This window comes from Mycoplasma sp. 6934 (genome assembly GCF_055523595.1).
This window is the reverse complement of the sequence record NZ_JBVFVE010000001.1, coordinates 807,400-922,742: the sequence shown is the minus strand read 5'-3', so window position 1 is coordinate 922,742 and position 115,343 is coordinate 807,400. Positions and strand designations below refer to the sequence as shown.

Annotated in this window: 101 protein-coding genes and 5 tRNA genes (2 of these 106 only partly in view); 45 read left to right on the top strand and 61 right to left on the bottom strand. The window is 28.4% G+C overall.

Going from position 1 to position 115,343, the window contains the following annotated elements; all coding sequences use genetic code 4:
* The 4 genes from ftsY to AC0B4S_RS03965 form a co-directional block, all read left to right on the top strand.
* On the top strand, positions 1-786 hold the 3' portion of the coding sequence (ftsY, locus tag AC0B4S_RS03980; RefSeq protein ID WP_465101803.1) for a signal recognition particle-docking protein FtsY. The gene continues 261 nt to the left of window position 1, outside the view; 786 of the gene's 1,047 nt are visible here — the last part of the coding sequence; its start codon lies beyond the left edge, outside the window; the stop codon is at positions 784-786.
* The gene (locus tag AC0B4S_RS03975) at positions 776-1,006 is read left to right on the top strand and encodes a sigma factor-like helix-turn-helix DNA-binding protein (protein ID WP_465101802.1); all 231 of its coding nucleotides are present in this window, start codon (positions 776-778) and stop codon (positions 1,004-1,006) included. The genes ftsY and AC0B4S_RS03975 overlap by 11 nt, the downstream gene beginning before the upstream one ends.
* Before the next feature lie 205 nt (positions 1,007-1,211).
* Positions 1,212-2,006, top strand: coding sequence for a type II toxin-antitoxin system death-on-curing family toxin (locus AC0B4S_RS03970; RefSeq protein ID WP_465101801.1), 795 nt, complete (start codon positions 1,212-1,214; stop codon positions 2,004-2,006).
* Positions 2,007-2,034: 28 nt separating this feature from the next.
* Positions 2,035-2,157 carry a hypothetical protein gene (locus AC0B4S_RS03965; protein ID WP_465101800.1) on the top strand — a complete coding sequence of 41 codons (123 nt, stop codon included), beginning with the start codon at positions 2,035-2,037 and terminating at the stop codon, positions 2,155-2,157.
* Positions 2,158-2,207: 50 nt separating this feature from the next.
* Here the strand turns inward: AC0B4S_RS03965 and AC0B4S_RS03960 are convergent, their stop codons facing one another.
* Positions 2,208-3,215 (bottom strand): nicotinate phosphoribosyltransferase, encoded by a 1,008-nt coding sequence (locus AC0B4S_RS03960; protein WP_465101799.1) that lies wholly within the window; start codon positions 3,213-3,215, stop codon positions 2,208-2,210.
* Positions 3,216-3,364: 149 nt separating this feature from the next.
* Here AC0B4S_RS03960 and AC0B4S_RS03955 point away from each other — a divergent pair, with 149 nt between their 5' ends.
* Together AC0B4S_RS03955 and AC0B4S_RS03950 are read left to right on the top strand one after the other, a co-directional pair.
* Positions 3,365-5,431: a PTS fructose transporter subunit IIABC gene (locus AC0B4S_RS03955; protein WP_465101798.1), complete on the top strand. Its 2,067-nt coding sequence runs from the start codon at positions 3,365-3,367 to the stop codon at positions 5,429-5,431.
* Positions 5,432-5,438: 7 nt separating this feature from the next.
* The gene (locus AC0B4S_RS03950) at positions 5,439-6,350 is read left to right on the top strand and encodes a 1-phosphofructokinase (RefSeq protein ID WP_465101797.1); all 912 of its coding nucleotides are present in this window, start codon (positions 5,439-5,441) and stop codon (positions 6,348-6,350) included.
* A 36-nt stretch (positions 6,351-6,386) separates the two neighbouring features.
* Here the strand turns inward: AC0B4S_RS03950 and AC0B4S_RS03945 are convergent, their stop codons facing one another.
* The 3 genes from AC0B4S_RS03945 to efp are packed head-to-tail and all read right to left on the bottom strand — an operon-like array spanning position 6,387 to position 7,576.
* Positions 6,387-6,701, bottom strand: a complete 315-nt coding sequence (locus tag AC0B4S_RS03945; RefSeq protein ID WP_465101796.1) for a hypothetical protein — start codon at positions 6,699-6,701, stop codon at positions 6,387-6,389.
* Positions 6,701-7,012 carry an MMB_0454 family protein gene (locus tag AC0B4S_RS03940; RefSeq protein WP_465101795.1) on the bottom strand — a complete coding sequence of 104 codons (312 nt, stop codon included), beginning with the start codon at positions 7,010-7,012 and terminating at the stop codon, positions 6,701-6,703. Before AC0B4S_RS03940 ends, AC0B4S_RS03945 begins: the two co-directional genes overlap by 1 nt.
* A 3-nt stretch (positions 7,013-7,015) precedes the next feature.
* Entirely contained in the window at positions 7,016-7,576 is a 561-nt protein-coding gene (gene efp / locus AC0B4S_RS03935) for an elongation factor P (RefSeq protein WP_465101794.1), read from the bottom strand.
* A 126-nt stretch (positions 7,577-7,702) separates the two neighbouring features.
* On the opposite strand from efp, the gene AC0B4S_RS03930 reads away from it, so the two are divergent.
* Positions 7,703-8,107, top strand: coding sequence for a hypothetical protein (locus AC0B4S_RS03930; RefSeq protein WP_465101793.1), 405 nt, complete (start codon positions 7,703-7,705; stop codon positions 8,105-8,107).
* 429 nt (positions 8,108-8,536) lie between these two features.
* Here the strand turns inward: AC0B4S_RS03930 and AC0B4S_RS03925 are convergent, their stop codons facing one another.
* Positions 8,537-9,178: a hypothetical protein gene (locus AC0B4S_RS03925; protein ID WP_465101792.1), complete on the bottom strand. Its 642-nt coding sequence runs from the start codon at positions 9,176-9,178 to the stop codon at positions 8,537-8,539.
* Positions 9,179-9,634: 456 nt separating this feature from the next.
* Here AC0B4S_RS03925 and AC0B4S_RS03920 point away from each other — a divergent pair, with 456 nt between their 5' ends.
* Together AC0B4S_RS03920 and AC0B4S_RS03915 are read left to right on the top strand one after the other, a co-directional pair.
* A complete protein-coding gene (locus tag AC0B4S_RS03920) occupies positions 9,635-10,033 on the top strand; it encodes a hypothetical protein (protein WP_465101791.1) in 399 nt (132 codons plus the stop codon).
* Positions 10,006-10,668, top strand: a complete 663-nt coding sequence (locus tag AC0B4S_RS03915; RefSeq protein WP_465101790.1) for a Fic family protein — start codon at positions 10,006-10,008, stop codon at positions 10,666-10,668. The genes AC0B4S_RS03920 and AC0B4S_RS03915 overlap by 28 nt, the downstream gene beginning before the upstream one ends.
* A 192-nt stretch (positions 10,669-10,860) precedes the next feature.
* Here the strand turns inward: AC0B4S_RS03915 and AC0B4S_RS03910 are convergent, their stop codons facing one another.
* The 9 genes from AC0B4S_RS03910 to dcm all read right to left on the bottom strand — a co-directional run bounded on the left by AC0B4S_RS03910 (position 10,861) and on the right by dcm (position 17,256).
* Positions 10,861-11,055: an IS3 family transposase gene (locus tag AC0B4S_RS03910; RefSeq protein WP_465101789.1), complete on the bottom strand. Its 195-nt coding sequence runs from the start codon at positions 11,053-11,055 to the stop codon at positions 10,861-10,863.
* 2 nt (positions 11,056-11,057) lie between these two features.
* Positions 11,058-11,615, bottom strand: coding sequence for an IS3 family transposase (locus tag AC0B4S_RS03905; protein WP_465101788.1), 558 nt, complete (start codon positions 11,613-11,615; stop codon positions 11,058-11,060).
* Positions 11,616-11,652: 37 nt separating this feature from the next.
* Positions 11,653-11,940 carry a hypothetical protein gene (locus AC0B4S_RS03900; RefSeq protein ID WP_465101787.1) on the bottom strand — a complete coding sequence of 96 codons (288 nt, stop codon included), beginning with the start codon at positions 11,938-11,940 and terminating at the stop codon, positions 11,653-11,655.
* A 206-nt stretch (positions 11,941-12,146) separates the two neighbouring features.
* On the bottom strand, positions 12,147-13,298 hold the full coding sequence (locus AC0B4S_RS03895; RefSeq protein WP_465101786.1) for a hypothetical protein: 1,152 nt from the start codon (positions 13,296-13,298) through the stop codon (positions 12,147-12,149).
* 46 nt (positions 13,299-13,344) lie between these two features.
* Positions 13,345-14,283, bottom strand: coding sequence for an IS3 family transposase (locus AC0B4S_RS03890; RefSeq protein ID WP_465101887.1), 939 nt, complete (start codon positions 14,281-14,283; stop codon positions 13,345-13,347).
* Positions 14,226-14,738, bottom strand: coding sequence for a helix-turn-helix domain-containing protein (locus AC0B4S_RS03885; protein WP_465101785.1), 513 nt, complete (start codon positions 14,736-14,738; stop codon positions 14,226-14,228). Before AC0B4S_RS03885 ends, AC0B4S_RS03890 begins: the two co-directional genes overlap by 58 nt.
* Positions 14,739-14,791: 53 nt before the next feature.
* Positions 14,792-15,070 carry a hypothetical protein gene (locus tag AC0B4S_RS03880; protein WP_465101784.1) on the bottom strand — a complete coding sequence of 93 codons (279 nt, stop codon included), beginning with the start codon at positions 15,068-15,070 and terminating at the stop codon, positions 14,792-14,794.
* Positions 15,057-16,166, bottom strand: coding sequence for a DNA cytosine methyltransferase (locus AC0B4S_RS03875; RefSeq protein ID WP_465101783.1), 1,110 nt, complete (start codon positions 16,164-16,166; stop codon positions 15,057-15,059). The genes AC0B4S_RS03880 and AC0B4S_RS03875 overlap by 14 nt, the downstream gene beginning before the upstream one ends.
* On the bottom strand, positions 16,159-17,256 hold the full coding sequence (gene dcm / locus AC0B4S_RS03870) for a DNA (cytosine-5-)-methyltransferase (protein ID WP_465101782.1): 1,098 nt from the start codon (positions 17,254-17,256) through the stop codon (positions 16,159-16,161). The genes AC0B4S_RS03875 and dcm overlap by 8 nt, the downstream gene beginning before the upstream one ends.
* Before the next feature lie 772 nt (positions 17,257-18,028).
* Between dcm and AC0B4S_RS03865 the strand changes: the two genes are divergently transcribed.
* The 5 genes from AC0B4S_RS03865 to AC0B4S_RS03845 all read left to right on the top strand — a co-directional run bounded on the left by AC0B4S_RS03865 (position 18,029) and on the right by AC0B4S_RS03845 (position 23,782).
* Positions 18,029-18,844: an energy-coupling factor transporter ATPase gene (locus tag AC0B4S_RS03865; protein ID WP_465101781.1), complete on the top strand. Its 816-nt coding sequence runs from the start codon at positions 18,029-18,031 to the stop codon at positions 18,842-18,844.
* On the top strand, positions 18,820-19,704 hold the full coding sequence (locus AC0B4S_RS03860) for an energy-coupling factor transporter ATPase (RefSeq protein WP_465101780.1): 885 nt from the start codon (positions 18,820-18,822) through the stop codon (positions 19,702-19,704). Before AC0B4S_RS03865 ends, AC0B4S_RS03860 begins: the two co-directional genes overlap by 25 nt.
* Positions 19,704-20,759, top strand: coding sequence for an energy-coupling factor transporter transmembrane component T family protein (locus AC0B4S_RS03855; protein WP_465101779.1), 1,056 nt, complete (start codon positions 19,704-19,706; stop codon positions 20,757-20,759). The genes AC0B4S_RS03860 and AC0B4S_RS03855 overlap by 1 nt, the downstream gene beginning before the upstream one ends.
* Before the next feature lie 185 nt (positions 20,760-20,944).
* Positions 20,945-22,423 carry a variable surface lipoprotein gene (locus AC0B4S_RS03850; RefSeq protein WP_465101778.1) on the top strand — a complete coding sequence of 493 codons (1,479 nt, stop codon included), beginning with the start codon at positions 20,945-20,947 and terminating at the stop codon, positions 22,421-22,423.
* Between the two features lie 75 nt (positions 22,424-22,498).
* Entirely contained in the window at positions 22,499-23,782 is a 1,284-nt protein-coding gene (locus tag AC0B4S_RS03845) for a hypothetical protein (protein ID WP_465101777.1), read from the top strand.
* A 156-nt stretch (positions 23,783-23,938) separates the two neighbouring features.
* Here the strand turns inward: AC0B4S_RS03845 and AC0B4S_RS03840 are convergent, their stop codons facing one another.
* From AC0B4S_RS03840 to AC0B4S_RS03820, 5 genes are read right to left on the bottom strand one after another with little or no spacing between them, the layout of a single operon-like run.
* The gene (locus AC0B4S_RS03840) at positions 23,939-26,872 is read right to left on the bottom strand and encodes an AAA family ATPase (RefSeq protein ID WP_465101776.1); all 2,934 of its coding nucleotides are present in this window, start codon (positions 26,870-26,872) and stop codon (positions 23,939-23,941) included.
* Between the two features lie 6 nt (positions 26,873-26,878).
* Positions 26,879-27,595, bottom strand: coding sequence for a ribonuclease III (gene rnc / locus AC0B4S_RS03835; RefSeq protein WP_465101775.1), 717 nt, complete (start codon positions 27,593-27,595; stop codon positions 26,879-26,881).
* Complete coding sequence (gene plsX, locus AC0B4S_RS03830; protein WP_465101774.1) at positions 27,585-28,565, bottom strand: phosphate acyltransferase PlsX; 981 nt, start codon at positions 28,563-28,565, stop codon at positions 27,585-27,587. The genes rnc and plsX overlap by 11 nt, the downstream gene beginning before the upstream one ends.
* A gap of 1 nt (position 28,566) precedes the next feature.
* A complete protein-coding gene (locus AC0B4S_RS03825) occupies positions 28,567-30,216 on the bottom strand; it encodes a DAK2 domain-containing protein (protein WP_465101773.1) in 1,650 nt (549 codons plus the stop codon).
* A complete protein-coding gene (locus AC0B4S_RS03820) occupies positions 30,209-30,511 on the bottom strand; it encodes a hypothetical protein (RefSeq protein WP_465101772.1) in 303 nt (100 codons plus the stop codon). Before AC0B4S_RS03820 ends, AC0B4S_RS03825 begins: the two co-directional genes overlap by 8 nt.
* 110 nt (positions 30,512-30,621) lie before the next feature.
* On the opposite strand from AC0B4S_RS03820, the gene recO reads away from it, so the two are divergent.
* On the top strand, positions 30,622-31,296 hold the full coding sequence (gene recO / locus AC0B4S_RS03815) for a DNA repair protein RecO (protein ID WP_465101771.1): 675 nt from the start codon (positions 30,622-30,624) through the stop codon (positions 31,294-31,296).
* 27 nt (positions 31,297-31,323) lie between these two features.
* Here the strand turns inward: recO and AC0B4S_RS03810 are convergent, their stop codons facing one another.
* Positions 31,324-31,983, bottom strand: coding sequence for a DUF402 domain-containing protein (locus AC0B4S_RS03810; protein WP_465101770.1), 660 nt, complete (start codon positions 31,981-31,983; stop codon positions 31,324-31,326).
* A complete protein-coding gene (locus tag AC0B4S_RS03805) occupies positions 31,983-34,370 on the bottom strand; it encodes an MYPU_1760 family metalloprotease (RefSeq protein WP_465101769.1) in 2,388 nt (795 codons plus the stop codon). The genes AC0B4S_RS03810 and AC0B4S_RS03805 overlap by 1 nt, the downstream gene beginning before the upstream one ends.
* Before the next feature lie 160 nt (positions 34,371-34,530).
* On the opposite strand from AC0B4S_RS03805, the gene AC0B4S_RS03800 reads away from it, so the two are divergent.
* Genes AC0B4S_RS03800 through AC0B4S_RS03780 form a run of 5 tightly spaced genes read left to right on the top strand, consistent with a single transcriptional unit; the run spans position 34,531 to position 37,896 of the window.
* Positions 34,531-34,746, top strand: coding sequence for an MAG6790 family protein (locus tag AC0B4S_RS03800; RefSeq protein WP_465101768.1), 216 nt, complete (start codon positions 34,531-34,533; stop codon positions 34,744-34,746).
* A 60-nt stretch (positions 34,747-34,806) separates the two neighbouring features.
* Positions 34,807-35,997 (top strand): acetate/propionate family kinase, encoded by a 1,191-nt coding sequence (locus tag AC0B4S_RS03795; RefSeq protein ID WP_465101767.1) that lies wholly within the window; start codon positions 34,807-34,809, stop codon positions 35,995-35,997.
* A 1-nt stretch (position 35,998) separates the two neighbouring features.
* Positions 35,999-36,427: a pantetheine-phosphate adenylyltransferase gene (coaD, locus tag AC0B4S_RS03790; RefSeq protein WP_465101766.1), complete on the top strand. Its 429-nt coding sequence runs from the start codon at positions 35,999-36,001 to the stop codon at positions 36,425-36,427.
* Complete coding sequence (yihA, locus tag AC0B4S_RS03785) at positions 36,420-36,998, top strand: ribosome biogenesis GTP-binding protein YihA/YsxC (protein WP_465101765.1); 579 nt, start codon at positions 36,420-36,422, stop codon at positions 36,996-36,998. Before coaD ends, yihA begins: the two co-directional genes overlap by 8 nt.
* Position 36,999: 1 nt before the next feature.
* Positions 37,000-37,896: an MAG1430 family protein gene (locus AC0B4S_RS03780; protein ID WP_465101764.1), complete on the top strand. Its 897-nt coding sequence runs from the start codon at positions 37,000-37,002 to the stop codon at positions 37,894-37,896.
* Positions 37,897-37,926: 30 nt separating this feature from the next.
* On the opposite strand, the gene AC0B4S_RS03775 is transcribed toward AC0B4S_RS03780, so the two are convergent.
* From AC0B4S_RS03775 to gmk, 9 genes are all read right to left on the bottom strand, one after another.
* A complete protein-coding gene (locus AC0B4S_RS03775) occupies positions 37,927-38,436 on the bottom strand; it encodes an adenine phosphoribosyltransferase (protein ID WP_465101763.1) in 510 nt (169 codons plus the stop codon).
* An 8-nt stretch (positions 38,437-38,444) separates the two neighbouring features.
* A complete protein-coding gene (gene infB / locus AC0B4S_RS03770) occupies positions 38,445-40,250 on the bottom strand; it encodes a translation initiation factor IF-2 (RefSeq protein WP_465101762.1) in 1,806 nt (601 codons plus the stop codon).
* A complete protein-coding gene (locus AC0B4S_RS03765) occupies positions 40,226-40,519 on the bottom strand; it encodes a YlxR family protein (RefSeq protein ID WP_465101761.1) in 294 nt (97 codons plus the stop codon). The genes infB and AC0B4S_RS03765 overlap by 25 nt, the downstream gene beginning before the upstream one ends.
* Positions 40,506-42,239 carry a NusA N-terminal domain-containing protein gene (locus AC0B4S_RS03760; protein ID WP_465101760.1) on the bottom strand — a complete coding sequence of 578 codons (1,734 nt, stop codon included), beginning with the start codon at positions 42,237-42,239 and terminating at the stop codon, positions 40,506-40,508. Before AC0B4S_RS03760 ends, AC0B4S_RS03765 begins: the two co-directional genes overlap by 14 nt.
* 10 nt (positions 42,240-42,249) lie before the next feature.
* Positions 42,250-42,678, bottom strand: a complete 429-nt coding sequence (locus AC0B4S_RS03755; RefSeq protein ID WP_465101759.1) for an LSm family protein — start codon at positions 42,676-42,678, stop codon at positions 42,250-42,252.
* A gap of 307 nt (positions 42,679-42,985) precedes the next feature.
* Positions 42,986-44,170: an IS30 family transposase gene (locus AC0B4S_RS03750; protein WP_465101464.1), complete on the bottom strand. Its 1,185-nt coding sequence runs from the start codon at positions 44,168-44,170 to the stop codon at positions 42,986-42,988.
* A gap of 120 nt (positions 44,171-44,290) precedes the next feature.
* A complete protein-coding gene (locus AC0B4S_RS03745) occupies positions 44,291-44,962 on the bottom strand; it encodes a ribulose-phosphate 3-epimerase (RefSeq protein ID WP_465101758.1) in 672 nt (223 codons plus the stop codon).
* An 8-nt stretch (positions 44,963-44,970) separates the two neighbouring features.
* Complete coding sequence (gene rsgA, locus AC0B4S_RS03740; protein ID WP_465101757.1) at positions 44,971-45,822, bottom strand: ribosome small subunit-dependent GTPase A; 852 nt, start codon at positions 45,820-45,822, stop codon at positions 44,971-44,973.
* 60 nt (positions 45,823-45,882) lie between these two features.
* On the bottom strand, positions 45,883-46,494 hold the full coding sequence (gene gmk, locus AC0B4S_RS03735) for a guanylate kinase (RefSeq protein ID WP_465101756.1): 612 nt from the start codon (positions 46,492-46,494) through the stop codon (positions 45,883-45,885).
* A gap of 99 nt (positions 46,495-46,593) precedes the next feature.
* On the opposite strand from gmk, the gene truB reads away from it, so the two are divergent.
* From truB to AC0B4S_RS03665, 14 genes are all read left to right on the top strand, one after another.
* Positions 46,594-47,445, top strand: a complete 852-nt coding sequence (gene truB / locus AC0B4S_RS03730; RefSeq protein WP_465101755.1) for a tRNA pseudouridine(55) synthase TruB — start codon at positions 46,594-46,596, stop codon at positions 47,443-47,445.
* Positions 47,433-48,248, top strand: a complete 816-nt coding sequence (locus AC0B4S_RS03725) for a YcsE-related riboflavin metabolism phosphatase (RefSeq protein ID WP_465101754.1) — start codon at positions 47,433-47,435, stop codon at positions 48,246-48,248. Before truB ends, AC0B4S_RS03725 begins: the two co-directional genes overlap by 13 nt.
* Positions 48,249-49,097, top strand: coding sequence for an FAD synthase (locus AC0B4S_RS03720; RefSeq protein WP_465101753.1), 849 nt, complete (start codon positions 48,249-48,251; stop codon positions 49,095-49,097).
* 125 nt (positions 49,098-49,222) lie between these two features.
* Entirely contained in the window at positions 49,223-49,489 is a 267-nt protein-coding gene (rpsO, locus tag AC0B4S_RS03715) for a 30S ribosomal protein S15 (RefSeq protein WP_465101752.1), read from the top strand.
* Positions 49,490-49,513: 24 nt separating this feature from the next.
* Positions 49,514-49,705: a 50S ribosomal protein L28 gene (rpmB, locus tag AC0B4S_RS03710; protein WP_465101751.1), complete on the top strand. Its 192-nt coding sequence runs from the start codon at positions 49,514-49,516 to the stop codon at positions 49,703-49,705.
* A gap of 242 nt (positions 49,706-49,947) precedes the next feature.
* Complete coding sequence (locus AC0B4S_RS03705) at positions 49,948-50,631, top strand: hypothetical protein (protein ID WP_465101750.1); 684 nt, start codon at positions 49,948-49,950, stop codon at positions 50,629-50,631.
* Positions 50,632-50,633: 2 nt separating this feature from the next.
* The gene (locus AC0B4S_RS03700; RefSeq protein ID WP_465101749.1) at positions 50,634-52,502 is read left to right on the top strand and encodes a hypothetical protein; all 1,869 of its coding nucleotides are present in this window, start codon (positions 50,634-50,636) and stop codon (positions 52,500-52,502) included.
* On the top strand, positions 52,486-53,289 hold the full coding sequence (locus AC0B4S_RS03695; protein ID WP_465101748.1) for an ABC transporter ATP-binding protein: 804 nt from the start codon (positions 52,486-52,488) through the stop codon (positions 53,287-53,289). The genes AC0B4S_RS03700 and AC0B4S_RS03695 overlap by 17 nt, the downstream gene beginning before the upstream one ends.
* A 21-nt stretch (positions 53,290-53,310) precedes the next feature.
* Entirely contained in the window at positions 53,311-54,261 is a 951-nt protein-coding gene (locus AC0B4S_RS03690; RefSeq protein ID WP_465101747.1) for an IS3 family transposase, read from the top strand.
* 2 nt (positions 54,262-54,263) lie between these two features.
* The gene (locus AC0B4S_RS03685) at positions 54,264-54,458 is read left to right on the top strand and encodes an IS3 family transposase (RefSeq protein WP_465101746.1); all 195 of its coding nucleotides are present in this window, start codon (positions 54,264-54,266) and stop codon (positions 54,456-54,458) included.
* A gap of 802 nt (positions 54,459-55,260) precedes the next feature.
* Entirely contained in the window at positions 55,261-57,924 is a 2,664-nt protein-coding gene (gene ileS / locus AC0B4S_RS03680) for an isoleucine--tRNA ligase (protein ID WP_465101745.1), read from the top strand.
* Positions 57,914-58,552, top strand: a complete 639-nt coding sequence (locus AC0B4S_RS03675) for a signal peptidase II (RefSeq protein WP_465101744.1) — start codon at positions 57,914-57,916, stop codon at positions 58,550-58,552. Before ileS ends, AC0B4S_RS03675 begins: the two co-directional genes overlap by 11 nt.
* An 82-nt stretch (positions 58,553-58,634) precedes the next feature.
* Positions 58,635-59,891, top strand: coding sequence for a YitT family protein (locus tag AC0B4S_RS03670; RefSeq protein ID WP_465101743.1), 1,257 nt, complete (start codon positions 58,635-58,637; stop codon positions 59,889-59,891).
* A 90-nt stretch (positions 59,892-59,981) separates the two neighbouring features.
* The gene (locus AC0B4S_RS03665; RefSeq protein ID WP_465101742.1) at positions 59,982-60,227 is read left to right on the top strand and encodes a hypothetical protein; all 246 of its coding nucleotides are present in this window, start codon (positions 59,982-59,984) and stop codon (positions 60,225-60,227) included.
* Positions 60,228-60,263: 36 nt separating this feature from the next.
* Here AC0B4S_RS03665 and ptsP read toward each other — a convergent pair whose 3' ends face one another.
* The 6 genes from ptsP to AC0B4S_RS03635 all read right to left on the bottom strand — a co-directional run bounded on the left by ptsP (position 60,264) and on the right by AC0B4S_RS03635 (position 67,136).
* Positions 60,264-61,967 carry a phosphoenolpyruvate--protein phosphotransferase gene (gene ptsP, locus AC0B4S_RS03660; RefSeq protein ID WP_465101741.1) on the bottom strand — a complete coding sequence of 568 codons (1,704 nt, stop codon included), beginning with the start codon at positions 61,965-61,967 and terminating at the stop codon, positions 60,264-60,266.
* Between the two features lie 125 nt (positions 61,968-62,092).
* On the bottom strand, positions 62,093-62,800 hold the full coding sequence (locus tag AC0B4S_RS03655; RefSeq protein WP_465101740.1) for a pseudouridine synthase: 708 nt from the start codon (positions 62,798-62,800) through the stop codon (positions 62,093-62,095).
* A gap of 114 nt (positions 62,801-62,914) precedes the next feature.
* The gene (locus AC0B4S_RS03650; protein WP_465101886.1) at positions 62,915-63,853 is read right to left on the bottom strand and encodes an IS3 family transposase; all 939 of its coding nucleotides are present in this window, start codon (positions 63,851-63,853) and stop codon (positions 62,915-62,917) included.
* Entirely contained in the window at positions 63,796-64,308 is a 513-nt protein-coding gene (locus AC0B4S_RS03645) for a transposase (protein ID WP_465101739.1), read from the bottom strand. The genes AC0B4S_RS03650 and AC0B4S_RS03645 overlap by 58 nt, the downstream gene beginning before the upstream one ends.
* Before the next feature lie 73 nt (positions 64,309-64,381).
* Positions 64,382-65,146, bottom strand: a complete 765-nt coding sequence (locus AC0B4S_RS03640) for a hypothetical protein (protein ID WP_465101738.1) — start codon at positions 65,144-65,146, stop codon at positions 64,382-64,384.
* On the bottom strand, positions 65,130-67,136 hold the full coding sequence (locus tag AC0B4S_RS03635; RefSeq protein ID WP_465101737.1) for a S8 family serine peptidase: 2,007 nt from the start codon (positions 67,134-67,136) through the stop codon (positions 65,130-65,132). Before AC0B4S_RS03635 ends, AC0B4S_RS03640 begins: the two co-directional genes overlap by 17 nt.
* A 346-nt stretch (positions 67,137-67,482) precedes the next feature.
* On the opposite strand from AC0B4S_RS03635, the gene AC0B4S_RS03630 reads away from it, so the two are divergent.
* Together AC0B4S_RS03630 and AC0B4S_RS03625 are read left to right on the top strand one after the other, a co-directional pair.
* Positions 67,483-67,929, top strand: coding sequence for an RpiB/LacA/LacB family sugar-phosphate isomerase (locus AC0B4S_RS03630; RefSeq protein WP_465101736.1), 447 nt, complete (start codon positions 67,483-67,485; stop codon positions 67,927-67,929).
* Between the two features lies 1 nt (position 67,930).
* A complete protein-coding gene (locus tag AC0B4S_RS03625; protein ID WP_465101735.1) occupies positions 67,931-68,158 on the top strand; it encodes a DUF2188 domain-containing protein in 228 nt (75 codons plus the stop codon).
* Positions 68,159-68,183: 25 nt separating this feature from the next.
* Here the strand turns inward: AC0B4S_RS03625 and AC0B4S_RS03620 are convergent, their stop codons facing one another.
* The 3 genes from AC0B4S_RS03620 to AC0B4S_RS03610 are packed head-to-tail and all read right to left on the bottom strand — an operon-like array spanning position 68,184 to position 71,320.
* Positions 68,184-69,293: a hypothetical protein gene (locus AC0B4S_RS03620; protein ID WP_465101734.1), complete on the bottom strand. Its 1,110-nt coding sequence runs from the start codon at positions 69,291-69,293 to the stop codon at positions 68,184-68,186.
* Complete coding sequence (gene thiI / locus AC0B4S_RS03615; RefSeq protein ID WP_465101733.1) at positions 69,283-70,431, bottom strand: tRNA uracil 4-sulfurtransferase ThiI; 1,149 nt, start codon at positions 70,429-70,431, stop codon at positions 69,283-69,285. The genes AC0B4S_RS03620 and thiI overlap by 11 nt, the downstream gene beginning before the upstream one ends.
* A gap of 43 nt (positions 70,432-70,474) precedes the next feature.
* Entirely contained in the window at positions 70,475-71,320 is an 846-nt protein-coding gene (locus AC0B4S_RS03610) for a Cof-type HAD-IIB family hydrolase (RefSeq protein WP_465101732.1), read from the bottom strand.
* Between the two features lie 191 nt (positions 71,321-71,511).
* Between AC0B4S_RS03610 and AC0B4S_RS03605 the strand changes: the two genes are divergently transcribed.
* From AC0B4S_RS03605 to AC0B4S_RS03590, 4 genes are all read left to right on the top strand, one after another.
* A complete protein-coding gene (locus AC0B4S_RS03605; protein ID WP_465101731.1) occupies positions 71,512-72,696 on the top strand; it encodes an IS30 family transposase in 1,185 nt (394 codons plus the stop codon).
* A gap of 389 nt (positions 72,697-73,085) precedes the next feature.
* The gene (gene metK, locus AC0B4S_RS03600; protein WP_465101730.1) at positions 73,086-74,228 is read left to right on the top strand and encodes a methionine adenosyltransferase; all 1,143 of its coding nucleotides are present in this window, start codon (positions 73,086-73,088) and stop codon (positions 74,226-74,228) included.
* 211 nt (positions 74,229-74,439) lie between these two features.
* On the top strand, positions 74,440-75,897 hold the full coding sequence (locus AC0B4S_RS03595; RefSeq protein WP_465101729.1) for a hypothetical protein: 1,458 nt from the start codon (positions 74,440-74,442) through the stop codon (positions 75,895-75,897).
* A 144-nt stretch (positions 75,898-76,041) separates the two neighbouring features.
* Positions 76,042-88,929, top strand: coding sequence for a hypothetical protein (locus AC0B4S_RS03590; protein WP_465101728.1), 12,888 nt, complete (start codon positions 76,042-76,044; stop codon positions 88,927-88,929).
* A 74-nt stretch (positions 88,930-89,003) separates the two neighbouring features.
* On the opposite strand, the gene AC0B4S_RS03585 is transcribed toward AC0B4S_RS03590, so the two are convergent.
* From AC0B4S_RS03585 to AC0B4S_RS03575, 3 genes are all read right to left on the bottom strand, one after another.
* A complete protein-coding gene (locus tag AC0B4S_RS03585; protein ID WP_465101727.1) occupies positions 89,004-89,876 on the bottom strand; it encodes an MAGa7180 family putative nuclease in 873 nt (290 codons plus the stop codon).
* On the bottom strand, positions 89,857-90,516 hold the full coding sequence (locus AC0B4S_RS03580) for a hypothetical protein (protein WP_465101726.1): 660 nt from the start codon (positions 90,514-90,516) through the stop codon (positions 89,857-89,859). The genes AC0B4S_RS03585 and AC0B4S_RS03580 overlap by 20 nt, the downstream gene beginning before the upstream one ends.
* A 98-nt stretch (positions 90,517-90,614) precedes the next feature.
* Entirely contained in the window at positions 90,615-91,463 is an 849-nt protein-coding gene (locus AC0B4S_RS03575; RefSeq protein ID WP_465101725.1) for a PTS glucose transporter subunit IIA, read from the bottom strand.
* 120 nt (positions 91,464-91,583) lie between these two features.
* On the opposite strand from AC0B4S_RS03575, the gene AC0B4S_RS03570 reads away from it, so the two are divergent.
* The gene (locus tag AC0B4S_RS03570; RefSeq protein WP_465101724.1) at positions 91,584-92,288 is read left to right on the top strand and encodes a hypothetical protein; all 705 of its coding nucleotides are present in this window, start codon (positions 91,584-91,586) and stop codon (positions 92,286-92,288) included.
* A gap of 340 nt (positions 92,289-92,628) precedes the next feature.
* Here AC0B4S_RS03570 and AC0B4S_RS03565 read toward each other — a convergent pair.
* From AC0B4S_RS03565 to lepA, 9 genes are all read right to left on the bottom strand, one after another.
* Positions 92,629-92,713 (bottom strand) — tRNA-Leu (locus tag AC0B4S_RS03565).
* A 21-nt stretch (positions 92,714-92,734) separates the two neighbouring features.
* Positions 92,735-92,810 (bottom strand) — tRNA-Thr (locus AC0B4S_RS03560).
* A gap of 1 nt (position 92,811) precedes the next feature.
* A tRNA-Val gene (locus AC0B4S_RS03555) sits at positions 92,812-92,887 on the bottom strand.
* 5 nt (positions 92,888-92,892) lie between these two features.
* Positions 92,893-92,968: transfer RNA gene (locus AC0B4S_RS03550), tRNA-Glu, on the bottom strand.
* 6 nt (positions 92,969-92,974) lie between these two features.
* A tRNA-Asn gene (locus AC0B4S_RS03545) sits at positions 92,975-93,049 on the bottom strand.
* 167 nt (positions 93,050-93,216) lie between these two features.
* Positions 93,217-93,684, bottom strand: a complete 468-nt coding sequence (gene lepB / locus AC0B4S_RS03540) for a signal peptidase I (protein ID WP_465101723.1) — start codon at positions 93,682-93,684, stop codon at positions 93,217-93,219.
* 3 nt (positions 93,685-93,687) lie between these two features.
* Complete coding sequence (locus AC0B4S_RS03535; RefSeq protein WP_465101722.1) at positions 93,688-95,940, bottom strand: ATP-binding cassette domain-containing protein; 2,253 nt, start codon at positions 95,938-95,940, stop codon at positions 93,688-93,690.
* A gap of 282 nt (positions 95,941-96,222) precedes the next feature.
* On the bottom strand, positions 96,223-98,130 hold the full coding sequence (locus AC0B4S_RS03530) for a M13 family metallopeptidase (protein WP_465101721.1): 1,908 nt from the start codon (positions 98,128-98,130) through the stop codon (positions 96,223-96,225).
* Between the two features lie 7 nt (positions 98,131-98,137).
* On the bottom strand, positions 98,138-99,946 hold the full coding sequence (gene lepA / locus AC0B4S_RS03525) for a translation elongation factor 4 (RefSeq protein WP_465101720.1): 1,809 nt from the start codon (positions 99,944-99,946) through the stop codon (positions 98,138-98,140).
* A 98-nt stretch (positions 99,947-100,044) separates the two neighbouring features.
* Between lepA and AC0B4S_RS03520 the strand changes: the two genes are divergently transcribed.
* Positions 100,045-100,782, top strand: coding sequence for an MAGa3780 family membrane protein (locus AC0B4S_RS03520; protein ID WP_465101719.1), 738 nt, complete (start codon positions 100,045-100,047; stop codon positions 100,780-100,782).
* Positions 100,783-100,871: 89 nt separating this feature from the next.
* On the top strand, positions 100,872-102,020 hold the full coding sequence (locus tag AC0B4S_RS03515) for an IS3 family transposase (RefSeq protein WP_465101718.1): 1,149 nt from the start codon (positions 100,872-100,874) through the stop codon (positions 102,018-102,020).
* A gap of 102 nt (positions 102,021-102,122) precedes the next feature.
* Here AC0B4S_RS03515 and AC0B4S_RS03510 read toward each other — a convergent pair whose 3' ends face one another.
* Entirely contained in the window at positions 102,123-103,478 is a 1,356-nt protein-coding gene (locus AC0B4S_RS03510; protein WP_465101717.1) for an APC family permease, read from the bottom strand.
* Positions 103,479-103,544: 66 nt separating this feature from the next.
* Positions 103,545-104,726 carry an IS3 family transposase gene (locus tag AC0B4S_RS03505; RefSeq protein WP_465101581.1) on the bottom strand — a complete coding sequence of 394 codons (1,182 nt, stop codon included), beginning with the start codon at positions 104,724-104,726 and terminating at the stop codon, positions 103,545-103,547.
* A gap of 435 nt (positions 104,727-105,161) precedes the next feature.
* On the opposite strand from AC0B4S_RS03505, the gene AC0B4S_RS03500 reads away from it, so the two are divergent.
* Together AC0B4S_RS03500 and AC0B4S_RS03495 are read left to right on the top strand one after the other, a co-directional pair.
* Positions 105,162-106,175, top strand: coding sequence for a LacI family DNA-binding transcriptional regulator (locus AC0B4S_RS03500; RefSeq protein WP_465101716.1), 1,014 nt, complete (start codon positions 105,162-105,164; stop codon positions 106,173-106,175).
* Positions 106,168-106,995, top strand: a complete 828-nt coding sequence (locus tag AC0B4S_RS03495; protein WP_465101715.1) for a deoxyribonuclease IV — start codon at positions 106,168-106,170, stop codon at positions 106,993-106,995. The genes AC0B4S_RS03500 and AC0B4S_RS03495 overlap by 8 nt, the downstream gene beginning before the upstream one ends.
* Before the next feature lie 65 nt (positions 106,996-107,060).
* Here the strand turns inward: AC0B4S_RS03495 and AC0B4S_RS03490 are convergent, their stop codons facing one another.
* The 8 genes from AC0B4S_RS03490 to AC0B4S_RS03455 form a co-directional block, all read right to left on the bottom strand.
* Positions 107,061-107,342 (bottom strand): hypothetical protein, encoded by a 282-nt coding sequence (locus AC0B4S_RS03490; RefSeq protein ID WP_465101714.1) that lies wholly within the window; start codon positions 107,340-107,342, stop codon positions 107,061-107,063.
* Positions 107,284-107,769 (bottom strand): hypothetical protein, encoded by a 486-nt coding sequence (locus AC0B4S_RS03485; RefSeq protein ID WP_465101713.1) that lies wholly within the window; start codon positions 107,767-107,769, stop codon positions 107,284-107,286. Before AC0B4S_RS03485 ends, AC0B4S_RS03490 begins: the two co-directional genes overlap by 59 nt.
* Positions 107,756-108,283, bottom strand: coding sequence for a hypothetical protein (locus tag AC0B4S_RS03480; protein WP_465101712.1), 528 nt, complete (start codon positions 108,281-108,283; stop codon positions 107,756-107,758). Before AC0B4S_RS03480 ends, AC0B4S_RS03485 begins: the two co-directional genes overlap by 14 nt.
* A gap of 80 nt (positions 108,284-108,363) precedes the next feature.
* Entirely contained in the window at positions 108,364-109,515 is a 1,152-nt protein-coding gene (locus tag AC0B4S_RS03475; protein WP_465101711.1) for a S8 family serine peptidase, read from the bottom strand.
* A gap of 659 nt (positions 109,516-110,174) precedes the next feature.
* Complete coding sequence (locus AC0B4S_RS03470) at positions 110,175-110,960, bottom strand: hypothetical protein (RefSeq protein ID WP_465101710.1); 786 nt, start codon at positions 110,958-110,960, stop codon at positions 110,175-110,177.
* Entirely contained in the window at positions 110,960-112,753 is a 1,794-nt protein-coding gene (locus tag AC0B4S_RS03465) for a S8 family serine peptidase (RefSeq protein WP_465101709.1), read from the bottom strand. Before AC0B4S_RS03465 ends, AC0B4S_RS03470 begins: the two co-directional genes overlap by 1 nt.
* 332 nt (positions 112,754-113,085) lie before the next feature.
* Positions 113,086-113,871 carry a hypothetical protein gene (locus AC0B4S_RS03460; protein ID WP_465101708.1) on the bottom strand — a complete coding sequence of 262 codons (786 nt, stop codon included), beginning with the start codon at positions 113,869-113,871 and terminating at the stop codon, positions 113,086-113,088.
* Between the two features lie 2 nt (positions 113,872-113,873).
* On the bottom strand, positions 113,874-115,343 hold the 3' portion of the coding sequence (locus AC0B4S_RS03455) for a S8 family serine peptidase (protein WP_465101707.1). It continues 330 nt past the right edge of the window; the window shows 1,470 of its 1,800 coding nt (coding positions 331-1,800); the start codon falls outside the window, past its right edge — the gene reads right to left on this strand; the stop codon is at positions 113,874-113,876.

Below are 115,343 nucleotides of genomic sequence, written 5' to 3'. Positions count from 1 at the left end.
TTAGTTAATGTCATTATTGAAAAAATAAAGTCAGAAGTAAGAACGAATAATATTGATGATCCGAAATTAATTGGGGAATTAATTGCGGATCAATTATTTGTGATTTATACCGGGAGCACCATTACCAATACTAATTTAAATTTCCAAAATGATCGTTTAAATGTTTTTATCTTTGTGGGAGTTAATGGTTCTGGTAAAACTACTTCAATAGCTAAAATGGCTCATAAATATATTATGCAAGGCAAAAAGGTTTTAATTGCTGCTGGTGATACCTTTAGAGCTGGGGCAGTCAACCAATTAGGCATTTGAGCTCAGCGAGTAGGAGCGGATATTATTAAACCACAAAAAGAAGGGGGCGATCCATCTTCAGTAGTTTTCCAAGCTTTAGAAAAAGCAACTAGCGAGCAATATGATTTATTAATCATTGATACAGCAGGCAGATTACAAAATAAAGTTAATTTAATGAGTGAATTATCAAAGATGGTTGGAATTATAAAGCGCTTTATTCCTGATGCACCACATGAATCATTATTAGTTTTAGATGCAACTACTGGACAAAATGGTCTTTCACAAGCTAAAAGCTTTAAAGAAATAGCCAATTTAACAGGGGTTATTTTAACAAAATTAGACGGTACATCTAAAGGTGGGATTGTTTTATCAATTAAAGATGAATATAATTTAGATGTTAAATATATTGGCTTAGGCGAGCAAATCAATGATTTTCAAGAATTTGACCTTGAACTCTTTATCTACCAGCTAACAAAGGATTTAATACATGCTTCATAAAGACTTGGATAAAATACAGTTTTATACATTACTTTACGAAAAATACAAGAATTTATTAACTCAAACTCAGCGGCAAGTGTTTGAGCTTTATTTTTATCAAGATCTCTCTTATGGTGAAATTGCAAAAATAATGGCAACATCTCGTGCAGCTGCTTATGATGCTGCCAAGAAATCATTAGCTAAATTAATAAAACTTAGTGAACAAGTTTATAATAAATAATCAAAAACAGGCATTTATTTGCCTGTTTTTGTATACTATTTTTTCTATATTCTTATTTACTGCAAAGTTTAGAAAACATTTATTAAAATTGCCAATATTCTCTAATATTAAATTAGTCTTATAATTTTGATTTCAATTCTTATAAAATAAAGATTTTGTTCCCTTTTAGAATATAATTATTCTATATTATAGGAGGTTTTAAGAAATGACTTTTTTAAGTGCTAAAATTGTAATAACCAAAAGTGAATATGTTAATTTTAATTCTTTTATAGATAAATTTCGAAGTAGTTTACTAATCAAAAAAGGTGATAAATATTTTTTAAATAGTAAATTTTCTTCTAAACATCAAGAAATAAAACTAATTCCATTAGTTATAAATTTACAAGATAAATATGATAATGAATATATTATGAAATTGATAGAATCTACATTAACTACAACCTTTAATTATGCAAAAAAATATTTTAAAAACGAAGGTGCAAATGATTATGATTATGTTAATGATAATGATACTTTTAATTCATTAATTTCAAATATGTTATATTACATACGACTAGGTTATATAGAAATAAATGATATTTTTGATTTCTTTGCTACTATTTTAATTCAAATGCTTGTCCCTCATAAACTTAAAAATGGAAATAAACGTTTTTGCTTTTTATTTTTAATCAACTTATTAAGAAATTTTGGATTTTATTTTAAATGATCTTCTGATTTAACAATGAAAAATAGTTATCAAGTAGCACAAGAACGAGAAATGTTTTGCTTTGTATCAAGACTGTCAAATAGGTCATATGAAGATTTTATTGAATTATTAGATGATGGAGAACTAATAGTTAATAATGATAAAAACGCAATTTATAAATGATGCTATAATTTTATTATTAAAAATGACAAAGGAACCAGCACTAAAGAAAGACAAGAAAAAGTTAAAAAAGAGATAAAAGAGTGAATTATAAAAAATACATTAATTAATTCGAATCCAGAAAATATGGTATAATAAATACAATATTAAATAGGAGGATATCATGACATTAAAAGAATATGTAGAAAATCTTGATAAATATGTTGAACCTCTTGATGTGCAAATGAAGAGGAATGGAGACTGGGAAAAGCTTGTCAGAGTTATGAAAGCTTTAGCCGAACTATAATTACTTTTTATAATATAAAAGCAACACTTAACTATAAGTGTTGCTTTTACTTAACCTTTATATTCTATTAGTTTTGGATTATAACGATAATAACGCCCTTCTTTAGCTTGATTATGTCCATTTAACATGGTAGCATCAGCTGAGAAAGTATTAGTCATTTTAAAAATACTTTGTCCAACTCCATAATAATCAACTGGAACTTTAAGATCTTCAAATCATTTTATTTTAGAATGATTAAAGCCAGATGAAACAATTATTTTATAATTAGTAGCTCCGGCTTGATCTAATGCTTTACGCAGGCGAATCACTTGCTCAGGAACTACACCGTATTTAGGAGTTTCTTGATCAAACATATGATCTGATAAACTTTTTGAAGTATCAATTCTAACACCTCAAACTTTATCGCCTAAGGCAGTTCATAGTTTTAAACTTTCTTGAATCACGTTATTGTGGTAGTCAACTAAAGCAATTAATTTACGTTTTGGATATAATTTTATATATGCCTCAGCGGCTTTGACAATATCCCCATTAAAACCTTGAACTAAAACGTGTGGCATGCTACCAAAGAGATTTTCATTATGAATATCATCTTGACTAGATTTTTGGGCTAAAGTTGAAACTAGTTTAATTCCACCAAGAGCAACGGCTTTTCCATCAATTTCTTGGGTTATGTAATGATCAGCTCGATCACCCATGAAAATAACTTGTTTATTTCTTGCGGCCCTAACGCATTTTGCTGCATTTGTTGCTATAGAAGAATAACGAGTTAAAATACCATCAATTAACCCTTCTCACTGTCCAAAATCTTGGTAATGACCTTCCAGTTCTAAAACTATATCTAATTCATTGACTATGGTTCCTTCTGGTAGATATTTAATTGTATATTTTGCAGTATCAGTCTTGGCTTTTAAAAAAGCTAAGACTTCATTTATACCACCTAAAATACAATTATTTTTTCGTTGGAAAAATTGCATAACAATAACGTTATCGGGCTTTTCACTTGCTAAAATTTCTTTTGTTGTTTCAAAATAAGCGGCTGTATATTTTTCGTAATTCATCTTCATTCCTATCTAAAGTATTAAAGATTATTATACCATAAAACAAGAAAATTAAAAGAAGTGGAAACATTTCCAGGTTTTTTCATCTTATATATACGTATATCAAAGAGAATGATCTATAATTTAATTAGATAACAACGAAAGGAACTATGAAGATTAGATCATTATTTAACAACAAAGATACAATTTACTTGGATAAAAACTTTGCTTCAAAAGATGAAGTTTTAAAGTTTTTTGCTAGTGAGCTTGTATCAAAAAACTATGGATTAGATACCCAAAAAATTTACGATCTTTTTAAAGAAAGAGAAAATCAAAATTCAACAGGGATTGGTGATCATATTGCAATGCCACATTTAGGTGATGATACTATAACAATGAGCACTTTGCTCTTTGCTAGAGTAAATAACCTTGATTGGCAAGCATTAGATAATCAACCTGTAAAATATATCTTTGGAATTGCTTTATCAAAAGACCAAAGAGAATCAGGACATATTGAAGTAATGCAAAAATTATCGTCTTTATTACTTAAAGAACAATTTATTAAGGCATTAGACAAAGTTCAAAGTGCTGATGAATTTTTAGCATTATTTGATGCTTTTGAACCACAAGATGAACTTGAGGAATTACTAGATCAAGAAGGAACTTATGACATTGTCGCAGTTACTGCTTGTCCTACTGGTATTGCCCACACTTTCTTAGCTAAAGAAAAATTAGTTGAGCAAGCTAAGAAAATGAATTTAAGAATTAAAGTTGAAACCCAAGGTGCAGAAGGGGTTAAAAATACTTTAACTGAAAAAGATATTGCTAATGCTAAAGGTGTTATTTTAGCAACTGATCGCGAGATTGAAAAATCTAAATTTAGTAATGCAACTAATGTTTTAGAAATCTCAACCCAAAAAGCAATCTATAAGACTAGAGAGCAAATTCAAGAAATTTTAGATCAAAAAGGAAAGAAAATAAAAGGTGCTAAAACTAGTGAAGAATCATTTGCTGAAATGACTTTTGATGGCTTTAGTGGAAAACTACGTCGTTCTTTAATGTCTGGAATTTCTCACATGTTACCATTTATTGTCTTTGGTGGAATTTTATTAGCAATTGGATTTTTACTAGACATTATTATTGGTGGACTTAATAAAACAGACATTAATTCAAGTGCTTTTTTAAGTAACTTTGGATTTAATGCTCCATTATCAAAAGTTATCTTTGATATTGGAAAAATTGGACTTAACCTTGCTGTTCCTGTGCTGGCTGCTTATATTACTTACTCATTAGTAGGGCGCCAAGGGTTATTACCTGGATTTGTCGTTGGGGCTATTGCTTCTGGGCAAGTTTCTGGGACATATGCTTTTTTAAGACCTTCAATTGTCAATTCTGGAGTAGCCAACCCCGATTCATTTTTAGGGACTGGTTCAGGTTTTATTGGCGGAATCCTTGGAGCATTCTTTGCCGCAGCCATGGTAATTGTTTTTTCAAAATATATTTTTGGTAAATTACCAAAAACTATGCAAGGAATTAAAAATATTTTATTTATTCCATTATTTGGAACTTTAACAATTGCTTTATTATTCTGAGTTGCTAATATTGTCTTAATTTACATTAACTTAGCATTAGTGTTATTCTTAGGATTATTTGAAAACCGTCCTCAATTAGCTTGAATCTTAGGATTAATTTTAGGTGCTATGATGGCTATTGATCTTGGGGGACCAATTAATAAAGCAGCATACATCTTTGGAACTTTAACTATTGCAAACGGAACATCAAGTGTTTCAATGGCGGCTGTTATGGCTGCAGGTATGGTACCTCCACTTGGAATTGCATTATCAATGTTTATTAGCAAAAAACTATGAACTAAAGATGAAATCAACTCAGGAAAATATTCGAATATTTTATTTGGAATGAGCTTTATTTCAGAAGGTGCAATTCCATATACTTCTAAAAACCCAAAAGTATTAGTACCATCTAACGTGATTGGTGGAGCAGTAGCTGGTATTTTATCAGCTTCATTAGGTGTTAACATCATTGCACCTCACGGTGGAATCTTTGTTGGATTTTTAGCAAGAACTAACTTATTTAGTGATTTTGCTGCTTCAGCTGGTTTAGGGATTGTGTTTTGAATTGCTTCAATTTTAGCTGGAGCTTTAGCCCAAGCTGGAGCAATTATCCTCTTTACAAAATTAAACCAAAAATACCCAAATTGAATTTTTGTTAAAAAATAACAAGGCTATGATTTATACCCTTACTTTATCACCATCTTCAGATTTATTAATTAAATCTGAAGATTTCTCTTTAGAAACTGTCAATAGATATCAAGATTCCAAGCTTTTGCCTGGAGGCAAAGGCATTAATGCTTCGCTAATATTAAAGCGTCATAACTTTGATAATATCGCCTTTAGCTTATTTGACCAACATACCTTTAATTCGTTCCAAGATTTATTTAAACATGAATCTTTAGAAATTATTAATATTAATCATCCAAAGCTAACCAGGATTAATATTAAATATTATGGAACTAAAGATTCCTTTGAGTTAAATGGACCAAAAACAATTTTAACATCTGAAATTAAAGCAAAAGTTTTAGAGCAAATTGCAAAGTTAACAAGCCAAGATATGTTAATGATCATGGGCTTAAGTGATGATGCATTTTTAAAAGAAATTTTAGAAATTTTAAAACAAAACAAAGTTAACTTTGTTTTGGATATTGATTCACCAAATCTTAAGGAATTTTTAAGTTTCCATCCTTATTTAATTAAACCCAACCTTGATGAATTAAAACGTAACTTTAAGTTTAAAATTAATCATGAGCAAGACTTGCTTAGTGCAATGAAGCAATTGCAAACTTATGGGGCTCAAAATATTATTGTTTCAATGGATAAAGATGGTTCATGTGCTTTAACAAAGGATGGACAAATCCTTAAAGCATCCATTATTAAACCAATTAAGGTAGTTTCTGCTACTGGGGCAGGCGATAGCATGATTGCATTATTTTGTGCTAAATATTTAGAAACTAGTGATGCAGCAAGCTCGCTTTTATTTGCCAGTGCTGGCGCAATGGGAACGGTAGCTAGTGAGCACGTTGGAACCTTGGAGCAAACCAAAAAATACCTATCACATGTTAAAGTAGAAGTGCTTAATTAACAAAATAAAATATCACTTTGTAAAAAAGTGATATTTTTAAATAGCAAAATAAATGCTAAGTGCTATTGCAATAAAGAAGATAACTAAGCCACCAATAAAATATCATTTAAGTTTATCAAAAGTTTGCTCACGCTTAATTTTTTCATAAGCTAATTTATTTAATTTTAATTCTTGGTTTGAAATTTCAAAACTTTCTAATTGGTTTTTTAACTTTATTAATAAATTTTGATATTTTTGGTTTTTTTTATTCAAAACTTTCTTTTTAGAAAGTTTTGTTAATTCTTGTTTGATATCTTCTAAAAATAATAATCTTAATATTGCATAGTCTTGGGGCATGTTGGGATTTTGCACTAAAAGATTCCTAACATGACAACTTGAATATTTTTTGGTTTTTTGATAATTAGTTTTTTGATTTGGGTATTGAGTTCTGTGACAAGTGAATTGATTAACTTGGCTTGATCATTAAGATTATTTTTATTAATTTTTAAATCTAAAAAAACTTGCAAATCACTATGATCTGGTTCAATTTTAATATGCGATGAAGGCATAAGTTTAAAATGCTTTTGCTCTTTAAAAGCATTTTTAATCACATCTTCAATAGCTTCTTTATCAACCATATAAATTTGGTTGAAAAGATATTTTACATTAATTCAATCTTGCATTGTTTATTTACTTTTTCCAACGTATTTACCAGTTTCAGTTGAGACAATAATTAAATCTCCATCTTTAATAAACATTGGGGTTTCAAGTTCAAAACCAGTTTCTAAAATTACTTTCTTTTGTGGGTTAGTTGTGGTATTACCTTTTACGGCATCTGGCGCATTAGTAACTAATAAAGATATATTAGTTTGCAATTCAATATCCAAGACTTCGTCTTGGAATTTACGAATTTGTACTTCCATTCCTTCTTTCAGAAAATTAATTTCTCATTCTAAACGATTTAATGGGATTTCAATTTGTTCATAAGTTTCTTTATCCATTAAAATAACGTTTTCACCATCATTATATAAATAATCCATCTTACGTTTATCAATATGCGCTGGTTTAACTTTATCGCCCCCAGTATAAGATTTAATTGTAGTTGAACCAGTACGTAAATTTTTTACCTTTGCTTTAACGTTAGCTTGTCCCCTACCTTGTTTAGAATGTTGTGCTTCAAGCACAACATAGATTTCACCTTCGTCTTGGAATGTGATTCCTGGTTTAAATTCATTAACATTAATCATAATTTAAAACTCCTTTTTAATAATAGTTAATATTATTATACTATAATATGTGTTTTTTGCTTTAGTTCACTTTTAGTTCTTTAATAAAAAATATTTTAATTTATTAATGAATGGAGCAACAGAGAAATGCACAAGATTGAGATGTTTAAAATTTATAAACCTAAACGTAATTTAAAAGAAGGAATTGAAATATTTGCCAAGCGCCCTTGTGAATTATTAATTACTTTAGTAGATTTAAAAGACGAAGTGATTTTTGGGACATTGTGCCAAAATCCAGGCAGAGCTTATTTATTTAGTGCTTTTAAAGAACCTTATTATAAAATTCATTTAGATCGTTTTTATAAAATTTCTAAAATAAATTTAGCCAGGCATATTAACTTATATAAATATAATAAAAAACCATTAAGTTTACCAACTGATAAGCAAGTTAAAATCTTGCAAAGAATGCAAAAAATCTTTGAAAATCGTAATTCAAAATTTAGTTTAACGTATATTTATAAAAAGAATCAAAAGCCTCGATTATTCTTTTAATATGTTAATTCAACATAAAGAGATATTTTTTAATAAACAAAAGTGGATAAAGTATAAATATAAACAAAGCGGACATTAATATGCCCGCTTTATTGTTTTATATAAGTATATTACTATTTTATTAAATTAATGTGTTGAAACACCTAATATATCATCAATAATTTTATATATTTTTTCACTTATATCAGTTCCCAGATTTTTTTAATATTACATCATTAAATATTTCATAACTACATTCTTGTTTATTTTTATATATTTTAAATATATATTTAGTTATTAAGTCCGCAAAGCAATAAGAAGTAATTATGCAAGTGTTAGTTCCTTTTATATCCTCAACAGCACTTGGGATATATCCTGGTGTGACAACAATTGTGTATTTTGCATTATATAAGTTTCTATGTTGTTTTAATCTTCCATCATTTATACTTGTTAGTTTTTATTTGTTGATTTACCACCGTCACAAAATAAAAAATCATCTTTAAGATAATGACATAGTGAATCTGGCTGACTTGGCCCGCCTATTGTTTGTGCTTTTACATCGCTAAATAAGTTAAATGCTTTAGTAATATATTCTTCAAATAAAGACCATTTAGTTGAGTCAATTGCAGTTTCCACAAGTAATTTTGGAATTTGTAAAAACTCTTTGTACATTTGGTCTTTTTCGCCAATTTCTTCAAGCAAAAACCCTGGAACACTGTTATAAATATCTCTAATTCAATTACTTCTTAAACCTTGTGGCTGTTTAATATTTTCATAAGGTGTTTTATTTTGTAAATACATATCAACAAAGTTGTTATATACTTGATTTAAACTTAGATATTTTGTTGTTATAATTGTTGGCATTTTTCTAAATTGAGATTGTAATTTAAAATTTGTTTTATCCTTAACTTGATTAGTTATTGTAAGCTTTGAAAGCATATTAAATAAGTAATTACAACTAACATAATTTTTAATAAATTGAGATGCATTATGTGTCAAATTTTGTATTTTATCCCCATTGTTTAATAACCTGAAATTTATAATTCTATGTACAATATCATTATAATCTTTTGGCGAATTCAAACTCTTCATATAATATAAAATATGTGCAACTTTAGATTACTTAGCTTATATTCAATTCTTACTTCGGTTAATAATTTGAATATAAGTCTTAATGGATAGATATTAAAACCATCTAATTTTTTATATGGATTAATGAATTGTATGCTAAAAAGCATCCAAATAAACACTTTATTTCTTGCTTCAATATCTTCTTGGTATTTTAACAGTAATTCACCATATGTACTAAGGTGAATTTTTTTGTTTGATGTTTCATAAATAGCACCGTAAAATCTTGGTTCATCTATTTTATGATTTGCAGAATAATAATAATAGTCTAGATATCAAAAAATCTTGTTTTTTGATACATTGTAATAATTTATGATATAATGTATCTAATTATTGTGTAAAAATCAAAATTAAGTCTATTATTTAATTAAGTAAAAATCACACAGTTAAATATAATGAAATTGAATTTAAGGAACAGATATGTATAAAACCAATATAACTAAACATTTAGAATGAGAATTTCAAAATGAAATTACCAAAGCAATTGAAGTAGTTAATAATTACTGAATGAAAAAAATTAATCACCCCTTTGGTTATGTTGAATGAGAAGCATTTAGATTTAATCAAAGTGTTAAACTTAAAAAACCAATGAGCGAAGAAGTGTTTAGAGAAATGTTATTAGTTAATATGGGAATAAATGTGATCATTAAGTTAATTTATGATTTAAAACAAAGCGAATTAATTAAATTACAAAACGCTAATAAGATTTTAAATACTACTCTTTTTACAGATTTATATTTCGATATTATTAATGAAATTGAAAAATTAATAAACGGAGATAAAAACATCTTATGAAAGCAACGGAATCAAATTTATTAAAATTTGAAGATTATTCAAAGCAACTTGTTGATATTATCCAAGCGCAAGTCTATTTTGAAAATTTAATTATTACCAAACTTGAAACGCAAAATATTATTAACAATAAATATTTTGAAAATAATACTGATGCTTTTAAAATAGCAATTAATTTAAAAGATGCGTGAAGATTTATTTTTGAAACATATGATTTGCCTTTAAGTACTAATTATATTTTACAATTACATAAAATCTTAATGGATGGATTAGTTGATGGTAATGGTTATTATCGTACAAGAAATATTTATGTTTCTGGCTCTAAATATGTTCCGCCTTTATTGTCGCAATATCAATATAAAGAAATGTTAGAAGAAACAATCAAACAAGATGATTTGTTAGCATCACCAAGTTTAATTGCTAGAGAACAATTATTTAATGATGGGAATAAACGTACTGCAACAATGTTAATTCAAAAAGCATTATTACAAGAAAATAAATTATTTAACCTTACTTTATCAAACAATAATGATTATAAAATGGCATTATTAAATTATTACCAAACAAAAGACAGAAAGTTATTAGAGCAATTTGTTAAGTTAAATACAATTGATTTATCTTGTAAAAGCACCAAATCAATAAAAAAAGAGATAAAAATTTAAACCCAGGGAAAATCTAAACATACCACAACTTACAAATTAATTGATATAATATTACAAAATTCAGTTGCCAAAAATTGACATAGTGCCATTAGAGATTGAAAGATTAAACTGGGAAATTTTTTTCGGACAGTTTTACCTTCCCCAACCATACCATTTGGCTAAGCCAAACGGAATGCTTTGGGAAGGTTTTTTTTATCTTATTCTTTTATAATTATATCAGTTTATAAATTCTTTGATTTTTTGTGATAATTCAATAAAAGTAAGCCTTTTACAGGTTTGATCAAAATTTGGAAAAATCTCGCTTTTAAGAATTGAAAAGAAATATTCAATTTCACGGTTGTCTAGACTATTTCCAATTCTTGACATTGATATTTTACCTTTTAGCAATTCTATTTTTTTAGTATATTCAACCGACGAATAAGCGATCCATGGTCAGAATGTAAAATAAAATTTTTTTTGAATTTTGTATTACTGATATTATTCAAAATTAGTTCGGTATCATTTCTAAGTGATAATTCATAGGTCACAAACTTAGTTTTATGGTCGATAATTGCGGATAAATAAATATGATTTTGCTCAATGTCTTTTGGTGCTGGTATGTAGGTCACGTCTGTTGCATATATATTATTGTTGATTGAATTATAATCTCGTTTTACTAAATCAGGCACTTTAACACAAGTATTTTTAGATTCTTTGTTTTTACGTTTTTGTCTAACAAATGTTTTTAAATTAAGTTTTTTCATATAATTCCCAAGGGTTCTAGGATTTATTTGAATATTATATTCTTGGAAAATATATTTAGCAAGCCTCCTTCGTCCATACCTTTCTTTATTTTCGACAAAACTTTTAAAAATTATTTCTTTGTGTTTGACATTTATCTCTTTAGCATTATGATTGTCTTTCAATTTCTTTAATATTTTTAATGTCTGCATCAATATTATTTTCATTAAAAATTCGATAGTAGTATTTTATAACTGCATCTTTTTAATCATCTTTAAGCGTATCAATTCATGTATAATCAAGAACTTTCTTTTTCTTTCTCCCAACACATTTATCTTTCTTAGGTGATTTACCGCTTTGTGATTCTATGTTCATATTTAAATTATATAATTTTCTTTTCTTTAACATATTTCTCATTGCTTCTTTATTTCAGTATTCTTTTCTAATATCAAAACAGTAATTTTCAAATTCTGCTTTAGTTATAGTCAAGTTCAAATATTTATTGTATAAGTCAAAAATTTGGACTCATTCTTTAGTCTTTAAATGTCTCATAAATACCTCTTTTTCTCTATATTAAAAATATTCGGATTTTATCCGAATATTTTTTCCATGTCTAAAAACTTCGTTTATTCTTTTAACAAATGCAATATAAGGGCAAAATCTTCTTGTTTTAAAGCTTTTTATAATAAAATAATTTTTAGATAAAAAGACACAAAAGTAAACATAAATGGGATAACTTTTGTGTCTTTTTTAATAGTTTACTTAAATTCATGTATAGAAACACCTAATATATCATCAATAATTTTATATATTTTTTCACTTAAGTCTGTGCCAAGATTTTTAAGGATCAAATCATTAAATATTTCATAACTACATTCTTGTTTATTTTTATATATATTAAATATATATTTAGTTATTAAATCTGCAAAGCAATATGAAGTAATTATGCAAGTTTTAGTTCCTTTTATATCTTCAACAGCACTTGGCACATAACCAGGAGTAATGACAATTGTATATTTAGCATTATATAGTTTTCTATGTTGTTTTAATCGTCCATCATTTATACTAGTTAGTTTTTTATTTGTTGATTTACCATCGGCACAAAATACAATATTTTCTTTTAAATAATGACATAATGAATCTGGTTGCCCTGGTCCAGATATTGTTTCTGCTTTAACATCAGTAAACAAGTTAAAAGATTTTGTGATATATTCTTCAAATAATAATCATTTAGTGGAGTCTACAGAGGCTTCAACCAGTAATTTAGGAATTTGTAAAAATTCTTTATACATTTGATCTTTTTCTTGAATTTCTTCAAGCAAGATTGGTCGAACACTATTATAGATATCTCTAATTCAATCACTTCTTAAACCTTGAGGTTGTTTAATATTTGCATAAATTGATTCATTTTTCAAATACCTGTTTAGGAAAGCTCCGTATATTGAATCTAATTTTAAGAATTTTGTCGTTATTGCGGTTGGTAATTTTCTGAATTGTGATTGTAATGTAAAGTTTATTTTCTCCTTAACTTGATTGGTTATTGTAAGTTCACAAAGCATATTAAAAAGATAATTACAACTAACATAATTTCTGATAAATTGAGATGCATTAGGTAGTAATTTTTGTAACTTATTTTTATTGTCTAATTTTCGAAATTTTATTATTTTTTTAATAAGATTAATATAATCTTTTGGTGTGGATAGTTTTTTTACATAATATAAAATGTGTGCAACTTCTATATTACTTAATTTATAATCAATTCTAGGTTCAGTTAATAATTTAAATATAAGCCTCATTGGATATATATTAAAATCATTTAATTTTTTATATGGATTGTTAAATTGTATTGTAAAAAGCATTCCTATAAATACTTTATTTCTTGTTTTTATATCTTCTTTGTATTTTAACAATAATTCACCATATGAACTATAGTGAACCCATAAAATTGGACTAAAATTAATTTAAGGATTGATGCCTATATCCTAAAGGTGTCAGTCCTTTTAATTTTGTGATAATTCGTTTTTTGTTGTAATAATTTATATACTTGCGCATCGCTTTTTCTAAGTCTTCTAGAGTTTTGAATTCTTTTTCATGACCATAAAACATTTCGTTTTTCATGGTTCCAAAAAATATTTCAATAACACAATTATCATAGCAATTTCCCTTTCGCGACATACTTTGTTTAATACCTCTTTTACTTAATTTGTCACGATATTGTTTCATTTGATATTGCCATCCCTGGTCAGAATGCAAAATTAAACCATTAAGATTTTTATACTTTTTAAAAGCTTTATTTAGCATTTGATTCACTTGTTCAAAATTAGCACTTTTTGAAATTGTGTATGAAACAACTTCGCGGTTATGTACATCTATAATTGGTGATAAATATAGTTTTCCACTTGCTATTTTGAATTCAGAAACATCAGTGCTTCAAGTTTGATTCAATTTTGTGGTTTTGAAATTTCGTTCGTAATAAGTATTATGATTCTTTTTGTCAACAATCCTTGTAAGGAGTAAGTTATTACAAATTTTTCCAATTTCACCTTTATATGATTTATATTTTGATTTTGGCTGTAAACCAAATAAATTAAGTAATTTCATCAATCTTTTAACCCTTTTATGGTTAATAATATAACCTCTATTTCTTAGTTCTAAACAAATTCTTCGATATCCATAACGGGATTTATTCTCATTAAAAATATTCGTTATTACTTGTTTTAAATCAAAATCTTTATCATTTTTTGAAAAACTTCTAACAATATAAAAGTATGTTGACTTTGCTAATTGGAAAAAGTCTAGCATTAATCTTAATTTATATTTATGCCTTGATTCAAATATTACTTTTGCTTTTTCTTGTTTGGTTGCTCTGTCCTTTGTTGAACCAAGGCTCTCAATTTTTTTAAGAGGTCTACCTCCATTTCAAGCTGGGCATTTCTTTCTTCGAGTTCTTTAATTCTAGATAATGTTTTATCTTGTTTTGGGTTATTATTCTTTGGCATGGTCATTGGCATTTTACCTTTCTTTTTATTTATAAGACCATTATACCCAAATAATTTAAATTTTTTCACTCATGAATTAATTATTCCAGAATTAATTAATAGTTTTGCTTCCAAAGAGCGGATTGATTTACCATTTAATACTTGCTTAATAATTTCTAATTTAAAACTAGGACTGAAGTTTCGTCGTTTATTTCTTTCTGTAAATATTTCTAATCCGCGGAGGTTGTACAAATGCTTTATAAACTGAATTGTACGCATATTTACATTAAAAATTTCGGCAATTTGTTTGCTACTCTTACCAGTTTTATATAGTTTTATAATCTTTAGTTTATCTTCTAATTTTAACTTCATAATAAAAACCCCCTAAGTTTTACCAATTGATTTGGTCCAACTTGTGGGGTTCACTATAAACTAAGGTGAATTTTTCTATTAGAAGTTTCATAAATAGCCCCGTAAAATCTTGGTTCATCTATTTTATGATTGGCCGAAGATAAATCGTAATGGTCTTTTTTAATATATGGTTTATAAGTTCCTTTTAATGAGTGCTCTTTCATTAAAAGTTGTTGAATATTATTATTTCTTTTTATTCCATTTAGTTTGCTAAACAAATTTAAAGTAATAAAAAATTGATTAATATTACATGAATTTTGGGGAAAGAGCCATACATTTTTATTTTGCATCATTATCCTCCACATGAATATTTTTAACAATTTTTTCAATTAATAAAGGTGGAACTCCTTCACCGATTACGTTTCTAATAAAGTTATCACTTGCTCAATTTGGAATATCTCAATCATCTTTTATAGTAAATAATTTCATGATTTCATAAATTGTTAAAACTCTGGCATCGCTATAAGTTCCATCGTGTTTTAATCTCCCAGGATGAACATTGCATTGAGATGAAATAGATCCATTAGCCATTGTAATTGTTGGGGCAGGTTTATTCCAATCCATTCTTTTGTATGTGGTGTTATATCCCTTAATTCTAGTACCATCTGGTTTTTTAGGGTAATAAAATAAGTTTTGAAAAGCAGAACGACCTGTAGGGGTATACATCATTGCCTCTACGTGTCTATATAAATGATTTTTTGGAACATGCCATTTGTTAATTTCTTGGCATTTTTTTATTTTTAAACTATTATCTTTAAAAAAGTTTGTATTTCCTTCAACAATTGCTTCTACTGAAGGTAAATTTCCAATTGCTTCTTTAACAGTTATTAACTTTGCCTCCTTATTAGGGAAGTTTCATGGTTTTATTTTGCTTAATAAAATAACTGCTCTTTTTCTGTTTTGTGGTACACCATAATCTTGAGCATTAATTAATTTTTCTTTATTTATATAATATTTTTGCCCGAATTCTCTTTCAATTGTTTTTTCCACTGTATCAATAATATTGTTATATTTAATTTTTAATTTTAATAACTGTGGAACATTTTCTATTATTACATAATCTGGATTTAAATCATTTATAGCATTTAAAACAGGTATTATTAATGTGTTTCTTTTGTCGCTGTAATCTCTTTTTCCTGCAACACTCATTCCTTGGCATGGTGGAGTTGCAATTAGAAAGTTACAATTTTCTTTTCTTGCTTGCGAAATTATTTGATTATATTTATCATAAATATCACCCACAATCATTTTACAATCAGGGAAAATATGTTGATAAAATTTAGCCCTATCTTTTTTTAATTCGTTTGCTATAACTATATCTACACCAACTTTTTTTAAATTTAATTCACCAATGCCAACGTTTGAAAATAATGATAAACCTTTAATCATTTTCTTCCTCCTCATATATATTTCTAAAAATATTTTCCAATACGTTAACAACAATTGAGTTACCACATAACCTTATTATGGTGTTATCTGATAACTTTCCTTGTTTCATATTATGGTAGTCTTGATCATTATATCCCATTAATCTACAACATTCTAGTGCGCTTAATTTTCTTTCATATAAAGTACCATTTTCACATTTAATTAATTTAAGGCCAGATCTTCCGGCTCTTTGAGTAGAAGATACTTTATCAATCATAACACCATTTATTTTTCAATCTCGATCATCTAAAAAAAGTACTTCACCTTCTTTTACTTCTCCTTTGACCTTAGTTTTTGGATTAAATATTGTTCATTTTTTTTCTTTATCATCAATAATATCATTAAGACTTTTATGGATAAATTGGTTATCTTTGATTAAGTTTATTTTACTTTTGCCTAATTTTGAAACAACAATCACCCTTGGGCGCCGTTGTGGAATGCCATAATGCTGAGCATCAAAGATTTTCCAATAATTTTCATAGCCCAAAGATTCTAGATATCTTAATCATGTTTCAAAGTTTTGCTTGTTTTTGCCAGTAGTAAGGCTTTTTACATTTTCTAAAACTAAATATTTTGGTTTTTTATTTTCGATGATTTTTTTACATTCTCAAAGCAAAGAACTTCTCGTTCCGCTATTTTGATCTAAGCCTTTTTTTGTCCCGATTGATGAGATATCTTGACAAGGAAAAGAATATGTAAATAAATTATGCTCTGGAATATTTTCAATACTTATTTTAGTTATATCGCCAAGATTATTTGTTTTAACACATGCTATATATAACTCAGTAAGTTTTTCATTGCTCAATTTTTTGAGATCTTTTTCAGATTTAATAAGTATCTTTGATAAATAATTAATTATTTCTTGTTTTGGTATTATATTATAACTATTATCATTTTTTTTATGTATATAGTAATAAGCCAAAGTGGCAGCGGGATCAATATCTGATGTTGCAACAATTTTAAACTTTTTATTAATATTTCTTAATGCCATATGTTGTGAACCAACACCGGAAAAAGCCTCAAAGACATTTAATTTTACATCTTGATTCATTAATTACTCCTAAATTACAAACCTATATTTTTTTATTTATTACAATATTAATATAAAATATTATCTTTAATTAATTATATAAGAATCTATTATTCTGCACAAAAATTGTATAAATAATTATTTTAAACTTAGAAATTTTCCAGAATATTTTACCTTCCCCAACCATACCATTTGGCTAAGCCAAATGGTATGGTTGGGGAAGGTTTTTATCTTATTTTTTTATAGTTATATCAGTTTATAAATTCTTTAATTTTTTGTGATACTTCAATAAAACCAAGTCTTTTGCTTGTTTTTCAAAATTTGGTAAAAGCTTGCTTTTAAGAATTAAAAGAAATATATAATTTCACAATTATCAAGACTATTACCAATTCTTGACATTGATATTCTACCTTTTAGTAATTATATTTTTTAGTATATTGAATCGATCTCTTTTTATTATAGTAGTGGATAATTTTCTTAAATGTTATCTCCATTTTAAATACCTTTTTGTTTTATTTGTGTAGTTTTTTTAAATTAAATAAGCAATTACTAATAATATAATTTTTAATATATTAACTGAATTTAAGTTTAATTTATTTTAACTCTTGTCTTAGTTAGTAATTTAAAGATTAACCTTAATATATAAAAACTGAAATCTTTCATTTTTTATATGTATTATAAGAACCTTGCTTGGAATAAACATCAATTAATAATTGCTATTATTGGATAAATAATAACATCAGAAAAATTATTTTGTTGTTTTTCATTATTTATTTTATAATTAATTAAAGTTATGATTAAAGTTAATAATATTGTATTTAGTTATAAACCAGGTGTGCAAAAACCAGCACTAAATAATGTTAGTTTTGAAATCAATAAAGGAGAATATATAGCGATCCTAGGGCATAATGGAAGTGGCAAAAGCACTTTGTCCAAAGTGCTTGTTGCCTTATTAAAACCACAAGCAGGTTCTTTATCTGTTGATGGTATAGTTTATAATCGTCAAAATTTATATCAAATTCGCAAGAAAATTGGTATTATCTTTCAAAACCCTGATAACCAATTTATTGGTTCATCAGTTGAAGATGATATTGCATTTGGTCTTGAAAACCGCAAGATTCCTCATGAAGCTATGCAAGGCATTATTCATAAAGTAGCAGCTAAAGTTGATATGTTAGACCATTTATCCAGGGAACCAGAGAATTTATCTGGAGGTCAAAAACAACGGGTTGCCATTGCCTCAATTTTAGCTTTAGATCCTGATGTAATTATTTTTGATGAAATTACCAGTATGCTTGATCCTAAAGGTAAAAGCAGTGTTTTAGAAATTATCAAGGAATTAAAAGATAATAAAGAAAAAACCTTAATATCTATTACCCATGATATGGATGAGGCTATTTTAGCAGATAGGTGCCTTGTTTTTTCGCAAGGGCAATTAATTGCCCAAGGGAATCCTAAGGAGATTTTAAATAATCAAGATATTTTAGAAATAGCTAAAATAGATTCGCCATTTATTTATAAATTAAGTAGTTTACTGCATAACCTTGAACCCACATATGACAGAGAGGAATTGATTAATCAAATATGCAAATCAAAATTCAAAATGTAATACAAATTTTTAATAAAAAATCTCCTTGAGAATTTGTAGCATTAAATGATGTTTCTTTAAAAATTAATGATGGTGAATATCTTGGAATTATTGGATCAACTGGTTCTGGTAAGACAACTTTAATTGAACATTTTAATGGTTTATTAAAACCAACTAATGGATATGTGCACTGGCAAATAAACGATAATAATAATATTACTGACTGGTTTTATGGTGATAAAACCAGTAAGTTTAAATTTAAAGATTTGCGAAAAAAAATTGGAATAGTGTTTCAATTTGCTGAATATCAATTATTTAAAAATACTATTAAAGAAGATATTGCTTTTGCTCCCATTGCTTTTGGGATGCCTAAAGAAAAAGCATATCAAGTCGCCGCTCAATGTTTAGAGGAAGTTGGCCTTGGTGAAGAATATTTAGAAAGAAGCCCTTTTGAATTATCTGGTGGGCAAAAGCGCCGGGTTGCAATTGCTGGTGTTTTAGCTATGAACCCAGATTTCTTAGTTTTTGATGAACCAACTGCAGGATTAGATCCAGTTGGGACAATTGAAATTTTAGATATTTTAAGCAAATTACACCAAAAAGGAAAAACAATTATTAATGTAACACACGATTTAGATCGTGTGTTAGAACGAACAACGCGAACTGTTATGCTGCGCCAAGGAAAAATAGTTGCTGATGGACAAACTTATGATGTTTTAAATGATATTAATTTACTTAGAGAAAATTATTTAGAACCTCCCAAACTTTTAGCTTTTATTTATGAGCTTAAAGCAAAAGGAATTAATGTTCCAAAAGTAAAGAACATAAAAGAGTTAGCTGATTATTTAAATCAAAGTATTTTTGATAAGGAGGATATTTAATGCAACAAAGTGCATTTGGACGTTATATTCCTGGCAGTGGGTTTGTCTATAAAATTGACCCTCGTATCAAAGTTTTATTAAGTATTTTATTTATTGTTTTACTTTTTATCGCTTCAAATTTTATTGAATTATTGCTTTTAGCTTCATTTATTACAATTATTTCAATTGTTACTACTAAACGTATCAGGCCAGTTTTAAAAACTTTAAAACTGCCCTTAATCATTTCGGTTTTTTTATTTGTGGTTAATTTATATACTGTTAATAACGAAACAGTATATAAAAATAATTATTATGTTTCATACTTTTGGCCGATCTTTACATCTGGATCTAAAGACTTAGAAATTGATGGTAAAAAGATTTTATGAAGTGAATTTTATAATGCTAAAGTTGTTGGACAAGATACCATTGATTATTACATAAAAACATATGGTAATTATGTTAAGATACAATATGGGGTTTCGATTAATTCTATTAATCGAATCATTACCTTAGTGTTTCGTTTATATGTGATGGTATTAGTTACTAGTTTATTAACTAATACCACTAGGCCAATTTTATTAAATAAATCAATTGAAAGTTTATTATATCCTTTAAAATTTATTTTTATCCCAACTCATATTATCGCCATGATCATTTCAATTGCCTTAAGGTTTATCCCAACATTAGTAAATGAAATTTTTCGCATTATTAAGGCTCAGTCTTCCCGGGGAGTTGATTTTAAACATGGTAATACCAAAGATAAAATAATTGCCTTTAGTACTTTAATTATTCCATTGTTTGTATCATCATTTCAAAAAGCTGAAGATTTAGCTAATGCAATGGAAACAAGGGGCTATGATCCATATGAAGAGCGCACTAAATATCGTGTCTTTAAATTAAAAGTTAGTGATTTCTTAATTGTTTTATTATTTATGGGAATTTTAAGTATTTTCATATTAAATAACATAATAGTAAAACATTCATATTTTGATTCTGCTGACGGGGTTTATAAAATTCATAATATTGGACATTATAGCTTAGTTAACTGAATTTTAATGATAAGAGTAGTTTCATAAAAGCAAGGATATCCTTGCTTTTATGTTTTTTATATATTTCTCATAGCCTTAAAAGGATTTTGTCAACAAGCATAAAAACCATATTAAGTTTTAAAATATGTATTATAATATTAATGTATGTTTTTAACTATCTAGTTAAATCAACATACAAATAAAATATTATTACATTTTTATAGGAGAAACTTATGAAAAAGAAATTATTATCTTTACTTAGCGTAAGTACTGTGTTAGTTCCTTTTGTAGCTGTTTCATGTGGCACAACTCAAGAACCTAAACCAGTTGACCCAACCGCTACTGAAGTTAATGTTTTTAAACAAACACATGCTACAGTTTTAGCTAAGACTGAAAGTAATGTGACCGCTGGTGATGAAGCTAGCGTTAATAGAGCTCTAGGTGACTATAATAACCTTAGTGCTGGAGCTAAAGGGCAATTAACAACCCAAAAAAGTAATTTAGATAAATTAAGTGCTAAAATTACTCAATTAAAAGCAGGACAAACTAAAGATAAAGTTGGAACAGGTGACCCTGCTCCTGGTCCAGCACCTAAACCTGAGAGACCTGGTGAAACTACTGGTAATCAAGCAGTTGCTGCTTTAAAAACTGAAATAAGAACTCTGCTTAGTGAACTTCCTTCACGTAATCCACGTAAGCTAGAAGTTGAATTAGATTTAAATTCTAATAATGATCAAACTAACTTAGCAAGTATTAAAAGTGAATTAGAAACTCTAAAAAATGCTTTAAATACTGCTTATGCAAAATTAAAAACTGCATTAGAAACTAAACTACCTACTGGTAATAAATTTAAAACAAGAGTTTTAAATTACGTTACTACCCGTAGCTCTGATGCTGATGAAATTACTGAGTTAACAAAATTTGAAAATCAATTAACTCAAGAAGAAACTAAATTAAAAGATGGGATTGAAACTTTAAAATCAGAACTAGGATACTTTAGTTCTGAAAGTCAATTCAGAAAAGAAAAAGAAGCTGAATTTGCCAAAGCATTAAATGAGCAAACTTACTTCACAGATATCAGCCAATATTCAGAAAAAGAAACTGAAATTCGTGCAAAATATGTCGAGGAAAATAAGAGCAAAGTTCAAGAGTACTTTGGAGAAGCTCCAGAAGACGCAAAATACCAAAAAAATAATTTGGTCAAAGAAAATGACCAAATGTCGGCTGTTAAACAATGATTTGTGATGGGCCAAAAAGGTGGCAATTTGTTCAGATACCTCCCCGAGGATTTCCCACCCGATACCACTCAGTGGCTAACAACAAACGACGGATTGAACGAAAGCTCCAAACGAACAACAAACGCAAACTGGAAGGTAGACCCACAGTGAAATGACTTGGGAACACAGAGGGGGAGAGCCGAAACCAGCGAGAAAAATGCAACTGTAATATTATATGCAATACCAGGAGATAGCAGTAGTGAGGGGAAGCAAAACCATAACACGCGGAATTCAGAACCCCTTAAAATAAAAAGAGTATTCGAAGAGGGCGTTCACAAAACTGTCAAGGACCTCCCAGAATACCAGTTACAAAAAAGTTTCCTTGATAAGGGAGGGGAAACAAAAACTGGGGCAAAAACCCAAAAACCAGGCAGTATGTACGAAGTAGTCGGAAAGGAATTCACTCAACAGTGGGCGTGGGAAATTGAAACTTAGGACCCGAAATCCAGCGAAGGTGCAGAAAACTCGAAGGTCCAACTAGAACTGCAATTAACAAACAATAACAAAAACATGAAACCCGCTTGAGGAGGGAATGACTGGTACACGTGGCCCAAAGAAATAATAATAACAACATCCTCAGACGGGAGTACTTGAACACAAGTAAATAACCAAAGCCACAAAAAAGCGGCCGATTGGCTAGGTGCGAATTATGAAAACCACTACAAAACTCCCCAAACGAAAGAAGGTAAACAAGGGAGGGTGAACATCCCTGATTGGAATCCCGGGTACTGAACAAACGGAGCGGAGTTCCATAAAAAGTTAACAAACGATACCGGCAAACTAGTAATAGAGTTCGAGCCAGTGAAAGCAAAATACGTTCAAGTAACAATAGTACCGCGAGAAAATGAATTGGTAGCACCTACTGATAATCAAACTCTGAACGAAAACAACTGGTTTATAAAAGGAACACACAGCGGTTTCGAAGAGGCACCAGGAACCACAGAATGGATAAACGATAATAAAACAACTGGAAAATTAGACACCCCCATTTACCGTGTAGGATTCTGGGGACCAAGTGGCACGAATCCCTACAAAATAGCACAGAAAACTAATACCGCCGGAGGCCTAACCAAAACTCCTGGTACTATCCTAGTAGAAAAGAAAGTAAAACCAGAATCTGCAAGTGGTTCTTCTAGTGAAGCAACCACCCAAACAACTCCACAAACGGTTGAAGTTAATAACGGTGCAACTGTAACTATTGAAGATTATGATTTAACTTCTTGAAAGGTTAGCGACTTTTGAATTAAATTTAGAGATGAAGATAAATTAACTATTATCTCACCTAAAATGGCATTTAATATTAAAGAAGTTAAAAAATATTATAAAAAGCAAGAAACAACATCAACTTCTAGTGTGTCAACTACAAGTAGTGATACTGAACAACAAACAACCAATAATGACCCAGTAGCTGTTGAATTAGAAATTAGACCTGAAGATCAACCTAATAATGTCTTTAGAGTTATCTTAGGTAAAGTTCCTAAACATGATACTTTTAAAGGAACAGAACAAAAACAAGTTGATAGTTTAAATAAAGATAACAAGCTACTTAAATATCTATTGAAAATAGATATTGATAGATGAGAAAAAGTCGAAGTAGAATCTCATTATAAAACAGAAATTACTAACTTATTTAAAGTACTTAAAACTAAATTAGAAGGTAAAGATAGTGTAGTTAATACCGAACATCTTAAAGATTGAGCAGATCTTAAGAATAAGATCTTAGACTACAAAGTATACCCTAAACCAGAAGTAACAGCTGAAGAAGGGCAAACTACAACTGGGGGGGGACAGTAGTACTAGTTCAACAGGTGATGCATCTTCTACCCAAACCCAAACGACAAGTGCGGGGGGTCTAGCTCATCATCTACTGAAGCAAGTAGTGCTGGAACACCTCAAACAACAACAAGTTCTTAATAAAAAAATCAAAGCTTAGTTGCTTTGATTTTTTCTTTATTCTTGGTCAATTAATTTCTTAGCTTGAGCAAGTTCAACACTAAAAAAGTTTGTTACCCCACGCCGTTGCATCGTTGCTCCAAATAACGCATCAACACGGGTCATTGTGCCAGTTCTATGAGTTATAACTAAAAACTGTGTTTTATGCTTTAATTCTTGTAAATATTGAGCGTAGCGCACAACATTTGATTCATCTAAAGCTGCTTCAACTTCATCTAAGATACATAAGGGCAAGGGCCTTGCTCTTAGAATTGCAAAGAGCAAGGAAATAGCAATTAATGCTTTTTCGCCACCTGAGAAAAGTTTCAGGTTTTTAACTTTTTTACCAGGGGGTTGAGCATAAATACTTATTCCACTTTCAAGCACGTTATTTGGATCTAAGAACTGAACTTTTGCAGTTCCTCCACCAAATAACGAAGAAAATACTTTATGCATTTCATCGTTAACATCGTTAACGATGCTTGAAAGTCTTAAAATGATTTTTTTATCTAATTCTGTTATTGCGGCTAAACATAGGTTGCGTGCCTCAATTATTTCTTGTTCAGTAGCTGAATCTTTTGTAAAACGTTCATTTAATTCTTCATATTCCGCAATTGAATCTAAATTAACATTACCTAAAGCTTTTATATCGCTCCTTAAACTATCAATACTCTCTTTAGCTGCATTAGCAGCTAAAGAGAGGTCAAAATTGTTTTTAGCATAGTCTAAGGTCATATTGTAATGTTCATTAAGTCTTTGCAGATCAATATCTAATTGGTTTTTTGCATTTGTTAAATTGCTATTTTTTTTCTTAAAAGAATCTCATAATTTTTCTAACAAACTATGTAATTCTTTTATTTTTTGGTTATTAGATTCAATATCAACAGATATTGAATCTTTTTCTTGCAGCGCAATTTGTAAGTTATATTCATTTTGACTGATTTCTTGTTGTAACTTAAGAATATTAGTTTGAGCTTGGTTTAAGGCTTCAAAACTATTATCCTTAAGTTCTAAATCAGTAATTGATAGTTTACTTTTTAATTTATCAATTTGATTTTGTTTTTCTTTAATTTGGTATTGCAAGGAATTAAGTTGAGTTATATTAAACTGCATATTATTTTGCATTGACCTTAAATTATCATTTAAGGTTTGTAAATCAAAAGCAAGCTTTTGATTAATAAGTTGGTTACCATCATGTTCATCTTGCAAGGTTTTAATTTTATCTTCTAAACCAAAGCTATGATCACTTTGCTCCTTGCTTCCTCCAACTAAGATTCCTCCAACTCTAACTAAATCTCCTTGTAATGAAACTACTGGATATTTTTTTTCAGTTATTTTTGAGATAAAGGTAGCTGATTCAATATCCTTAGCGACAATTACATTACCTAATAAAAAATTATTAAGTTTTTGGTATTGCTGATCAACAATAGTTAAATTGCTAGCTAAATTAATATAACCTTTTTGGTTTTTTAAAGCAAATAAATAATCATCTCGCACGTGTTTTGGATCAATTGTAGCAAGGGGGATAAAAGTAGCTCTACCGCCATTGTTTTTTTTCAAAAAATCAATGGCTTTTATCGCTGTATCATTTTGATCTACAACTAAATGTTGTAAGGAAGGTTTTAAAATTGTTTCTAAAGCAGTTGTGTATTCACTAGGGGCTTTAATTAAATCGCCGACAATGCCCTTTAAACCTTTAAAAAACGATTTATTTTCTAAAATGGTCTTAGTACCTTGGAAGAGGTTATTACGTGATTTTAAGATGTTTTTAAGGTGGTTTAATTGAGCTTTTAATTCTGCATTGCGTGATTCTTTAGCTTTATATTTCAAAGTTAACTCATTAATCTCTTGAGTTAACTTTGATATCTTTGTATCTAGGTCTAATTTTGTCTTAAAAATTTCATCATATGTTTGTTTAAAAGCATTAAGGTTACTTTCTAAGTCTTGAACTTCAGATATAATAGCTGCTTTTTGTTCTTTAACATCTGTAGCTAAAGTACCCTGAGCCAATAATTTACGTTTAGTTTTTGCTTCTTGAATACTAGATTCTAACCCATCAATACGAACTTTTAATGTTTCTTTAATATTAGAATATTGAGCAATTTTAGTTTTTAAATCTTTTAAAAGTTCTGATTTGCTAGTATTTTGTGTTTCAAGATCTTTGATATCTTGTTTATAAGAACTTTCGGTTTCTTCAAAACCTTCAAGTTCTTGCGAGAGAGTATCAACAAGATTTTGGTTTTTATCAATATTAAAAGCTAAATATGGCACTTCAATTTCTTGGAGTACTTTACTTAGTTCTTTATATTTATAAGCTTTTTCAGCTTGTATTTTCAAACCTTCAAGACGTTTTTGCATTTCAGATAATTTTGCTTGGATAATTTTTAAAGATTGTTGAGCTTGATCTAATTTTTTTAATGATTCTTCTTTACGGAATTTATATTTTGAAACTCCCGCAGCTTCTTCAAAGATTTTACGGCGTTGTTCGTCTGAAGATTGGGCAATATCAGAAACTGTTCCTTGGGAAATAATTGCTAAAGAGCTTTTCCCAATTCCAGTTTCCATGGCTAGCATCTTAATTTCTTTTAAACGGGCTTTTTCGCCATTGATGTAATATTCATTAATGCCTTTATCCCTTTCAATTACCCGAGAGATGCTGATTGTATCAGCATCAATAGAACTTAATCTTTCTTTATTATCAAAAGTTAAGGTTACTTGGGCTTTGTTCATGGGCTGGGCTGTTTTAGAGCCAGCGAAAATAACATCAGCCATGGAATCGCCACGGAGTTCTTTGGAACTTTGTTCTCCTAAAACTCACCTGATGGCATCATTGATATTGCTTTTCCCTGAACCATTAGGTCCAACAATGCCAACAATTCCTCCGTCAAAACGGAGCACTACTGGGTCCGCAAATGATTTAAAGCCATGGGCTTCTAATTTAATTAATTTCATTTGTAATTAACCTTTTAATTTTTGCAATTTTTCTAAAGCAGCTTGGGCTGCTTGGCTTTCTGCTTCTTTTTTTGATCTTCCTTTTCCTGATCCATAAACATTTTTTTCATGAATTGCTTTAGCTTCAAATTCTTGATGTCCTAATTCTTGAGTTTGGTAAGTCACATTTTCTTTACTCATACTTTGGAATAATTCTTGTAATTTAGTTTTTGGATCTTTTAAATCAGTTAAATTAATTAGGTTTTTATCCTTTACTTCAACTAAAATGAATTTTTTAATAAACATGATAGCATCACTAAGACCATGGTCTAGGTAAATTGCACCAATTAAAGCTTCAAGTACATCAGCTTGCACCTTTGGTGAATTAATTACATCTTGATGCATTTTACCAGGACCTGTACGTAATAATTCTGGTAAACCTAATTTTTGACTAATCATTGATAACATTTTAGTTTCAACAATTACAGCACGGTAACGAGTTAATAATCCTTGGCTAATTTTTGGATTTGTTTTTAAAATGTATGATGAGACTACAAAACCTAAAGTTGAATCTCCTAAGAATTCTAAGTTTTCATAGTTGACATCACTAGGTTGATCATCTTGGTTGCTAAATGATTTATGGGTTGTAGCTTTAATATATAAAGTTATATCAGCTGGTTTAATATTGATTGTTTCTAAAAATTTTTCTAGTTTAATTTGGTATTCTTGATTGTTAGTTTGCATTAGTTTCTCCTTTGAATTCGTTGATTAAATTATTATCAATTGCTTGGTACATTTGGTCTAGTGCATATAAAATGGCAATTTTATCACTTGAACCATGGATTTTTAAAGCGGGTTTTTGTAAGCCTATGATTCAAGCTGCTCCAGAATTACGATAATCTAATTTTTTCATAATATCTTTGAAAACTGGTTTTAATAATAATGCACCAAGTTTAGTTCTGAGCCTATTTAAAGCTCCTTCTTTAATTGCATCTTTGAAGGATAAAATCGCTCCTTCAAAGCTTTTTAGGATTAAATTTCCACCATAGCCATCAATGATGGCTATGTCGTAATTGCCTTTTAATAAATCTCTTGGTTCGCTAAAACCAATGTAATTTAGCTCAGGATCCTCTTGCAGCAATTTTGCTGCTTGGATCGTTGTTTCAAATCCTTTATAATCCTCAGTACCGATATTTAATAAGGTGATTTGAGGATTTTTGACCTGAAACATTTTTTGGCTAAAAATTTGTGCTAATTTAGCTCATTGGTGTAAGTATTCAGGCTTAACTTGTAAATTAGCACCAACATCTAAAAATAAGATTTTACGCTGATTTAAAGCGCTGAGTATGGGCATAAAGGCGGGGCGATCAATTTCAGGTAAGCGACCAACTTTAAAGGTTAATGCCGTAATATAATTGCCACTTTCACCACCTGAGATAATGCCTTGAGCCTGGTTTTCTTGCAGCATTGTAATAGCCTGGTTCATGGACGTTGGTTCTTTTAAATTTTGCCTCAGGTTTTTTGGATCACTATTTTTATGGTTATTATCAATTAAAGATATTTGCGGATTAATTTCTTTAATTGATAACTTAGATAAATCACCAATTAAAGTGAGTTTTAAATCTTGGTGATTTATCAAAAATTCTTGGCAAGCTTCTAAATAGGCTTGTGGTCCATGATCTAAGCCATTAATATCAATTACAATATGTTTCATCTTATTCAACTCCTATTAAATAGTGATAATTAGGTTGATTTCCTTCGGTAATTTGCACGTCAATTTCGTACCGCGTTTCTAAATAATTAGCTAAATCTTGGGTACTAGTGGCTGAGCCATCTTCGCCATAATAAATACTGATTATTTCACTTGATCCTTTAATCATTTTAGTGCTTAAAATCCTTAAGGCTTCTTTTTCTGTTTTGCTAGCTGCAATTATCTTACCATTTAAAATTGATAAATAATTACCACTTTGAATATTAATACCATTAATAGTTGTATTACGAACTGCAACTGTAATTTCTCCCCAGGCTACATCGTTAATTGCATCACTAATTAATTCATTATTATCCTCAAAATCAAGTTCAGGGCTAAAATTGATAATGGCACTTAAACCTTGAATTTGGCTTTTAGTAGGAATCACAATGACATTTTTATCATCCACAACTTGGGCAGCTTGCTGGGCTACTAAAATAGCATTTGAAGAATTTGGGAACACAAATACTGTTTCAGCATTAACATTGTCAATTGCATTAATAATTTCTTGTGCTGATGGGTTTTTGGTTTCGCCAGCTTCCACGACAAAATTAGCTCCTAGTTCATACATTTTGTCAATAATTCCTTGACCAATATTACATGAAACTACCCCACATTTTTGGCGATCTTCTGATTCTTTTGCATTTTGAAGTTTTTCACTATTTGCTTTTGAATTATTAGCTTGCAAGGTCATGTTTTCAGATTTAATTTTAATAAATTCGCCATACTTTTGTAAAAGTGTTAGAAATTCACCAGGTACTTTTGTATGACCATGGACTTTGAGAATTTCATCATCGCTCACAATCACTAAAGAATTAGCTAATTTTTCTATTTCTTTAGTTAAAGCATCTTTATTAAAGTTTTGCCAATCATCTAATTGGATTAAAACTTCAGTACAATATCCAAATTCACCTTCATAAACTTCACTATCACTAACAAAGGCTGAAATATCTTCAATTTGTGAAGATATTTCAACTGGGCGATTATTTAAATATTCATTAATGCCTCAAAAGATTTTGTATAATCCTTCGCCCCCTGAATCTGTTACTCCAACTTCACGTAAGATCTTAAGCTTATTTGGTGTTTCATCGCAGCTTTGGCGGCAATATTTTAATAATTTACCAAAAACTTCTTGTAAGGTAATATTTGGATCATTAGTATCTTGATATTCTTTAACAATTCCTTCAACGGTTTCCCTTATCACAGTTAAGATAGTTCCTTCAACTGGTTTAAAAACTGATTTATAAGCTCTTTCAACTGCTGCTTGCAGGGCCTTTAAAAATTCAGATAAACTTAAAGAATCTTTACCTTCAGAGCCTAATGCAAAACCCTTAAAGATTTGGCTTAAAATAACTCCTGAATTACCACGAGCTTCATAAATCATGGCTGTTGAGACTAATTTAGTTGCTTCTGAAATAGGTGTAGTTGCATCAACTGTTTTAAGTTTTGAAACAATTGAACTAAAAGTTGAAGACATGTTGGTTCCAGTATCACCATCAGGGACTGGAAAGACATTTAAAGCATCAATTTTATTTTTTGAATTTTGTAATGAATAGGCTCCTGAAATCATCATATTGGCAAAAGTTAGTGAATCAAGAAAAATTGGTTTATTCATAAATTACTCCTTTAATAGTAATTGTTAAGTTTTTCAGTTTTTGTTTTGTTAATTTAAATTCATAACTAAGTTTTTGGTTTATCTCCATAATTAATTCATTGGCTTGTACCCCAGCTAAAATTGAGATTGAAGCTTTGAAACTTCAAATATTATCTAATTGAAAAACTTCAATTAAATCTTCGTAATTAACTTGTGCCACCACATTCATGGTTTGGGAAACTGGATGAATTTCCTTAATTCCTGGTGTGGAGGTTAAGATGTTAATAAATAGTTCTTTGACTTGATTTATGTTCATAAATCCCCTTTGTATAATTTATAAAATAAAAACTTATTATTTATATTTTTATATTATAAATTATAATTATAATTTAACAAATAATATTGTTGATTATTAGGAGACTTTTTATGGCAAATATTGTGGCCAAAGCAATTGTATTAGAAATTGAATTACGTAATGATAATAACCACGTAGTTAGTTTTTTTACTAACTACGGGGTTTTAAGACTAGTAGCTAGCGGTATTGATAAGCCTTTATCGAAAAATCGTGCTAATTTACAACTTGGTAGCCTTGTAGAAATTGAATATTTTTCGGCAAGATTAAAAGGAAAAACTGGGCGGTTAAAAAAAGCATATTTATTAAAAATGTATGATCTTACCGAAGTGCAAAGAGTGTATTTTTTTAAAAAAATTAAAAAAGTTTTAATGTATATTAGAGAAGTGAATCACTTATATGATTTATATTTAAAAGTATTTGATTATTTAACTAAAGGGTATACTCTCAAGATTTTGACGTTTTTTTATGCTCAAAGTTTATATTATTTTGGAATAAATCCAAGTTTTGAATCATGTTGAGAATGTGGAGAAAACCGCAATTTAGTTTCATTTGACTTTTATGAAGCTGGTTTTGTGTGTAAAGAGCATTGTAATCCTCGAAAACTAATGAGCGTGGAATATTTAAATGCAATTTGGGCTTCATATCATAATTTAAAAAAATATTTATTATTAGTTGATTATAATTTAGATATGAATTTAAGAGCATTATATAAAAATCTATTAGTAGAAGCTGGTTATTATATTTAAAAACAGATCAAATTACTTTGATCTGTTTTATTTTGGAAAAGTTTTTTTCTTATAATTTCGCAATACTTGCAACATTTGTGATTCTTCAAAATAACTGTGCTCTTTATTGTGCTTATATTCATTATATTGCTTTTGGGTTAATAATTTATCTTTAAACATGATATCTAGATAATAATCAATGATATTACTACTAAAGAAATATGAATCGTTATTATACATTCAAATGATGTTTTGAATTTCGTTTAAAATTGCTTCTTTGATTAATGGACCATAATTGAACTTACGGGCATTTTCTTCAAATTCTTCTTTATCCACAATTTGTAATTCTTTATTTGGATAATGTTTGATATCCAAATCATAATCAATAAATTTAATAGTATTATCTTCATAAATTGGGTATGAGGCTAAATTAATATAATAACATTTAGCTCCATCACGAAACATCATAATTGAATTATAAAAACTGGCTTTTGGGATGAATCATAAAGCATCATCTTTATATGATCATCCTTTGCGACCTTTAATATTTTCAATAACCCTTGCACCTTTTAAGGATAAAACAATATGACGCGAGTTATGAAATAAGATTTTAGCATTAGTTCACTGGCGGTATAAAAAACCATTATGTTTGTAAGCTTGCACATTTACAATTGAGCCCACTTTAATATCATTAAAATCTCATGACATTATGGCTTAAGCTTTCTTATCGTTGCTTGGTTATTGTTATTGTCAACAATAAATTTTTCAAAGTTGCTGGTTGTTACATTAGTTGATCTTTGGGTTGAAACAGCTCTTTGAGTTGGTAAGGTAATATTGTATGTTAGTAATTCATCATCAGTTGCTTTGCCATCTTGATTGGTATCGTACCATAAATGAATTGTTGAATTATCTTTAACATCCATGAAGTTTTTGGTGATATAACTCACAAAGTTTTGGCTATATCCTGCATCAGCAGGATATAAACGATTCTGAATTTGTTTTTGACGATCTGTTGAAGGATTTTGACCATCTTCAGACATTTTAGCTCCTTCGTCAATATCTTTATGACCAAAGAAATTAAATGTTTTAGTAGTTTCAAATAAGCTTTGTTCATAAATTTTGCTAGTTTGATCTTTTAAGACTAAACCTGTTGCCTTAGTATTTTCTGCTAAATAACCAGAGAATTTTATTAAGGTTGGATAACTAGTGTTAGTATTTTCAATACCTCTATCATTATTTCTTAATTCATTTTTGGTAAAGATTTGACTAATTGTTTTGCCATATCCCATAGTTTCTAAAAATACTTTGTAAAAATCAACTGACCGGTTTTTAGTTTTAGTTTCGGGTAATTTGCCAGGTACTTCAACACTTCGAGTAATTGTTTGAGGTCGTCCAAAGATTGTTTGAACTCTTTCTTGTTTTTGCTCTGTTTTATCCACGACACGATATTTATTGATATCAAAGACTGAGTTTGGTAAAACAGTGGCATTAAACTTAGGACTATTATCATATTTATTATGACCTTCACCATTTTGAAATCACCCTTGGCGACGCAATGAATCAAAGTTATTTAAATATGTATATGATCAATCCTCGGCATTACCAGAAGGTGAAAAGATTCTAACCCCTTGATATTCACCTTCTGAATTAGTAAAGTATCTTGATCCAAATCAGTTAATGGTGCTTTTTCTCGCGGCCTCATTATCATAACTTTCATTTTCTTTATCAATTGAAAAATATGATTCATAGGCATATTTAGTATATTCACGAGGCACTAATTCAGTTAAAGAAAAGTTGTATTTAATTCTTGATTTAGTTGTTTGGAATGAGCCACTTGGACTAACACTCATTACTTGGCTAATATTATCATTACCCACTAAATGAGCAGGAGTAGTTAGTTCATTAGCTAAGCGTCAGATATCATTTAATGATAAATTACGGTAGATCAAGGTTTCTTTAACACGAGAATTAACGCCTAGTTTTTCTAAGACTTCATCTTCAATATAGGTTTTTTTGGTAACATCATAATTTAATAAACTATAAAAATTAGCGGTAAAATATGAGTTTCAAAACTGTCTTGCTCCATGTGAATGATCAACATTTTCTTGGGTAGTTCCTGGGTTATAATAAACTTCAGTTAACTGACGTTTATTAATATCTTTAGATTTATCTTCAGTCACTTGTGCTTTAGGATCTTCAATTAATCCTGTCTCAGCATACACCGTAACTCAGTGGTGCATATATTCATGGAAAATTGTTGGCATTAAATTACCAATAATTTGATAAGTATCAAAGCCTTTTTCTTGAGCATTTAGACCATTAACAAACATTCTCCGTGAATCAGGCATATAAAGTCCATTTACTTTTTCATTAATGATTGCTAAATCATTAATTGAAATAGATTTCAGATCATGAATTTCTGGCCCATAAGGAATTTTACGTTTAAATTCATGGACTAATTGCAATAATCCTTCTTTACCAAGTAAATATTTAGTTTCTCCATTTGCTTGGTAACTAAAATCTCTGAAAATTAAACCAATTTCAGGGTCTACATATTCTAAATATGGTTCATTATTACGCATTTTCACTTGTACTTGATCAAGGGAAGTATATAAAGTAGAATTAAGTATTTTGATTTCTTGTTCTTTTTCTTGAGGTGTTAAAGTACCAATAAAGCCGACTTCTTGCTCTGAAATTGGTAAAAAGTTTTGTACTTTATTTGTATAAATTTCTTTTTTTGGTTGTTGATTTGGTGTTTCTTTTTGCGTTTGACCATTATCTGGATTTATATCTTGCGGTGGATTTTTTACATTGCCTTGGTTTGGATCTTGTTCCTCATCTTTTTTAGGTGGCGTTCCAATGATGCTTATTTCAATTGGATCACTTTGTTTTGGTTCTTGGGGCCCTGTAATTTCTCTTTGGTTACCAGCAGCTGGATCTGCTGGTTCTTTATCATCTTTTTTATCTCTAAAAATACCTGCAATTGAACCAATTCCAGTTAAAAGATTTTCAGTAAAACTACATGATGCTGTAACTGTAGTAATTGATAAGAGTGAAAAAACAGAGATTTTTTTAATTAATTTCTTAAATTTCATAGTTAAATTATACTCCTTTATATTCAATATTTATTAATGTATAATATTATAACAAAATCAAAGAAAATTATTATTCAAACCAAAAATTAGATCTTATAAGATTTTTTACCAAACTTAGCATAAAAATGCTATAATATTATCAGATATACGGAGGTTAATTATGTATAAATATAAGGCTAGACTATTATCAAATGGCGAAATTGTTGCCAAATCAAATACATTAGAAGAATTAGAAGGATTAATCAAAGGCTTTCGCCGTGGTCAAAAACATGGTGAACATACCCAAGGTAACGTAAAAATTGAAATTATTCATATTGAGCGTGACCACCTTAGAGGTGAAAATTACTCTAGGGAAGTACTTATTAAAGTAGTTTAAAAAGTTTTCTTACCAAGATTTTTGTAAAAATCTTGGTTTTTTACATTTAAGGAGATTATTATGCGAAAAGTTTTAGTTATTAATGCAGGAAGTAGCTCAATTAAAATGAGTTTATTTAAGAAAGATTCGCTTGATTTAATTGCAAGTGGATTAGTTGAAAGAATCACATTGCCTATAGGTAATTTAAGTTTGAAATATAATGGTCAAAAATTTGAAAAAGAAGCACAGATGCCAAATCACCATAAGGCTGTTGAATTATTATATGAATTAATGCAAGAAGCTAATTTAATTAAAGATAAAAGTGAAATTGAGTTTATTGGGTTTCGGATTGTGCAAGGTGGTGATGAAGTTAAAACAACTGCTAAGGTCGATGAGAATTTAATTAAAATTATTGATAAATATGCAAGCTATGCACCATTACATAACCCTGGTGCTTTGCAAGCTATTTATGCTTTTAAAGATATTTTTCCAAATGCAAAACTATCAGCTGATTTTGATACCGCCTTCCATACCACAATTGATCCAGTGAATTACACTTACCCAATTAAAAAAGAATTAGCAAAAGAATTAAATATTAAAAAATATGGTGCTCATGGAATTAGCCATGAATATATTACCCAAAAATTACAAGATATTTTAGGTAAACCAAAGGTGACTTTTATTAACTTACACCTTGGTAATGGTGCAAGTTTATGTGCAATTAAAGATTCACAATCCTTTGATACCAGCATGGGACTTACTCCGCTAGCTGGTATTATGATGGGAACTCGTAGTGGTGATATTGATCCTTCAATTCACCAATATGTGATGAAATCAAAAGGAATTTGTATTGATACATTTACCAATATTTTAAATAAAGAATCAGGTCTTTTAGGAGTATCTGGAGTTTCAAGCGATATGCGTGATATTAGATCTGCTGCCGAGCAAGGTAATCAAGATGCAATTTTTGCACTTGATTTATATGCTCAAAAAATTGCGGATTATTGTGCTATTTACTTCAATAAACTTGGTGGCAGCATTGATGGCATAGTTTTTACCGCTGGAATTGGTGAAAATGTGGCTATGATTCGTGAGAAAATTATTAATAAATTACATTTTAAAACCTTAGAATTATGTAGCAAGGTAAATAATGGAAATATTGAAGATTTTGCCTTAATTTCAACAAAATTAAGTCAAATTCCAATTTATGTAATTAGAACTAATGAAGAATTAGTTATTGCACAAAATGCTTTAAAAATTTATAGTAAATAAAATGGGAGTTAAAAAAGCATTATATGCTGGCAGTTTTAATCCTTTTCATCAGGGACATAAAGAAATACTACAAAAAGCTTTAAAACTTTTTGATCAAGTATTTCTTTTAGTTGCTCAAAATCCAAAAAAAGAGAAAAATGATATAATAAAGAATATCAACTATATTAAATCCCAAACTAAAGAGTTTAAAAATTTAGTTGTTTTAAACCCTTATCCCCAAATCTTAAGTGCACAACTTGCCCAAGATTTGGGAATTAAATATTTAATTAGATCAGCACGGCAAAATTTAGACTATAATTATGAAATTGAATTAGCCAGTCAAAATAAATCTATTAATCCAGAATTAGAAACAATTTTAATTATTCCAGATGATGAATACATAAAATATTCATCAAGTGAACTAAAATTAATTAAGGAGCAAAATGTTTAAATTTGTTAAATCAGCAACAAGTCCTAGTAATTATTATGAGCATCAAAACTATGAAATAGCTTTTTGGGGCCGCTCTAATGTAGGTAAAAGTAGTTTAATTAATGCAATTGTTTTTAATAAAAAGATGGCTAGGGTGTCTAAAACTCCAGGTCGTACACAATTAATTAATTTTTTTGAAAATAATCATGGGGCTGTGCTAGTGGATTTACCTGGCTATGGGTATGCTAAAATTTCAATTGAGCAATCAAAACAAATGATGCTAATGGTGGAAAATTATTTAGAAACTAGGCAAAATTTAAAATGTGTTTATTTATTAATTGATTCGCGCCATGGAATTTTAAAAAATGATGCACAAGTAATTAAATATTTATTAAATATTAATATGCCTTTTGTGCTTGTTTATACTAAAAGCGATAAATTAAGACAAAAGGATTATCAAAACTTACTTAAATCAATTAAGCAAGTTAACTTAGAATATGGTAATTTTACTTATTTCATTGTCTCAGCTGAAAAACACAAAGGAATTAATGAATTAATTGAAAATATTAATCAAACATTATTAGGAGTATAAGATGGCAAAATTAAATTATCGTAAAGTAATATTATTTGGATCAGGACTATTTGTGCTTTTTAGTTCAATCCCAGTCTTAGCCACCAAACTAAAAGATACGAAAGTTTTTAAACAAGTAACATATGATGATCAAGTTACTTTATTAAAAGAAGAATTAGGGCAATTTAAATTAGAGGTTGGTAACTTTGATAAAACAATTGTTTATGCTAGTAAGTATGCAAGTAGCCCAATGTATTTACAATCTTCTGTTAATACCCCACGAGGAGATACAAACTTTTGAGCCAATCAATTGGTTCTAAAAAAACAATTAATTACTACTGATTTAAACCAAGAGAAATTATTTGGTTTAAATCATGCTAAAGGTCGCTTACTTAATTTCTATCAAGATAAATATAATTTATCATTTTATTCATATGCTAATGATTTAACTGGTACTTTATATTTAAAACTCATTTTAAATCCAAAAGATAGTAAAACATTAAATACCCAAGTTGAATATATTTATAAATTGGATGGTTTTAAACCTTATGATGAAGTTTCATATAGCCAAGGTATGTTTATTAAAGAAGTGTTACTAAAAGAAGATGTGTTGCAAAGTGAATATCCTACTTTAGCTGATTTTGAAGCAGCTTATAATAATGTTAAAGCAAATGCCGCTGAAAAAATAAGTTTTTATACTAAAGTATTTAGTTACTATGGTTCATCAAGTTCATCTATGGTTATTCCTAGTTCAATTGAACTTAGTTTTGATCATGAAAAAAATACTATCTTATTTACTTCAAAACTTAGAGCCATTATTAATGAAGCTAAAGAAGATGACTTAAGTTATTTAAATACCAAAGATACCAATATTAGTGCTTCATATACTTTAAAATATCCAACTAAAGCTCAAGAATAAGATAAAACCTGCCTTAAAGGCAGGTTTTTGCTAAGCTTTAATTAACGAATAAAGTTTAATACTTGAATCAAAATTTTGAGATGCTTTAAGATTTGTTAATTCAATTAAAACAACAATTTTAGTAACGCTTGCACCTTGTGATTCAACTAATTTAATCATTGCATCAATGGTTCCACCAGTTGCTAACACATCGTCGATAATCGCGATTTTTTGGCCTGGTTTTAGGAGGTTGGCTTGGATTTGTAATGTATTTTGTCCATATTCTAAATCATACTTTTGGGAAATCACTTCTCCAGGTAATTTATTTGGTTTACGGACCATTAAAAATGGTTTATTTGCAGCATATGCAGCGGGGGTTCCAAATAAAAAACCACGAGCATCAGGCGAGATAATTACATCAACATCATCAAGATAACTAGCCATTAAATCAATGCTTGCTTTAAAAGCCTTAGCATTTGCTAATAATGGGGCTACATCTTTAAAAATAATGCCAGGTTTTGGGAAATTTGGAACATCTTTAATATATTTTTCTAAATTCATTTTATGTCTTAATTAATACGTACGTCTTCAAAAAATTCAAGCACATCATCTTCCGCAATGTCATTGAAATTTTTAATATGAGTACCAAAATCTTTTCCTTTAATTACTTCTTTAACATCATTTAATTCACGGCGTAAACTCTCAATTACCCCTTCGTGAATTAAATTACCTTTGCGGTATACTTTAACTTTTGCATTCATTTTTACTGTACCTGAGTCTACTAAACAACCAGCAATATGTCCCACTTTTGAATAGTAAAAGACTTTAATAATGTGAGCACTAGCAATTTTACGTTCTTCATAAATTGGAGCTCTTTGTCCTTCTAATAAACTTTGGCAATCTTCAATAATTTTGTAAATAACATTATGTTCAATTAAACTAATCCCTTGCGAAGCAGCATTTTGCTTAACTGTGGTTGGGGTTTTTAAGTTAAAGACAAAAATAATTGCATTTGAGGCTTGGGCAAGTAGAAGATCATTTCCATTAACGTGCCCAGCACTAGCTGAAATAACTTTAATAATGGCATCATCATTTTCAAGTGAGTTAACTTGTCCTTTTAAAGCTTCGGCAGTTCCGTGCACATCACTTTTAATTAAAATATTAATAACTTTTTTACCTTCGGCATTGGTTGCTGCTATGCTTTTATCATGTAAAAAGTTCATTTTATCAGCGAAGGCCTTTTCGTTGGCTAGTTTCTTGGCAAATTTTTCATCGTTAAAACCGACAAATTTATCACCAGCATCAGGAGCATAATTTAGACCTGTAATAATAGCTGGAGAACCAGGAACTACTTTGTCAAGTGGTTCGCCCTGAGCGTCTGCTAAAGTTCGAATTCTTCCGTATTTTGAACCAGCAACGATGAAGTCTCCTTTGATTAAGGTTCCATTTTCGACAATAATAGTTGAAACAACACCAGAACCTTTATCAATTCTTGATTCAATAATAGTTCCAATTGGATAACGATTTGGATTAGCTTTTAAATCCATAATATCAGCTAAGAGCATAATTGCATCAAATAAATCAGTGATTCCATCTCCATTTAAAGCCGATCCATAGACAATTTGGGTATCCCCACCATATTCTTCAATTACTACATCATTTTCAGCTAACTCACCTTTTAAACGATCTAAATCTTTATTAGGTTTATCCATTTTGTTAACAAAGACAATGATTGGAACATTTGCGGCTTTTGCATGGATAATAGCTTCTTTGGTTTGGTGCATTACTCCATCATCAGCTGCTACAACTAAAATAATAATATCAGTTACTTTGGCACCTCTTGCTCTCATCTTGGTAAAAGCTTCATGACCAGGAGTATCTAAAAAGGTTATTTTGCTATTTTTATGTGAAATTTGGTAAGCACCAGTATGTTGGGTAATACCACTAGATTCAGTAGAAACAATATTTGAATTTCTAATTTTATCAATTAATGTTGTTTTACCATGGTCAACATGCCCCATGATGGTAATAATTGGGTATCTTTTTTCAAGATCATCTTGGTGATCTTGAAATAATACTTCATCAAGGAAATTAGTTCCATCGATATTAGTTGCTTTTTGGAAGTCAAAGCCATTGTCAATACACAATTCAGCAATTTCATCTTCATCAAGGATTTGGTTTAAATTATACATTTTACCTTTTAGGAAGAATTTTTTAATAATATCATTAGCATTAAGTTTGGTACTTTGGGCAAAGTCTATAATTGACATTTTTCCGGTAAATACAAAAACACCATCTTTAAGCTCAGTTTTTGTATTTTGTAATTGTTCTTTAATGTCACTGACATTACTTATTCTGGTTTGTTTTTTGCTCATATTAACTCCTTTAACTGGGTTTCTAAAACTTGATATTGATCTATTGATATGTTAGACCTTAAAGAGCGATTAAAGGCTCTTTTTTTGATAATTAATTTCCAATTTTCTTGCGTTGGAAGAAAATAGCAGCCTCGTCCCTTAAGATTTTTATTTCAATCAATTACAAGTGTATTAGTGGTTTTTTGATAATCAAATCTTACAAGATCTTGTACTGGAAGAATTTGATTTGTTGCAATACATTTTCTCGTTAATATTTTATCAATTTTCATCTTCTAAATCACCAAAGTCAAGATTTTCAGATAATCCATAACTAGCTAAATCACTATCAACTTTGAAATCTTTAATTCCTTTATAAACTTGCACAAGGTTTTTTGATTTTTTATGATTTTCATTAACAGTTTCTGAAGTTGTTTTTGATTCATTATTTTCAAAGTTTTCATCATCAAAAACTTCATTTTCATCTGCAAATGAAGGGTTGAAAATGTAACCTCATTGCTCTTCATCGCTTGAAGACATTAAATCTTCATATGACTCAATACTTTGGTCTGAATCTTTCATTTCATTAGTTAGATTATAAAACAGATTGTTTATATCATCGTTTTTAGGGCTTTGAGTTTTTGTTTTTCTGGTAGGTTTATCTTGTTCAGGGGTGTTTAGAGTATTATCAATAAATGATTGTAAATCATCACTAAAATTACTCAAGGCAAGTTTCATTTCTTTAACATCCAATAATTCTTGAGCTTGTGAACGTTTGCCAAGTTTTGGCTTTGTTGCTTTAAATAATTGTTTATCTAATAATTTATTTGATTGTGTTTCTTTAAGTTTTTCTTTATTATATGGTAAATTAAGTTCGTTGGCTTGTTGAATACTTTTTACTTTAATTTTAATACCGGTTAATTTTGAGGCTAATTCAATATTAATTCCATCTTTACCAATTGCTCTAGTTATATCTTCATCTTTAACAATTGCAAATGCTGCCCTATGATCCTTGGTTACTAAAATATCAACTGGGACAACAGGCGAAAGCGAATTAGAAATAAATTCTTTTTTATTATTTGAATAACGAATAATGTCAATTGATTCACCAATTGCCTTTGAAGCATCATTGATTCTTTGGGCATTTTGCCCAAAGATTGAACCAATAATATCAAAATCAAACTTACGTTCTGGATTTACACGCACGGCTACTTTTGATCTAATTCCGTATTTTCGTCTGATTCTAACAATTTCTAGATCACCACGTTGTATTTCAACAATTGCTTTAGTTAAAGTGTCTTTAATTTCATTTTTATCAAGCATAGTTACTTCAAGCGGAGTAGCAGTTTTTTCTAAGTTAACTTTTTCTAAGATAACTCTGATATCAGCTCCAGGGTTTAAAGTTTTACGTGGTGGTGTTTTTTTCTTTGGTAATAAAGCTCGAAATGCTTCATTATTGTAGAAGATATCAATATCGTATTCATGTTTTAAAGTGGTATTAACTTTAGCAAAGAATTTTTCACCAATTTTATTGCCAAATAATTCTTTTACGCGTGATCTTTCTAATAAACGAGATTCTTGTTTAAAACCACTTAAAATAGCTTTACGTGATCTTTCTCCAAGATCATCAAACTTAAATTCAATTTCTATTTCACTACCTGGTTGATAATTAGCACGTTTGTCTTCAGGAACTAGCGAAAGCAAAAAATCAATAAAGTAAATATTTTTATCTTCATCTTGTTCAAAATTTGGATTAGTAAGATCATCAATAACTTTACCTTTTAAATTAATAATTCTGGCAATTGAATTCTCATGATCTACTCTGATCTCAATTTGTGCATCAGGATCATATGATTTATTAATGGCACGTTGAATTTCAGTTTGGAAGATTTGCACAATATCTTCAAATGGCAGTTTTTTATGTGCTGAACTCACTTTTAAAAGTTCATAAAAAACTCCTTGATGGCTTTTATTTACTGGGGCTCCTTTAGTATCTTTTTTAATTCTAGGCATAATATCTCCTTTAAAATTTTATATATTTTTCAATTTTACTAATTTGATTTACGTTAATTTGGATTTTACGAATATTACCTTTTTGGTTTCATTGCAATTTCAGAATATCTTGATTAATTTCTAATAATTTTACAATTAAAATATCATGATCAGCAAAAGGTTTTTTTAAGAAGATTTTAAGATCTTGATTTATATAATTAGGCAATTTTGCAAAATCAAGCTCAATTGCTTCACCTTTAGATAAAACTTCAAGATAATAATTATCACTGAATCAGTTTTGTGTATCTAAATATTCACTGATTGCTTTGGATATTTCTTGAACTTTATCTAAATCATTATAATCAACGGTTACTTCTAATGTTTGGCCAAATGTATTTGTGATTTTAGCACCTAAAATAACTTCTCCAAATTGCTCTGTTAAGATTTTTTTATAATCCATGTTACCTCCTTTTAATAGAAAGAGTTGCTAGCGCAACTCTTTCAAAAATATATCTTGATTTAGTTACTTATATTATAACATTTCGAAATGAAATTTAAATTAAATTTACATTATTCTTTGTGTTTTTTGGAAAAGTCACTTGCGAGATATTAACAAAATAATTGTCTTTTAATTTTAACATAATTTTTAGATAAAAAAATGTATGAGAAAACAGAAAACACGGCAGTGTTTTCTCGTCGGTTTTGCTTACTTTTGCCAAAAGTAAGGCCCCTTTGATTGCAATCAAAGGCGGGGGATTAAAAAAATTTTAAGTTATCTTATATTTCCGGACAACTTGCCGATAGTTATTTATTTTTTTCATCATATAATCAATTTCTTGCTGAGAGTATTTATCTAAGCTTTTTCCTTTGGGAATGTAATACCTAATTAAGCGGTGCATATTTTCTATTGAACCTTTTTGTCATGAACTATATGGTTGGCATTTAAATAATCTTTCAGTTGGAATTACCTGGTGCAATAAGACATTTTCACTACCATTATCAACTGTTAAAGTTTTAATGTCTAAGTTATGTTTCTTGATTAGTTTTAGAAGAGTCTGTTTTATAGCTTTGGAGTTGCGTTTTGAGAGCATAGCATAAGACATTCTGGTTTGCCGTTCAATTATCGTCACAATACAATATGTATCATTGATTTTACCAATAACGGTGTCTAATTCAAAATGGCCGTGTTCAGAGCGATCATTAATATAAGCTGGACGTTTCGAAATTTCCGTAGCATATTTTAATGTTTTAGGTTTGGTTTGTTTTTTCTTCCTTATGCCATATTTGCCTTCAGATTTTTTAACAATGTGGTCAAAATCAAGAAAATAAGGGTATTTTTTAATTATTTTATAAATTGTACTAGGTGAGGGAGCAAATTCATCAGGGGATAATTTTTTAAAAGAATTTACAAGATAGGTAACTGATTTCTTAACTTCTTTTTGCTGCAAATTCTTTTTATTTCTATTTTTAGTATATGTATTAAGCTCACTATACCAATATTTTCTGTAGGCCTTTCATTTATCTTTAATTGTATCACTTACAAAAAAGAGCCTCGCAAATGAATAGCCTAATAAATGTTCGTATAGTTTAGTAAAATTAAGAGTTTTAACACGCATTACTCTTTTTGAACACTTAGGACAAACATAGCGATTTTGTTTATCTAAACTAAGTGGTCTGCGATTTGTAATAATTTTAATTTTGCTTTTTATACTTCGAATGTCTCTGTTAAAAATCTTAGCTACTTCTTGGATTGAGAAGCCTTCAGAAAGTTCTTGTAAAATATTATAAAGTTGTTCTAGATCGATTTGATCTGATCGTAATTTTCGTTGCGACTCAAGTGCTCCTTGCATTTTCAAGATAGTGTTGTAATTCTCTTCAATTTTAAAATGTTGATATTTATTTTCTTTTCGATATTTGTCAAAAACACAAATATATTTTTCTAAATTTTTCATATAATTTTAAAGTCTCCTTTCATTTTTTAAAAATTATTAATACAACTATTTTATTACAAGGCAGACAAAAACAATGTCACATGCAAAAAAACTTGCATGTGACATTTCCAATTAATAACATTATTCTTTGTTAGCAAATTTACCTAAGATACTGTTAATACGTTCACTAGTTGGCATAGCTACTAAATAAGTTCCAGCTACAATAGCATCAGCTCCTGCTTTTAAACATAATGGACCAGTTTCTGAGTTAATTCCCCCATCCACTTGAATTAAATAATCATAAGAATGTTGAATTCTTAATAAACGTAATTCTTTAATTTTATCTACAGAACTTTCGATAAATTTCTGACCACCTTTACCTGGTTCTACTGACATAACTAAAACTAATGATAATTTTTTTAAAAATGGTTTAATTTGCTCAACAGTAGTATTTGGTTTAATTGCTAAACCAATTTTTAATTCTTGGTTGTTTTTATTTAAAAATGCTTGAAATTTATCTAGATCATTTTGAATTGCTTCAAAATGAAAGGTGAAGATATCAACTTGGTCTTTGAGGTATTCTAAATAATCATAAGGATTTAAAACCATTAAATGAGCATCCTTAAAATGTTTTAAACCTTGCTGGTTAATTTGTTTAATTTCATCTACTGAAATAGCAGTATTTGGTACAAATTTTCCATCCATTATGTCATAATGGATTCATTTAATACCATTATTAATTAAAGTATTAGCCATATTTAATCTTTGGTCAATTTCTACATTTAATAAACTTGGGGTAACATATTTTTTCATTTTAGCTCCTATTTTTGATTTGTTAATTCATCTTGTAATTTAAGATAATTTTGGTAACGAAAGAAAGGAATTATTTTCTGCAAAGCAGCTAGTTTAATTGCACAGCTATCTTCTGGTTCATTAACGTGCAAGCATGAGCGATATTTACAAGTTTTAGCTAAAGACTGAAATAATTCAAAGCTTTTTGCTAATTGATATTTATCTAAATCTAGTTTTAAAGCAGAAAAACCAGGAGTATCAATTAAAAAGCCATCTTGAAAATTAATGATTTGAATTTGTCTTGTGGTATGCTTACCTCTGCCTAAAGCCTTGGAAATACTTTGGGTTTCAAAATTAAGGTTAGTTAACTTGTTTAAAGTTGTGGTTTTACCAACCCCACTTTGGCCCATGAAAGCACTAAATTTATCTTTAAAAATAAATTTATAAGAATTATCTATCTCTTGCGTATTGTCAATTAAATATACTTCATAGCCCATTTGTTGATATTGCATTTGTCATTCTTTTGCTTTGTGAATATCAAGATCCGCTTTAGTAATAAAAATAACTGGCTTAATATTTTTAAATTCTAAAATACTTAAATATTTATCAAGCAAAAAAGAACTAAATTCTGGCTCGTATACTGACATACAAATAATCATTTGGTCAATATTAGCAATATTCGGGCGAATCAAATAATTTTTACGCGGTAAAATTTCGGTGATTAAACCGCCTGAAATTTCGATATAATCACCAACTAATGGCGACAAATTTAAATACCTTAATTTACCAGCTGCCTTGATGTTTTGACTGTGCATTGTGTCTAAGTTTACAACTTTGTAAACTCCAGCTACTAAGGAAAAGATTTTTAATTTAGGAATCATAAATTGCAAAAGAAATTTATACTTGGTTTAAAACCAAATATAAATTTCATAATTTTGTTTTTATTTAATACCTAATTCTAAATATAAGATTTGTTTAATTTCATTAGCGGCACGTTCTGGTGTATCATTAATTACTTTATATTTAAAAATATTAGCTTCTGCAAGTTCGATTTCAGCTTTTTTCAAACGATATTTTAAAGTATCTTTATTTTCTGAACCACGTTTAACAATACGTTTTTTTAAATCATCTACTGAAGGAGGTAAAATAAAAATAGTTATTAAGTTATACTTTGAATTTCATTCCTCTTTTTCAAATTTATTAATAATTTTTTTTACTCCATTAGTTTCAATTTCTAACAAGGGAACCATGTTTTTATCGTGAATTTTTGTTAATTCAGAATTTAAAGTTCCGTAGTAGTTATTTAAGTGGTATGAAAATTCGACAAATTTGCGTCTTTTTAATAAATCACGAAATCGATCAACATCAATAAAATGGTAATGAATTCCATCAAGTTCACCTGGGCGGCGCTTTCTTGTTGTTGCCGAACAAGAAAGTGAAAGGTTTAATTCTTCAAATTCAAATAACAATCTCTCGATTGTACCCTTGCCTACCCCACTAGGCCCTGATAGAATAATTATTGGTTTTTTCCTTGAATTCTTTTTTACCATCATATAGAAATTTTAACACAAGAATGAAATTTTGCCAAATATTTGTGTCATACTTAAAAAATAATATGTGTTAAAATATAAAAACAAGAAAGATAGATAAATATGTTTTTTAAATTTTACAAACCAAAAGGTGATTATTCGAATAAACGAATTAGACAATTAGCAAAGGAATTAAATGTCAAAAAAATTGGACATTTAGGTATTTTGGATCCATTAGCCCAAGGCTTAATGATTGTGGCTACTAATGAAGATACACGGTTATTAGAATATATTCAAAATAAAGATAAGGTATATATTGCAAGAGCAAAATTATTTTGAGAAAGTGATACTTTAGATATAACCGGCAATTTAGTTCGAAAGCCAAGTAAAAATATTAGCGAAGAAGATTTAATTAAAGCAATAAACAAAGTAAGTAAATTTACAAGCCAAATTCCGCCTGTTTATAGTGCTAAAAAAATAAATGGCAAAAAAGCTTATGAATATGCAAGGGAAAATAAAGAAATAACATTGAAACCCCAACAAATTAATATTAATGAGCTTAAATTGATTTGATATTCAAAAGAGAACTGTGAATTTGAAATACTTGCTGATGTTTCACATGGCACATATATCCGTACTTTACTTTGTGATATTGCAAGTTTATTAAATACAACATGTGTTATGAGTGAATTAAAACGACTTAGCATTGGTAAAATTCAACTAAATAATTTGCTTCCAAATAAATATGAGCAAGTGAAAAATGATGTATTATTTAATTTACCGATTTATGAAGCAAACGAACCAGAATTAAAACTTTTATTAAATGGAGCTTGTTTTAAAGTAAATTTAGAAAATAAGAGTGAAATTTTTATTGTAAATCCTACAACAAACGAGATTTGTGCTGTAGGCTTAGTTAAAGAACAAGTGTTTTATCCTAAAAAAGTATTTTTAAAGAGGTGTATATGAAAAATTTAAAAGAAATTATTAAAGTTGCGGCTTTTGACATTGATGGAACATTATTGCCTAATGGTGATATTGTGTTTCCTGACAAAATTAAAAAAATGTTTCAAGAACTTAATGATAATAATGTAGTCAGTGTTGTTGCTACGGCACGAGAATTTGCAACAATTGGTGATTTTTTAGAACAATTAGCACCAGTTGATTATTTTATTGGTGCTAATGGCTCATTTATTTGAGATGTTAAAGCCCAAAAATTTATTTATAAATCAACTATTGATAAAAAAGTTGTGCTAGATATTTATGACAAATTCCAAGATCAAGATGTGCAAATTTCGGTTACTGATTTTGATAAAGTTTACAAAAGTCCAAATATGAATTTAGATACATGGTTTATTAAGCCATTTAAAGATAATTATTTAGATTATCAAGATTGAATGTTGCAAAATACTGATTTATATGTAATTACTTTTGGAACTAATGAACCAGCTAAAGTTTCAAAGCAAGTTCAAGAATATATTGACCAAAATAATTTAGATGTTGAAATTGAATCAAGATGATCAAGAGGCTTTTGGGTAAGCCCGAAAAATGTAACTAAAAGTAATGCATTAAGAATTTTATGTGAGCATTTAGGTTTTAGCATGGATAATTTAATTGCCTTTGGTGATAGTTCAAATGACTATGAAATGCTCCGCGATGCTTTTTATGGTGTTGCGATGCAACGAGCTAATGAGAGACTTAAAAGTGTCGCAAATGATATAGCTTTAGATTGCGAATATGATGGGGCATATTTAAAATTAAAAGAATTAAAAATTATATAAATGAATGATTTAGAAATTTATACTTTAGATAATTTTGAAACAAAAGAATCAGATAATTTTTTGCTTGGAAGTTTTGAATCTTTTCACTTAGGCCATTATCAACTTTATCAAGAAGCTTTAAAACATCCTGGCCGGATCATTTTAGTTACTTTTCAGCAAGATAATTTTGACTTTAAAAATAAAGGGAAATATTTTCAAAGTAATCATGCTAACTATTTTAATTTGGCACAATTAAACATAGATTGTGTAATTGAACTAGATTTTGCAAAAGTTAGAAGTTATGCAGCTTTAGAATTTTTAAATAAATTAAGTAATAAAAAGTCAATCAAAGTATTTGTTGGGCAAGATTTTGTTTTTGGTAGTGACCGACTTCGCGCAGCTGAATTAGATTTAAGCAATAATTCATTAATTGATTTGCAGATTGTTGAAATTTTTAAATTTAAAAATCAAAAAATTTCAACAAGTTTATTAAAAGAATCTTTAGAATTTGGTGATTTAGATTTAATTAATGATTTATTAGTTTATAACTTTACCATTGATACAATTTATCATGAAACTAAGTTATTAGTTAATCAAAAACAACTTTTAATGCATCCAGGTATTTATTTAACGATTTTATATTTAGATGATTTAGCCTATTTATCTTTAACACATGTGTCATTGCAAAAAGAATTATTTTGTTATTTATTATCATCTGAACTTAATTTACTCAAAGATTTAAAAGAGAAAAAATGCTATGTGGAATTTTTATCTAAGCAAAGATTAATTATTTCTAGTTCACAAGATCAACTTACCGAAGAAGACTACCAAGTTGCAAAAAATTATTTAGTCAATTTGAAAAATGCTTAAGTTATGATATAATAAGCAAGCTTAGTATAAGCAAAACAATAATTTTATTCTTGGCTATAACAGCAAAATAGAGTTATAACTAGGTTTAAAACATAATAGATTTATTTAATATATAAGGAGATATTATGGTTTCAAAAGATAAAAAAGCTGAATTAGTTAAAAAATTCGGTAAAAATAATAAGGATACAGGTAATGTTTTAGTACAAATTGCAATCCTTACAGAAGATATTGAATTACTAAAACCACACTTTTCAAAAAATCCTAAGGACAATCACTCTCGTCGAGGGTTCTTAGCTAAAATTGCACAACGTAAAGTATTATTAAAACACCTTAAAGAAGCAAACTTAGAAGAATACAACAAAATTACCGACGCATTAAATATCCGTAAATAATTTATTAGTTAGGAGAATTACAATATGGCAAGAAGATGTCAATTATCAGGTGTTGGACCTTTATCAGGAAATACTCGTTCACATGCTATGAATGCTTCAAAAAGAAAATTCAATGTTAACTTACAAAGAGTAAGAGTAACAATTGATGGTAGAAGAATGACTTTACGTGTTAGTGCAAAAACCCTTAAAACCTTAAAAACCAAAGGTTTAGTATAATTAATAAACCAGCAAATTAACATTTGCTGGTTATTTTATAATTTATATTTGTGTAGTGCATTGGAACATTCATTTTTGTGAATTTTAAAATAAGAAAATTTTTTCAAAAAAAGTTACAAAAAAAAAAAAAAAAAAAGAAAGTATAATTTTAGTAGGTAGAAAATTATAGTTATTTTTTAAAACATAAATAACGATTATCAACTTAATAGCAATTAAATTGAAAGGATTTTTGAAAAAAGATTATGAAGAGAATAAATACAAAGAAATTATTGTTTTTTAGCGGTAGTTTAATAACAGTAGCAGGTGCAACTAGTGCAATTGTTTACTCTAACATGCAAAAACCAAAGGCCTTGCTTCCTTTAGTAGGTGCGTTAGGTATTACCCTTGGTATTGGGTGAATGTTTAATAATGGTTATAAATTATTCGAAAGAGAAGGACATAAACATGTTCAAAAGGAAATTGATATAAATACTGCAGACCTAAAAAACTATAAATCAGATTTTGAAACTGTGAAAGCAACAGCACATTTAAAGCTAGATTATAAATATACACCGACTAAAAGAGGCTTATTTTGGCAAGATTATGTGGATTGAAGTGCTAAAGCTGAGTCCTATATCGAATTACCAGGGAAAGTGTATGCTGAAATAAATGAGATAGATCAAAATTTATCTACTTGAATTGGTGGTATAGGTTCTCCAAGTATAGATGTAGTTATATCTCCAAAAAGTGGTGTAAATTTTGGACTTTCATTTGGTATAAACGGACATACAATTAATGAAGGTTTATCATTACAAAATGCCCAAAAATTAACATCATTTTCAGAAAATAAAGCATGAATATGATCATATTGAAGTTTTTATCAAAATTTAAGATCATCTTTTAAAATAAAGAATACGCTTTATACATTCATAACTAAAAATAACTAGGTATGGAGAAAAGAAAAAAGTGAAAGCTTTGGGCGGCTTTATTTTTACTTGGGACAATTTTTAGTGCGGGATTAACAATAACTATTATTTACCTGCCTTATATAAATAAGCATATTATAAGAAATAAATATATCAAATATCTTAATAACGATAATGAATTCAAAAATTATAATATAAACAATGATGAATTAGAAACTAAGATCCACAAAGAATTAGACAATAAAATTTATAAAACAAAAAATAATGAAATGTTGTATACGTATAATAGCACTAGTTTTGTACATTATGGCGTATATACTGACTATTTACAATATTTTTCATTGATACAAGATCAAGAGTCAATTGCTGATATACACAGTCAAATTAAATCACTGCCAGAATTATCAAGTGTTAGCCATAATAAATTAGGTGATTGGTTGATTTTGCAATTTTTATATAAAAATGATGTTGATATAAATATAATAAATCAATATTTACAAAGTTATTGGGACCCCAATCGCAAAATTATAAACATGGTTCCATATCAGTATTTAAATATGCATAGCGAAAAATCATTATACTCATCAAATGTCCACACATTATTACATATTAATAGTGCATATAGACTTAAAGGATATAATCTTAGTGATTTTTTTGATTTAAAACCTCTTGTTAAGAATGTAGTTAATAATTTTAATTTTAAATATCCAATTAATTCTGCTGCCAATAGTAGTAAGGTAAGGTCGCACGTCGTTGATGGGTTTTATTATTTAATGTATACCAATATGCTCCCTGAAAATGAGGCAAAAGAAATCCTTATGTCTCGAAAAGATGAACTAATAAAATGACATAACGATTTAAAAATGCATTATTTTCCCTTTGATGATGTGCAAACTGGTGTAGTAACTGCCGATAAAATTTTGCTTTACTATATTATGAAAAAATTCTTTAATATTCATGATATGGAATATTATGAATATATAAAAACTAATTGAAGATATCAATTATCTACAAGCCCACCAACATGATTTTATTATCTTAATCTTTTGATAGAAATCTTTGGCAAAGACTTTGTAATTAAAGATCAACAGTTTAAAAACATAATGAAAAATGACTATAACAAAGATCGGGAAAATAATTTTATAACTTCGCGTGAAGTTGAAAATAGTATTCAATATCTAACACAGTTTTATTTAATGTTTAAAGATAATCAAGATGTAAAAAGAGATTGAAGCGAATTTAAAAAAGCAATTGATCATACATATGATGAAATTTATGTTAGCTATCGGACAAATGACAATTTCCTTGATATTTATGCAATAGAATTGTATTGATATATTATTTTTTACAAAGGGTATGATCCTCAAGTAATTGAACATAAAAAATCTGAATTACAAAATTTATTTGCAAAGCTTTCTCGAAGAGGTATTAATGGTATTGAATGAATTCATCTTATCAAAGTTCAAGGTTATTTATATGAAAAAGAAAATACAAAAATAAGCGTACCGTATTTAATGCTTTATGAATATAGTGACAAAAAACAATTAATAGACAAAAAAATAACAAGTATTGAAGCATCTATGGAAATATTGTTTTTCAATAAAATTTTTAATGATATTGATATAATGACTATTAATTCATTAAATAAAAAGATCAATGATTTAATTAGTAATGATCCCAAAATATGATTAAATTCTGGAGAAATATATGCTATTTATCTATATTTTGTCGAGGATTTTAATACATATAATACAGAGATAAAAGTAGATCAAACTAAAGTAAAAAATTGATTATATTCATATTTAAATAACTATAAACATATTAACATACTCGGTTATTTTTACGCAAAGCAAATCTTAATGTTATTGGAGAAATATGATAAAAATAAATAATTTAACATTAATTGTAGGAAAAGAAAATAAGCAGGTGCTGCTAGAAGATGTAAACTTAACTATACCTAGTAATCAAATAACTGCAATTGTTGGTCCTTCAGGTGTAGGTAAAACAACTCTTTTGCACCAAATTGCAAATATTATAAAACCAACTAGCTCTAGCATCAAATACTATGATAAAAATCAGCAAGAAATAAATAGCCCTCATGTTGACTTAGTGTTTCAAGATTTTAACTTATTTGATAACCTTAATGTTATGGAAAATATTGAAGTTGGCAATGGATTAATGGGCCTTGGTGTTGATAAAGATCTTTTTGAAAAACAAGTTGAACAATTAAATATTAAAAATAACATCATTAACAGTGATGTTAAAACTATTTCAGGAGGTGAAAAACAAAGAGTTGCTATCTTAAGGGCTTTATCAAGGCAAGCAGATTTTATCTTACTTGATGAGCCTACAGGTAACTTAGATTTTGAAACTTCAGAATTAATCTTTGATACCATAAAACAATTATCGCATTCTAAAACAATTGTAATTGTAAGTCATAATTATGAATTAGTTGCAAAGTATGCAGATAAAATTGTCCGTATTCAAGATGCTAAATTAATAGTAGAAAAAGAAGCAACTGAATCAAATTCTAGTTTAATCGAACATAGTATTCAAAACAAATTATTAAAACCTAGTACTTTTACAAAGTTAAAACTTGCTACAAAGTTTGTAAAAAATGATTTAAAAACCAAAGATAGACAGGGAAGAAATATTCGGACAAAATCCGAATATTTTTAATATAAAGAAAAAGAGGTAGTTATGAGACATTTAAAGACTAAAGAATGAATTAAAATTTTTGACTTATACGATAAATACTTGAACCTGGGAATAACCAAAGCAGAATTTGAAAATTTCTGTTTTGACATCAGAAAAGCATACTGAAACAAAGAATCAATGAAAAATATGTTAAAGAAAAGAAAACTGTATAATTTAAATATGAACATAGAATCACAAAGCGGTAAATCACCCAAGAAAGATAAAGGTGTTGGGAGAAAGAAAAAGAAAGTTCTCGATTATACATGAATTAATACTCTTAAAGATGATGAAAAAGATGCAGTTATAAAATACTACTATCGAATTTTTAATGAAAATAATATTGATGCAGATATTAAAAATATTAAAGAAATTGAAAATCTTTCATCAAAATACAAGGCAAAAATTTTTTTAATAGCAAGATCCACATATTATGAGAAATTGAAAGATAACAACAAAGCTAAAGAGATAAATGTCAAACACAAAGAAATAATTTTTAAAAGTTTTGTCGAAAATAAAGAAAGGTATGGACGAAGGAGGCTTGCTAAATATATTTTCCAAGAATATAATATTCAAATAAATCCTAGAACCCTTGGGAATTATATGAAAAAACTTAATTTAAAAACATTTGTTAGACAAAAACGTAAAAACAAAGAATCTAAAAATACTTGTGTTAAAGTGCCTGATTTAGTAAAACGAGATTATAATTCAATCAACAATAATATATATGCAACAGACGTGACCTACATACCAGCACCAAAAGACATTGAGCAAAATCATATTTATTTATCCGCAATTATCGACCATAAAACTAAGTTTGTGACCTATGAATTATCACTTAGAAATGATACCGAACTAATTTTGAATAATATCAGTAATACAAAATTCAAAAAAATTTTATTTTACATTCTGACCACGGATCTGCTTATTCGTCGGTTGAATATACTAAAAAAATAGAATTGCTAAAAGGTAAAATATCAATGTCAAGAATTGGCAATAGTCTAGACAACCGTGAAATTGAATATTTCTTTTCAATTCTTAAAAGCGAGATTTTTCCAAATTTTGATCAAACCTGTAAAAAGCTTACTTTTATTGAATTATCACAAAAAATCAAAGAATTTATAAACTGATATAATTATAAAAGAATAAGATAAAAAAACCTTCCCAAAGCATTCCGTTTGGCTTAGCCAAATGGTATGGTTGGGGAAGGTAAAACCGTCCGAAAAAAATTTCCCAGTTTAGCCTTATAGTGTTTTTAATTTTGATTTTTTTGACCTTAATGATCAAAGAGTTTTATATCGTAAATATGTCCAAATCTCTAATAAAGAAGATTTTGATGATCTTATTATAAAAAGATATAAAGACTTAAATAATTTTAATAACACTGTTGCGTCTAATGAAGAAATACAAAAAACATTTGAAAAATTATATTTAAACAATCAGCCTATAGATCAGATCTTAGACCAAAATTATATTTATATAATAGACTCTAGTGGTTTTTCTGTTAATAATATTCATGAATTTGTTATCCCATTTAAAAACAAAGATTCACAAATTATTAATTTAATTCCATTTGTTTTGCCTCAAACACAACCACATGGATTAATATCAAGGAGAACTTGAGGAGTTTTCCTGATTCCTAAAGACAAAACAGTTAAATTTAATCAATTTCCATATGACAGATTATCAGATAGAAGGCAATCTATAATTAATTTTAAAAATAACCTTTTAAAATGATATCAAGATGAATACCAAAAGTTTTATAAAGAATCTTAATAATTTAGATTAAAAGACCTATTAAATAAATAATAGGTCTTTTTTGTATCAATTTTGAATTATTCTTTGTTATAAATCTATTTATAGACTTTTTTAGATTAATATTAAAATAAACACAATTATCTTATATAATATAAACAATTTTATATATTATAAATTTTGATATTAAAGGAGTTATTTATGGATTATAAAAAAACTTTAAACATGCCCCAAACTAATTTTGAAATGAGGGCTAATTTAACAAACAAAGAGGCTAGTTACCGAAATTTTTGATTAGAATCAAAAATTTACCAAAAAGCTATTTTAAAAAATAAAAATAATAAAAAATTTATTTTACATGATGGTCCACCATATGCAAATGGGGATATTCATATTGGCCATGCACTCAATAAGATTTTAAAAGATATTATCGTGCGTTATAAGACTTTAAAAGGATTTTATTCTCCTTTTGTACTTGGTTGAGATACTCATGGTTTACCTATTGAACATAAAATGCTAAGTGACGCTAATTTACAGCAAGAAGATTTGAATGTTTTAACATTGCGTAAACGAGCAGCACAATATGCAAGTGAACAAATTATTCGTCAAAAAGAGCAATTTAGTTTATTACAAATTTTTACCGACATGGATAAGATTTATGTAACGATGGATAAACAATATGAAGTCGCTCAACTAAAAGTGCTTAAGAAATTTGCATTAGATGGTTTAGTTTACAAAGCATTAAAACCAGTTTATTGATCACCAAGTTCACAAAGTGCATTGGCTGAATCTGAAGTTGAATATCATGATGTAGTATCTCCCTCAATATTTGTTGCTTTTAAAGTAAAAAGCTCAGATTTTTCAAATATTTTAGTTGATGATAATTTAATTATTTGGACAACAACTCCATGAACTTTAATTGCCAATGCTGCTGTTGCATTAGGTGAAAATATTGAATATGCAAGAGTTAAGGCAAATAATCAATATTATATTATTGCAAGTGAATTAGTTGGTAGTGTTGCTGGAACAATTGGCTGAGAAACTTATGAAGTAGTTACAAGGTTTTTAGGGAAAGAAATTAGCAATATTTCATATCAAACTCCAATTTTAAAACAAGCTGCACCAGTTGTGCTTGGGCACCATGTTACTACTGAGAGTGGTTCAGGTCTTGTTCATATTGCACCATTATTTGGGGAAGATGACTTTTTAATTGGAAAGCAAAATAATTTAAATATGATTATGCATATTTCAGATAAAGGTTATATTTATAACACAAATACCCAATTTGATGGTTTATTTTACGATGATGCTAATAAACAAATTTCGAAGTTTCTTGGTAACGCTTTATTAAATTTCAAACGCTTTAAACACTCATATCCACATGATTGAAGAACCCACAAACCAATTATTTTCCGTGGAACTCCGCAATGATTTGTCTCAATTGATAAAATTAGGAATAAGATTTTAGAGCAAATTGAAAATAATGTAATTACACATTCTCCGTGGGCTAAAAAGCGAATTGCGAAAATGATTGAAAATCGCAATGACTGAACTATTTCGCGTCAAAGATCATGAGGCGTTCCGTTAATTTTCTTTTATGACCAAAATGATAATCCAGTAATTAAAGAAGATATCTTTGATTATGTAATTGATTTAGTAGGTCAATATGGTACTGATGTTTGATGAGAAAAAACCACTGATGAATTATTGCCTGAGCAATACCGTAATTTAGGTTATAAAAAAGAAATGGATATTATGGATGTTTGATTTGATTCAGGAGTTTCATCAATTGCAACTGATATTGATGGAGGATTTTCACAAGCTCCATATAGTGTCTACTTAGAAGGGTCAGACCAGTACCGTGGGTGATTTAACTCATCTTTAATTAATTCAGTAGCTTATAATGGATTTAGTCCATATGTGAATTTAATCTCACATGGATTTACCCTTGACCAAAAAGGTGAAAAAATGTCTAAATCAAAAGGAAATACTATTTCGCCTTTAGAAGTGGTCTCAAAACGTGGAGCAGATATTTTAAGGTTATGAGTAGCAAATAGTGAATATACTAATGATGTCACAATTTCAGCCACCATTTTAGACCAAAATACTGAAATTTACCGTAAGATACGTAATACTATTAGGTTTTTACTTGGCAATTTACATAATTACCAATATGACCCAAATACTAAACGAAGTGGTATACATTTATTTATTAAAGAACAACTTAATGAATTAAAATATAATGTACAAAATGCATATGATCAATTTAAATTTATTAATGTAATTAAATTGGTTAATAATTATATCGTCGAATTATCAAGTTTTTATTTATCAGTTACTAAAGATATTTTATATGTACGTAAGTTTAATGATCCTGAGCGTTTAATGATTTTAGCAAATATGTTTGAAATTGCTGAATTCTTAATTGTCGCACTAGCACCAATTTTACCAACAACTGCCGAGGAAGCCTATAGTCATTTACCCAAAGCAACTAAAGAAGAATCAGTAATGCTTGAAAAGTTAGAAACAGTATCCCAAGGATCAGTTAATTATGAAATTTTAAAAAAATATCAAGGATTCTTTGAATTTAGGTCACAAGTAAATTTATTAATTGAAAATGAAATTAAAATGGGCAATGTTAAACGTTCTAATGAATTAGAACTTTGTTATGGTTTTGCTAAATATACTGCTTACCAAGATTTAGATTTTAAAACTTTACTTGGTGTTGGTAAACTAACTAACAGCAAAGAGTTAAAAGTACAAAAATTTGAATCTTTAAAATGTTTAAGATGTTGAAATCATTTTGAACCAAATACTATTAAAAATGATATATGTGAGAAATGTAATGAAGCACTTGAAACATAGATTAGATAAAAACCTTAGTTATATTAAGGCAAATAAATATAAAATTCTAGGTATATATTTAGTTTTATTTGTTTCGTTTTTAATCTTATTTTTGTTTGATCAATTGACTAAAACTTTATTATTTGAACATGGTTCTGTTATAAATGATGATAAAGTTTGAATTAATGATCGTTTATATGTTGTAACACATGATGGAAGCTTTGTATGAGCTGAAAGCATTTGACCAAATGACCCTGATCAATGACCAGTGTACGGATTTTTAGGAATCAGAAGTATTTGGCATGGAGGAGTTACATTAGTTAAGACAAGAAATCAATTTTTAATTCAAGGATTAAGTGTTGTCTTTTGCACCGTAGTCTTAATTAGCCCTTTAATTTGGCGCAATTTAGGCTATGGAGGAGGAATAATTTTAGGTAATATTTTAGCTGGAGTTGCTGGAAATATGATCGATCGCTTTATTTTTCAAACACATGTTAAAGATGTCTTTTACTTTACTTTTAGTGCTAATTCAGGAACTTTTAACATAGCTGATGTTGAGATAATGATGGGCATTATTAGTTTTGCAATTTACACTTTCTTCACTTCTCGTAAAAAAACTTATTCTAATATTCAACACTTAGTTGCCTAAGTTTCCTGGACCAAAGATGGTCCAGGTTTTTAAATATTTTAATACTTTATTTTTTTAAAAAATAAAGTAAAATATTCCCAATATGGACCAAAGCCAAGAAAAGCAAAAAAATATCTTATTTAGTTTTTTAAATAAAGATAGCCAGGCAAATAATTTAGAGCAAAAACTTGATAATTGTGCTAATAATGCTGAATTATTAAAATTTAAAATGGGGAAATACTTGCATAACTGCCAAAAAGGAAAATTATCTTTTAAAGAAATTGTCCAAAGATATTGATTTAGAATTTTTATGCTCTTTTGAGCAGCTCTTATATTTAATGGTGGAATTCAAGTATTCTTAAAACCTGCTGAAACAATTCCTTCAGGGGTAACTGGAATCCCCACTTTAATTCAATATATAGTACCGGCAACTGAACCTTATTTTGCTTTAATTTATTTAGCTTGTAATTTACCGCTATTTTTAATCTTTTTTAAAAAAGTAAAACTAAGTTTTATCCTCTTTACTTTTATTTTTATGTTATTTCAAATTTTAACTAACCTGATCTTTACTACTCCAGAAGTCTCAGAATGGTTTAAAGATAAAATTGTCTTAACTGAAAAATACTTACCATACACAAATTGAAGTAATTTAATTAATGCAATTATCGGAGCTTCATTAGTGGGCCTTGGAATTTCATTGGCTTGAAAATCTGGTGGATCAACAGGTGGGACTGATATTATTGGATATTATTTTTCAACTAAAGCTAAAAAAAGTATTGGTCAAGTATTATCAACTTTAGGCTTTGCGAGTGCCTTAGTTTTCTTAATTATTTTTGCATTTATTAAGCCAAATTATTTAAAAGAAGAACCTTTAACAATTCAGCAAATTATGGCTTTAAATTCTCAAGAATATGCACAATTACATGATTATAAAGGAATTAACCAAAATCTTGAAGCAGTAACTAAACAACATGAACTCATTACCAAAAATTATTATGAATCAAAGATTTATTTTGGTATGCGTGAAATTACTACTTTTATATATATTATTGTAGTAAATTTAGTAGTAAATTTACTATACCCGAAATATAAGAAAGTTTCATTAACTATTATTAGTTCAAATCCCGAGATTGTCATTGCATATTTTAAATTAATTAATTTTTGACATTCATATCGCATTGAAAAATATATCTCTGGTTATACAAATCAAGAAGGAACCAAAATCGTCACAGTGCTTTTAAGCTTAGAAGCAAATAATATTATTGCAGACTTAAAACAAATTGATCCTAAAATTTGAATCTCAGTTGAAAAAGTAACTCAGATCCAAGGGCTGTTTAGCACTGATTATGTTGAACAATAATTACTAAGACCTAATTGTGGTCTTATTTTTTTACTTTTTTAGTTTTGCATATAAAAATAATTTATCAATTAAACGGAAGGAGAAATAAGCATGAAATTAAGTAATTTAGAAAAATTAGATGAACAAGAACTTAAGCAAACTAATGCTGCTTTTAGTATTAGTGCCATAGTTTCCAGTATCCCAGTTTTAATGAATTCTTTAGCATCAATTTTAGGATTTTTTAAAGCTGCCTTTTCGATCGATGGCGAAGTAAAAGATAAATTAACAACCTTTAAATGAGACAATACGAAAAAACAAGATACCAACCAAACACCAAGCGGATTTAACTTTTTTTAATATAAAAAGTTGGTTATAAGGATAACCAACTTTTTCTTATACTAATTCTTCATTTAATAATGCTAATACTTCATCTTGTGTGCTTAAGTCTAAAGCACGATTTGCTAAATCTTTCATTTGTTCATAATTTAAATTATTAATTAAATCACGAGCACTTAAAACGCTGCTTGCACTCATTGAAAATTCATCAAGGCCTAAACCTACTAAAAGTGGGATAGCACGTTTATCACCAGCCATTTCACCACACATACCTGCTCATTTACCATTTTTATGAGCACCTTTAATTACATGACTAATTAAACGTAAAACTGATGGATTTAATGGTTGATATAAATAAGAAATATTTTCATTCATACGATCAGCTGCCATCGAGTATTGAATCAAATCATTTGTACCAATTGAAACAAAGTCGGCATGTTCACTAAATTTATCTGCTAAAATAGCTGCTGCAGGAGTTTCAATCATTAATCCAACTTCTATATCATAGATTGGCTTAATGTTTGGATATTGATCTTTTAATTCATTGTAACATTTTATAAATACATTTTTAGCAGCTAAAAATTCACTTACATTTGTAATCATTGGGAACATAATTGCAACTTTTCCAAATTCACTAGCACGAATTAAGGCACGTAATTGTGTTTTGAAAATATCTAAGTTTTGTAAACAAAATCTAATTGCACGGTAACCTAAAAATGGATTCATTTCTTCTGGGAATTTAAAGTATTTTAAGGTTTTATCGCCACCAATATCTAAAGTTCTAATAACAACTCTTTTACCTTTCATGCCCTCAACTACTGTTTTATAAGCATTAAATTGTTCTTCTTCAGTTGGTCAATTAGCATTATCCATATATAAAAATTCTGATCTAAATAATCCAATACCTTCAGCATCATTGTCAATAACACCAGGTAAGTCTTTTGGTGTACCGATATTAGCGGCTAATTCTACATGTTTACCATCAAGAGTTTTTGATTCTTGTCCCTTTAACTTTGTAAGCATTGCCAAATAATTTAAATATTTTTCTTTTGCAACCTGGAATTTTTGGGTTTGCTCTTCATTAGGATTTAAAATAACTTCTCCAGTTGCTCCATCTAAGGCGATTAAATCCCCATGCACTGCATGTTCCATAACACCTGCAGCTCCAACTACAGATGGAATTCCAAGGCTACGGGCCATAATAGCTGTATGCGATGTAGGTCCACCAATATTGGTTACAAATCCTTTAACAAATTCTTTGTTTAATTGTACTGTTTGTGATGGGCTTAGATCTTGAGCAACAATAACGACTTCCTCGTTAATATTAGCTAAATCAGGTTCTTCTAAGCCATTTAAAACGTATAAAAGTTTTTTAAGTACATCTTTGATATCAGCGGCCCTTTCACGCATATATTCATCATCCATCATTTCAAAAGTACTTGCAAAACTCGTGTAAAATTCTTTAACAGCATATTCTGCTGTTTCAGAATTATTTTTAATATTATTTTCAATTGTTTCAATAGCAAAAGGATCATTGACAAAGCCAATATGTGCTTCAAAGATTGCAGCATGTTCTGGGTCTTGTGCCAGTTTTTTAGTTTGCTCAATTTTTGCTACAACTTTTTCTCTTGCTTCTTGATATAAATTAAGTTCACCTTGTACATCATTAGTTTTTTGAGTAATTTCAACCGGTAATTCTTCGATTTTGAAGATTTTTGAAATTGCTACACCTTTTGATGCTCCGATACCTTTAATATTCATAATATACCTCTCATATATTTTTAATTTGCTTTAAATTCTATAATGTTATATTTTAATAGAAAATATTAATAATTAAATAGATTATACAAAGAAAAATAAAAAAAAGGTGGAATTGTTTCCATATTTTATTTTTCAAATATTAATTTAATTAATTCTTCTTTATTTAGGATTTTATATTCTCCTTCAGATAAATCATTAGGTAAACTTAAAAACCCAATTTTTGTTCGTTTTAAGTCTGTTACAGTATATCCAAATTTTGCAAACATCCGTTTTACTTGGTGAAATTTCCCTTCAGATATTTCCAAGTTTGCATGAAATTTATCTAAAAGAGTTAAGTAAGCTGGTAAAGTATAAAAATCTCCAAGGTTAAACCCTGCTTTGAAAATATTTATCAGTTCTTTATCTAAGGGTTTATCAACTGTTACAAAATACGTTTTCAATAAATCTTTTTTAGGGCTTGTCAACTTATGAGTTAAATTACCATCAGTAGTAATAATTAATAGGCCAGTAGTATCTAAATCAAGGCGGCCAATTGTATGAATATTATTAAGTGATTTTAAATGTTCAGGCAGTAAATCAAAGACAGTTTGATGCATTTTATCAAAATTTGCACAAATATAACCTTTAGGTTTATTTAAAATCAGATAAATTTCTTGATTATTTTTTATAATTACATCATTAACTATAATTTGATCTTGTAATGTAATTATTAAACCTGGATCTTTAATAATTACATTATTTACTTTAACTTTACCTTTATTTATTAATTTTTTTGCTTCATTTCGTGAATAATTAGTATTATGAGATATAAATTTATCAATCCTTTGTTTCATGTTTAAATTATAGTTCAATAAGTTAAAAATAACACTATTTGATAATAAAAAAAGTTATATGAAGATTTTATCTTTCATATAACTTTATAGTGAACCCATAAAATTGGACTAAAATTAATTTAAGGATTGATGCCTATATCCTAAAGGTGTCAGTCCTTTTAATTTTGTGATAATTCGTTTTTTGTTGTAATAATTTATATACTTGCGCATCGCTTTTTCTAAGTCTTCTAGAGTTTTGAATTCTTTTTCATGACCATAAAACATTTCGTTTTTCATGGTTCCAAAAAATATTTCAATAACACAATTATCATAGCAATTTCCCTTTCGCGACATACTTTGTTTAATACCTCTTTTACTTAATTTGTCACGATATTGTTTCATTTGATATTGCCATCCCTGGTCAGAATGTAAAATTAAACCATTAAGATTTTTATACTTTTTAAAAGCTTTATTTAGCATTTGATTCACTTGTTCAAAATTAGGACTTTTTGAAATTGTGTATGAAACAACTTCGCGGTTATGTACATCTATAATTGGTGATAAATATAGTTTTCCACTTGCTATTTTGAATTCAGAAACATCAGTGCTTCAAGTTTGATTCAATTTTGTAGTTTTGAAATTTCGCACATAATAAGTGTTATGATTCTTTTTGTCAACAATCCTTGTAAGGAGTAAGTTATTACAAATTTTTCCGATTTCACCTTTATATGATTTATATTTTGATTTTGGCTGTAAACCAAATAAATTAAGTAATTTCATCAATCTTTTAACCCTTTTATGGTTAATAATATAACCTCTACTTCTTAGTTCTAAACAAATTCTTCGATATCCATAACGGTATTTATTCTCATTAAAAATATTCGTTATTAACTGTTTTAAATCAAAATCTTTATCATTTTTTGAAAAACTTTGAACAATATAAAAGTATGTTGACTTTGCTAATTGGAAAAAGTCTAGCATTAATCTTAATTTATATTTATGCCTTGATTCAAATATTACTTTTGCTTTTTCTTGTTTGGTTGCTCTGTCCTTTGTTGAACCAAGGCTCTCAATTTTTTTAAGAGGTCTACCTCCATTTCAAGCTGGGCATTTCTTTCTTCGAGTTCTTTAATTCTAGATAATGTTTTATCTTGTTTTGGGTTATTGTTCTTTGGCATGGTCATTGGCATTTTACCTTTCTTTTTATTTATAAGACCATTATACCCAAATAATTTAAATTTTTTCACTCATGAATTAATTATTCCAGAATTAATTAATAGTTTTGCTTCCAAAGAGCGGATTGATTTGCCATTTAATACTTGCTTAACAATTTCTAATTTAAAACTAGGACTGAAGTTTCGTCGTTTATTTCTTTCTGTAAATATTTCTAATCCGTGGAGGTTGTACAAATGCTTTATAAACTGAATTGTACGCATATTTACATTAAAAATTTCGGCAATTTGTTTGCTACTCTTACCAGTTTTATATAGTTTTATAATCTTTAGTTTATCTTCTAATTTTAACTTCATAATAAAAACCCCCCTAAGTTTTACCAATTGATTTAGTCCAACTTGTGGGGTTCACTATACTTTTAACTACATTTTAATCATTATAATATTTCTTATATTCATTGTTATACCAATTATAGAGCTCAGCTTTAAATTTCTCTAAATAAGCAATTTCATCATCATTGTTTCTATCGACTTTTATGGTTTTAACTGTAATATCTTTATTTTTAGGAAAACTAAATACACCTCATGTTGTATGATAACTTAATGCAGCAGGTTCAACTCTAGGTATTACATCATCAATTATATTTAAAACTAGTGTGTTATTCTCTTCAAAAGGCACGATGTATCAATATGCAAAATTAGAAGTAGAATCTGTGATATAAATATCATTGTTTTTTAAAAATTCATACACGTCTTGATTTTTTAAATATACTTTTTGAAAATACTCTCTTATTTCAGTTTCATCAGTATGTACATCATTACGATTATTTAATTCTTGAAATCTTTTGATAATAATTTGATCAAAATCATCCTTGTTTTGGATTTTAATCCAATCATGGAATTTTTTACTTTCAGCAACAGGATCAAAGAACCCAAAATTAATTCTATTATAGTTACCATTCATAATTTTGTCAAAATTTTCGTCAGCTGTAGGAGGTATAAATCTAGCTCTAATTATAAATTTTGTAAATTTATCAAAAGCCTTCTTATAAATTTTTTCTATATCATCTTTAACTTTTTGTTTTCATGAAGCTTGAGGAGTTGTATATGTATATGTATTTGTGCACGAATAAACAGAGACTGGAATTAAAATTGATATTGAAAATAATGCTATTTTTTTAATTTTTGATAACATGTGTAACCGCTATTAAATCCTCTACAGAATTATTAAATGTATTTTTATTGTATTTTTTTATTCTATATCTATATTTACCTGGTGACTTAACTTTAAACTCAATAAGTTCATCATTAGTTTGAGCAGCACTAATTTTTGTAGTTGTTACTCAAGATCCGTTTGCATCCAAGTGTTCAAGATATAAATCATAATCAGTAAACAAATTTCCACCTTGGCGCTTTATTGTTTCATCTTTTTTCAGCCTTGTTTCATTAATATGTGATTTATTTCATTCGGCTTGTTCATAAGTTGGATTAAAAGCCTTAATGGAAGGAAATGCATAATTTCAATAACCTGGACTAAGTTCATTATTTTTTAACTGTCCAGCATTAAAAGTTCAGGAACTAGAAATTTTAATTGTTTGATTTCTTTCTAAATTCAACTCTTGACTTGTAAATATAAAACCAGTTTCTCGTGTAGGGTGGATTTTAATTGTTGAAGAGTTATTGGCAGCATTGAGCATTTCACTAAAGTCAACAGTTCCGGCCCCATATTTTTGTTCATAACCACTTGATTTATAAATTAAATCATCAAGTTGTGGGCTGACCGCAGAAGCTGATAATATTGCTTTTATAAGTGGGGTTTTAAATTCACTATCATTTATGTTTGGCTTCAGTGCGAGTAAACTAGATATAAGTCCTGTTACTACAGGTGCTGCATAACTTGTACCGTTCATATACATTAATTTCGGATCGTCATATTTAGAATCATAAAAAATATTATAAAACTTAGCAGGAGCAACTACTAATGGTTTTGCCAAATTACTGTAAGAATCTTCTAATTTATAATTACTATATTCAGCAATTACATTAGTTTTTCTAGTATAACTTGATGCAAAATCACGAAGTGCCCCAACCACTACAGAGTTAAAGGCAAGTGTTTTATTTGATATCAAGTGTTTTGAATGTTTAGCATCATTTCCTGCAGACATTACATTTATAACACCATATTTACGAGAAATATAATCAAGGAAATAAGCATTTTCTGTATATCCCATATAGTTTGCTCCATCCTTCTTTTTACCGATAGATGGTCCATAACTATGATTAATTACTCTTATACCATTATTTATCATTTTATTAATTGCTCGGTATCATTCATTATCGTTACTAAACGTGGATAAATGGACATGAGCATTTTTATCAATTCCAAAGCGACTTCCCAAAATCATAGAAACATTTGTTGAGTGATTTCTATATTTATAAGCATCCTCACCTACTCCGCTTGAGTTTAACTCATTTATGTTAATACCCTTATCGAAAAATTCCTTATATTTCTCATTAAATGATCCTTTCCACACTTCTAAGACACCAACTTTAATGGTAGGCTTGTTAGGAACATATATATCAGAACCACCCTTTACAATTCATAAATTTTTTTGGGCTGAATCGTGGAATTCTCTTAAATTTTTGCTAGGTGCTTGATTATTGTATGGGTATGCTCTACTGTAATAATCACTTTGATTATTTGTTCAATATAGATTAGGCTTAATTTCATTTTTGTACAATATGAATTTAAAAATCTCAGGCCAGTTCTTTATTTTTGCAACTAACTCTTTTCTATCTTGTTCATTATTAAAATACAGTCAAATAATTGGCATAATTGAACTAGTTTTTATGGACTTAAAAACCAATCCTGTATTAGTTATTTTTTCTTTAAAACTATTATTAAATTGTTTTATAAAATATTCATTTGCTGATTGAAAACCTGGATTTAATAACAATTTAAGTTCAAAGTTATTATCAATTGCTATTTCTTCTTCTAATCCATTATAATTTTGGGCACTTATAATTGATTGACCTCTAACTTCTAATTTATCATTAGCAACATTTTCATACCAATTAGTTATTTTTTGCTCAGAATTATACGGAGCAATTGCAAATAAAGTTGCTAATCCTGTTAATGTTGTAACTGGTCATATAACCAGTTTTTTCAATTTTAATTTAGTCATAATATCTCCTTAAATATTTATGTATTTACTTTAGCGAAAAACTTTAATATAAGCATTTTAATTAAAAGATAAAGTTTTTTTTGATTCGCTTATAATAATTATACCATATGTAATTTCTGGATTTAGTTAATTTAATAATATCTACTGAATACAAGAATTAATACTTGTTTATTAAAAAAATAACGTTAAATTAATTTGTCATATGCATATATAAATGTTATTTATTTTTTTGGTACATACATAAAAACAAAAAATAACATTTATTCATATGATTTTTGTTATTATTAATTTTAATGTATAATTTATATACTAAAGATATTGAACTTACACAACTAATAGGAGTATAATGAAGAAAAAAGTTATTGCTTTTTCAAGCGATCATGCAGCTTTTGCATTGAAAGAGCAGCTAAAAGAATATGTAGCATCACTAGGTTATGAAATTGTAGACTTAGGACCTTATACTGATGCTAATTCAGTAAGTTATGCTGAACAAGGTCATAAATTAGCCAATTACATTACTAAAGAACAACCAGATTTTGGGATTGCCATGTGTGGTACTGGGCTGGGCATCTCTTATGCTTTAAATCGTCATAAAGCAATTAGAGCAGCAAGAGTAGTATCATTAGAAGATGCTCACTTAGCAAAACAACATAACAATGCTAATGTGCTTGTATTTGGCGGGCGTCAAATATCATTTGATGAAGCAAAGGCTATGGTTGATGAATATATTAAAACAGAATTTGAAGGTGGCAGACACCAAGTTAGAATAGAACAATTAGACCAGGAGGTGTAAAATGGAAGACAAAAAAGAATTAAGGCCTGTTTGACATATCACAAAAGATAAAGAAAAAGATAAATGAAGAGTGTATCGTGAAGGAGCCGAAAGAGCGACTAGTTTATTCGATACACAAAAAGAAGCTATTCCTTATGCAAGAGAATTAGCTAAAAAACACAGTGGAACTTTTTATATTCACGGAGAAAATGGAAAAATCCGTGATGGTAAAGGTTACAAAGATAAATAATTTTATTTAGAAAACCAAGCCAATTTTACTTGGCTTGGTTTTTTCTAATTATTTTTTGTGGAGTTTGCTCAATTTCTTGTTTTGCTAATTCTAATTTTTGATTTAATAAATTAATAGCATGTCGCAAATTTTGTTTTAAAGTATTTAATTTAGCATCAAGGTTTTTAATATATAAATCAAATTTACCACGGCGCACAACTAATAAAAGTAGTTTGTTATAAAACTTATGTTGATTAGAAGGTTGTTTAGGATTAAAGTTGTGAGTTTCTAAATTTTGAATGGCTTTATTTAAATATTCCATTAATTGTTGCAAAGTCATATTATACGAGATTTTATATTCTGTATGAGCAATTTCTAGGTCTTTAATCCAACTAGATAATTTATTAATTTCATTAATAATTTTAGATTTATTATGGTTTAACTTCGTTATTTCATTAATAATTTCTGTGGTTTGCTGGCTATGCATATCCACATAATGTAATTTTAAAACATCATTTTTATTATAAGTTAAAATAACTGCTAAGATATGATCAATTTGTTTTTGTGTTAAGGGTTTAGATATTTTAAGGTTGCGAGCATAAAAACTATTTTGACAAGCAATGATTAAAGCGCCTAGGCATGCTGCAATTTTCCCTTTGCTATCATTATCTTGAAATTTAATGCGCTTGGTAAGTTTATTGGCTTGCATATTAATTATAGTTTGGAAATTATCGTCTTCAAATTCATTTAATGGAACTAATTTATCAAGTGAAATTGAGCGCCCTTTTGATAAGTCATTTGATTCAACATTAAAAAACTTTGTTAATAATTTTGATTCCAGCGAATTATTTCAAGAATAAAATTCAATTTGATTAAAATCTAGATTTTTAGTATGCAATAAAATTCTCAAATCTTTTAAAAATAATGTTTTTGCTTTTGTTCAAAAAATATCAAATGGTTTAAACTTTGCAATGGGTTTAAGATCAAAAGTTCGCGAGACTGTTTTTAATTTATTTTTTGAGTTTACGACACCAAGTGTATAACAAAAGGGCAAGTCAAGCTTTTGATCTTGTAATTCTTTAAAATATACATAATTTAAGGGAGTTAAATAATTAAAAGTAATAGCTTCAAAATCAATGTAAATTTTAGTTTTCATCTTTTAAACTATATTTATGATATTCTAAAGATTTATTGATTAACTCTTGCTCTAAATCTAGAAGTTGATTAAGTTCTTGTTCTAATAATTTTGCAACTGCAAGAGACGGCTTAGTTACAGGCTCTTTAGGTGCAAATAATTCACAAGTTTCGTTAGCTTGAATAATTGATATTTGGTATGTATTAATATCTTTAGCAATTTCAATAATTTCATTTTTATCAAATGTTAATAAAGGACGTAAGATTGGTAAGGTAGTTACTGAGCCAATCACATGCATTGATTCTAAGGTTTGCGAGGCAACTTGTCCTAAGTTTTCGCCGTTTGAAATACCTGATATTTTATTTTTTAAAGCTATTTGCTCTGCAATTCTGTAAAAACTGCGGCGCATTAAAGTTATTTTATATGATTCTTTTGACACAAATGCAATATAATTCATCAAATGAGAATAATTTGCAATAATCAAATTACTCGTAATTTGATATTTATTTAAGGTTTTAACTATGTTGTGAATTTTATCTAATGTTAATTGATCAGTTTGTGGCGGAGTCATAAAGCTTAAAAAATCAACTTTTAAACCTCGCTTCATTAATTGCCAAGCTGCAACTGGGGAATCAAAGCCTCCTGATAATAAATGTAAGATTTTACCTGATGAACCTACAGGCAGCCCCCCTAGTCCTTTGATATAATTGCTAAACATATATGAGGCTTTTTGTCTTACTTCTAAATAAAAAATTTGATCAGGATCATGTACATCCACTTTTAAATCATAATTTTTTAATAAATATGATCCTAAATTATGATTTAACTCATTTGAAGTATATTCAAAAGCTTTATAATTACGCCTTGCGGCTATTTTAAATGTTTTAGTATTTTTATTTAATATGACATTTAATGATTGTTTAAATTTATCTAAATTATTTTCAAGAACTAAAACTGGTGAATAAGAACTTATTCCAAAGACATATTTTAAATTTTCTAAATTTTCTTTGGAATAAGTTACATACATGCGGTCAAATTCTACTTCTGGTGCCTCGCCTAAGATATGTTTTATATTATTTGCTAAATAATTAATAAAAGTTTTACGATTTTTCTTTTTTAAGACTAATTCTCCATAGCGAATTAAGATTTTTTGATACATATTACCTCCTTATAATATATGATAAAAATAGTCAACATGTTGACTATTTAGAATGTTTGGGTCCTTGTTGTGAGATTTCTCTTTTTAAATCTCAATCAATACGGTATAAATAATCGTCAATTGCTTCAGCAAGTCCGGCTTGTTCTACGCTTGATGTATAATATTTAGCATATTGCATACTTTCGGGATCTGTATTTTCCATTGCATATGAATATCCAGCCATTTGGAACATTGAAATATCATTTTGACTATCCCCAATTGCCATTGCATCGCTAACATCTAAATTAAAAATCTTTTCACAAAATCATTTAAGACCTGAACCTTTTGAAATACCTAATTTAGTTATTTCAATATGTCTTGCTAATAAAACAATGTTAAGGTTAATTTTTTGCTCTAATGCTTTATCATAAAATGCTTTTAATAATTTAGGATCACCATAAATTTCAATTTTATGCAAATCATCAGGAATTAAACCATCTTCAATCCATGCTTCATATTCACAAAAATCTGTAAAGAATTGTTTTTGCTCTTTAGTTGCATCTTTTAAGAAAAATCTTTCTGTCCCAAAATAATACAATGGTAAGTTAAATTCTTTAGCTAAAGATCATATTTTTTGAGCCTCATTATGATCAATATATTCAATATTTAAAATTTCTTGATTTAAATTATCATATAAAAATGCACCATTAGAAAAAGATATATATCTTGCACCCAAGGTTTTTGCAAGTTTTTTAATTTTTGGGTATGGCCCATTTCCTGTGCTAATTACAAAATTAACACCTTTTTGAACTATTTCATTAACTTTTAATTTATTTTTTTCAGGTAAGATTTTTGATGGAAATGGATAAATTGTTCCATCAACATCACTAAAAATTGCTGCTTTTCTCATATTAATTATTATTATAAACCATATATATTTTATTTGTTTGCAAATAACTAAAATAATTTACATTATAAAAAATATTATTAATTGGAAATGTCACATGCAAGTTTTTTGCATGTGACATTGTTTTTGTCTGCCTTGTAATAAAATAGTTGTATTAATAATTTTTAAAAAATGAAAGGAGACTTTAAAATTATATGAAAAATTTAGAAAAATATATTTGTGTTTTTGACAAATATCGAAAAGAAAATAAATATCAACATTTTAAAATCGAAGAGAATTACAACACTATCTTGAAAATGCAAGGAGCACTTGGGACACAACGAAAATTAAGATTAGACCAAATCGATCTAGAGCAACTTTATAATATTTTACAAGAACTTTCTGAAGGCTTCTCAATCCAAGAAGTAGCCAAAATTTTTAACAGAGACATTCGAAGTATAAAAAGTAAAATTGAAATTATTACAAATCGCAGACCACTTAGTTTAGATAAACAAAATCGCTATGTGTGTCCTAAGTGCTTAAAAAGAGTAATGCGTGTTAAAACCCTTAATTTTGCAAAGCTATATGAACATTTATTAGGTTATTCATTTTCGAGACTCTTTTTTGTAAGTGATGCAATTAAAGAGAAATGAAAGACCTACAGAAAATATTGGTATAGTGAGCTTAATACATACAATAAAAATAGAAATAAAAAGAATTTGCAGCAAAAAGAAGTTAAGAAATCAGTTACCTATCTTGTGAATTCTTTTAAAAAATTATCCCCTGATGAATTTGCTCCCTCACCTAGTACAATTTATAAAATAATTAAAAAATACCCTTATTTCCTTGAATTTGACCACATTGTTAAAAAATCTGAAGGCAAATATGGCATAAGGAACAAGAAGCAAACCAAACCTAAAACATTAAAATATGCAACAGAAATTTCAAAACGTCCAGCTTATATTAATGATCGCTCTGAACATGGTCATTTTGAATTAGACACCGTTATTGGTAAAATCAATGATACCTATTGTATTGTGACGATAATTGAACGGCAAACCAGAATGTCTTATGCTATGCTCTCAAAACGCAACTCCAAAGCTATCAAACAAACTCTTGTCAAACTAATCAAGAAACACAACTTAGACATTAAAACTTTAACAGTTGATAATGGTAGTGAGAATGTCTTATTGCACCAGGTTATTCCAACTGAAAGATTATTTAAATGCCAACCATATAGTTCATGACAAAAAGGTTCAATAGAAAATATGCACCGCTTAATTAGGTATTACATTCCCAAAGGAAAAAGCTTAGACAAATACTCTCAGCAAGAAATTGATTATATGATGGAAAAAATAAATAACTATCGACAACTTGTAAGACAAAATAAGATAACTTAAAAATTTTTTTAATCCCCCGCCTTTGATTGCAATCAAAGGGGCTTACTTTTGGCAAAAGTAAGCAAAACCGACGAGAAAACACTGCCGTGTTTTCTGTTTTCTCATACATTTTTTATGTAAAATTTATGTTAAAATTAAAAGACAATTATTTTGTTAATACCTCGCATGTGACTTTTCCAAAAAACATTATAAAAAATATTAAATAACTTTGATATTTTTATATTTTGTAATATAATAATCAAAACAAGGTATAAAGAAGATGGTAGCTAGGCAGCTTTAACCATCGCCAACCTGCACAAAGTGTAAGGTGGATAGCCAGAAGTTGGATCAACTTAACATACTGTAAATGTCTTTATACCTCACATAGAAAGAATGCGAGGTTTTTATTTATGAAAAATTTATTTACTAGTGAATCAGTGGGGCGTGGGCACCCTGATAAATTATGTGACCAAATCTCAGATGCAATTTTAGATGAGTATCTAAAATTAGACCCTGATTCAAAAGTTGCTATTGAAACACTAGCAAGTGGCAATATTATTTTTGTAGCTGGAGAGGTTCAATCAAAAGCTGATATTTATGTTGTTGAAATAATTATTAATATCTTAAAATCATTAAATTATTTTACCAGTCATACCAGTATTATTACTGATATACGCCGTCAAAGTCCAGATATTTCTCAAGGAGTTATTTTGGATAATAACGAAATAGGAGCAGGTGACCAGGGGATTATGTTTGGTTATGCCACTAATGAAACTAAGAGTTATATGCCTTTAGCTATTACATTAGCCCATGAATTGGTCAAAAAAGCTGAAACTTTAAGGGTTAGCCAGGATTTTAAATGAGCTAAAGCTGATATGAAATCACAAGTTACTTTGGATTACACTAATCCAAAGCAAACCTTAGTTGATACAGTTTTAATGAGTATTCAACATAGTGAAAAATATGTTGAAAGTGAATTTAAAAAGTATATTAAAGAAAAGATTATTAAATCAGTTTTAGCAAAGTATGATTTGGATATTCCAAAACATACTTTAATTAATCCTACTGGTAAATTTGTAGTTGGCGGACCAATTGGTGATACTGGGTTAACTGGTCGTAAGATTATTGTCGATACTTATGGCGGAGCATCTAGGCATGGTGGCGGAGCTTTTAGTGGTAAAGATGCTACTAAAGTTGATCGCTCTGGCGCATATGCTGCAAGGTGAGTAGCTAAAAACTTAGTTGCAGCAAATTTAGCTAGTAAACTTGAAATCCAAATCTCATATGCAATTGGAATCGCAAAACCAGTTTCAATTTTGATAGAAACTTTTGAAACGGAAACAGTTTCAAAAGACATTATTTACCAAATTGTGCACAAATTATTTGATTTAAGACCTAAAGCAATTATTGATACTTTAGAATTACAAAAACCAATTTATGCTAAAACAGCCTACTTTGGACATTTTGGGCGTGATGATTTAGATCTACCATGAGAAAGATTGAATAAAGTAACTGAGATTTTGGAATTAAAAGAAAAAATATTAAAAAGATAAAGATACTAATTCTTTATCTTTTTATCTATTTATTTGATAGTTTTATTTCTTTTTTAAATATTTTTTAATGTAAAAAAATTAAAATTATTTCTTTTGTGCCTATATAATACGTTTTTGAGTCAATTTAACATTTCATATATATATATATATATGCTATAATTAAACCGTGACAAATAATATTTAATTGAAAGGAATTTTATATAACACAAACATGAAAAACTCAATCCAGAACATGAAGGATAAATTGTCAAAATTAACTAAGAAACAATTAATCCTTATTGGTGGAGCAAGTGCATTAGGTATTTCTATTTTAACTACCATTATTGCAGTTAGCGCAACTCCAAGACGTTCACAAGTTGAAAATGTGGAAACAAAATATCGAAAGGACCATCAAGAAGTATTATCTAAAACAGAAGATAACATTACTTTAGAAGACAAATTTAAAGTAAATGTTGCACTAGTTAAATACGATGAACTCAGTGAGCAATTTAAAGATAAGTTGATTGCTGAGAAAAATCTTTTGGCAAGATTATTAGTTAAGATCACAGCTTTAGAAAATAATGCTAATAATCAAAATATTCCTCCTGTGAAAACAGATAATCCTGGCACAAATGAGGATAATGCCGAAAAGAACTTTAAACAAAAACATAATCTTATTCTTGGTAAGTCAGTTTTTGATATTACCACTAGTGATAAGCAAGATATCAACAATGCTTTAAGCGATTATAGTTTATTGGAAACCACTACTAAAGCTAAATTAAGTAACGAAAAACGAAATCTAGATGACAAAATAAAACGCGTTCAAGAACTTGAACAAGCTGAAAGTGATGAAAAAATACGTAATCAAGCAATTGATAATTTTAAATCAAAACATGCAACAATCTTGAACAAAGAATTAATTAATATCACTACAAGTGATAAAGATCTAATTAATGCCGCTTTAAGTGATTATGAACTTTTAGTTGATTCTGTTAAACCAAGATTAACAACTGAAAAACGTAATTTAGACGAAAAAGCAGCTAAGGTTGCAGAACTAGAAAAAAACCAAAATAACACTACTGGTGCCCAACCAGAAGATCCAAAGCAAAATAATGGTTCTAATGGTGGTACTGTAACTCAGCCTGAAGAAGTTAAAAAACTCAAAGTTATTATAAATACCAAAGCATTAATAACCACAGGTAATGGTGCAAATTCAGATATTCGTATGTATATTGATGGTTGAGATAAACAAGATATGATTAATTATCTTGGTTATTTAAAACATCATGCCACTACAGAAGAAGTTACAACTTTTGCAACTAAGATGGCTGATATATACAATAACTCAGGATTATTCAAATCTGGTGGTAGAAACCAAAAATGAAAAATAACGTTATTTAAATCAGAAACAGATGCAGTTGCCTCAAGAGAACACCCAGTAGTTGGTTCAGTTAGTCCAAATGACCGCAATCTTGATTTAACTAATTATAAAACTTCTCAAAATACAACTATTACGATCCGAACTAATGAATTTATTTCAAATGTTAACTGGAAATTTAATGCTGATGCTCGTTTGCGTAAGGCTTTTGAATATACCATTTACAAGTATGATTGGCCTGCTTACCAATACACTAACGGCCAATTAGCACCGAATTTTGCTGAAGTTGAAACAACAACAGTTAATGAATAAAATAAGCTACAAATCACCTAAAATACATTTTTAGGTGATTTTCTTAACTTTTTTATACAAAGTTGTATAATTTTTAAAGCATATTTTTTACACTTTATATATATATATATATATATATATATATATGCAATAGAAAGGATAAACATGAGTCAAGAGACTAAAAAGAAAAACAACAAGAAAAAAGCCATTATTATTGGTGGTGCCGCTTTTTTAACAACAGCAGCTGGTATCACCGGAGTTTTGGGCTATACAACAGTAACTAAACATAAAGAAAATGTTACTACATTTGACAACTTGAAAAAGTTAATTCAAAGTAAGTTAGAATTATTATCTGATGAAGATAAACTAATTTTAGGTGCTTCAGTTGATATCGAAAATATCAACTTTAGTGGAGTTTTAAGCAAGAAAACTATTCAAGAATTACAAAAGATCAATGCTAATTTAAATCAATATGCTTATGTGACAACCCAAGAAGTGCTTGAGGATGCTTCGGCAGCTTCTGGAATTGAAAGAGAATATTTCCCTGCATTAGGTAGCGAAGAAGAGTTTGCGAGAAATATAAAAAATCGTGATTTAATTAAAGCAAATAAAAATAACATTGCTAAGGCAAAAGATATTGAAGATAAAGATAAAGTTCGTGCATCTTTTAAAGATTTATTTGATTCTTCTAAAAATCCAACTGCAACTGAAGAATCATTTGTCAAAGCAAGTGCATTAATTAATGAAACTTTAGAAAAAGAAGCAAACCAAAGAACCACACTTGATGCTTTTAATTCAAGTGTGGTTGATAAACTATCTCCTGAAAACAAAGCTAAGTATTTAGATGAATTCAATAAAGCTAAAACTATCAAAGAAAAAGAATCATTAAAAGGTTCACTAGAAAAATATAATGAAGCTTTATTACTTGCAGATCAAATTGAAAATCCAATTCAACGTCATAAATTATTAGAAAAAATTAGAAATGCTAATTTAAATGAATTACCAACTATTTTTGCTCAAGTTCAAGAACAAGTTCAAATTGATTATGTTGACGTAAAAGAATCATTTATTAAACAACTTGATTTTTTAGATAATGAAATTAAGGACCAAGCGTTAAGAGATAAACTTGCACAGCTTAAGGCAAATACAAATGCTGATGATTTTATTAAAAAAGCACAAGACTTGAAAGATGAATATGAGAAATTATTAGAAGCTAATTCTGGAGAAGGTGCTTTAGCTAAATTCAAAAAAGATGAAATTGAGAAAATTATTAACAGTTCAACCTTTGATGAGCAAACTAAAGCAAAATTATTATCAGATCTCGAAAACGCGTCTTCAAATACTGATTTAAATAACTTACGTAAGGAAGTTATTAACCAAGTTAGATTACAAAGAGCTAAAGATAATACAAATGGAGTTTTAGACTTAATTAATGAACCATTAAAAACAAAACTAAAAGCAAAATTAAATGATTTAACTTCAGTTGAGGATGTTAAAAAACTTCAAGATGAAGCATATAAAATTTATGATGATTCTAAAAAAGAATTTGACAAAGCAGTAGCTAAATTAGCAAATAATTCTAAATTAAAAAATAGCATTTTAAAAGACGTTATTGATCAAGATAATGTTGATGCTTACAAACGTGCTTTAGATTCAATTAATGATGTTTTACGTCAAGAACGTGATGCAGTTTTAAAGTATGCTAAAGCCAATGATGCTTTATTAAAAAACCCTGAATTTAAAGCAAAGTGAATTGATAATTTTGATGCAACTTTACCACTTAATTCATCGGAATCAGAAGTATTAGCAAAACTTGAAGAACTAAAAAAAGATGCTCTCAATTTTATTATTGATTCTAAATTACAAAATCAATTAGCAAATGTTAAAGAAAATGCTGTAATTACAAAATTAAAAGATGAAATTCAAGCATTAAGCAAAAATACAACTTTACCATATGAAGAAAAACTAGCACAATCTCAAGCAAAACTTAAAGAATTACAAACTGAAGTTAATAAAGCAAAATTTGCTCAATTAACTGATGGTGCTCTTAAAATTCCTGAGTATAAAGAAAAAGCAAAATTATTAGCTGATTTAGAAGGCACTGATACTGAAAAATTCTTAGCAATTGCTGAATTTAATAACTTAAATAGAAATATTGAAGATAATGAAAATCTTGCCGCTAATTTAGCTAATATTACTCAGCTAAAAGAAGTATTAGATTCATATAATGCACAAAAAGATAAAAAATCTCCAACGGAAACCAGGGATATTCTTCTTGGTGCTTTAACTAAAATCAAATCTGATTCTTCAATTCCGGAAGACAAGAAAAAAGAAGCACTTGCTGCAATTGCTAAAGACCTTGGTTTTAAATTATCAAATGAGAAAAAACTGCCTTTAACTACTGAACCAGTGAATGGTGCAACAATTGCTAATTTATTAGATGAATTACAAAATAAAACACCACTTCGTAATCAAATTGCAAGTGTAATTCGCCAAGCTGGAGCTAATGCCCCTACAATTTTTGATAACCTTGAAGAAATTAATACTAAATTACTTGATCCAAATACAACTAAAGCAGAATTAGAGGGAATTTATGCTAGTTTAGCTCCAAAATTAAACGAAGCATTTGCTGAAAATACTGCTTTAAAAGGTGATTTATTAGAATTATTAGGAGGATCTAATGATTTAATAAGTGATTTAGGTGAACAATCTGGTGCCCAAAATTTTGATTTCATTAGTGATTATTTAAACCCTTCATTAGTTAATAATTTAACTAATACTAAAAATAATATTGCTAATGCTAAAGAAAAATTAGCACAAAACAAAGCAAAACTAGCAGAATTAGTTAATAACCTTCCAGATGGTCATGAATCTAAAAACCTTGATTTAGAATCATTAAATCCTGGCGAAGTTCAAGATAAATTAGCTCAGTTAGAACAAGAAGTAACTAATGCCAAAAATGATTTATTAAAGAAAATTTATGACTTAGATTATGACAATCCTAATAAAAAAGGTTTAGCATTATTAGCACAAGATATTAAGAGTCTTAGTGATGTTGCAGCAATTGAAGCAAATATTGAAAAATCATCACAATTACAAGAAGTTAAAAAAGAAACAGCACAAGAACTAGAAAAAATTAATGATCAAGTTTTAGTTAATGAATATCTTAAAAAACTTTCAACTGCTCAAGATAAAGAAGCTGTTGACCAATTATTAGCTGAAGTGAAAGAAAAATTAGCTCAAGAAACTAGCTACGTTGCCCAAACTAAGGCTACAATTCAAGAAAAATTAGCAAATATCCAAGACCCAGCAATTATTAAATTATATGAACAAGAATTAGCAAATCCTCATTCAATTGGTTCAATTGATAATTTATTGGCTAATGTTAATAATTATTTAGCATTACAAGAATCAAGAATTCAAGATTCACGTCGTGAGGGACTTGCCACTTTAGCTAAATTAAGAATTGATAACCCACTTCGCGAAGAATTGGAAAATGCGTTAAATAATGCTTCAACTTTTGTAGCTTTAGCTGATATAACCAAGCAAGGTCAAGATGTTTTAGATAATTTAAATAATGATTTATCTGATGCAATTGCAAAACTTGCCCCTGAGCAACAAGCACAATTTTTAGAAGAACAAAAATCTTTAGAAACTCAAGCAGAATTAGAAGACAAAATTGCTCAAGTTAATAATATTTTAGCAAGAGCTAAAGATAACTTAATTGAGTCAATTAATAGCATTTTAAATACACAAGAAGTAGATAATTTAAAACATACATTATTAGCTAAAGCTAATAATGCAAGTAGTATTAGTGAATTTAATGCAATTGAAGCTGAGTTAGTAGCTGCTTTAAATACTGCTAAAAATGATGCTATTGATTTTGCTCAAAAACTAGATGACAAATCAGCTTTAAGTGAATTAATTAATCAAGCAAGTGATTTTGCCGCAATTAAAGCTTTAGATCAAGCAAATAAGACTAAGTTAAATAATTTATATAAAACAGCACAAGATGCTTTTAAAATCATTGCTGGTTCACCATTACAAGCATCATATGAAAATAAATTAGCAACATTATCAAATATTTCTAGTGAAGCTGAATTAAACAACTTTATTAATCAAGCTCGCCAAGAATTATCCGATGTTAAAGCCAGTTTACAAGCGCGTATTGATGCTTTAGATGATCCTGTGCAAAAAGCAGCTTTACAAGCGCGTTTAGACAATGCAAGTTCTTTAACACAAGTCACAGCATTAACTCCAGCAATAACCTTACAAGAAGCAAAAGAAGTTCAAATTGCTAAAGTACGTGCAAATGCTACATACCAAGACCAAATTCAAGGTTTTATTGATAAAATCAATAATTCTAGTTCATTAGAAGATTTAGAAAGAACTACACAAGAAATAGCAACTAAAGAAACTTACAATAAAGAATTAGAAAAAGATAAAACACCTGTTAATGATTTACTTGCTAATATTAATGTTAATAATGAGTTAAAGGCTCAATTACAAGAACAATTAAATAACATCCGTGATAAAAATGACTTAGCGCCATTACAAGCTCGTATTAATGAATATATTGATCAAAAACGTGCTAGCACTCGAGCTGCAATTAATCGCCTTGAAGGTGATGAAACACTTAAAAAATCAATGCAACAAGCAATGGGAGAGCAAAAACAAGAAAGTAAACTTGATGAAATCATTGCTCAAGCTAATGCTGCATTTGATGGTGTAAAAGATAATGTAAATAACGAAATAGCTAAAATCAAAGACCCAGCTAAAAAAGCTGAGTTTGAAACTGCTTTAGCAAATCAAAACACTATTAAAGATTTAAACAACCTTAAAGAGCAAGTTAAATTAGAACAAGATAAAGAAGCTCTTAGTGCATTACTAGAAAATGTTTTAGATCAAGGAGCAAAAGAAAGCTTGGCTCAAGAAATTAGTGCTTTAACAAGCAGAGGCGAATCAGTTAAAGCACTCGAAACAAAGATTAATGAGCAAATTAAAAAGGATAAAGGTGAATTAGAAGCAGCGAGAATAGCAGCTCAACAAGTCTTAGATCGAATTAGTCCTGATAATGCAAAATATTCTGAGTATCAAGAGAAAATTAAATCAAACCAAAAACAAGAACTTGAAACATTAAAACAAGAACTTGAACAATATTTAGAGCAAAAAAACACTGAAGCTTTAGAAAAACTTAAAAAACTTGAGCAACCTTCAGGTGTTGTCGCTAATTCAAATCCTTTAAGTAGAACTTATAACCAAATTAAAGATAATTTAGAGCAAAACAAAGGATCACTTACTGAAGCTGAATATGCACAACTTGAACAAGAGATTCAAAATGCATTTACTCAAACACAAACTCAAATTAGAGAGCAACTTGCTAAAGCCTTTGTTGATGTAACTGCTCAAAAAGAAGTAAATGATCAAAAAACTTTTGATTCAAATACAGCAACAGAATTAATTGATAATTATTCACAAGCTTTACAAGTTATGAAGGCTGATTTAGTAAGTAAGTTAGATGGCTTTAAAAAAGATGGTGATTCTAAAAAACAAAATTACCAAGCCCAACTTGATGCACTAGTTTCAAGTACTAACCCAGTTGCTAATTGATCAAATAATTTAGTTGATCAATTACTTGAATTAAAACAGCGTCTTGAACAAGATTTAGAAGCTGATAAAAATGCTTTTGAAGCTGAAAAACAACGTTTATTAACTAAAAAAGACTCTTTAAGTCCACAAGAAATTACAGATTTAGAATCGCGTATTAATGCAGTTCAAAAATTTGAAGATTTTGCAGCTTTAGATACTGAAATTGATACTAAATTAGCAAAACATAAAGAAACCGCAAAACAAGAAGTAACTAAAGTTCTTGATGGTCACCCTGAAAAAGATGCCTTGCTTCAATTAATTGATAATAAAACATCTTATAATGAGATACAAAATGTTTTAAATCAAGCGAAAACTAAATACAGCGAAAAACGTCAAGCTTTACTTGATTCATTAAATGATCCATTACTTACTGAGGCTCAAAGAGCAACGTTAACTGAATCATTAAAAGAAGAAACTGCCACTTCATTTGCTAAGTTATTAGAAGTTGAAGGAAAGATTTTAGTTGAAAAACAAAAAACAGCGCTTCGAAATAAAATTGCAAATATTGAAGATCAAACCAAAAAAGCAGAATTTGCATCTGCTATTGATCAAGCTATTGATTTAAATACCTTAAATGAATTAGAAACAAGAATTGATGAACATAAAAACCAAGAAGCAAATGAATTAGCGGCTAAAAAACAAGAAGCAAATGATTTTGCAAATAATATGAACAATGTTCATGAATTTAAATCACGAATTGCATCCGCAACAACTAAGGCACAAGTGGATACAATCCTTTCTGAAATGAAACAAACATTAGCTGATAAACAAACTAAGGCTAATGCAGCATTAGCTAAACTTGCTGGTCATCCAGATTATAATAACTTTGCTGCTAAATTTAATGCTAATTTAACTGAGCAAGAGGCTGATGCTTTAATTGCTGAATATACCCAAGCATTTAATGATCATAAAGCGAAAGTTCTTGCACAATATAACACATTAACACCACAAGATAATTTTGATAATTCTGGTTTTGATACCAAAATGAATGCAGAAAATGCAACAATTGCTGAGTTAGACTTTGCTCTTAAATCAAAACAAGCTTCAAGTAATCAAAAGCGTTTACTTGAAGAAATTAATAAACTTCCTGAAAGTTTAAAAAATCAATATTCATCACAATTACAAAATACTTTTGGTCCAAATGATGATCCAAATGCTTTAGATACCAAAGTTGCTAATTTAGCGCGTTTAAAAGATGAAATTGTTGATGCGGTAACTAATTATGAAGCTCAAGCCACTGCTTTAAAACAAGAAATTGATGCATTGCTTGTTAGAGTTCAAGAAACAAATAAATCAAATGAATTTAATCAAACTAAAATAACTATTAACTATGATCAATTACCTGAATTAAATGCTTTAAATAATTTAAAACAAGATGCTCAAAACTACTTAGTTAACTTACAAGCTAATGCTCGCGCTTTATTAGAAAATTCAATTGATAAAGATGGAACTAACCAAGCTAAATATAATGAATTAGTAGTTAAAGTAAGTGATACATCTTCTGATACAGATTACAATGCTGTTATTAAAGAACTTGAAGAGCTTAAAAAAGTTTATAAAGAAAAATCAACTAATGCACTTAACAAAATTGCTAATGCTCCTGAATATCAAACTTTATTACAAAAAGCACAAAATTCAGAACTTGAAACAGTTCATAATGAAGTTCTAGCAGACGCAACAAAAATCTTAACTGATAAAAAAGCCTTAGTTGAAAAAGAATTCCAAGATTTAGAATTAACTGATAAAAATCAATTACAAAGTGAATTAACAGCTGCCGCTGAAGATTGAACTAAGTTAAATACTTTAGAAACTAAGATTCGCGAGCAAGCTAAAGATCAAGTTAATTTAGAAATTAATAAATTACCAGCAAATGAACGTAGTCAATTCGAGCAAGAATTAGCACTTGCTACTAGCGTTGCTCAAATTAATGAAATTAAAGCAAGAGTTAAAGAGCAAATTGTTGATAATGAGGTTAAAACGGCAAGAGCCCAAGCTTTAGTTGAAATTAATAAACTTTGAGATGCTGATAAAGATAAGTTAACTCAAGAGATTTATAACACTAGAGATATTACAGAAATTAAGAAGCAAGCTGATGAAGCTAAACGTCTTCTTACTGAAGAAAAGAAAAAAATTGATGATTTAATTGCTGCTTTACCAGCAGCAGCTAAAAGCGGTTTTGAAAACCAAAAGGATAATGATATTTATCCAGCAGGTGGAAATGCAATTAAAGCTTACACTGCTACTTTAGAAGCAACAAAAACTAGAGTAGATAACTTAAAAAATACTTTCTTACCTACTGTGAGTAATGTTAATGCTTTAAAGGATGAAGTAGAAAAAGAATTAACTTTTGATAATATTAAATCTGATACTAATTTACAATTACTTAAAGATAAATATACAGATTTAAACCAAGCAATTGAAACTTTCAAAACTACAGTTGAAAAATTACCCAATAATAACTCAGTAAGAACTAGTCTTAGCCCAAGTATCCAAGAAAAAACTTTAGACAAAAACTTCTTTGAAACTAAAACTCAAGAAGCTTTAGCAGAGCAAGCTGCTTTAGATGCTGAATTTGCTAAAGTTAGTGATCTTGCTAATTCATGACCTTATGCAGCTGAAGCTAAAACAACTGCTTTAAACGCAATTAATGATAAAAGTGCAGAAAGTGTTAATTCAACAACTAAAATTCGTCAAATTTACGACAATTTATTAGCTGCTAAAAACGCTCATGATCAAAAATTAGCACAACTTTCAAATAAATTAAATGATTTACCTGAAGGCCATGCTTTAATTGACCAAATTAATGCATTAATGACAAGCCATTCAGATGAATTAAATTCAACAGATAAAATTAATGATAAGATTCAAGAAATTGAAGCAGAATTACAACAACTTTATACAAAGAATAATGAATTAACTCAAGAGTTAGCTAAGGTTCATAAACTTAACCCTCGTTTCCAAGAAATTCAAAATCTTGCCTTCAAAGATCCTGCCAAAAATTCAGAAGCAAAAATTCAAGCTTTAATTGATGAAGTAAAACAAGAGCAAGAAAAACTAAAAAATAAAGCAACTGAATTAAAAAATTATGTTGAAGCAAACTTTGCTCAAAATTCTGAAACATATAATGAATTTAGTCCTTATTTCCCAGATACAGCTAATTTCAATGATTTAACTGAAACAGCAACAGAAGATAAAATTAATGAATTAATTCAAAGAGCACAAGACAAACGTAATTTATTAGATAATAAGATTAACGAGATTAAAGCTAAAGTTGATAATATTTTAGATGACACTCAAAAACAAACTTACTTAGATATTTTAAATAACAACAAACATGAAAAAACTCAAAGTATCCTAAAATTAGAAGAATTAGAACGCGAAATTGATCAAATTCTTGATCAATTTAATGTCAGAAAACAAGAAGTTTTAGACAAGTTTGCTAATGTTCCAAACAATAATGATGCTTTAAATGCTCTTAAAGCAAAATTACAAGATATTAATCAAACTAGAACTTTAGACCATATTCAAGCTATTGAAACTGAACTTGAAACCTTTATTAGAGATTGAACTGCTAAAAAAGATCAACTTCGTTTAGATTTAACTTCAAAATTAGGTTTAGAAAATGATACCCGTAAAGGTTTAGAGCCTAAACTTAATGATTTAAATGAAGAAAGTCTTAATAGTATTGAAAAATTAGATGCATTAATTGCAGTTATTACTAAAGAACGTAGTGATTTAGATGCTTTAGCTCAAGAAATGGCAGCTATTTTACCTAAGATCCCTAATGGAGGATATACCTTCCCGTTCCCTAGTGATTCAGCAGTCTATGCACGTAGCAAGGAAGATACCCAATGAAACTTAGCTAATATTGGTGATGATACGAAAGGTTTAACTGGTATTGTTAAATTCTATAAAGAGCATCGTGCTACATTGGAAGCCAAAGTGACTGAATTAGATGCTGCTTTAAAAGATGCGTCATTAGCTCAATATACTAACGATACATTGTTAAATGAAAATAAAGCTTTAGTAGCTGACTTTAATTCAGCAAGGGTAACAAGAGAAGATTTAAATACCGTTGACAAAATTCAAGCTCGAATTGATGTAGTTAATGCTTATAAAGCAAGAATAGACGCTGCTGCAAGAAAACATACTGAATTTGGCAATAAATTATATAATACTAATGAAGTATTTGTAGCTAACCCAATTGCTAATTTAAATGTAGCTAATACAGCTGATGAATTAGAAACAAGAGCCAATAATTTAGAAACTGAATATAATAAATTATTAGCTATCTATAATGAAATTAATAATATTGCTAATACAGAGATGCATAATGATAATGAAGTAGCTACTACTTGAAAAACTGCTTATGTTAATAATGTAGCTAGTGGCAATGAAGTAAATAAAGAAGCTTTATCAAATGAAACTAAGCTTTTAGCAGAAAAACAAAAGTTAAATGATGAAATTGCTAGTGTTAATCAAAAACGTACTGAATTACATACTTATATTGAATCACACTATCCAATTATTGCAAATTTAACTAATGATTCATTAGTTGATGAAGAAGTTAAAAAGATGGTAGAGGCCCACGCAACTCATAAAACTGAGTATGATAAACTTGTTAGAGACACTAATGCTAACGTTAAATATTGATCAAGCGTGCAGTTAAGTAATGAAAAAACTGAAGCAGAACGGAAAATTACTGAATATGATAAAGTAATGAAACCAAAAGAATTTGGTAAACAAGCCAGTGAATTTACTAATACAGGTGTGATCGAAACAGAGAATTTACCAACTTTAACGCGTCGTAGATACTATGCAACTTTAGGAACTGACCGGTTCTTCTCACAACTTTTACCTGCTCCACCAGTAGGTGGTTGATATGAATGAACTCAAACACCAGATAAACAAGAATCATGGAAGTTTAAAGAAGATTCCACAAGTACCAATAATCAAAATGATGATAATGCCAAATTTAATACTTTAGCTTCGCCAGTCAAAGAAGGACTTTGATACTACCGTATCAAAGATTCAAACGGGAACATCGTTGATGATAATCTCTCAATTGTTGGAAAACAATTGAACCCGTCTACCAAAAATGCGCCGAGAAATAATGCTGCAAATACGAATGATACCATTGTGTATACTAAAGTTGATATAACCACAGAAAATGACCTGAGCACAACGTACCAAAGACATAATTTCCCGAAATTGTTCGACAGAGATGAGCTAGAAGGATCAAGATGAGACAACTGAAGCTCATTTGAAGAAACGATAGAAGAACAAAACAAAAAGTACAATTTCATAACATTCAAAGCTGAAGACGACCAACCCAAAACATGGGGGAAAATTGAAATGCGAGTTAGAACGCATAACTATAACAGGAGGGTGGCCGAAGACGCAGCCAGTATACCGCAAGAATATAACATATACTACAGCGACGACGGGCGAAACTGGAAGGCAGTAGATGACTACTCTAACAGGCACCCATGAGATTGGTTCCAAATAAACAAAAGTCAACGAAGCGACCACGTGGTTGCAAACTTTAAGACAAATCAACAACTGCAAATACGTAGTAATAGTGGGGCGTCGAGGGACCACACAAACGGGCCAATCTTCATGCTCCCAATTGCTTTTAGACCTGTCAAAGCAAAATATATCAAATTAACTTGAAAAGGATCACAATATAAATCCGATGGCAAACCACGCCTAACTGGTTTTTCAGATATTAAGCTCTACTCAGTAGATGAAAACCATGCAAAAGTCAAAGAATGGATGGAATGAAGTTCGATTGATACTCATAAAGATAATATCTTAACTAAAGATTATAACTTTACAGTCAAATATAATGATCAAGAAATTTACAAAACCCAAATTGTTGGTGAGCCTCTTTCAGCTGCTCACAAAGATTATTTACTTAATTCTTTATTAGTAACTAATAAAGCAACCAACCAAGAAAGTAGCAATACTCATCCATTAAATGAATATAATTCATTTAATGAAAACCAAGTTAATACTGGTAGTGCATCAGCCCAAACAACTTATACTAATTTAAATACTCATAATTCAATTGCCCAGTTCTATAAAACATATAAAGTTAGTGGCAATGATTTAGCACAAACTGATGCTAAAGAAATCTTGAAGAAAATTAAATTAGAATTTAATAAATTAAATATTCAAAATAATAATAGTGGAACTCAACAACAAAACTCAACAACTGCAAATAACTTTAATGAGCCTTATGTATACTATGATATTCATACTTTAGCATTGAAAAAAGCTCAAGCTGGTGGCAATATCACCCACGCTTCATTTGTGATTAATATATATGATCCAGCTACTAAACAAGTGGTTTCAAAACACTTCCTTAATTTAGTATCTGATGATGCATATACTCGCGCTGATCAAACAACTCATACAACTTTTAATGATAAAACTACCGACACTGCTGCGACTAAACATGTTAAAGCAAATGATGTTATTAGCGATAGTAAATATTCAAATGCTAACACTAATAACCAAAACGCAGAACTAGGGGCTTATAACTTGTTTGCCAATAGTATTTATGATAAAAACGGTGCTTTAAGAAGATTTAATTATGAAATTACTTCATTACAAACAAGTTTAACTGAACCTAAATTTGCTATTTTAAAAGAAAGATTTACAAGGTTTAAAACTTGGTGGGATCAAGTGCCACAAGATACTAAAGCTAAATTCTTTGAAATTAGTAAATCAAGTGATTCAACTCCAAAATTAACAGCAACTCATATGAATTTAAATACTACGATTAGTAATAAAGGTCAATATACTGATGTTAACTTAAATACCTTAATTAATGAATTCTTTGTAATTAAAAATCAATATATTACAGAAAAATTAATGGAAGTTAATAGCCAAGAAGCATTGAACAATAAGATCACAGATGCAAAACAAAAATTCAAAGAATATGTAACCCAAGTTGCTAATTTTGAAACAACACTAAAAACTAAGATTAATTCATTAGATAATAATGCAGCTGATGGTACAGATAAAAAAGCTAAATACTACCAAGAAGTTATTAAATTTGCTAAAGAAAAATATGGTTTTGATTTAAATCTTAATCCAGTTTCTGGACTAGTAAATAATAACTTTATGTATAATAGTATTTACCAAGAAATAATGAACTCTAATATTAAATCAGTTGAGTTATTAGATGAATTTATAAAATTATTAACTAAAGAAAAATTTGATAAATTAATTGAGCATATTGCACAAACTGCAAAAGGCACAATTGATGGAACTATTGTTAATAATTCTACACCACCAAAATCTAATACCCAAGCTTCAGGAAACACAACTAGCCAACCAACTACTAATGGTGCACAAACTAGCGGAACAAGTGGAGCTTCCTCTACAGCCCCTTAATAAATACAAAAAACTAGGTTTAAAACCTAGTTTTTTTTCATATAAAAACCCTTCAAACCTTTTGTTTGAAGGGTTTAAGGCATTACATCACTATCAGCTTTACCTTGGGTTTTTCATTTTTCTAATAACTTGCTTCATTCTTGCTCGTTAGAGCATGCCAAGTATTCTAAATCATCAGCATGAATCGACATATTGAATTTAGGTGAAGTTTGTTGATTAGTATATTGAGTATACCAATTTTTAACATATTTAATGTCATCTAAAACTTCGTTTTGGTTAACGTTAAATGAATATACTTTAATTTGTCTTTGATATAAATCAACAAGATCTGGAGTCAAATAATCATTAATATTTTTAGTTTTATCTTCTTGTAAAAACGCTGCCACAATTGCATATTTATTAATCTGCTTATTTAATTTCTTGCTCATTAAATAAGCATATAATTGAGCCTGCTTACGGTATGATGGGTCGATTCCTTCTTTAGCTCATAACGCGTATTTTTTTGCTCCAGCTGTTTTAATTTCTAAAATTGTTTCTAAACTTGGGATATAACCATCTGGTACTCCGCTAATTACTTCATCAATACCTTCAAAATAATCGTAATTTACTTCCTGGGCAACAAAGTTTTGAATTTCTAAATTAGGATATTTATCTCTCAATATATTAAAGATTTTTGGTTCTAAGATTATCCCAGCATTAATATACTTTTTGATTAATACTGGCATTTTAATTCTGGCTATATGGCAATATGCTTTAAAATCACTTTTAAAGATATTTCCTTTAATTAAAATATCACCAACTGAACTTCCACCTATTTTCTTAAATCCCTTTCATTTATCAAAAGTTTTAAGTTCATTATAAAATTCATCTTTAAGATGAATTACTGAGTTATCTCAATCAATAGTATAATGAACATTATTATAATATTTACGCTTTATGTTTTCCATTATTTTTAATAAAGTTTTCAACTACTGTTTTGGCCACTACTTCAACAGCTGGGAAATTTGCAGCTCAATTGCGGTCAATTAAAATATCTTGGGGAACAATATGGTCAAAGGCAAAGGTTAATTTATCAAAACTAATTTCAGTTGAATTATCATCAACACCAGTAACAAATTTTTCAGCATCCATAAATTTCTCAATACGAATTGAGACTACTCTGATGATATGATTATCATCAGAGTTTTCGTTAATTAATTTAACGTTTTTAATAAAATAATCTAATTCATTAGGAAAACGTAGATCATCAATTAAATATAAACTATTTTTATGTTGTGGTTTGATAGTATTAACAGTATCTTTAATTTTTTCAAATACTTTACTACACCAGATATTGCTATCAATATTTCGACCTACTTCGCCCATGGCAATTCAAAGTGGGCGAACTACTTCTTTGTTTTGTCCATCCCAATGAAGTTCATTTAAAATAGGTTGGGTAATATCTTTAATTGGCTGAGCAAAAGATAAGATATAAATATGCTCTCCATAAAGTTTGGTACATTGTTCTTTAATAGCATTAGTTAATAAACCTTTACCGCTGCGACGTTTTCCATTGATTAAAATAATTGTATGTGTGTTTTTTTTCATTACTATGCTCCTTAATATATATAAATTTTTTAAAAGTCGTGAAATAAAAAAGATTTTTAGTAGGCAAAGCCTCTAAAATTCTTTTTTATGATATTTAATTAAACTAAATCAAATAAGTTTTGACCAACTTTAACTTGGTGCTGCGCTTTATTAATTACTGTTTGTAAGGTAGAACTATGCGTTGCACAAATGATAATATGTGTATCAATTTGTTCTTTACTAAATTGATCTAAATTTAATTCAAATAAGTCTTGGCCTGCTTTTAGCTGGCTATTAACTGGGGCTAATAAATTAATCCCAATTCCATTTAATTTATAACTATCTTGACCTAAGATTATAATAACTTCAATTCCACATTTAGTAGCAAATAAGAATTGGTTTTTGCTTGCTGGTAAATTACTGATGCTGCCATCAAACGGTGCTTTAAGAACTATTTTACCAGAAGTTTGACTTAATTTAATTGCTAGCCCTTGACCAACTAATCCTTCAGAAAAAATACCGTCTTTAAGCTCATTTAAAGCAACGATTTGTCCATCTACTGGGCTTAAAACATTTAAAGTATTTAAAGCCTGTTTTTGAGTGTTTTTTACCTCATTATTTGCATTAACTGAATTATTATGATTAGTTGTTTGGCTTGCTAATTTTTGTGCGTATTTTCTAACTTCAAAATTAAGTTCTTCAACTACATTACCAAACTCGGCTTGAACATGTTTTGTATCTTGAAAAATAGTTACTTTACTTGCTCCTAAGGTTTTTAATGTTTCACTTTGCACAAGTGAAACATCCTTTAAGTCATATCTTAATTCTGAAACTGAATTACTAAAAGCATTAATATTGTGAATTCCTCCAAAAGCTTCAACAATTTGAATTACTTTTGCAGGAACTTCTTGGTTGCAAACACATCCAAAGAATGGTTTGCAAATACATGTATTGTTTTGATTTAACATTGCTATGCTCCTCTAAAATTATCTTTTAAAATATGTAAGTATTTTACCAAATTATTACTGTTTTTTAAAAGAAAATTATCATTATCTTATTCTTGAATAATCATGTATAATAATAAGATAATGATAACAAATTACAAATATAAAAATAGTCTCACTTGAGACAGAAATTTATTTTGGGGTATTATTTTCATTGGTTTTGCATTAGGAATGTTAGTTTTTAGCGGACTATTATCATTCTTTATGAAAATCATTGTAAATAATAATGGAAACCAATTAATTTTATTTACATCTGTTGGATCGCTTGGAATCTTTGTGATTTCAATGGTCCAATGGTTTATGTCAAATAAACGCTCGCAGGTTTGGAATTGGCTTAGACTTGCTTTAAGCATTGTATTTTGAGCAATGTTATTTAGCGGATTATTCCACTTGTTATTACTTAAAGAAGTAGCCAACTTTAGTCCTAGTTCATTAGTCTTAATTATGCTTGCGCCTGTTTTAATAATGGCTCTTGCTGCAGTTTTATCATTTTTTGATATTGCAGTGCATAAATTATCAATCGTAATGGGGATGTTATTTGTTGCTTTTTTAATCATGGCAGTTATTTCAATTTTTGCCTACCGTGCATACTTTTGAGTTTTATTAATTCAAGGAGCGATCTTTACAATTAATAGTATCTTTGCCTTTAGACAAATTCGGCAAGCTGAATTATTTGCTAATAACAAAGTAGTATTTCATGCCATCTTTTGAACTACTGAATTATTAAATAACTACTTCCACTTATTATACGTCGTAGTACGTTTATTATTAATTCGTTCAAGGGATTAGAAAAACCTGGGGAATCCCAGGTTTTTGACTATGTTTTAAAGAAAATGAAAACCAGCATAATGATGAATGCTGGTTTAATTATTATTTATTGAATTTGTATTATTATGTGTTGTGATATAAAAATAAAAATAAAAACAAAAAAATTAATTAAAAAACTTTAAAGGAGATCATGAAATTAAAACATTCTAATCTTTAGTCGAGATAAAAAAATGATTAATAATTATAATAACATGCTCTATGATTAAACAAATTCAATGTTACAAGTTGGAATTTCCTCTACTACAATGATTTCCAAAATGATATAGATATATAAAAATATAAAAAATAAAAATTAAAAAAGTGGTGCACGAAGAGGGACTTGAACCCTCATACCCGAAAGTACTAGAGCCTAAATCTAGCGTGTCTGCCAATTTCACCATTCGTGCAAAATATAAAACATGTAAATTTGGTGCCGTCTATAGGACTCGAACCTACGACCTACTGATTACAAGTCAGTTGCTCTACCAACTGAGCTAAGACGGCATGGTGGAAGATAAGGGACTCGAACCCATGACATTCGCCTTGTAAGGGCGACGCTCTCCCAACTGAGCTAATCTTCCATAAATGGCAGTCTGTACGGGGATCGAACCCGTGCGTGCATGGATGAAAACCATGTGTGTTAACCGCTTCACCAACAGACCATATAATGGCGCCGATTATTGGGATTGAACCAACGACCAACTGGTTAACAGCCAGCTGCTCTACCGCTGAGCTAAATCGGCACTCTTTGCTTGTTTGCTAGAATATTATAGCACAAAATTTTTAAATAAAAAATATTTTTATTATTTTTTATTAAAAAATTTCTTTAGAGCTTTTTTGTACATGTATTATAACAGACTTTTAAATAATCCAAAAGAAATAGCCATTTATGCAAATTACGCATAAATGGCTATATAAGTATTGAATTAATATCTGAAATTAAAAAAGGTCCAAAGTGGCGACTATCTAATGAATTAGCTAAATTATCACCTAATGCAAAAAAGTTATTTTGGTTAATTGTAATATTTAAATTATGAAATGACGAATTATTTAATTTTAATAAAAATTTACCATTTAAAAATAATTCATCATTATTAATTAAGATCTGATCACCAGGTAAGCCGATAACCCTCTTTATTAATAATTGTGATTTAAAATTAAATATGACAATATCATTATAAGTAATTTGATTTGATCTTTTAGCTAAGAAAATTTGGTTATTATATAATGTTGGCTCCATTGATATACCATCTATTTTCACAATTGTATAAAATTGAAAAAAGATTATTAAGGATATTAATAATAGAGTAAGTATCAAAAATAATCAAAATACTCAAGATTTAAAAAAGTTTTTAAGGTTAAGTTTCTTTAAAACCATAGTTTATTTTAATAATTTATGGGTTGCTTTTTTATATTGTGAATATGACATTATGGCAAAGATAATAAGAGCTACAATTGATAAATATAATCATGAACTACTAAAGTTAATAAAATTATTTAATAAATCAACTTCTAATGCATTAAGGCCTGTAATTGCATTGATAACAATATTAGCTAAAGGTAAAGCAATTATTAAGCCAATAACTAGTGTCATTACTAAAATAAACAAGACATGAATTGAATTATAAAAGATAATTCATTTTGGCTTGGCTCCTAATGTTTTTAATATTCCAATGCTTTTTCGTTTTGAATCTGATAGTGATTTTAAATATGAGATTAAAAAACTTGTAAACAATATTATAAAAACTAAAAAGAGTCCAAAAGTGATTAATTGAGTTAATTTAGAATTTTGTAATAATTGAAAGATGGTTGTGCTAGGTCCAGATAATATTGAATATTTATTTGATAAATTTTTTAAATATTCAATATTATAAGAATCTGACCCTAGGTCAGTTTTGAAAAAGACATTTAAAGTTGAAATATTATTTTTGAAATATGCATCAATTAAATTATTATGGTATCTAAATTCAAGTTCGTCTGAATCATATATACCAACAATTTTTAAAGTTATTGATCCTTGTGGAGTAAACCTGGCTCAAACTTTTTCATTAAGTTGAAAATCAAAGTTTGCTTTGGCACTATTTATAAGAGCACTGGAAACAATAACCTCATTATAGTTTGATGGTTTTTTGCCTTCAATTAAATCAACATTTAAATCTTTCAGTGTTTGATTTGGGTGAAAACTTGCCGAAGGACCAAAGTGACTATCTAGGCTTTCGAGCTTGGAAATATCCGAGAATACTTTATTATATTTTTCATAAACATCAAAGATTTTAGAATTCGAATCTTTTAATAGGTCTTGGTGAACTCAAAAATCAACTTGGTTTTGGTACTCAGCTGTTGTAAAAGTTCCAACTATTTTTACTTGGTAATTAATACTTTTTAACTCATCTCTTAAGGAGATTGTTTCATTATTAGTATTTAAATATGGTTGTAAAGAAATAGTTTGATTTAAGGGATTTAATAAACCTAATTTTTTAGCAAATTTTTCATTAATGATTATTTCACTTATGCTTTGGATAAATCTACCTTTTACTTCGCTAAGAGATTTAAATCTTTGCACGAAAAAATCATCGCTATTAACTTCAAAATATTGAAAACTAATTGCTGAATTATTATTATATTTTAATTCAAAGTTTCCAGAACTAGGAGTTGCGCCCAAAACATATTTTACATTTTGATCCTTTTTTAATTCGTTAATTTCATCATTATTAAAATTTGAAGAGTTTTTGTGCACAATAGAAGCTAAATCTAAGTTATTACCTGAAACAAAAGCTTGTGAAAACCTGGTTGCACCAATATTTAAATTATACGAAATTAAGGTTGAAAATAATGCTAAAACAAAGCTAGCGATAATCAAAATAACTTGCCAAGTTTTTGTTTTTAAATCATTTTTAATAAATTTAGAAGCAATTCAAAATTTATTAAAAAATGAAGGTTTTTCCAAATGTTTTAAACTATTGCTATCATTGGGAAGATTAAAAGTATTATCAACATCTTTTTCAATAACTAATTTTGCATCTTCAATTTTTACGATTTTATCAGCATATTCTTTCACTAATTCATAGTTATGACTAACTACTACTATTGTTTTAGTATTTGATAATTCTCTTAACGTTTCAAAGATAATTTTTGAATTATCCGGATCTAAATTACCAGTTGGTTCATCTAGTAAGATAAAATCTGATTGGCGGTTTAATGCTCTTAAAAGAGCAACTCGTTGTTTTTCTCCGCCTGAAAGTTGTTTTACATCACTTTTTAAAGTTTCAGGAGTTATATTTATCAACTTTGCTTGTTTATCTAAATTTTCTGGGTTAAGTTTTAAACCTAAAACACCATTTGCGACCTGAATATTTTCAAGAACATTTAAATTTTCAAATAAATTATAATCTTGAAATACTAGGTCAATTTTTGGCTTTTGGATTTCTTGCAAATTTGCATCATAATATTGTATTATTCCGCTATTTGGTTTAAATATTTTGGCAATATTATACAATAGCGTTGTTTTACCAATTCCAGAAGGGCCAATAATAGCAGTTATTTTATTTGAAGGAATTTCTAAGCTGTCATTATTAAGTAATGTTCTTTGTTCTTTTGTGCCAACTAAAGTTGTTAAATTATTAATTTTGATCATAACCCTCCAATAAGTTTAAAATTTGTTTTGAGTAAAAATAGCCAGTGATATTGATATGTTTGTAATGCTCTAAATATAATTTAATTCATCTTACAATTTGACCTTTATTTATTTTTATATCAGAAACTATTTTGTCAAATCCTTCAGATAAATAATATTTAGAAATATTTATAAATTTTATTTATTAATAAAATTGTATCATATATATAAATAGAATTTTATATTTTTTATAAATTCACAATAAAAACCACTTATGAGTTTCATAAGTGGTTAATAATTTTATTATCAAATTTTAACACGTTTTGAAGGTTCAACGTACATTCCATCGCTGGGCTTAATATTATAATAATTACTAAAATCATCACTATTAGCTAAAATAACGTTAGCCCTTACTTCTGTTGGTGAGTGAACATCAGTTTCTAATTGGCGTTTTGCCGCACCTTCTTTATAAATTGAGCGTCAAATGGTTGCTCAAGATATAAAGAATTCTTCTAGAGAAAAATCTGGTTTTAATTTTGCTGATTCTAAAGCACAACTAAATCCGCCTAAGTCGGCAATATTTTCTGAAACTGTTAATTTGCCATTAACTTTACCATATTGAGTTTCCCGACCATCAAATAATTCAATAGCAGACTTTGCTCTTTCTTGAAATTCTTGTAAATCTTCTTTAGTTCATCAATTATTTAAAGCACCAGTTTCATCAAATTGGGAACCATTATTATCAAAACCGTGTGAGATTTCATGGGCAATAACAGCTCCGATTCCGCCAAAGTTCGCTGATGAACAGCGATCAATGCTGTAAAAAGGTCATGCTAAAATAGCGGCAGGAAACACAATTTGATTTTTTAATGGACTATAATAAGCATTAATTGTTGCAGGTGACATACTTCAATATCTACGATCTTCTTGTTTTAAGTAAAATGATAATTTATATTCTGTTATTAACCTTGTAAAATTTTGGACATTTTCAAAGATATTACCGCCTTCTTGATAAGTTTTAACTTTAAATTGACTGTAGTATGGTTGGATAACTTCAGGATATCCAACCATTACTTCGATAGCATCTAGTTTCACAATTGCTTTTTGAATAGTTGTTTTTGAAAGTCAAGTATTTTCCAATAATCTTTGCTTATATACATTAATCATGCTGTTGACCATTTTTTCAACATCTTCTTTAGCTTTTTTGCCAAAGAAGGTATTGGCATAATACATACCTAGTGGCATACCAAAAAATGAATTAGTTTTATCATATGCAAAATCTTCAAGACTTCGTGTTTTATCAATTGAATATAGCGCTTTTTTGAATGTTGATGCTTGTGTTCTAATTTCTTCTGTTAAATCATTTGTGACACTAAGCAAATTAAAAATAAACATATGTGCTTTAAATTTAGCAAAGTTTTCAGTGTTATAAATTTGGTCAAAATTTTCAAAGAATTTTAGATTAATAATTGAAGCACTTGCAACTTCTTGTTTAAAAATTGCATCAATTATTTTAAATAAATTATATTGCTTTGAATAATCCTTGATTTTATTTCTTTCTTGTAAATTATAAAGAGCAACAAAATTAGCTTGCTCAACTGAAGATAGTAAATAATCTTTATAAAATAAATCAAATTCAACAGCTTGATTAATTAAAGTCGTTGCTTCTTGCTCTGATTTACCATAACTAACTAAGAGTTTGAAAACCATTTGTTTTCAAACTTCAATTAATTTATTTGCTTCATCTTGGTTTTGATATGTTTCTTTTGAAGGCAAGATGGTTCTTGAATGGTTTGATAATCATAAAATACGTTTTTTATTATCAATGAAATCTTCAAAGATATCAATATCAAAAGGTAAGTTATGGTATGAAATTCAAAACTCACGATCTTGATCAAAAAGATCATGAAATGATGTTAATTGTTCAATTTTAGATAAATAATTTCTAACTGGATTTCACCCTAATTCATCACGTTTTTTTATATCTAAAATCATGTTATAAAATTTTAGATATTCATGCATTGCTGGATCTTTAGGTAAAGTCGAATTATCTTGGTGTCATTGGTTAATTTGTCCTTTTAATAATTCTTCTAATTTAATATCCATTTCAACAAAGGATCCAATTGATGAACGATCTGCTGGAATTTGTGTTGTTTGTAACCAATCATGGTTAATATGTTTAAAAAAGTTATCTTTTAAATTTGGTTTCATATTTCTCCTATTTCTTTGAGTCAATATTTGTTTTTAAAATTGACAAGAAGGCTTCTTGTGGCACATCAATGCTACCAAGTTTTTTCATTCGTTTTTTACCTTCTTTTTGTTTTTTAAGTAGTTTTTGCCGTCTTGTGACATCACCACCGTATAATTTAGCGGTAACGTCTTTACGAAAGGCTTTAATTGTTTCTCTAGCAATAATTTTACCACCAATAGTAGCTTGGACTGGTACTTCAAAGTTTTGACGCGGAATTGCATTTTTTAGTTTTTGACATAACTCCCTTGCATTTTCATATGCATTATCACGGTGTGTAATCATCGAAAAAGCATCAACTTTATCTCCATTAAGTAAAATATCTACTTTTACTAAATCGCTTTCTCTGTATCCGATTCATTCATATTCAAAGCTAGCATATCCCTTAGTTGTAGACTTTAAACGATCAAAGAAGTCAAAGATTGTTTCGGCTAGGGGTAATTCATAAATAACTGAGCTGCGGCGCGAATCAATTATTTCTAATGATTTATAAATTCCACGCTTATTTTGGCATAGTTCCATAACGTTCCCGATATATTCATTAGGAATAAAAATATGAGCTTCAACGTATGGTTCTTCAATTTTATCAATAAAAGTTCGATCTGGCAATAAAGTTGGGTTTGCAATCATTTCAACTTGTCCATTAGTCATAGTTACTTTATATTCAACACTAGGACTTGTGGCAATGATTCCAACTTTATATTCACGGTCAAGACGTTCTTGTAAAATTTCCATGTGTAATAAACCTAAGAATCCAACTCTAAATCCAAAACCTAAGGCTTTGGATGTTTCTTGTTCTCAAGTAATTGATGAATCACTTAAAGAAATTTTTTCTAAACTCTCTTTAAGTTGTGAATAGTCCCTGGTATCAACTGGATAAAACCCAGTGAAGACAACTGGTTTCATTTTTTTATATCCTGGCAATGCCTCGCTTGTTGGATTTTCCATATGGGTGATTGTGTCTCCAACATTAACTTCCTTTGCATCCCTGATAGCTGCTGATACTCACCCTACTTCACCTGCACTTAAAAAATCTTTCTTAGTTTCATAAGGATTTCTCACCCCCAGTTCAATTACATGGTATGAATTATTTTGGTCAGTGCGTGACATAAATTTAAATTTATCACCAGTTTTTAAAGTTCCTTCGAAGATTCTTACAAGCATGACTACTCCCCGATAAGGGTCAAAATAACTGTCAAAAATCAAAGCTTTTAATGGTTTATGATCATCAGCTAAAACAGGGCTTGGAATATGTTTAACAATTGCTTCAAGCAAATTATCTACTCCTAAACCTGTTTTAGCTGAAACTAATACTGCATTTTCAGTTGATATCCCAATTATATCTTCAATTTCTTGTTTTACTTCATCCACATTTGCGCTAGGCAAGTCAATTTTGTTAATTACTGGAATAATTTCTAGGTTATTTTCTAAAGCCAGATAAACATTTGCCAAAGTTTGAGCTTCAATACCTTGCGTTGCATCAACAATCAATAATGCACCTTCGCTTGCTGCTAATGAACGAGATACTTCATAAGTAAAATCGACATGCCCTGGTGTATCAATTAAATGAAAAACATAATCTTTATACTTAATTTGTACTGCATTTAATTTAATGGTAATGCCGCGCTCTTTTTCTAAGTCCATTGAATCTAAAAATTGATCTGTTAAATTGCGATCACTAACTGTTTTAGTTAATTCTAAAATACGATCTGCTAAAGTGCTTTTTCCATGATCGATATGTGCTATGATTGAGAAATTTTTAATTTTCGATTTATCCATAATTAATTTATATTATATTATAAAAATAAGCTTTTATTAACAATGCGATAAAAGTAATTTTTATTTTTAATTTAAATCTTATAGTCTATAATATAAACATGACACAAACCTATCAAGTATTTAGCCATAAAAAACAAAATACAATTTTAGCCTTAGGTATTTTTGTTTTACTTGTTTCGGCTTTCTTAATTGCATTTAATGCATTAGTTTCGACATTTGATGGAATACCAATTCATCCAAAGTATTGAGAGTTTAAAACTGTTTTTGGACCTTGATATCATTTATTATATTTTACAAATTTATCAAACCTATTTTTAGGGGTTATGATTATTTGAATCGGACTGAAACCAACATGTAAAATAGTTAAAAACCTATTCTTTGTTTCGGTGATTTGCATTAGTATTACTTTTGCTGTTTATTGAGCCTTAATTTCATGAGTGCAAGTTTGAAATTTTTCACTAAATAATTTTACAAGTGTAATTACTCATGGAGTTAATCCCTTAATGGGATTTATCGTGCTATTTTGAGCTCGCAAAGAAGTTAAAATTAATAAACATGTTTTATTAATTTCATCAAGTATTGTATTTGTATACTTTATATTCGCACTAGTAGTATATTTGGCAACAGGTGCCCAGTATGAATTTAAAAATGGGGCAATCATTTACTCATTTATGCATTTTTATCGTCCATTTTTTATATCAACAACTAAATTATGATTAATTATTCTTTTAGATCTTTTAATCTTTGTGATGGGTATTTTAATTCCAATTGTCTTTGCTTTCTTTTGAAAGGCAATTTATGGAATTAAATTACAACTGAGAAAAGAACCTAAATAAAGATCTATCATAAAACCCTCCTATATAGACAGGGAAAAAATATTCGGACAAAATCCGAATATTTTTAATATAAAGAAAGAGAGGTAGTTATGAGACATTTAAAGACTAAAGAATGAATTAAAATTTTTGACTTATACGATAAATACTTGAACCTGGGAATAACCAAAGCAGAATTTGAAAATTTCTGTTTTGACATCAGAAAAGCATACTGAAACAAAGAATCAATGAAAAATATGTTAAAGAAAAGAAAACTGTATAATTTAAATATGAACATAGAATCACAAAGCGGTAAATCACCCAAGAAAGATAAAGGTGTTGGGAGAAAGAAAAAGAAAGTTCTCGATTATACATGAATTAATACTCTTAAAGATGATGAAAAAGATGCAGTTATAAAATACTACTATCGAATTTTTAATGAAAATAATATTGATGCAGATATTAAAAATATTAAAGAAATTGAAAATCTTTCATCAAAATACAAGGCAAAAATTTTTTTAATAGCAAGATCCACATATTATGAGAAATTGAAAGATAACAACAAAGCTAAAGAGATAAATGTCAAACACAAAGAAATAATTTTTAAAAGTTTTGTCGAAAATAAAGAAAGGTATGGACGAAGGAGGCTTGCTAAATATATTTTCCAAGAATATAATATTCAAATAAATCCTAGAACCCTTGGGAATTATATGAAAAAACTTAATTTAAAAACATTTGTTAGACAAAAACATAAAAACAAAGAATCTAAAAATACTAGTGTTAAAGTACCTGATTTAGTAAAAAGAGATTATAATTCAAGCAACAATAATATATATGCAACAGACGTGACCTATATACCAGCACCAAAAGATATTGAACAGAATCATATTTATTTATCTGCAATTATTGATCATAAAACTAAGTTTGTGACCTATGAATTATCACTTAGAAATGATACTGAACTAATTTTGAATAATATCACCAATACAAAATTCAAAAATAATTTTATTTTACATTCTGACCATGGAACTGCTTATTCTTCGCTTGAATATACTAAAAAAATAAAATCACTAAAAGGTAAAATATCAATGTCAAGAATTGGTAATAGTCTTGATAATCGTGAAATTGAATATTTCTTTTCAATTCTTAAAAGTGAAATTTTTCCAAATTTTGATCAAACCTGTAAAAGACTTACTTTTATTGAATTATCACAAAAAATCAAAGAATTTATAAGCTGATATAATTATAAAAGAATAAGATAAAAAAACCTTCCCAAAGCATTCCGTTTGGCTTAGACAAATGGTATGGTTGGGGAAGGTAAAACCGTCCAAAAAAAATTTCCCAGTTTAATAGGAGGGTTTTTGTTATTTAATTACTTTTGCATATTTTTTATTATATTTATGCGATATAAATCAAACTAAATATCCAAAGATCATTGTGGCTACGTATGAGATTAGTGGCAAGAAGTTTTCAAATGAAGTTTTATTTTCAATAATAAACGATATTTGTGATCCAACTAATGTAAATAAAATGGCAATCATTCCAATAATGTAAATAATTTGTTCTCAAACTGGAATTTTTTCTTGTTTTTTTAATGATCATAATCACACGGTGAAAATAGTTAATAAATATTGAATTAAGTATGAAATATTTGCAGCATTTAAGATTTTGCCAAATGTATTATTAACACCAGCAAGTGTTGGAATAATGCTAAAAATAACAGATGATAAAGTTCCTACTATTGCATAAACAATAATGGCATTTTGATATTCATTATGTTTATTGGTTTTTGCTCATGCACTCGGGAAATATCCATCATTAGCTAAAGCTGCAATCATTCTTGCTTTTGGTTGCACACCACCCATCGTTGCAGAAATACGGTTAAAGAATAAACCAACTGCAAAGATAGTTGTACCAGTTGCTCCTCACACTACTTTATAAGCAATATCTAATCCAAATCCAGAACCTAAATTACTTCTTGATAAACCTAAGAAAATAAAGTAAAAGATAAAGTATGCGACAAAGACAATTAAGAAAATAAAAAGCATTATTTTCTTAAAGCGCTTGGTCTCGATATCTTTTGATATAGTTGCTAGTGATTCAAAACCACCATAGGCATAAATAAAGCTTAAAACTCCACCAGCAAAGGCGCTTAAACTAAAGGGTCCAAGTTCGCGTAAAGTTGAACCATATGAATTACTTTGTGCAATTAAGTAGATAATTAATCCAAATCCTAAAATAAGAGTAATTCATTTAAAAATAGCTGTAATAAAAATAAAATTTTTAGATAGTTTATAACCAAAAGTGCCAAGTAATACAAATAAGATATAAACTACAACTGAAATAATCGTATAAACTATTTTATTATTTGGATCAAATTGTTCTAATAATCTTGCAAAAAATAATGGTGTAGTAGCTGCAAATAAGATAATTTGACTTGCTTGGTTTCAACCCTGGAAAAAAGTCATTTGTTTGCCAAAAGTCTTTTTCGCATATAAATATGAACCACCAATTTCCTTTTGGTACTTTTCACCAGCCCGTGAAAAGGCAAAGATTACAGCTACAATAATGATTGATGTTAAGATAAAAATTAAAATTCCTCAAACACCTTGGTTTATTAAGCTTGAAATTGTAGCAATAAATCCAAATCCAACAATATAATTAAGAGCATATAAAATAAAATTAACTTCTGAAAGTGAATTTTTATTTGTTTGACTCAATTAAACCTCCTATATATAAATCTTAGTTAATTAAACATGGACAGCAAAATTTAACATTTTAGTTATTTATAATTCCATAGCAAATTGCTGTGGAGTTTTTCAGTTTAAGTTTGATTGAATTCGGTCATTGTTGTACCAAATTACATATTCTTGTATCATATCATTAAGTTCATTAAATGTTATTTTTGAATAATCTAAATCATTTAATAATTCAGTTTTAATGATTCCAAACCAATATTCAATTTCTCGATTATCAAGAGAATTTCCCACTCTTGATAACGAAATAATCCCACCAAGATTTTTAACTTCTTTAATATATTGATGATGTGTATATTGAAAGCCATGATCTGAGTGAATGATAAAATTTTTGTATTTGTATTGCTTTAATGAATTTAAATTGTCTAAAACTAGTTCTAGATTATTACTTTTTGATAATTTAAAACCAACAATTTGTTTAGTTTTATGAGACAAAATTGCAGACAAATAAACGTGTGATTCTAACACATCTTTTGGCGCTTTTATATATGAAACATCAGTTGCATAAATATTTCGATTGTTTTGATCATTATAATCACGATTTACGAAGTTATCAATCTGAGTAGATAGATTTTTAATTTCTTTTCGTTTTGATTTTTGTCTAAGCTTACATTTTAGGCCTAAAAGGTTCATATATCTCCCTAATGAACGTTCGTTTATATCTATTTTGTATTTTTTAGATATGTAAACACTTAGTTTTAACCTTCCATATCTTGACTTTGTTTCTGCGAACGATTTTTCGATTACATCACTATATTTAGGGAGTTTTTGTGCAATTTTAATATTTTGAGTTTTAGAAATTGTTTGTCTAGAAATGCCAAAAACTTCTGCAAGCTTAACATAACTTATACTAAAACTTTTAGATTCAATAACTTTCTTACTTTTAGGTAATTCGTTGGTAATTTCATAATATCTTTTAGCTATTTGTAACAAATCATCACGATCAAAAATATCTCAATTTGGTTCTCTTTTCGTCTTAGGTTTGCCGCTTCCTTTTTTGCGGCTTTCCCCTTTCTTTGTCTGTAATAAGTCTTCCATACCTAAATTATAATACTTAATTATTTTATTAATTCTAACTTTTACACTATTTCTTTGTAAGTTTTTTGTTTCTGGTGATATTTGGTAAATAGCTTGGAAAGCACCTGGGAAACCTGATTTTTGATATTCTTCATATATTTTTGCAAATTCTTCTTTCTTTAAATGTCTTGACATAATTTATCCTTTCAAAAAAATTCTTCGTTGGTACCAACGAATGGTAACAGAAAAGCTAACATTTACATGTTAACTTTTCTGTCCGGCTTTAAATTATATATTATTTTTTAAATTTGTAGAAAAAAATAAACATTATTTATTTAATTTTTAATAAAATACCCCTTTTTATTATATTTGTGGGTAATAATAAATCCAGAAAAATTAGGTTAAAAAAGTTAAGTCGTTTTTTTAAAAAAACATTTTGGAATTTTATAATTTATATTATAATTATTTTAATGCTTACCTAGGTAAGAGTGTATATTTCAGTAATATACTTCTTGAGCTATAATAAATGCTCCTTTCCCATAATAATATCTTTCCCTCTAATTTAAATTAGAGGGATTTTTTTAATTTTAATTGTTTTATTTTTTGGTTATTTTCTTATAATATTTCAATATGAAAAACAGCAAAGATAACATCGAACAAGATGGCAAAACAAAGAAAATTAGTTATAAAGGCATTTCAAAATTAGCTGGAGTTTCGATATCAACGGTTAGTAGGTTTTTTAATAATGGCTATATTTCTGACAAAACTACTAATAAAATTCAAAGCATTATTAATAAATATGGTTATATTCCCAATTATGGGGCTAGCATTGTAAGGGGTAAAAGTCGAACAATCTTTGTAATAATGCCAAATGCCATTCAAAATAAGTTTAATTTAATTACAAGCGGTCTGGTACTAGAAAGCGCTAAGAATGATTGACATGTAGTAACTACCTATAGTGAAACAGCATCTAATGATTATATTGCAACAATTAAATATGCCCTTAGTTGAAAGCCTTTAGCAATTGTTGCATTGATTCCTGATTACCATAAAAGAGTTTTTGATTATTTGAAAAATATTTCCAACGAAACAGCAATTATAATCTATGGACATAATATTGACGAGTTAAATTGAATTAAAACTGATTTTGAAACAAGTTTTTATAATAGTGTTGAAGTTTTCAAACATAACCGTAACCAGCAATTAGCCCTTATCTTAGATGAAAAACTTTCTGATACAGAAAAAAATGAAATTAAAAATGGCTTTAATGCTGCTTGCCAAAAAAATGATTTAAATTGTTCAATTTACTATTTAGAAACAAAGAAAAATTGAATCAATATTCAAAATCTTAATAAAAAGTTAAAATTTGCCGGAATTAAAAATATTGTTTGTTCAACACATGAGGTCTATGTGTCAATTATGAATACTTTAGGTAATAAAGAATTTAAAATGACAGATATAGGCTATCAATCAATCTTTGATGTAGTGAAAAATTACAAAGCAAAAATCTTTGTTGATTATCCAAAGATCGGGATGATGATTATCCGAATGATACATGATTATTTAGAAACACAACAACAAGAAGGTGTCTTAGTAGATACCTTGATTATTGAAGATGAAAAAAATAGGAGTAAATATGATTAAATTAGGTTCACATATTTCATTTAAAAAACCAGGTTATTTACCAGCTGCAGTTCAAGAATCACTTGATAATGGTGCAAATACCATGATGATTTATTTAGGGGCTCCACAAACAACTATTAGGGTACCAAAAGAAAATTATAAACTTGAAGAATATCTTGCGAATTATAAAGATAAAATTTCACAAGAAGACATTATTGTACATGCTCCATATATTATTAATCCAGCTAATCCATCAAAAGCTACTTTTTCAAATGATTTTTTAATTAAAGAAATTGAAAGGATGAATTATTTAGGTTTAAAATATTTGGTTTTGCACCCTGGCGCTTATACTACTTATGAAGTACAAGAAGCATTAGAACAATTAGTAGATAGTTTAAAATATATTATTAGTCAAACTAAGGACGTTGTAATTTGCATTGAAACAATGAGTGGAAAAGGAACAGAAATTGGAATTAATTTTGAACAAATTAGATATTTATTAGATTGAACTAATGATCCAAGAGTCCAGGTTTGTCTTGATACTTGTCATTTATGGGATGCAGGTTACGATTTGCAAAATTACCAAGAATTTAAGCAAGAATTATTTAAATATGATTTATTAAAACATGTTAAAGTTATTCATTTAAATGATTCTAAAAATCAATTAGCCAGTCATAAAGATCGCCATGCTAATATTGGATTAGGAACTATCGGCCTTAAAACATTACAAGAATTTGTACATGATCCAGATTTTGATAATATTCCAGTTATTTTAGAAACTCCATATTTAAATAATAAACCAATTTATAAAGAAGAAATATCGATGCTTTTAGATAAATAAATTGAAAATACCAAGAATTACTTCTTGGTATTTTTTTATAAATCGTAATTAATTTTCTCGATAATTTAATAATATTTTTTAAATTCATTATAATATCAACTTAGCATCCTTGAATAATATGTTTCACGAGGTAAGTAGTCAATATTATTAAAGATCACCTCTTTATTCTTTGGAACCTTAAAAACTCCTCAAGAGTATGCAAAAGGTGCAAGATCAGGAACAATACTGTAACGTTTATCACCAAAAGTATTAATTACTACTTTTTCTTGATCTATAAAAGGTATAAATTTAAATCCTCATTGTGCAGGTGTTTCGTATCCATAACGGTCTACATATATATAAATCATAATTTTCCAGCACTTGATAAACTTCTTCATTCCCTAAATATAATTTCTCAAAAGTTTCTTTTAGTTCGCTATCAGTTACTTTGGTTTCTTCCCTAGGGTAAAGTTCATGAAATCTATCAATAATAATATTTTTAAATTGTTTTTTATTTTTAATTGTTACAAAATTATTATTTACTAGATTTTGGTCTTTAAAGTAATTATCATTAAAACTACCAATATTATATTTTTGTCTAAGTTTAGTAATATTATCCTTTGATAAGGATCCAGGAATAAATCGTTTTGCTTGTATATAATTATTAAATACTTTATCAACTTCCTTAAATTTCTTTTCAAATTCATGAAATGAATTTTGATTATTACAAGAAATTAGTGCAAAAGGCATGGAAAATGGTAGACAAGTTAAAAATATTTTCTTAATCATTTTCATTTCGCACCAAATGTGTAACTGCAATTAAATCATCAACTGAATTTGTGAAAGTATTTGTACTAAACTTTTTAATTCTATATCTATATTGACCTGGTACATCAACTTTAAATTCAATAAGTTCATCATTAGTTAATACTGAACCAACACTTTTAACAATCACTCATGAACCATTTGTATCCTTTCGCTCAAGATATAAGTCATAATCACTGACCCATTTACCTTCTTGGCGTTTTATTAACTCTTCTTTTTTGAGTCTTGCTTCATCAATGTGGGCTTTATTTCATTCGGATTGCTCATAGGTTGTATTAAAAGACTTAATGAAGGGAAATGTATAATTTCAATAACCTGGACTAATTTCATTATTTTTTAACTGTCCAGCATTAAAAGTTCAGGAACTAGAAATTTTAATTGTTTGATTTCCTTTTAAATTTATTGTATTACTAATAAACACGTCACCATATTCACGAGTAGGGTGAACTTGAATTGTTTGAGCATTATCTGCTGCTTGCAACATTGCTTTGAAATCAACAGTGCCTGCCCCATATTTTTGTGCATATCCACTTGATTTATAAATTACATCATTATGTTTTGGAGTTATAGCAGAAGCAGATAAAATTGCTTTGAAAGTGGAACTTTAAAATCACTATTTTGTATGTAGGATTTATAGTTAAGTAAATTTGATATAAGACCTGTTACCATAGGTGCTGCATAACTTGTTCCCCATTGATTCTTATTTATATTGTACGCAGGGTTATAAAAGTAGGAAGGGGCAACAACAAGTGGTTTGCCCAATGTGTCAAATTTATCTTGAATTTTATAATTAGATCTGAAATGAACCTTATTTCCGTTTAAATTATTTTTAGTTGCTGACTCAGAAAGCGCTCCAACAACTATGGAATTAAGAGACAATTTTTTATTTGTAATTAAATGATCTGGTTTATTTCCGTCGTTGCCAGCCGAGATTACATTTATAACTCCATATTTACGGGAAATATAGTCTAGAAAATATGTTTCATCATTATAGCCTTCATAATCTTTACGTCGTGACCCGTAACTATGATTAATAATTCTAATTCCTTCATTAAGAACCATATTTTCAATAACTCTAGTTCAATCACTATTTTTTCCAGTACTTGTAAATGTTGAAAGATGTATTTTTGAATTTCTAGATACTCCATAGTAGCCGCCTGCTATCATTGAAACAATTGTGGAATGCTCTTTGTAGTCATGTTGATACACACCTTGCGTTGATGCACCACCTATTTTAATTCCTTTTTTGAAATATTTTTGATAATTATTATCAAAAGGATAGGTTCAAACTTCTAGTACACCTATATTAGTAGCAGGGAGGTTTTCTGCAGTATAACCAACAGCATTAACAATTTCTAAGTTTTTATCCATCGAATTTTTAAAATGATAATAACCTTTATTACTTTCATATGGTTCTACGTAATTATCAGGTTTATAAATATCTGTAAGCCATTCTTCAAGGGGTATTGGTCGTTCAGAAACTGCCCTTGTATTTTCATAAATTAAGAATTTATATATTTCAGTTCAATTTTTAATTGATTTAGTAAAAATTTCACGCTCTTTTTCACTCTTAAAATAGAACCATGTAACAGGCATCATTTGGCTTACTTTATATTTGGAAAAGTTTAACCCATGAGCTTTAATTTTACTGATAAATTTCTCGTTAAATTCTTTAATTTTTTTCTCGTCATCACCTAAAAAACCAGGATTTAACAATAATTTTAATTCATAATCATTACTTAAATATTTATGGTGTTCAACTCCACTAGAATTTGTAATGGTTATTGATTTTTGAGCTCTAAGTTCAAATTTATCACTTGTAAGATTATCATACCAATTGGTAATTTTTGATGAATAATTCTGTGGTAATATTGCAAATAAACTAGCAAAACTACCTAATGTTGCAATAGGTCATATAAGCAGTTTTTTAATTTTTGTTTTAAGAATTTTTCTCCTTTTTTCTTTTGTTTATGTATTTTGCAAAAAAAACTAAATACAACTATTTAATATAAATATTTAAGTTTTTTTTGCATACATATATTATATATTAAAAAATATGGCTTTAGTAAATTACTATAAATCTACTACGTACAAGGTCTACTAGTAGATAATTAGTATGTAGTTATTTTTCTTAGAAGTAAAAAAAGAAAGTAATTATAAGCCACACAGAAATTTTAAGGTTTCTGTATGGCTTTACTATCTAAAATATTTTTCCATTTGCTTTTTGGTGTAAAACTAATAATACAAATCAGATGTAATAGATTTGTATGCAAATTAACTCCTTTATATTTTTCTAATTATAATAAATTGCATAAAAATGTCCATTATCAACTAAATAAAAAGCAGAATTTCACTGCAAATTCTGCTTTAATGAATTATTTTAACCACTCATATTCCATTTCAATTTTTAAATCTTTATAATCATTTAAACTAGTTTTATCTACAATGATGAAGAAACTACGGTATCAATAATTAGACCCCAGAGCTTTATCAGAAACTCAAATATTGTTATATCCTATTCATGTATACTTATGATTTTGCTGATAATTTTTATCTCAATTTAGTTTTAATGTTTTAGTTGAATCATTATAATTATAATTTTTTATATCTCAACCAAGTTTGCGGCGATCTCCCCTGCCTGGCATACTTGTTGTAATATAATTATTTAATAAAATAATGTCTTTTTGGCTAAAATCTACAGTATCAAGTAGCTCTTTAAATTCTTTATTTATAAAATTTGCATCTTTATAATAATTAGGATTTATCTTTAAAAATAAATTTACAAATTCGTTTTTATTTTTAAATAAATATGTGGTATTTTGGATGTTTTTCTTCGCATAAACTCAATTGTCATTACTTTGATCAACATTTTCGCTAAGACGTTCAGGTGTATTACCATATTCCCAATGAGAATACAAGATATTTTGGTCACTGTTTGCATATCTATCATTATCTTTTGAAAATAATTGTGGGGATAATCCTTCTAGAGTAAAAAGCGAACGATCTTTATTTCAATAAGTGTTTGAATTAATATTAGAATGTGATATAAATTGATTATATTCAACTCTATATCATGTATATAAACTTACAGGAACTATTACTAAAGCACTTGCTAAAAATATACTTGAATACTTAATAACTTTTTTCAATGTTTTTTTCATTAGTTTTCTTTTACGTAGGTAATTGCAACTTCAATTTGATTTGTATTATTTGAAAATCTTTGAGCTTCAAATGTATACCAGCCTGATTCTGGGACTGTAAATTCTAAAACTTCAACATTTTTATTGGAAGACATAGAAGATGCAATAACCGATCCTGTTGAATTCTTCACATAAAAATCTATATCAGTTTTATCAAAAGTACCATTATATAAAAATGCTAATGATGACCTAATTTTCTCGCCTTTATTAAGATAAACTGATCTTGAGTTATTAAATGAATTTTTACTTTTATCCGTAGATTTTAATAAAATAAGCGATTGCAATGCTTTTTCAATTTTCTTGTAATCAGGAATGCCAAAGCCGGTTTCATTAGTATAAATTTCCTTTACATCTTTTGGTTTTCTTGACCCTGTTATTAAAGCAGATTTAAAGATAATTGAGTCTGAGCCTTGATCAAAATAAGATCTGTATTTTTGTTTCAGCATTCCAGCTATTGCAGCAACTACTGGCGCTGAAAAACTTGTTCCTCGTGCATAGTTTTCTTTTTCGACAAGCTGACCATTTTCTCGAACTTGAGTTTTATCAGTAAATCAATAATAACCACCTGGTGTTACAACAGAAAGATGATTTAGGTCATTCCCAATTTGACTATAAAATGCTTTTTTTTCTAGATTTGAAGAGTCAGTCGAACCAACTATAATACTATTTTTAGATAATGAAATTTCGAAAAGATCATTTTTTCCATCATTAAATCTATTACCCGCTGCAACAATATTGATTAATTCAGGATTATTGTAAATTAAATCATCTAAATATTTTGATGCCCAATTATATGTCAATAGATCTTTAGAAATTATGTTATCATTATAACCAGGTAAACCTCAACTATTATTCACAATATTTGTGTGCTTTAGTAAGTAATTCATTTCCCCAGATATACCATTTCAATTAAAGGCTAATTCAACTGAGACAATACCTAGAGAGGGATTGATTCCCATTTTTCCGGCAATTAATTCTGCAACCTGTGTTGCATGTCTTGATCAATCCTCTCAGTAGAACAATTCATTTCTTCACCATAACCCATTACCGTGTTTTCTGTTTCACTCGAAAGCTTTTGAATGAGTTTCGACAACCCCGTATTCCAAAACACCTATATTTAATTTTGAATTAATAAAATTTCTAAGGTGATTAGATCTTGTTTCTTTATCCAATCCAACATATGCAAAGTAATAACTATTCAACATATTTAATTCAAAATCGCTATGGTTATATCTATTATCAGAAAATGATTTATTTTGTACTATTGGATTTGTTAATTTGTTCTTGACAAATTCATCATAGAATACCCCAGTTGTAAAATTATAAATTTTTCTATATTCTTTTTGAGTATCCTCAAAAAATTTATTTATTAAATTTAATAAATACATATAGTCAATTCCACGGACATGTGCGATTGATATAACTCCTACATGTTCTTCAAACTTCATTTGAATCTGTTTACCTAATTTTGTTTCTAAATTAGTTTTTAATGATTTGATAAAATCAATTGAAAACGAACCAAAAATATCAAATCTATTAACACCGTAATTGATTTTTTTTGTTTCTGATTCGTCTGATTTATTTGATATTAATAAATTTGTAACATTTACATGTTCAACTTTATTATTTTTAAAGTTTTCTGTTTTCTTACTTTCTTGTTGTGATGTAAAACTAAAACCAAGTGGCAATGCAAACAACCCAGTTGTTCAACTTGAAAGTTTTAAGAAAGTTTTAAGATTTTTGATATTTTTCATTTTGTACCCCCATAATTTTCTAAAAATATCATAAAAATTATAACATAAGTTTACTAAATTTTTATTTTGCTTTTTGGAAAAGCCACTTGCAAAATATTAACAAAATAATTGTTTTTCAATTTTAATATAAATTTTGCATAAAAAATATATGTATAAACAATCAAACACGATAGTGTTTTCTTGTTGGTGTTGCTTGCTTTTGCTGAATATAACCCTCTTTGATTAAAAACGAAAAAAGAACACAAAAATTAATATATTCATATCTCGTTTTAAAGCCGGACAGAAAAGTTAACATTTTCATGTTATCTTTTCTGTCCGGCTTTATATTAAAATTATTTTAATCACTCATATTCCATTTCTATCTTTAAATCTTTATAATCGTTTAAACTTGTTTTATTAACTATTATAAAAAAGCTTCTGTATCAGTAATTTGAACCTAATGCTTTATCAACTACGCAACCTCACTGGCAATTTGACTTTCACCAATATTTTTTTTGCTCATAATTTTCATCTCATTTTAATGTGAGTGTCTTATTGCTATCATTATAACTATATTCTTTAATATCTCACCCTAGTTTTCTCTTGTCTCCGTCCCTAGGCATGAATATATTGACATAATTATTAAGTAAAATAAGATCTTGTTGTGCAAAATCAACCTTATCTAACAATTCTTTATATTGCTTAGTTATAGAATTTTCATCTACATACCTGTCTGGTTCTAGCTTTAAAAATAAATCAATAAACTCTTTTTTAGTCTTAAATAGGTAAGTTGTGTTTTGGATGTTTTCCTTGGAATAAACCCAATTATCGACATTTTTGTTAGCTTCTTTGTCAAGACGTTCAGGGTTATTACCGTATTCTCAAGCTGAAGATGGCTCTACTTGTTTATCTTTTGAAATTCTATCATTATCTTTATAAAATGTTGATGGATAAGCGCCTTCTAAAGTAAAAAGGGTATGATCATCATTTCAGTAATTGTTAAAATATATTTTAGAATGCTCAGTTCATTCTTTATGTTGAATCCTATACAAAGTATAAAGAGAAGTAGGCATAATTAACAATGCTGATCCTAAAAATATAAGAGAATACTTTAAACCTCTTCGCATTTTTCAAGCCATTTTTAGTTATTTTCCTTTGCATATGTAATAGCTACTTCCACAGGATTTGAATTTTCTGAATATCTATATGCCTCAAATCTATAAAATCCTGAATTTGGAACTACAAATTCAACAACTTCAATATTTTTGTTCGAAGAGTTAGAAGAAGCAACAATATTGCCATTTATATCTTTAATTCTAAAATCAATATCAGTTTTATCATTTGTTCCATTGTACAAGAAGGCTAAAGAAGCACGTATTTTATCCCCTTTATTCAAGTATACCTGGCGAGAGTTTTTTGATAAATCATTACTTTTGTCAGTTTTAGGTAAGATTATTAAAGACTGTATTGCTTGTTCAATTTTTTTATAATTTGGAATCCCATATCCAGTTTCATTTGTATAAAGCGAATTTATACCATTTGGTTTTCTTGAACCAGTTATCAGAGCAGATTTAAAAATAATTGAATCTGACCCTAAATCAAAATAAGTTTTATACTTTTGTTTTAACATTCCTGCTATTGTTGTTATTAGCGGTGCTGAGAAACTTGTCCCCTTATTATAATATCCGCCCGTTCTTAAATTTCCATCCTCATCATAATACTGTGTTTTATTAGTAAATCAATAATATCCGCCTGGAGCTACGACTGAAAGATAATTTAAGTCATTACCTACTTGGCTTGAACTTGCTTTATTTTCTCAATTTCATTCACTTGTTGCGCCAACTATGATGCTATTTTTAGACAATGCAATTTCAAATATATCATTTTTCTTGCTGTATGCATTTCCAGCAGCTATAACATTAATGAGTTCTGGGTTATTAAAAATTAAATCATCAAAATATTTTGATGCCCAATTATAAGTTAACATCCATTCAGGGATTGGTTTTTTGTTATCATATCCTAAACCTCAACTATTATTAACTATATTTGTGTATCATATCAAATAATTCATTTCGCTGCTAAGACCATTTCATTCTAAGTCAGTCTGTACAGAAACAACTGTAAGAGATGGATTAATGCCTTTTTTTCCAGCAATTAATTCTGAAACTTGGGTTGCGTGCCTTGATGATTTTTCTGTATAGAATCACATGTCTCTCCACCATATTCCATTTCCATACTTACGATTTCACTCAAAAGCATTTGAATGTGTTTCAGCAACTCCTCCCTCTAAAACTCCAACATTTAATTTACTATCAATAAAACTATTAAAATGTTTAAACCTTGTTTCCTTATCTAACCCAACAAAAGCGTATATACTATCGTTTTCTTTTTGCGTTTCAAATGAGGAATTATGATATCTACTATCTGATGAGCTTTTATTTATTACTGATTTATTTGCAGTATTAACATATTTGAATTCATCATAATAAATTCCAGTAGTGAAGTTATAAATTTTTCTATATTCCTTTTGATTATCTTTGAAGAATTCTTCAATTAAATCAAATAATTGTTTATTATCAATACCTTTTACGTGGGCTATTGATACTACACC